Raw genomic sequence first — 104410 nt, forward strand, 5'->3', positions numbered from 1 at the left:
TTAGAAGATATGACCGATAACTGATCGGTCGGAGCCTCCCCGGATGCCCGCGGGATGGGCGACAATCGTTGTTGTCAGCGCAAACGGCGGTCGCGCACCGCAGTCGAAGGGGAGGCCCCATGTCGGATTCTATCAGCATCGGCGTCGACGTCCACGCCGGGAAGAACTGCGTCTTCGCCCTCGACCGGGACACCGGCGAGGCCCTCGAGGCCACGCTGTCCGGCGACCCGGCCGAGCTCGTCCGCTGGATCGGCGAGAACCGGCTCTCGGGCGGCACGTGCTGCTACGAGGCCGGCCCGACGGGCTTCGGGCTCGCGAGGGCGCTCGCCGCCGCCGGCATCCGGTGCGTCGTCGCCGCGACCTCGAAGCTGCCGCGCAGGAGCGACAGGAGGAAGAACGACCGCGTCGACGCGGAGTGGCTCGCGCGCATGCACGCGGCCGGCTCGGTGAGGGCCGTGCGCGTCCCCACCGAGCGGGAGGAGTCGCTGCGCCACCTCTCGCGCCTGCGCGGCGAGGTCGCCCGCGACCTGAGGGCGGCGCGCCAGCGCGTCGCGTCCTTCCTGCTGCTCACCGGCACCCGCTACGAGCTCACCAAGAGGCGCTGGACCAAGACGTTCAGGAGGTGGGCCGCCGCGCTCGAGTTCGCGCAGCCGGCGGACACCTTCGTGTTCCGCCAGAAGCTCGCCGCGGTCTACCGGCTCGAGGAGCGCCTCGCCGAGGTCGAGGCCGAGATCGCGCGCGCCGTCGCCTCCTCCCCGGAGCTCGCGGAGCGCATGGCGCGCCTCGAGTGCATCCGCGGGATCGGGCGCGTCACCGCCTTCTCGCTGGTCTGCGAGGTGTGCGACTTCCGGAGGTTCCGGAACGGCTCGGCGCTCGCCTCCTACATCGGCCTCGTCCCGTCGGAGAGCTCGACCGGGTCCAGGACGAGGCGCGGCGGCATCTCCAAGACGGGCAGCTCGCACCTGAGGCGCGCCCTCGTCGAGGCGGCGTCGGCCTACTCGCGGCCGTGCAGGGGCGCGTCGGCGCCCGAGGACCCGCGCGTCCCCGCGCTCGTGAGGGCGAGGGCCGCCGAGTGCTCGAGGAGGCTCCGCAGGCGCCGCGAGCACCTCGTCGGCCGCGGCCTCGCCGCCAACAAGGTGAAGGTGGCCGTCGCGCGCGAGCTCTGCGAGTGGATATGGTGGATCGCCGTGATGCCGGCGTAGGGAGCCCCCTCCCGACCGAGAGGTCCCCCCGGGCCCCCGGGCCCGTCGAGGATACCCGCGCCCGCGCCCGCCGCCGAGGATGGCGCCGGGGCGAACCGCGCCCACGCTATGCACGCCCCGCGAGGGGCGCGTGCGACCTTAGAATCGGCCGCGCCCGGCCGATGTGCGGCTCCGCCCAGCCGAAGGCATCCTTTTGCGGCAACCGATCCCCGCGAGGGGTGGCGACACGCGGACATGAGACTGTTCACAGTGCCTGACGTTGGGAAAACGTCGTCTCGACGGCGCTGCGGGAGCGGAAGGGCCCGACCCGCCTTTGGCCAGGCGGGTTGGGCCGTTTTTGCCACTTGACAGGGTTATCGGTCATATGAGCGTGCCAAACGGCCCGTTCTGTGTCATCTTGGAACCTTTGCGCTTCTCATACGACGCGGAGGCGCGCCCGCTCGAGCGCACCGCCGCGTAAATCAGCGTTCCTAGAACTCGACGTCCATGAGGCGCAGGATGGACAGGATGTACATCTTGAGCGCGCCCTTAAGCTGCGCCTCGCTCGCGCACTCGTTGGGGCCGTGCATGGACCCGCCCCACGCGGGAAGCTCGAGGCTGTTGTCCTCCGGGCCGAACGAGACGGCGCGCTTGAAGTTTCGAGCATACGTGCCGCCGCCCATGGAGAGCAGCTCGGCGGGCTTTCCGGTGACTTCCTGGTAGACGTCGAGCAGCGTCTGGACGGCAGGATGGTCGGCGGATACCGAGAACGGCACGTTGGCGTGGCCGACCGCAAGCGTGGCGCCGAAGCGACCCGCCACCTCGCTGCACGTGGCCTCGAGCTGCTCGGCTGTCGTGCTGTCGGGGAAGCGCACGTCGATCGTCTGGCTGATGCGGCCGTCCGCGACCTCGATCGTGCCGCCGTTGACGGTCAGCGGGCCGAAGGCCTCGCTGGAGGTCGCAATGCCCAGCGCCTCCCCCGCCGTGTCCGCGTGGATGATGGACAGCAGCTCGAGGTAGGGCTTCTCGGACTCGGCGACGAGATTCGCCTCGCGCAGATATCCGACGATCAGGCCGATGGCGTTGATGGTCCCCTCGGGCAGCGACGCGTGGCCCCCGATGCCGTGCGCGCTGATGCGCGTGCGTCCGGGGGCGATTGCCTCGATGTCGATGCGGTCGGCATTGGCGACCGGGGCCGGGCATGCGGAGGCATCGATGGCGAGCTCGCACACCGACTCGGACGGAATGGCGTTCGTGGCCTCGGCGCCGCTCCAGGACAGGATGCGGCCGCCCTCGATCGGACCGCTCGTGAACGTGGCGCCGAACTGGCCCTTCTCGGCGTTACAGACCGGGAACTCCGCATCGGGCGTGAACAGAAAGGCGGGATGGTCATGGCCGACGAGGTAGTGGTGCACGTCGGTCATGCCCACCTCCTCATCGCTGCCGAGCAGAGCGCGGAAGGTGTAACGCGGCGTGATCCCCGCATGCTTGAGGTAGGCGCCCGCATAGAGGGACAGCACGGCAGGGCCCTTGTCGTCGATCACGCCGCGGCCGAGCAGCCAGCCCTCGCGGCGCTCCATGACGAACGGTTCGGTGTTCCAACCGGGGCCCGCGGGAACCACGTCCACGTGCGCGATCGTCGCAATCTGCGTATCCGACGCTCCGGGGATGTCGGCGATGCCGATGTAGCCCTCGTCGTCGCTCGTCTCATACCCGAGCTTGCGCGCGATACCCAGCGCGCAGTCCAGGGCGGCGCGGGCGGGGGCGCCGAACGGGGCGCCCGGGGTCCCGGCGTTCTCGTCAGCAACGGACGGATGGCTCACCAGATCGGCGATGTCCGCGATGACGTCCTCCCACACCTCGTCAACGTATGCGTCGACGCTGTTCTCGAGCTCTTGATCCATATCGTGTCTCCAATCTAGATGTTGAAAGCGTGCTGTTAGAGAGAGACGCCCAGCACCTGGGCGACCTCCCCCATGCCGTGGCAGATGACATCCGCACCGGCCTCTTCGTGCTCACCGGGCTTGGCGGTGCCGGTGTAGACGGCGATGCAGGGGATGCCGCAGGCGTGCGCGCCCTGCGTATCATGCTTGCGGTCACCAACCATGACGACCTCGTCGCAGGTGACGCCAAGCTGGCGCATGGCCTCGCGGATGCAGTCCGCCTTGGTGTCGCGCCCCGGCTCGAGACGGCCCACGATGACCTCGAACGGCGGCAGCCCGAGTGCGTTGATCATCTCGATGGCCATCGATTCCAGGCGCGACGTGGCGATCGCGATGCGCGTCCCGCGGTCGACAAGAGCCTGCAGCAGCTCCGGCACGCCCGGAAGCGGCGGGTAGTCCTCCGGCTTGACCTCGGCGTTGAACAGCTTGCGGTACTCATTGGTGATCGCGATGGCCTCATCGAGGTCGACATGGCACAGGTCCATGAAGCCGTCGTACAGAGGAGGTCCGATGAGGCTCGTCATGTCACCGAGGGAATCCACGTCATATCCGCGGTTCCCCAGCGCCATGCGGGCCATGCGCAGGATCGCGGGACTCGTGTCGGCCAGCGTGCCGTCAAAATCGAACAGCACGACCGGCCGGGTGGAAAGATGGAGCGTATCGGTCATGGATGCGCCCTCCTTTTCGTCGCGTAGGCCAACGTCCACCATCATACGACAGCCCGGGGCGGAAAACGCGAGCAGCTTGGAGCTCGCACAAAGCAAGAAGGGCTCGTCGCAGGCGGAGACGTCGCTTTCGAACAGGTGGGTTTGCCCCGAGCCTCCGATAGACCGCCATGGATACGGTAGCCCAGCGAAGGTTATTCATGAAAAAGCACGGGGCCGCCATCTCCTATCCTGCGGGAATGTCGAATCGGCCCTTCTACGTTCATGAAAAAGTACGGATCGGGGACCGCGGCGGAGCGGCGGTAAGCTCTGTCCTGCCCCACCGCAGTCGCGGGGGCGCTTTATCCAGGGTGGCTTAACAGGGGTCGACCAAAAAGCCGCTATCGCGGTGCACAAAACGCATGAACATGAATTTGGTATCAATAAACCGCATGTAGTATGTGAAACAGCCTGAACGGGCAATCAACGACCTGCGGTTTTGTTGATGACTCTGCAGGGGGAATCATGCATCTGGGCTCTGAGGGTCGGAAATAGCTGGATGAATGATACCAAATTGATCTGGACCTAGCCGCCGCGATCCAATATCGGCTCGATCAGGGAAGAGACGGGATCCCTCGCAGGCAAAACCCTTCAAGCTGCCCAGAAAGCATAGTATGGATACTAGATCGTAGCTCCTGAATGCCCGCTGAGTACCGCTAATGACCCGCCGTGTTGAGATTCAGCAGGACTACGCCGACGACGCACAGGATGATGCCCACCGCGCTCGCGACATTGAGCTGCTCGTGAAACACGAGCGCCGAGATGGCGGTCGTCGCGACGATGCCCACGGCGCACCATGTCGCGTAGGCGACCGACAGATCGACCGTCAGCAGCGCGCGGGCAAGGCACAGATAGCATGCGACATAGCAGATGACGGTCAGAACGCTCCAGCCGAACTGGGTGAAGCCCGCCGAGAGCTTCAGGCAGGTCGTCGCCACGATCTCGCAACCGATGGCCCCGGCCAGCAGCAGATATCCCATATTCCCGTCCCCTTTCGCCACGAAAAAGCCCCGGCGCCGTCAAGCACCGGGGCTCAAAGCTATACAGCTAGACGCTCGCGTTACTCAGCGTCCTCGTCCTTCTTCTCGGACGGCAGCGGAGCAACCTCGATCTCCACGCCGAGGGTCTCGGCGGCGGACTTCATCGAGAGGCTGATGCGACGACGGTCGAGGTCGATCTCCATGACCTTGACCTGGACCTTGGCGCCGACATGGGTGACCTGCGAAGGCTGGTCCACGTGCTTGTTGGCCATCTCGGAGATGTGCACGAGGCCCTCGATACCCTCACCGAGGTCGACGAACGCGCCGAAGGGCACGAGCTTGGTGACGGTGCCCTCGACGATAGCGCCGACGGGGTACTTCTTGACGAGCGCGCGCCACGGATCCTCGGTGGTCTGCTTGAGACCGAGGGAGATGCGCTCGCGGTTGAGGTCGACATCCAGCACCTCGACCTCGACCTCCTGGCCGACCTTGACGACCTCGGAGGGGTGGTTGACATGGTTCCAGGAGAGCTCGGAGATGTGGATGAGGCCGTCGATGCCGCCCAGATCCACGAAGGCGCCGAAGTCCACGATGGAGGAGACGGTGCCCTTGAGGCGCATGCCGCTCTTGAGCTTGGAGAGGATCTCGGTGCGCTCGGCCTTGCGGGACTCCTCGAGCACCACGCGACGGGACAGCACGACGTTGTTGCGGTTGCGGTCCATCTCGATGACGCGAGCCTCGATGGAGGTGTGCAGGTAGGAGCTGAGGTCCTTGACGCGACGGAGATCGACGAGCGACGCGGGCAGGAAGCCGCGCAGGCCGATGTCGAGGATCAGGCCGCCCTTGACGACCTCGATGACCTCGCCCTCGACGTTCTCGCCGGAGTTGAACTTCTCCTCGATGCGGTTCCAGGCGCGCTCGTACTCAGCACGCTTCTTGGAGAGGACCAGACGACCGTCCTTGTCCTCCTTCTGGAGCACGAGAGCCTCGATGGGATCGCCCAGCGAGACGATGTCTGCAGGGTTGGCATCCTTGCGGATGGAAAGCTCGCGCACGGGAATGACGCCCTCGGACTTGAATCCGATGTCGACGAGAACCTCGTCGCGCTCGATCTTCACGACGGTGCCGTTGACCAGATCTCCCTCGTCGAAATCGGTGATCGTGCCGTCGATGAGGCTGTTCATCTCCTCCTCATTGACATCATCGAGGGAGAAAATGGACGAGTTCTGAATCTCACTCAAAGGTGGACCCCTTTCGAACTATGGGGCCCCGATTGCTAGGACCTGCAGATTGCACGTGCGTCCAGGCGGGTGCCCGGCTGCGGTGCGCACCGTTTGGAACTTCTCGGGAGCCGACAGATACTGATGTGAGCGTATGCTCACGTTCGTCTAGACTACGTGGAATCGCTCTGATTTTCAAGGTCAAAGACGGATTTTTACGTAAACGGTTTGAAAAGAGTTCCCGTCTCTCCACCGAATAGCCACGACTGCAATCGCTCCGATAACAAAAGTGTAAGCGAAGCGGATGGCATGCATTCATCAGAATGGGTACAACAGACGCATATGCATCACCGGCGTTCATGCAATCCCGCCGCGATTCGACCCGTAAAGGAGGTGCACATGCTGAAAGCCGTGGTATTCGACATGGACCAGACCCTGCTCGACATCAACCTAAGCGCCTTTATCGCGGTGCTCGCCAAGGAGGAGTCCGCGCTGCTTGCGGACATCGGGCGCAGGAACCCCCTGTCCATGTTCGCCGCGTACACGGCAGCGCTGCTCGACGTCAACCGCGCGGAGCGCGACAACACGTGCACCAACCGGGAGCTGTTCGACGCGGCCATCGAGCGGCGCGGCGGCGTGGTGCTGTCGGACCCCGTCATCGCCGACGCGCTCACCTATTACGAGCGCGAGATCCTGCCCGGGCGCAACGACGCCATCATCGACGCGCGCCCCATGAAGGGGGCCGCCAAGGCCATCGAGGCGGTGCTCTCGCGCGGGCTGCGCATCGCCCTGCTCACCAACCCGAGCTTCGGCGCCGCCTGCATCGAGTGCCGCATGGGCTGGGGACAGCTGCTCGACGTGCCGTTCGAGCTCGTAACGACCATGGAGAACACGCGCCGCGTCAAGCCGAACCCCGAATACTACACCGATGCGCTCGACGAGCTGGGACTGAAGCCGTCGGAGGTCCTCATGGTCGGCAACGACCGCCAGCGGGACTTCCCAACCCCCGACATCGGGCTGCAGACCGCCTTCGTCGGCCGCGGGACCCCGGTGCGCGCAACCTGGTGCGGCCGCATGGACCAGTTCGCCGAGAGCTTCGATGAGATCGAGCAGCGCTTCTACAAGCGCGCAGAGCGCAACCTCATCGACCTCGTGCAGGAGGTCTGACCGCGCGCGGCGCCCCGTTGCGCGGACGAGGGCTACACGCGCGTCTTGCCGATCATGAGGTTCAAGATCTCCACGTCGGTCGCCTTCATGCCGACGCGGCCGACGTAGCCCATGGACGCGATCGTCTGCTCCACCGTATCCTTCACGAGACCCTCGCCCGCTTGGAAGCCGCGGTCGGCCATGGCCATGTCGCAACCCAGGATGGCGGCGTCGACGGCAGCCGAGATCTTCGCGGCGCAGCTCGGCTTGGCACCGTCGCACACGATGCCGCCCACGTTACCGAGCGTGTTGACGATGGTTCCGCCGATCTGCTCGCGGGTGCCCCCGCGCATCCAGCAGATGGCGGCACCCGCGCCGCATGCGGCGCACACGACGCCGCAAAATGCCGACAGTGCGCCGATATAGCCCTTGACATGCGCGGCGACCAGGTCGGACAGAGCCAGCGCGCGCAGCAGGCGCTCATGGTCCACGCCCAGCTCGGCCGCATACTCCACCACCGGCAAGCAGCAGGTGATGCCCTGGTTGCCCGATCCGCAGTTGATCACCACGGGCATCGAGCAGCCGCTCATGCGCGCGTCCGATCCGGCCGCCGCGCGGGCACGGGCGCGGCAGGCCACGCCCTCGCCACGGGTCTCCATCAGCGTGCGCCCCACCTCGGCGCCCCAGCGCCTCTCCAGGCCCTCGCGCGATATGGCTTCGTTGAGCTCGATCTGGCGCTCCAGCACCTCGCGCGCGCCCTCGATGTCACCGTCCTCGGCGAACCCCACGATCGCATCGATGGTCAGGTACGCGTAGGCGGGGTTGTCCTCCTGCACAGCCAGCGCGGGATCGGCCTCGCGCGACCCCTCGAGCACCTCGTCGTCCAGGGCGCGCAGGACCACGTTCGTGTGGTGCTCGGCGATGACCACCTCGGCGGTGTGCCCGTCTGCGCTCGCCGTCACCTTGATATAGAGGTTCGGCACGCCCTCCACGAGCTCGACGGTACAGTACGAGCGATCCGCTAGAAGCTCGCGCGTGCGCGCGATGTCGTCCGCCGTCACGGTCTCCAGCACCTCGAGCGCGCTGTCCGCGTTGCCGCCGACCGCGCCGAGCGTGGCCGCGGCCTCGATACCGTGCATGCCGTCCGAATTGGGGACCGTCACGCTCTTCACGTTCTTGACGATGTTGCCCGAGCACCCAACCCGCATGGCCTGCGGCTCGGCGGCAAGCGTCGCACGGGCGAGCGCCGCCGCGTAGGCGACCGCGATGGGCTCCGTGCATCCCAGGGCGCAGACGAGCTCCTCGTTCAGAATCTCGCACAGCGAGCGGTCGCGGATTTCGGTACAGAACTGAGGGTCGCGGTCTTCGGACATGCACGGTCCTTTCAGCGTGGGCGGGCAAATCGTTGATCTATTGTAACAATTCCCTGTCGTCCGCACCGCCCACCTTGGCGCACCGCGGGCACCGAAGATGCAACAGTCACGGCGTCACCCGGCTGGAATGCACGGAATCGCACCGGATTCCGTGCATTCCAGCCGGGTGATACCGGCATGGTTGCAGCTAGATTCTTTTCAGAGGACGCCGAAAAGCCCTGGGGCTACAGCACCGAGCGGGTGCCCTCCCCCATCTCGACCACCGCCGACAGGCCGGCGAGCGCCGCCTCGTCGGCGGCCAGCGCATCCTCGACCACCCGGCGCTGCTCGGCCACCGCCGCACGTGCCGTGCCGCCGCGCGTCGTGCGCGCCGCCACGATGGCATCGAGGTCGAACGCACCCACCACGTCGTCGCCGAACAGGTCGCTTGCTGCGCGGAACGTCTCGATCGGCAGCTCGGAGATATCGCAGCCGGCCTTCTCCGCCTCGAGCACCAGGTGCCCCACGACGGCGTGCGCCTCGCGGAACGGCATGCCGCGCTTAGCGAGGTAGTCGGCAACATCGGTCGCCGCCAGGTGCCCCCGGTGCATGACGGCGCGCATGCGCCCCGCGTTCACCTTCCACGTGCTCACCATGCCGCGCATGACCGTCAGGCACTGGTCGAGCGTGTGCGCCGCGTCGAGCGCGCCCTCCTTGTCCTCCTGGAGGTCCTTGTTGTAGGCGAGCGGCAGGCCCTTGCACGTCATGAGCAGCTGGACCAGGTCGCCCACCACGCGCCCGGTCTTGCCGCGGATGAGCTCGGCGAAATCAGGGTTCTTCTTCTGCGGCATGATCGACGAGCCGGTCGAGAAGGCGTCGGACAGGGTGATGAACCCGAACTCCTGGCTGCTCCACAGCACGATCTCCTCGGACAGGCGCGACAGGTGCACCGCCATGACCGAGCAGGCGTACTCGAGGTCGAGCAGGAAGTCGCGGTCGGACACCGCATCCAGCGAGTTCTCGATCACGCGCGAGAAACCGAGGGCATCGGCCGTCATCTGGCGGTCGAGCGGATAGGTGGTTCCGGCAAGCGCGGCGGCGCCGAGCGGAGAGGCGTCGGCGGCGTCGAACGCGGCCCGCAGGCGGCCGAAGTCGCGCGTCAGCATCCACACGTAGGCGAGCAGCTGGTGCGCGAAGAGCACGGGCTGCGCGTGCTGCAGATGCGTCATGCCCGGCAAGATGGTGTCGCCGGCCGCATCCGCCGCCTCGACCAGCGCGCGGCGCAGGCCCAGGTTGTCCTCCATGAGCTGCTTAGCGAGCGCCTTGGCGGCCAGTCGGGTGTCGGTCGCGACCTGGTCGTTGCGCGAGCGGCCGGTGTGCAGCCGCCCGCCCGCCTCGCCGATGCGCCGCGTGAGCTCGGACTCGATGGACATGTGGATGTCCTCGTCGTTGATGTCGAACGAGAACGCCCCCGCATCGATGTCCGCCTGGATGCCGTCGAGGCCCGCGCAGATGGCGTCGCGGTCCTGCTCGCTGATGATGCCCTGCGCGGCGAGCATGGTCGCGTGCGCCTTGGATCCCGCGATGTCCTGACGGTACAGATGTCGATCGATCGGCAGCGACGCGCCGAACTCCTGCGTCACCTCGGATACCGCCTCTTCAAAACGGCCGCCCCACAGCGCCATCTTGCAACCTCCTTGTGTCCGGCGGACAACCCCGCCGCCCGCTTCGTGTAAAGGGTAAGTATACGCCGCCTGCCCGGACCCGTCTGCGCAAGACGGGTCCGGGCAGGCAAAACCAGGGCGCCGCAGCTATTATGCCACGGCGCCCGCCGAACTCGGTGCTTCCCTAGTCGACCTTCTGCAGGCCCGAACCCGGACCTTGCACGCGCGACCAGGTGCGATGCTGCATGCTGTGCAGCTCGATGAAGCCGGGCGCGGCCTCGTGCGGGAAGGTGTCGCCCTCGTCGTAGGTCGCGAGGTTCTTGTCGTAGAGGCTGTAGTCGGAGCGCACGCCGTCGACGAACAGGCCGCCGCGGCACAGCTTGATGCGGACCTCGCCGGTCACGAACTTCTGCGTGTAGGCGTTGTAGGCGTCCAGCGCGAAGCGGTTCTGGCTGAACCACAGGCCGCGGTACACCGCGCTCGCCCACTCGACATCGAGCTTGGCCTTCTCCTTCAGCGTCTCGTAGTCGAGGCAGAGCGTCTCGAGCGTATGGTGCGCCTCGATGAGCAGCAGCGCGGCGGGGCACTCGTAGCACTCACGGCTCTTGATGCCCACGACGCGGTCCTCGATCATGTCGAGGCGGCCGTACCCGTTGCGGCCGGCGATCTCGTTGGCCTTGATGATGAGGTCGAGCAGCTCCATCTTCTCGCCGTTGATGGAGGTCGGCACGCCGCCCTCGAACCCGATGATGACGGTCTCGGGCTCGGCGGGGCAGTCCACGGGGTCAGCGGTCATCGTCCAGATGTCAGCCGGCGGGGTGTTCCAGGTGTCCTCGAGCACGCCGCACTCGATGGCGCGGCCCCACAGGTTGTCGTCGATGGAATAGGGCTTCTTCTTGGTGGTGGGCACCGGCACGTCGTGAGCGGCCGCCCACTCCATCTCGGACTCGCGGGAGGTCAGGTCCCACTCGCGAACCGGCGCGATGATCTCCAGATCGGGGTCGAGCGCGCGGATCGAGGTCTCGAAGCGCACCTGGTCGTTGCCCTTGCCCGTGCAGCCGTGCGCCACGTACTTGGCGCCGTAGCGGTGCGCGATCTCGACGAGATGCTTGGAGATCAGCGGGCGGGACAGGGCGGAAAGCAGCGGGTAGACGCCCTCGTACTTGCCGTTCGCCCAGATCGCCTTGGACAGGAAGTCGCGCGCGTACTCGGCGCGCATGTCGACCGCCTCGGACGCGATCGCGCCCATGTCGAGGGCCTTCTGGCGAATCCACTCGAGATCCTTCTCGTCCTGGCCGACGTTGCCGCAGATGGCGATGACGTCGAGATTCTTCTCGACCTGCAGCCACTTGATGCAGACCGAGGTGTCCAGACCGCCCGAGTACGCGAGTACGACCTTTTCCTTGCTCATGGTGTTCCCTTCCTTGTCAAGGTTTGCAAACGAAACATCAACGAGCCCGTCACGGCGCTTATACGATATGTAATGAAAGGTTGGGCCGCGGCACCAGCTGCCGTGGCGAGATCAACCCGACGCACCTATAGACGAACCCTGCCGGAGAGCCCTCCTCTCCATGCGAACAGAGACGACCGTTTTATCGTCGTCGGGAAATTGCACGCTGGCGTCGCGTCGCGATATCGGCAGCAGTCTGGCCGGGCAGCATGGCGTTGCGCGCCATGGCCTGAATTGTCGCCAGCACGTAGCCCACCGTTCGCTTCCTTTCTGCATCAACCCTGCGTGCACATCATCTCGACGCATAGGAGCGTCGATTGGTCGCTACTATACGCTAAAGTGTCTGCTTGCGAAACCGTCAATAGGAAAGAAACATTCTAGAAATCTACGGTCCGGCACTCCCTAAGCCGACTCGCCCGTAACGAGGTGGGAGATCTCGGATCGCCTGGCCACCATCACGATCAGCGGCACGAGCAGCACCACGCAGCTCGCCCCGATCAGCACGCCCTGGACGCCGAACAGATGCGCCAGCACGGGCGCCGCGAACAGCGGGACCGCCCCCGCCCCGCTGAAGCCGGCGTTCATGACCGAGTTGACGCGGCCGAGCAGATGGAGCGGGGCGTGCATCTGGACCAGGGTGTGCTGCAGCGGCGTGACCATTCCGAATGCGCAGCCGAGCAGGAGCTGGCCCGCGATGGCGCATCCCACATGCGACGTGCCCACGTACAGCACGCACGCCGCGCCCTCGAAGGCGATGAGCAGCATCAGGGTCCGCACGTTCACCCAGCGCCGCGGCACGCGCATGGCCGCGAGCGCGCCCACGACGCTGCCCAGGCCCGCAGCGCTCGAAAGCCATCCCATCCACGAAATGTCGACCTGCAGCACGTCGCGGTAATAGAGCGACTCCAGCGGGTCGAACGCGCCGTAGCCGGCATATGCGAGCACGCCGACCCAGAACAGCAGGGCGAGCGAGGGGGCCGCGAACACCGTGCGCGCCGAATCGGCGAGCGTTGAGCCCTCGGGGCCCTGCGAATCCCCGCGCTCCCGCTCCCCCGCCCGCGCAGAGGCCCCGATGCGGCGCAGTAGCGCCCCCGCGGGGACAAGCGCCAGGGCGGACAGCACCGCCGTGAACGCGAAGACGCGCTGCGACGGGAGGAAGGTCGCGATGATTCCGCCGACCGCCGGGCCCACGACCACCGCGACGTTGGAGACGACCGACATGATCGCGTTCATCCGCTTGCGCTGCTCCGCGTCGTCGCTCAGATAGGCGGGGTAGGCGGACAGATAGGCGTACCCCACGCCCGTGGCGAACCCGAACGCCGCGCTCATGGCGAGCACGGCCGCCACGGATCCGCCCGCGGCCTGGAACAGCGCGCTCGACGCCACGGCCACGCCCAGGGCGACCGCCGTGTGGGCCTTGGGCCCGCGCGTATCGAGCAGCGACCCGCCCGCCGTGTTCCCCGCGATGATAAAGAGGTTGAACAGGCCGACGGCCATGGCGATGTCGCCGGTCCCGGCATGCAGCTGGTAGGTCAGCGTGCCGATGATGCCGATGAAATACGAAGCCTGGACGCCCAGGTAGAGCATGAATCGAACCGCGGCGAGCGCGAACGTGCCGCGCGGCAAGGATGCGCGGATACCTGCGAACATGTGGGTGATCTCCTTTCTGATGGTGCTTTTCTGGACGGAATCGCTTCCGCCCACAGCGGCGCGGCGCCCTTCCGTGGGGAAACGACCGCAAAAAGCACTATCAGCAGGCGACCTCGAGCAAGCGATCGATCACTTGCGCCACGCCGCGCTCGTTGTTGGAGGGGGCGACGAAGCGCGCATGGGCGCGCATGTGGTCCTCCGCGTTGGCGACGACGTAGCTATGGCCCACCGCCTCGAGCATCTGGACGTCGTTGTAGGTGTCGCCGAGCGCGAGCGCGTCGGCGACGGGCACGCCCAGGCACTCGCACAGCCGCGTGATGCCCGTGCCCTTGTCGACGTGCTTGTTCATGAAGTCGATCCACTCCTTGCCGGCGTTGGTCACCGAGAAGCGCTCGCCCCATGCGTCGCGATAGGTCTGGGCGTACACCTCCTCGGCCATGCGGTCGGGGAAATAGACCGTGTACTTGTCGGCCTCGGCATCGAGGCCCGCAAAGGTGTCGACGTACTCGATCTTGGTGAAGAAGCGGCGGAAGAAATCGTCGTAGACGCGGTCGCACTCGAGCAGGAAGGCGCTCTCCGTGCCGCACAGGACCGGACGCCCGCGCCCGTCGTCGAGCGTGAAGTCGATGAGCTCGTGATAGGTGGGCGGATCGATCAGATCCTTGTAGGCGAGCCGTCCGTTCGCCCAGATGGCGGCGCCATTATCGGCTATCAGCGCCATCTGGTCGAGATGGGATGCGAACATGTCCTTCAGGGTATACAGCGGCCGCCCGCTCGCGGCGCAGAAGACGATGCCCGCGCGCGAGAGCGCCTCGATGCGCTCGGACATGCCGGGCGGCATGCTCCCGTCGTCAGCGAGCAGGGTGCAGTCCATATCGCTCGCGACGATCCTGACGCGGGCGAGATCGACGTCGTCGAACATCGTAGGCATATCGAGAAGCGACATAGGCGCGAAACCTTTCATATCCCCCATGCTGCGGCACGACCCCCGCAGCAGACAACGGACGATTATAGGGCAGTCGCCCGACCAGCGGTGCCAAGGGCGCCGAATATCGTGGGAGGGCCGGCGGATCGCACGGGATCCGCCGGCCCTGCAGGCAGTCGATTCCTACTTGGCATCCGCCCAGGTGACACCCGTGGACGCCTCGGCGATCAGAGGGACGCGCAGCTTGACGACGCCCTCCATCTCCTCGACGACCATCGCGGTCAGGCGCTCGACCTCGTCGACGGGACACTCGAAATCGAGTTCGTCGTGCACCTGCAGGATCATGCGCGCGGCGAAGCCCTCGTCGTGAAGACGGCGGGCGACGCGCGCCATGGCGATCTTGATGATGTCGGCGGCGCTGCCCTGCATGGGATGGTTCATGGCCGTGCGCTCGCCGAACGAGCGCTGTGCCGGGTTGCGCATCTTGAGCTCGGGGATGGGCCGGCGGCGCCCGAACATGGTCTCGGCATACCCCGTGCGCTTGGCCTCTGCGACGGTGCGGTCGAGGTAGGTGCGCACGCCGGGATACGCGCGGAAATACGCCTCGATCATCTCGCGCGCCTCGGCCATGGGGATGTCGAGCGACTGCGAGAGGCCGTAGGCCTGCTGGCCGTACACGATGCCGAAGTTCACGGCCTTGGCGCGGCTGCGCAGCTGAGGCGTGACCTCCTCGACCGGCACGCCGAACACGCGCGCGGCGGTCTCGGCGTGAAAGTCCTCCCCCTCGTTGAAGGCGCGCACCAGGTGCTCGTCTTCGGAGAGGTGCGCGAGCAGACGCAGCTCGATCTGGCTGTAGTCGACCGCGAGGAACACCGCGCCCTCGCCTGCCGCGAACGCCGTCTTCACGGTGTGCCCGAGCTCGGAGCGGGTGGGGATGTTCTGCAGGTTAGGATTGGACGACGACAGGCGGCCCGTAGCGGTGATGGTCTGGTTGTACGTGGTGTGCACGCGGCCGTCCCCGCGACGCTGCTGGCCGAGCGTGTCCAGATAGGTGGACTTGATCTTGGTCTTCTCGCGCCATTCGAGGATCAGGCGAACGATCTCGTGGTCGCGCGCGAGGTCGTCGAGCACCTTCGCGTTGGTGGAATAGTAGCCGCGCTGCGTCTTCTTGAGACCCTTGGTGGGCAGGCCCATGACGTCGAACAGGATGTGCGACAGCTGCATGGGGCTGGCGATGTTGAAGGAGTCGTCGCCCGCGAGCGCGCGGATGCGCCCGGCGAGCTCATCGATCTGGCCGACGAGCTTGTCGGACATCTCGCTCAGGCGCTCGGGGTCAAGGCGCATGCCCGTGCGCTCCATATCGGCGAGCACCGGGATGAGAGGCATCTCGATCTGCGTGAACACGCGCGCGGCGCCCTGGCGGTCGAGCGACTCGGCAAGCGGCATGAGGGCCGTGCGCGCAAGGACCGCCGAGCGCGCGGCGGCGGGCACGGCGCCCTCGGCGGCGCCGTCTTCGCCCGCGGCAGCGGGAAGCTGCACGTTCAGGTACGCGTCCGCGATGTACCCGTCATCGAACGACGAGCGCGCCGAATCGAGCAGGTAGGCGGCGACGACCGTATCGAAGATCCGGTCGGGATCGATCGCGAGGGCGTCGATGTGGGCGGGCACGGAGGAATCGGCCGGGGCGAGCTCGTGGATAAGCGCCTTCACGTCCGGGGAGACGACCTTCCCCTCGCCGAACAAGCGGAGCAGCACGCCCGCGATCAGGCCGTGCGAGAAGTCGTAGCCGTCGACCTTCGGCAGGTCGCAGGCGCCGCCGTCGGGCTCCTCGAAGGCGAGCAGCGCATCGGGGGCAGCGACCCACAGCGTGTGCGTGAGGCCGAACAGGGCCCCCGCCTCGCGGTCGTCGTCGAGCACCGCGGCGATCCACTCCCCCGCCTCGATGGCCCGCGCGAGCTCGCGGGCGGCCTGCTCGACGTCCTCGCCCGTCGCGGCGTAGGCATGCAGGGCGTCGGGGATATCGAGGGTCGAAGCGGCCGCCTCGGGCGCGCCCTCGCCGCCGATTAGCGCGAGGAAGCGGTTCTGCATGGCGTTGATGCCCAGCTCGCCGAGGGCGTCCGCGACCGAGGACGCATCGTAAGCCGGAAACGCCGTGTGCTCGAAATCGAGCTCGACCGGCGCGTTCGTCTGGATGGTCGCCACCTTGCGCGAAAGCAGCGCGTCGTCGATGTGCGCGCGCAGGTTCTCGCCCATCTTCCCCTTGACCTCATCGGCGTGCGCGATGACCTCGTCGAGCGAGCCGTACTGCGCGATGAGGGCGCTCGCCTTCTTGGGGCCGATGCCCGGCACGCCGGGGATGTTGTCGGAGGTGTCGCCCTTGAGGCCGTAGAAATCGGGCACGAGCTCGGGCGTGATGCCGTGGTAGAGATCCTCGACCGACTCGGGCGTCATGATCTGGACGTCGGAGAGGCCCTTCTTGGTGCCGACGATCTTCACGTGCTCGGTGGAGAGCTGGTACATGTCGCGGTCGCCGGTGATGAGGTACATGTCGCAGCCGGCCGCCTCGCCCGTGCGCGCAAGCGTGCCCAGGATGTCGTCGCCCTCCCAGCCCTCGGCCTCGAGGATGGGCACCGACAGCTTGGACAGGAGCTCCTTGATCATGGGGAACTGCTGGCGCAGGTCCGGATCCATGGGCGGGCGCTGGGCCTTGTACTGCGGGAGCATCTCCATGCGCACGCGCGGCTTGCCGCGGTCGAAGGCCACCGCCACGCCGTCCGGATGGAATGCGTCGATCATCTTGAGGAACATGTTGAGGAAGCCGAAGATGGCGTTCGTGGGGCGGCCGTCCGGCGCATTCATGGTGGGCGGCACGGCGTGGAACGCGCGGTGCATCAGCGAGTTGCCGTCGATGACGGCAAACGTGCGGCGGGTATCGGGCATAAGTCATCCTCTCGTTTGCGAACTGGGTCAAGTCTACCCGTCCGCGAGAGTACACGCCACGGGAAGAGACGCAAGGGCGCTGCGATACACATCAACTGCGCGAGGGCATCGCGGCGAGGTGCAGCTTCGCGCGTGCAGTCGAGCTTGGCGGCGCACGTTGGCAACAGTGGAGACTGCGAGCGGCATAATTGCTGAAAAATCGACGTTGTAGACGGCTCAAATCCGGACCCGCCCGAAACGGCACCTGCAGAGCCGGCATTTCCGCAGGTAGCGCCTTTACGGGAAGTGCGTTTTTCGGGGCATCCGGAAACAAGCCGTCTACAACGTCGATTTTTCAGCAATTCTTAGGGCCGGAGCCTCCACTCAACGCCCAAAAGGCAATCTGGGGAATCGGAAGACGGCATCTACGGAACTACGCATACGGGGCCGGCCGGTGTGCCAAGGGCCCCTGCAAATCCCTCAGCGCACCGGCCGGCCCCGTATGCATGAGTCCCCACCTGCATCCCAAAAAACTCGAAACCGCCCGCCCTGCGCTTCGGGGCTGCAGGGGAAACCGGGCACAGTCGTCTGCGGATCACGCTCCCGTGCACGCGTCCTCCGCAGTGTTCGAGAAATCTTGCGTGGCGAGCCATGAACGCTCGGCATCCGACTCGGAAATGTCGATGCGCTCGATCTTGAATATCACCGGTCGCGTCCCGTCGTTGCAGCAGGCGATCATCATCCGGTCGTCGTTCGTCCAGCCGTGCATGATCGAGCCGCCCTGCAGGGCCGTGTAGATGTAGCGGCTGATGCAGTCCCATGCCTCGGCGCAGGGGAACTTGGGGTCGAGGTCGCGCCCGAAATGCCAGAAGTCGTCCTTGCCGTCCTCGCGCGAGAACAGATACTCTTGGCCGGGCGCAAAGCACGGGCACGGCCCGCTCGCCGGATCGGCCAGATAGCGCTCTTGGAGCTCGGGGGAGCATTTTGTCTCGAGCACCGTCACTTTGCACTGATGTTTCATGGTCGCTCCTTCGTCAATATCGTTGCGTCCTCTCGCACGATGGGACGGCCGAGTTGAACCGCCCCACCGCGCAATCGTCCTTATAGCTCTGCGCCGTTTGACGCGATCACATGCTGATACCAGCCGAAGCTCTTTTCCGTAGCGTCTCGATCGAGAGCGTCATGTTCGCCACCAGGTCAATCGCGCCCCACATGGAGCAGCCAAGCACCTCGACGCCATCGGCCACAGCCTCGCGCACCTGCTCGATGTGCGCTCGAGGGTATTCGATACGGTAATCCATCGGCGCCATGCAGATGCCGTTCTTAAGCCGCATCGAGCCGATGGCCGCCGGTTTGAGCAGATCCCCGTAGGTCGTGAACATCCCTGCTCCGCCTTTCTGTAGCATACGGCCTGTATGCAGGCCCTTTTCGCGTTGCGGACACTATCGCGCGCACAGGGGGTTCCCGTCTGTCGCCTAGGCTACATAGGATGGAAACAGTACAATTATCCCTGTCGAAAGGATTCGCCGTGATCACCCCGCGCTGCCTCTACCGCAATGACTTCTCGGAGTTTCGCGAACAGCTCGAGGCGCTCCCCCACAAGCTCTGCGCGTTCGGCGCGGGAGAAACGCTCTGGATGCCCGGCGAGTACATTGAGCGTGTCTACTACATCGAGCGCGGCATCATCAAAACCGCCCTGCACGACGAGGACGGCACCAAGAAGACCATCTACTTCCACGGGCCGAACAGCGTGTTTCCCGGGTGCCACCAATCGCAGTTCACCATCGAGCTCTCGCTCGTCACGACGGCAGTAACACCCGTCACCGCCCTGGAGTTCAACATCGAGCAGATGCAGAGACTGTTGCAGCGAAGCCCCGATTTTTCGCAAGCGATGCTCGAGAGCTATGCCCGCTACATCAACCTTCTCATCTTCGAGAGCGCCCACCAGAGCCACCATCGCGCGCTCGTGAAGCTCTGCAACCTGCTGTACCTGCTCGCCCGCGATGCGGCTCCGGACAAATCGGGCTTGCAGCGCATCGCCTTTTCGCAGGAAGAACTCGCTGAGATCCTTCTGCTCAACCGAGTGAGCGTCGCCCGCCTCCTCGCGCAGCTGCGCGAGGAGGGCGCCATCGACACGCGGCGCGGCGCCATCACCATCATCGATGAGGACCGGCTGCTTTCGCACTGCTCCCTTGAGGTGAGGTAGGGCGAGTGAATGGAGGCCTTGCTCAGGCGGTGGCGCGGAAAGCGGATACGAGGACCGGAGGGATGTGGATGGCGATGTATGCGCGCCGCTAATGATTTGGCCTCTCGGTCCCTTTCTCCTTTATCGAAGAAGGTCTCTTCGGATCCGTCGAAACATATCCTCAAATGGCTTGTCTATTGGATCATTTGGAAACGCGTCCTGCGCACGAGAGACATACGAAAGAAAGTTCCGATTCCCAAAGGATGTTTTTGGGCAATTCCCCTTCTCTGTAAAACGCCTGTATATAGACCAAATTTGTCTTTTAGTTGCCGCTTTTCTTCGTCTCCAAATCCGCCTCATGCTACGGTAGTATCGATTGAAAAACCTGCCAGTAGTTCTCGCACGAAGAGTTACGACACGCCCATCAAAGTCAAACCCGAGATACGAAATATGGGGTTTCCTTCCCCAATCCATAATCGGCGTCGTCCACTACCGAGTAAACAGTTTTTCCCACCATACGAAAAAGACGGCACTTTTCTGGATGAAGGGTAACGCCTGGAACTTGTTTCAAGATGTTGACCACTCTGGTTATGCAGCTGCGTTTGTCCCAAGGTAATACAACGATGAAATCATCACAATACCGAGAATAAAATCCTCCGCATTCACCAAGGCAATTGGCTATTGCCGAGTCAGTTTCGAGCATATAGATATTCGAGAGAACTCCGCTTACCGCAAGACCTTGAGGAATACCTCGCGGCTCCTCCTTCCAATGTTTCTCTATACAGCGATCCTTGTTCTCTCTAAACTCTGACTTTGAAAGAATGTGTTTTTGAGACTTATTGAGTATCCACATAGATTTTCTGATCTGCTTCTCTGAGGAATAATCCAAGCCGCGTATTTTCAATAGTTCCTCAAGCGGCCAGCACGAGTACCTAATCACACTCATAAGAACTTTATAGTGATCATCTGGAAGCCTACCGTCGTCAAAAAGGGACCTCACGGCTCTTTTGAGATATTCGTGGTCCAAACTCGAGAAGAAGTCACTAAAATCTCCGGTCAGGATTATGGCATCTCCCCCTAGACTACGAATATAGTCGATCGCCTTTGCAGCTCCCGTAACGTTGCTCAAATGCTTTCCTGGACGATATGCCACAATAGCCTCGGACAGCCGATCCCTCTCTAAAGCTACCTCATATCTATCTGACCAGAGAAGTCCATAATACTGATAGATACGATGGTCGATATGCGCGGCATAAGCTATTGGACGTTCCTTTTCTACCTTGCATTTTTCCTGATTAGAATCCGACACCGTGCGAAACATGGTCGATTTGATGGATGTGCTGATTAACGGATAAAAGGCATGCTTTTTGATAAAGTCGGGATCTTCAACCAATCTTGCAACTTGGTTGTAAGTCACTCGATTATCGAAGTGGATATATCCTTTTTTCCGATCAGCATCCGGGATGCGCTTCGAGTTGTGCACGAAAAGCCACTTTCTGGGTCAACCTGCCCGGATCACAGATAGGCGGCTTACCTCACCGGACAGGCTTCACCGGTTGACTATCAACCTTCAGGTGCCGCCCAAAGCTAGTGCTCGCCTATGCCAGAATAGAATTGGAGGACACCGTGATTACCATAGCAATTCAAGCATCCCTCAACCCGCAAGCAGGCGAGTGCGCCGACAATGTCTGGAACGTTGCAATTGCATCGTTTCTGATATTGACGGCAGTACCGTACCCCTGCACCTATGTACAGGGCATATTAAGTATACCCGCTATTGCGAATCGCAGCCAAACAAACATCGCTGATAAGCTCTAGCCTACCCAAGTTTGCAGTCGGTCGATTAGGTACAAGCCCCTCAAAAGACCCTATTCTGTAGACTTCAGGAAAGCTTCGACAACGGTCAGCAGCAACACGCTCATGGCGAATTGAGCAACCTCGAAATAGATGTGGCTGCCGAAAGACCGTGTGGGCTGCTACGACAACATCTGGTTGAGCTTTTCTTTGCCATACTCAAAAGGAGAATTGTTCCGGAGCCGGGCAACTGGACCCAGGCGATGTACAGCTGTTGGCGCTCGTCGTGGTGCACTCTAGAGCTATTGATGGGACTAGTTTCTGCATCAAACTAACGAGAAGAAGACCCCCCCCCCGCAATTATCGTGTTTATCCAAGCAAAGGGGACATATTGCTCAGAAACAAAAGCCAACCGAACTTCAATCAATCCGAAAAGGAACCAGAGCAATACAATTCCAGTAAAACAATTCGTTCGATTTGTTATCGTTGAGCGAAAATGTCATTCCTCGTTCGATTCCATAGCAAGGAGCGCCTATGCTCACGCGGTCAGAATATTTGGAACACCACTGGCTCCCATATACCATGTGCGAAGAAGACTTCCTCACAATCTTGGAATATGTCGCACTTCGCCCCAGCAATCTATCTACAAGCTCAGAGAAACTCATCAGATCCCTCCTCTCCAGTTGTGAGCTTTTCGAAGCTCTTATGAAGCAAATGTACGTTGAGGAATTCGGAGGAGGGAAACCGCTCATCAAGGACTATATTCATGCAATAGTCGCTGACAGCGAGTTCGACCAGAACCAGACGGTTGTCTTGAAGCGCGGGGTTGATTTGGGCGCTCGCCGACCACTCGCTGAAATAGAAGATGGCAACGCTCCTGCATGGTGGAAAGCCCATAACGAGGTGAAACACAATCACTCGAAAAACTTTGAGCAAGGTAGCCTTCGACACGCACTTGACGCCCTCTCAGCCCTCTATCTATCCAATCTCGTCTTCGCACGAAAAATCGGTACTTATTGGAAGGCTATGGGCGAAACAGAGGGCAATTCGGATGTTGATGTCCCCAACGACATCTCCCATTTATTCGATTGCCCCAAATTTGAAACAAGGTATCACATTGCCAGCAGAGACTCTTATTATCCACCGAATGACGATTTGCTGAGTTACCTCGGCCTATAAGTCACAACTCTAATCATCATTTCCAGAATCCCCAGTACTCCATGAACGAATTGGGGGCGTACCGCAGCGCTTGCGTCGTCTTGCAGTTTTGCCTTGAGATAATTGGTTTCTAACAGTCTAGAACTTGGGTGATAACAGCACGCAGCTGACCTGCGGATTATGTTAAGCAGAAACCCATATTGGAAACCCGCCGATGCAAAATGGTTGAGACGGAAGTTACGGCTACGCCATTCATCTGGGATTTTGCGATTGGCTACTGCAAACAATCACCTAAGTTCTTGACTGTCAGAAATTGGTTCTCACGAGCAGGCGATGCCGTCAGCAGAACGGCTCGTCGTCCCAATCAGACGGCACACGAGGTCGTCCGTCCAGATCATATTCCAAGTCAAGACGGTAAGTCTTCATGTAGGCTTCCTCGAAATGAAGAGAACAGCCAGAAGCTCCTCCTTCGGCCCTCCTGAGCATCATGGCGTTATCCACCTCGCCATACCAAAAGAGGTTGCGCAGCATTCTGGTAATCCGGATGGGAGTTCCCGGCAGCCGAAAATCAGGGTCCACAAGGACCATACGGCCGTTGCCGTTTCTGACATACCTGCCTTCACCCTTCCAGTCTGTTATCAAACTGTCTTCATGACCGTTCGAGCCGGCAACGGTGAAGACGAGATAATCGAAGCCCGGCTTGTAGAGGTTGTCGAGAGCCGACATGTCGTAAGTCAATTTCACATCGTTGTACTCGGATGCTTTCACCGGATGCACTCCCTTACTCGCCATCAGGAAGCAACTCTGAACGCATTCTGTCGCAGAGCACGCCACTCTCGAGGACAACGTCCGCGCTCAAAGCCATTGAGACCGTACCGCCGACAAGCCCGGACTCAGACTTCTACACTGACATGGGGCACCCTCGTCTTCCAGATGATGAATGAAGCCGCCGTTTCCGTTTACGCTATCGAACATGAGCCTCCTTCCCTTCTAGTTAGGAAGAGTGTACTCACCTGCGTGGACATTTGCCCAGATCCGCAAAAGACTTGACTCCGATAAGCCACTTTCGATAGGCCCAGGCTGAAAATGTGTTGGGATGCCTTCCCATTTCCTCGCAATTTGTGCTTAGAATCAGATTGGCGCCGTCGCGATGCTTACCGCATACCTCCAATTATGGCGGTCCCTCCCCGATCGCGAGTTCACATTGCCTGGGCACAAGGGGTCAGGCGCTAGCCCTCCTCCTGCATACAACCTCAAGGTAGGGGGCGCTACCAAGCGAATGATAAACGGGCCCATCGTCATCAAGCATACGCCAAAAACAAGCGAGCTTAGCCCGTGCATGCGCAAGTGCATCGTGCGGACGGAGACGGACTCCGTAATGCCGTGCGCAATCTGTAGCACCCTGCAGCTGAGCGATTTAAAGCATGAAGCATCCTTCGCCAACAACCCGCTTCGATCTCTTGCCGCCCGTTTGCAGGGCACCCGGGCACGTCGATTCGCCCTCGCTTAGCTGAACAGGCCTCGAACCCGCCCCCTCCACACAAAGCCTATGTCACCACTAGGAATACCGTGCTACCATTCCCTGCGGAATTATCGGTAACGGAACGAGGAGGCATCCCTTATGGAGCGTCCGAACGCATGGAAGAAGTACGGTGAGGCGGATCTTGCCGAGCTCGAAAAGCTCTGTGGCGAGTACCGCGCCTTCATCAGCGAGAACAAGACCGAGCGCGAGTGCGTGCGCGCGAGCGTCAAGCTTGCCGAGGCTGCGGGCTACGTCGATCTTGACCAGGTGACGGCCGAGGGCCGCAAGCTCTCCGCCGGCGACAAGGTCTATGCCGTCTGCCACAACAAGACCATCATGCTCGCCAACATCGGCACCGCGCCGCTCGAGCAGGGCGTGAACATCCTGGGCGCGCACATCGACTCGCCGCGTCTGGACATCAAGCAGAACCCGCTGTACGAGGCCGGCGACATGGCCTACCTCGACACGCACTACTACGGCGGCGTGAAGGCCTACCACTGGGTCGCCACCCCGCTGGCGCTGCACGGCGTCGTGTGCAAGAAGGACGGCACCACGGTCGAGGTCTGCGTCGGCGAGGACGCCTCCGATCCCGTGTTCTGCATCTCCGACCTGCTGATCCACCTGGCTTCCGACCAGATGAAGAAGTCCGCCGCCGAGGCTGTCGACCATGAGAACCTCGATGTCATCATCGGCGGACGCCCCGTGGTGATCGAGGGCGACGACGCTCCGAAGGAGCCCGTCAAGCAGATGCTGGTCGACATCCTGTCCGACAAGTACGGCATCGAGGAGGAGGACCTGCTGTCCGCCGAGCTCGAGGTCGTGCCCGCCGGCGCTGCCCGCGAGATGGGCCTCGACCGCTCCATGATCCTGGGCTACGGCCAGGACGACCGCGTGTGCGCCTACACCTCGCTTGCCGCCCTGCTCGACGTCGAGCAGGTCGAGCGCACGAGCGTGTGCCTGCTTGTCGACAAGGAGGAGATCGGCTCGGTTGGCGCCTCCGGCATGACCAGCCGCTTCTTCGAGAACACCATGGCCGAGATCATGGAGCTCGTCGGCGAGACCGGCCCGCTGGCGCTCCGTCGCTGCCTGGCCAACTCCCGCATGCTGTCCTCCGACGTGTCCGCCGGCTTCGATCAGCTCTACGCCGACCGCTTCGAGAAGAAGAACGCGGCCATCATGGGTCACGGCCTGTGCTTCAACAAGTACACCGGCAGCCGCGGAAAATCCGGCTCCAACGACGCCGACGCCGAGTACATGGCGCTCGTCCGCACCATCATGGACGAGGCCGGCGTCGACTTCCAGACCTGCGAGCTCGGCCGCATCGGCGCGGGCGGCGGCGGCACGATCGCTTTCATCCTCGCCGAGTACGGCATGGACGTCATCGACTCCGGCGTGGCGGTCCTGTCCATGCACTCCCTGTGGGAGGTCACGAACAAGGCCGACGTCTACGAAGCCTACAAGGGCTACAAGGCGTTCATCGAGCGCGCGTAACGCACCCCGCTCAACAGCACGAGGCGCGCGGTCTTGCCATCCGGCAGGCCCGCGCGCCTTTTCGTGCATTTCAATCCGCATGTCTGCGAGGGGCGCGCCGCGCTTATTCGGTATAGATTCCCGATCGTGGTCAATTTACCCATCGAACCGGGAAATGAATGCTGGATTGCGGGAGCCGGCTCGGCAGAAACGATCCGCGACACAAAAGAGACAATATAATACGTGTTTTCCTCGCGCGCTTAGGGTGCCTTTTCCCAAAGAGCGGGAAAGGGGCCTTGGCCGTTCTTCAATAGGCTTGTAGTAATTAATATTGTATATATACGCACAGATGGTGCAGTCCCGGTTCGATGGGTAAATTGACCATGATTCCGAAAAGATAAAACAGGGACGCTCGCTCAAAGGAGGCCCGCCCGATCCATTCCATCGGATATCATCGGGATGCGCGGGAATCGCATCCCCACCGTCCCCCATGTTGTTCGCTACCCCAGGAGAGCCCATGCTGCAGGTCATCATCTCCCCCGCCAAGCAGATGCGCGTCGCCGCCGACACGTTTACGCCGCGCGGCATCCCGCCGTTTCCCGAACGCACGGAACGGCTCGTGCGCGAGCTGCGCGACATCGAGCGCACGCAGGGCGCCGAGGGGCTCAAGCGCCTTTGGCGCGTGAACGACAAGCTCCTCGCCGAGAACATCGAGCGCCTGCACGAATTCGAGCCCGTATCCCACGAGGAGGCGCTTGATGATCCTGCCGTCGCCCGGACCATATCCCCTGCCATCTTTTCATATATAGGCATCCAGTACCGCAGCATGGCGCCGGAGGTCATGGGCTTTCCCGAGCTCGAATGGCTGCAGGCTCATCTCTGGGTTCTTTCGGGCCTATACGGCTGCGTTCGTCCATTCGACGCCGTGCAGCCCTACCGCCTGGAGATGGGTGCGAAACTCTCCGTCGACGATACGCGCGACCTTTATGCCTTCTGGGGCGACCGGCTGGCGCAGGTGATTTGCGCTGATGGCCCCACATGCGTGGTGAACCTGGCGAGCGTCGAGTACGCCAAGGCGGCACTGCCCCATCTTCCGGCAGGTTCACAAGCTGTGACCTGCATCTTCGGCGAGGACCTACGCGCCGGCAAGCCCGTGCAGCGCGCAACGGCGAGCAAGATTGCACGTGGCTCGATGGTCCGTTGGATGGCCGAACACGGCATAGAGCGAGCAGAGGACCTGGTCCGCTTCGACATAGGCTATGCCTACGCACCGGAGCTCTCATCCGAAGACGGCAGCACGCTGGTATTCATGAAACGCGCTTGATGCGACATCAAGAAAAGGTGGAATGTGCCCTCGAACTACGAGCTACCGGCTGCATGACTCCATCTCTTCCAGGAAATCCTGCTCCAGGTGCTTCTTGACGCCGTAGCTCAAGTTGAGAAGCCCATCACCGGAACCCGACGCGATCGCCGTGACACGCGAGGCCGCATCATCGCCCGTGGCCACGATCGTCAGGCTGGCGTAACTCGACGTCCGCAGGTAGAACTTCTCGATAACGAGCACGTAAAGCCCTTCATCGCGCTCCACCTTCCCCGCGATCTCGACCGAAGAGCCCAGACGGAAAACCGCAGCGCGAATGCACTCTTTGACCTCATCCAGCCCCAGAGCCATCTGAATGTCTACCATGCCCCCACCATCCCTCGGAGCGAAACCCGACCGATCCGTCATCTGGCTTGAGTATAGATTCCTGCCTGTCCCTGTGAAATGCGGCGATGGTGAACACGAGAGCCCTTGCGCCGAACGGCCCTGAAGGAGGTCGCGGCGGCCGCAGACATGGAGCTTCGACCAACAAACCCCCTTATCGGCCGCCCAAAACAATAACCTCTGCTAGACCATCGTGGATACTGGGGGCTCGTGCAAGCATGCGCGCCGAAGGGGTGTCCCCAGCGTCCAAGAGCGCATGCGGAGGGCACGTCCCCGGTGCACGCCCAGCCGGGGCCCCGCAGACGGTGCGACGCCTTCCCGCAGAAAGCGTCGCGACGGATTCTGCGGGAACGGCGGGGATGATTTACATAACGGCCAAAACGATATAGGCGTTCACCTCGGTGTTCTACGTTTCGTCTGAATCGGTATGCATTTTTCGCCCGAGCTTCCCGCAGAAACCGTCGCGACGTCAGGCACGGGTTGGAACGAACCCGTCCCCAACCAACCCAGTCCGTTTGATGTGACTGTATCTTTCTGCCACAGCGACTGCCCGCGTCGGCGCTTCGACCGGCAACAGACCTTACCTGCTGCCCAGGAGCACAAAGAGCACGAGCACAAGACAAACCACGAGAAACACCAGCAGGCAGCCGCATCCGCAACCTCCGGAATCGCGCGGCGCGCCGCCGTCGGATCCCGACAGCTCGTTGATGAGCATCTCGCTCACGGCACCCTCGCCTATGCTCACGTGCCCGTCTCGGTTCCAATCCATCGGCGTCTCGCCTCCCCCGCGCCCCTCGCGCCATCGAAGTCGCATGTCCATTATCGCCTACATTCCCGACACCCACCACCGCGCTCCGCACTATACTGGAATGCAGCAGAGCGCCGACCCGTGCGGAAGGCGCCGCACAATCGCATATCACGGGGAGCTTGCAGGACACCACGGCAGGCTGAGAGGGGACGTGCCCGTCCCGACCCGAGGAACCTGATATGGGTAATGCCAACGAAGGGAGCATGCGTATGAACGCACCCAACACTGCCAATCTTGTCACGCAGCTCGACTACGCGCGGGCGGGCATCATCACCGACGCCATGCGCGCCGTCGCCGAGCGGGAACACCGCGATCCGGAGTTCATCCGCGCGGGCGTGGCGGCGGGCCGCATCGCCATTCCGGCGAACATCCGCCACCTCGACATGGGCCTCGAGCCCCGCGGCGTCGGAGCCGGCCTCTCCACCAAGGTGAACGTCAACCTCGGTATCTCCGGCGATGTCGCCGACGCCGATGTCGAGTGGGAGAAGGTGCGCACCGCCGAGAAGTTCGGCGCCGACGCCATCATGGACCTCTCCAACTCCGGCAAGACGCGCTTTTTCCGCCAGCAGCTCGTGCGCGAGACGCCGCTCATGGTGGGCACCGTCCCCATGTACGACGCCATCGGCTACATGGAAAAGCCCTTGGTCGAGCTGACCGTCGACGACCTGCTCGAGGTCACGCGCGCACACGCCGAGGACGGCGTGGACTTCCTCACCATCCACTGCGGCATCAACAAGAGCGTCATCAAGACCTTCAAGGAGACCGGCCGCCTCATGAACATCGTGAGCCGCGGAGGCTCGCTGCTGTTCGGCTGGATGGAGGTCACTGGCAACGAGAACCCCTTCTTCGAGTACTACGATGAGATCCTGAAGATCTGCCATGAGTACGACGTCACCATCTCGCTCGGCGACTCGTGCCGCCCGGGCTGCCTCTACGATGCGAACGACGCCGTGGAGACCGCCGAGATGATCGAGCTGGGCAAGCTCACCAAGCGCGCATGGGACGCCGGCGTCCAGGTCATGATCGAGGGCCCCGGGCACATGCCCATCAACGAGATCGAGGCCAACGTGACGCTCGAGAAGAGCCTGTGCCACAACGCGCCCTACTACGTGCTCGGCCCGCTCGTGACCGACATCGGCGTCGGCTACGACCACATCACCGCCGCGATCGGCGGCGCCATCTCGGCGAGCGCCGGCGCAGACTTCCTGTGCTATGTCACGCCCGCCGAGCACCTGTGCCTGCCGAACGCGCAGGATGTGCTCGACGGCCTCATCGCCACGAAGATCGCCGCGCATGCCGCCGATATCGCCAAGGGCGTGCCCGGCGCGAAGGATGTCGACAACCGCATGGGAGATGCCCGCCGGCGCCTTGCCTGGGACGAGATGTGGACCTATGCGCTCGACCCGGTGACGTCGAAGGCGCGCTACGAGGCCTCCCCCGCCTCCACCGAGGGCACCTGCACCATGTGCGGCAAGATGTGCGCCGTGCGCACGGTCAACAAGGTGTTCGAGGGTACGACGATCGATCTCGACGCCCAGGGGAATACGGATTGATTCATGAATGTACGGGGGCCGAATCAACGTTTGCGCAGGATTAGTTTATTTGACACCCCTGTTCATTCATGAATGAGCTGACCGACGCTCCCGAACGGAAAACTCACATGGAGGACCGGGCAGGGCCCCGTCCTCATCTCAGAAAGGAATAGCACCATGGACATGGCAGAACTCGGCCGTGCACTCGACAACGTTCGCACCACCGTGCCGCTCGTGCACTGCATCACCAACTACGTGACGGTCAACGACTGCGCCAACGCGCTGCTCGCGTGCGGAGGCTCCCCCATCATGAGCGACGAGCCCGATGACGTGGAGGACATCACCTCGATCTGCGGCGGCCTCGTGCTGAACATCGGCACGCTCAATCAGCGCAGCATCGAGGGCATGCGCGTGGCCGGCAAGCGCGCGGGCGAGCTGGGCCACGCGATCGTGCTCGACCCCGTGGGCGCCGGCGCATCCAAGCTGCGCACCGAGACGGCGGCGGAGCTCATCGACACGCTGCCCGTCACGGTCGTGCGCGGCAACATGAGCGAAATCAAGACCATCGCCGGCTCCGCCGCAGCGACCCGCGGCGTGGACGTCAATCCCGATGACGCCGTGACCGAGGACAACCTCGCCGCGAGCGCCGATTTCGCCCGCAGCCTCGCCGCCAAGCTCGGCGCTGTCGTGGCCATCACGGGCGCCATCGACATCGTCGCCTCCGCGGACCGCGCGGTCGCCATCCGCAACGGCGTGGCGACCATGGGCAAGATCACCGGCACCGGCTGCATGCTCACCTGCGTCGCTGCCGCATACGCTGTCGCCAACCCCGACGATGTCTTCGGCGCGACCGTCGCCGCCATCGCGGGCCACGGCCTTGCCGGAGAGGTCGCCGCGGCGCGCATGACACCCGCCGACGGCAACGGCAGCTTCCGCACCTACCTGCTCGACGCCATCTGCAATATGTCCGCCGACCAGCTCATGGCCGGCGCCAAGATCGAGGAGCTGTAATGCCGGCCGCCCAGCGCGGTCCCTGGACGCCGGAAGATATCCGTCGCGGCATGCTGCTGTATGCCGTGACGGACTCCGCCTGGCTGCACGGCCGCACGCTCGCCTCGTGCGTGCGCGAGGCGCTCGCGGGAGGCGCGACCTTCGTCCAGCTGCGCGAGAAGCACATGTCGACCGACGAGCTCGTGGAGGAAGCGAAGACGATCCTCCCCATCTGCCGCGAGGCGCGAGTCCCGTTCTTGATCGACGACGACGTCGAAGCGGCGCGGCTCGTCGGCGCCGACGGCGTGCATGTCGGCCAATCCGACACGGCATGCGCCGAGGCTCGCCGCATCCTCGGCCCCGACGCCATCGTCGGCGTCTCCGCGCAGACCGTGGAGCAGGCGGTCGCCGCCGAGCGAGCGGGCGCCGACTACCTCGGCGTGGGCGCGCTCATCCCCACGCCCACCAAGCCCGACGCCGTCGACGTGACCCGCGAGGAGCTCGCGCGCATCTGCCGCGCCGTAAAGATTCCCGTCGTCGGCATCGGCGGGCTGCACCTGAGCACGATCGACATCCTCGACGGGACCGGCGCCGCCGGCGCCGCCGTGGTTTCTGCGATCTTCGCCGCCGAGGATATCGAGAGGGACACGCGCGAGCTTGCCGACAAGCTCTCCCGCATGGCCCTCGCACGCTAGCGGCAAAGGATCCATCTGCGCCAATCCCAAATGGCGCAACGAGAAGGAGGTTGACGATGGACACGTTCCGCGTTCCCGTCGTGCTGTCTATCGCCGGCTCGGATTCGAGCGGCGGCGCCGGCATCCAGGCGGACATCAAGACGATCGCCGCCCACGGGCTGTTCGCCGAGACCGCCATCACAGCGCTTACCGCGCAGAACACCACGGGCGTCCGCGGCGTGCTCGAGGCGACGCCCGAGTTCGTCGGCGAGCAGATCGACGCGGTGTTCGAGGACATCCCGCCCGCAGCGGTGAAGATCGGCATGGTGTCGTCGGCCGCCATCATCGAGACAATCGCGCAGCGTCTTGAGCGCTGGCGCGCCGAGAATATCGTCGTCGACCCCGTCATGGTCGCCACGTCGGGCGCGCGCCTCATCAACGAAGACGCCTCGACGGCGCTCACGGGCAGGCTGCTGCCGCTCGCGCGCGTGATCACGCCCAACATACCGGAGGCGACCGCCCTCGCCGGCAGGTCGATCTCCGATGCCGACGAGCAGCAGGCGGCGGCATGCGAGCTCGTCGAGCGCTTCGGCTGCGCCGTCCTCGTCAAGGGCGGCCACGGCGTCGCCGACGCCAACGACGTGCTCGCCGAACCCATGGGCACAGTGGAACCGCGTATCACCTGGTTCACGCACGAGCGCATCGAGACCGAGAACACGCACGGCACCGGGTGCACGCTGTCGTCCGCCATCGCCTGCGGGCTGGCGCAGGGCCTTACGCTCTCCGATGCCGTCGAGCAGGCGAAGGCCTATCTGACCGGCGCCCTCGCCGCGGGCCTCGATCTGGGCCGCGGCTCGGGTCCCGTCGACCATATGTGGCGCCATCGCGGCTAACGGCGCGCGAGAAAACGCGAATGTTGGATGGGGACGGGTTCGTTTCAACCCGTCCCCGATGGCACGGCGACAGCTGCCCCTAGTCGTCCGCGACCGTCACGCCCAGCAGGCCGACGAGCGCGAGGGCCTGTTCGACGCTCACCTTCGCGCCGCGCAGCTCGCGAAAGTCGCTCGAGAGCACCGGGGCGGCAAACTCGCAGGTCGAAAGGTCGATGCCCGCAAGCGGCGTGCCGAACACGTCGATTCGCGTCAGATCGCATCCGTCGAACTCCGCGCGCTTCAGGCGCGTCCGCTGCATCGCCGCCTCGATCAGGCGCACCGCGCGCATGCACAGCACATCGACGGTGCATTCGGACAGGTTCGCATAGCTCAGGTCGCTCGAGGAGACGGCGACGCCGGCGAGCCGGGCCTGCAGAAGGCTCAGGCCCGGTGCCGAGCAGTCAACCATATCGCAGCGGTTGAGCCACGCCCGGTCCATGGAGAACCGGATGAACCGGCAGCCCTGGAAGCGCACATCGCGAAACGTGCACCCGCTGAAATCGACGCCGTCGAACGTACAGCCGCGAAACGCCACGGTATCGAACGTCGCCGACCCCGCGTCCTCGTAGGAAAGCTCGAGTCCTACAAACGCCGTGTTGCCCACCTGCGCGTCGCCCTCGGCGAACAGGTCGAGCAGCTCCTCGGCATCGATGTGGGCCCCGAGCGCCTCGGGCACCTTGGCGAACGAGGGGACCCGCCGCGCCATTACAGGTACTTCCTCCAGTCGTCCTCCTCCTCGGCGGCCGCCTCCGCCGCAGCATCCGCCGCGGCCTTGGCGCGGGCGGCCTGCATGTCGGAGTAGGACTCGCCGTTTTGCTCGGGGAAGCAGGCGAAGGCGTGCTCGAAGCGCGGGAGGTTGTCGTCGTAGCGGGTCTTGGGGATGGCGAACCAGACCTCCTCGAGCGCATGGGCGCCCGAGGCGAGCTCCGCGCGGAACATCTCGGCGACCGCGCTCGCGTCCCAGCCGAAGGCGCCGCAGCCGTACGCACCGAGCACAGCCTTCTTGATTCCGCGCGCGTCGATGAGGTCGAGTACGAAGCGGATGCGGTCACGCATGGCGTCCGCAAGGACCTCATCGGAGACCTTGTACTCCGAGCGGGCGCGGCGCGCGTTCGGGGCGGCCGCCACGACCACGTCGGCGTAGGCGTGGATCTTGCCGCGGCCGAAGCGCACGGCGGGAACCACCAGCGCGCGGTTGCGGTACAGTTCGCAGTTGAGGTTGCGGCGACGGTTCTCGGCGTACCAGTCTCCGAACGTCTCGAGGACGTTGCCCAGATAGGACTCGCGGCACAGCGACTGCTCCTGACCGGCCGCACCGCGCGAGAAGCCGCCGGCGGGGTTCACGAACGAGGCGAAATCGAGGACCGCGAGATCGCAGAAGGCGGCACGTCCGCGGCCGTTTTCCAAGATGACGGCGACGGCATCGGCGTCGACGACGCTCACCTGGGGAACGCGCCCCTCTTCGACCTCGTGGGCCGGGACGCCGTCGTAGCGCACCGTTCCCTGCTGCGCCTGCTCGATTTCCTTCGCATAGCGCGCGGCCATCTGCTCGATGTGCTTTTTCGCCGCGTCCGCGCGCGCCGCCTTACGGGGATTCTCCCTGCGCTCCGCCATACTGCATGCTCCTTTGCCGTACGCATTCGGGATACCTACATGGTGCCTATGATAAACCGTGCGGCGGCGCTTTTGGGACGGGGTCGTTATCGGGCGCAGTGCAAATCGGGGACGTACCTGTTGCGCGCATGCATGCACGCAACAGGTACGTCCCCGATTTGCACTGACGGCACCGACCCAAATAGCACCATCATGGTATGACGGTGTTGACCGGCCATCCGGGTAGGTCATGGAATGAAACTCCGGTATCATGTCTTGAGTTCTGACCATTTTTCGTCCGCAAACGGTGGTTTCGCCTTGTCCATGGAGTTCTTCATTCCATATATCTGTGTGGCCGCGGCGGCCTTTATCACCACCTATGCCTGCGTACCGCTCGCACGGCGCCTGGCGATCCGCTTGAACGCCGTCGACTATCCCTCCAAGCGCCGCATCAACAAGACGCCCATCCCCCGCATGGGGGGCGTCGCGGTGCTCCTCGGGCTCGTCGCCGCCCTCATCGTCCAGCTCATCGGCACGTGGTACTTCCACTGGCCGCCCGTGCTGATCCCGCACCCGAGCATGAGCATCAACTATCCCCTGCTCGGCGTGTCGTTTCTGCTGATCTTTCTGACCGGCGCGGTCGACGACGTCGTCCAGCTGCGCCCGCGCGCAAAGCTCGCAGGCCAGCTCGTCGCCGCCATCTGCGCCGTCGCGAGCGGCGTGGCCATCAACTCGGTCGTCAACCCGTTCGGAACCGACTACATCCAGCTCGGGTGGCTCTCCTACCCCATCACGGTGATCTACCTCATCGCGTACAGCAACATCATCAACCTGGTCGACGGCCTCGACGGACTCGCCACGGGCATCTCCGCCATCGCCGCGATCTCCATGTTCTCGTTCGCCGTGCTGGCCGGCCGCGTCGACGCCGCGGCGCTCGCCATCGCCCTCATGGGCAGCTGCTTCGCGTTTTTGCGCTACAACTTCCACCCGGCAAGCATCTTTCTCGGCGATTCGGGCGCGCTGCTGCTCGGTTTCGCGCTGGGCACCATCTCGCTGCTCAACGTGTCGCGCACCGCGGCCCTGACCTCGCTCATCATCCCGCTCATCGTCGCGGGCGTGCCCATCATCGACACGTTCTCGGCGATCATCCGCCGCATGCGCGCGCACGTCAGCATCGGCCAGGCCGACAAGGGCCACATCCACCACAGGCTCATCGAGGAGGGTTACGACCAGCGCCAGGCGGTGCTGCTCATCTACCTGTGGTGCATCCTGCTGTCGCTGGGCGCCGCCGCCATCAACCAGGTCGGCATCGAGCTGCGCATCGTCATCTTCATCGTGCTACTCGTCTGCTCCATCGCCTTCGCCATGCGCCTGCACCTGTTCGAACCGGTGCTGCGCCACCACTACAACCCCAAAACCCACCAGGATGAGATCGTCACTCCCGACGACCCCGCGTTCGCCGAAGAGGAGCAGTCGCAGCGCGAACTCAAGCGCGAGCACCGCGAGCAGTACCGCGAGAACCTCGGGAAGGTCTTCCATCCGAACAAGCCGAATCGTGACAACAAACGCTAGGAGATCACACATGCCCAACGAACGCAGCTACGAGACCGCCCTCGAGCGCAGCAACCAGATCAGCGCGGACCTCGCGCAGCACCCCCAGAACTACACCATGCTGACCGGCGACCGGCCGACCGGCCGCCTGCACCTGGGCCACTACTTCGGCACGCTCAAGGGCCGCGTCGAGCTCCAGAACATGGGCGTCAACACGAACGTGCTGATCGCCGACTACCAGGTCATCACCGACCGCGACACCACCGAGCACATCCAGGACAACGTCTACAACATGGTCATGGACTACCTCGCCTGCGGCATCGATCCCGACAAGACGATGATCTACGCGCACTCCGCCGTGCCGGCGTGCAACCAGCTCCTGCTGCCCTTCCTCTCGCTTGTGTCCGAGGCCGAGCTGCAGCGCAACCCCACGGTCAAGGCGGAGATGGAGGCCTCGGGCCACGAACTGACCGGCCTTCTGCTCACCTACCCGGTGCACCAGGCCTGCGACATCCTGTTCTGCAAGGGCAACGTCGTGCCGGTCGGTCGCGACCAGCTGCCCCACATCGAGCTCACCCGCCTCATCGCCCGCCGCTTCAACAACCGCTACGGGCGCGTCTTCCCCGAGGTCGACGCCCTGCTGTCCGACACGCCGCTTCTGCCCGGTCTCGACGGGCGCAAGATGAGCAAGTCCTACGGCAACGCCATCTCCATCTCCATGACGGCCGAGGAGACGGCGAAGCGCATCAAGAAGAGCCAGACCGACTCCGAGCGCATGATCACGTTCGACCCCGAGAACCGCCCCGGCGTCTCGGGCCTGCTGTCCACGGCCGCCATCTGCACCGGCCGCTCCGAGGTCGAGATCGCCGCCGAGATCGGCATGGGCGGCTCCGGTCAGCTCAAGAAGTACGTGACCGAGGCCGTGAACAGCTACTTCGCCCCCATCCGCGAGCGTCGCCACGAGTTCGAGAACGATCTCGGCTACGTGAAGGACGTGCTCGCCGAGGGCAACCGCCGCGCCAACGAGATCGCCGAGGCGACACTCGCCGAGGTGCGCGAGGCCATGGGCATGGTGTACTAGCGCACCTGCAGGCACCGGCTTCGGACCCCGTCATGGACGCCTCTTCATGGCGGGGTCCGCGATGCATCCCGTCAGGATCGAGAGGTTGAAGGAGCAGCCGATGTACCGGCTTATCGCAAGCGACATGGACGAGACGTTTCTCGGCGAGGGGCACCGCGTGCCGCCGGCGAACCTCGAGGCGCTCGCCCGCATGCGCGAGATGGGCGTGCTCTTCGTCCCGAGCTCGGGCCGCCCCTACTCCTCCATCATGGACAGCCTGTCCGGTATCGACCCCGCGCTGCTGCAGGGCAGCTACGTCATCTCCTACAACGGCGGCTTCATCAACCGCTACGGCGACGATCGCCCGCTTCTGCGCACGGTGATGGACCGCGCGAGCCTCGAGCAGCTGTACCGCTACGCCATCGAGCACCGCATCTGCATGCACGTCTACACCGAAAGCGGCCGCATCTTCACGCAGTTTCTGAACGAGCTCGAGCGCGGCTACATCGCCAACCTCGCCGGCATCGAGGAGCTCGGCGACGACCAGGACGCCCTCGCGATGGCGGGAGACGAGGAGTTCCCCAAGATCATCTTCATGGACCCCGATTTCGACGCCGTCAAGCGCCTGGGCGAGCAGCTCCGCCCCTCGCTCGATCCCGAACTCGTCGATATCACGCACTCCTCGAACCGCTACGTGGAGTTCGTCCCCCACGGCGTCAACAAGGGGACGGGCCTCGCCCACCTCGCCGCCATGCTCGGCATCGATATGGCCGAAACCGTCGGCGTGGGCGATTCCGCGAACGACCTGGCCATGATCCGGGCGGCGGGCCTGGGCGTGGGGGTGGCGAACGCCTCGGACGACATCCGCCCCGCCTGCGACCTCATCCTCGACGCCACGGCCGACGATGGGGCCTTTCCGGAGCTGCTGCGCCGCATATCCTGACCGCGACCTCGAGGAGGAACCATGCCGTCCATCCCGCCGTTTTGCACCTGCACCGACCACGCATGCGCCTGCCATCCCGCAAACCACGACCGGGGCTGCGCACCGTGCGTCGCCAAGAACCTGCGCCAGCACGAGGTTCCCGCCTGCTTCTTCCGCGCCGTCTCCCCCGACAAGCTTCCCGAAGACTCAGACGACTGGTCGTGGGAGAGCTTCGCCCGCCACGTGCAGGCGCACGCCCGATAACCGCACGCACCCGATACATGAAAGCGCCCCACCATCGACTTGGATGGCGGGGCGCTTTCATGTACAACGTTGATCGCACAGAGGGGAGGGATGCAATCAAACCCGGCGGAGAGATTATTTTTCATCGCCTGTATCTGCTCCGTCGTTGAGTTAACTATAGTAAACTGCCCGGCTGAAGTCCATGACGAAGATGCTCTCCATATCCTCTTCATAAGTTAGCCTTGGATAACCATGTGTGGGGACCGACGATGTGGGACAATTCTCGTGCAGCCTGGATGGAAAGGAGCCGGATATGGAGCGAGACGGATTCTTCGCACGCGTCTACGAGGCAGTCGAGCAGATTCCCGTGGGCTTCGTGGCGACCTACGGGCAGATCGCCCGCCTCATCGGTGAGCCGCGTCGCGCGCGCTACGTCGGCTACGCCCTGCATTCGAATCCCCGTCCGGGCGAGATCCCCTGCCACCGCGTGGTCTTTGCCGACGGGCGCATCTGCGAGGGGTTCGCGTTCGGCGGCCCTGAGGTCCAGCGCGCCCTCCTTGAAGACGAAGGGGTCGTCTTCCGCGACGAGACGCATGTCGACCTGAAGGCGTGCAGGTGGCCTGCGGGGCTGTAGGAAAACACTGATCGCTATCTTTCGCGCCACGCGCCCCGAAAACGCGCGGGGAGGCCGTCGTATCCGCCCGTGTGTGAAACCGCACCTTGGTAAAAGGTTTTATTACAGTGCGGGGGCGCCTCGTTTTGAATTTGGTATCAATTCGTGGTCTAGAAGGGCCGCATGGGGGCGGATCGAGGGCCCCTCCCGGGGCCACGGAATCGACCGAACAAAGAAACCGCAGGTCACAGGCTTGTCAGATATGGCCGTTTTCCATCTGTACTTCCCGATTTGATACCAAATTCATTTTCAAGAGCCATTGACCCCCTCGTTCCTGGGGTTTTGCGGTGCGGTTTTCCACCGTGCGCATATGGGCCCCGAAATCTGACCTCAGCGCGGCACCAAACGCACGTCAACTCCCCCGCAACAATCGCCAGAGGCCGCGCTTCGTGCGTATGGCTAAGGACGCTCTCCTCGCGCCGACCGCTCCACCTTTCTCCTCGTCGGCGTCGGACCCAAGAACAGCGGCACGGCGATGCGCGTGTAGAACACAAGCCAGATCAGCGAGGCGCAAAACCCGCCGATCACGTCGGACGCGTAATGCACGCCCAGGTAGATTCGGCTGATTCCGATCATGAGAATGATGAGGGAGAAGACCGCCGAGAACAGCATGCGACGGCGCCTGTCGTCCTCGTAATGCCAGACCAGCCATACGAGCAGCCCGAAAAACGCGCACGCCGCCATGGAGTGCCCCGAGGGGAAGCTGAACCCATGCTCGACCACGAGGTTGATGCCCTCGGGCCGCGGTCTCTGCACGAGCGCCTTGATGCCGAGGTTCAGCAATGCGACCAGGCCGACATTGAGCGCGCAGCACCATCCGGGGCGCTTGCCCGGCGCGAACGCCGCGATCTCCAGCAGCATGGCGACAATGACCATCGGTGTCGCCAAGGCCGAGAAGGCCTCCATGATGGGCGTGAGCCAGTCTGCGCGCAGGTGCTCCACGATCAGCCAGCGCGCGAGCGCGTCGATGCGCATGAGCTCGCCTTCGAGCACCTCCGCAAGCAGCAGCATGAAGACCGCGAGGCATACGAGCACCAGCACGAGCACGCGGTTTTCAACCAACAGAGCCGCAAGCCTCTTTGCCGTGCCGTGCGTACGCTCGGCACCTTCCTGTTCGGACTCCATGCGATCCATTCGCATCTCCCCTCAACGCGTTTGCGGCATTGTACCCACCAGACCCCTCCCCTGTCCGCGCATCATCGTTCCCGCACAACGCCGCCCCGGTGCGCAGGACGCGAAGCGGCCGGTTTGACTTTTGTCCACGCGAGCCTCTATTATCGAACATGTGTTCAGTTTGAGCGATTCGAGCGGAGGAGAAACGGTGGCGAGGCGCGAAGGCGAAGACAAAACCTACCTGTGCATCGACCTCAAGACGTTCTACGCCTCCGTCGAATGCGCCGACCGCGGGCGCGACACGCTCACCTGCAACCTCGTGGTGGCCGACCCCGACCGCGGGCGCACGACCATCTGCCTTGCGGTCTCGGCCGCCATGAAGAAGCTCGGCGTGCGCAACCGCTGCCGCGTGTTCGAGATTCCCGAGGGCATCGACTACATCATGGCCAAGCCGCGCATGCGCCACTACATGGAGGTCTCTGCGCAGATCTACGGCATCTACCTCGAGTTCGTCAGCGCCGACGACATCCACGTGTACTCCATCGACGAGTGCTTCATCGATGCGACCCCCTACCTCGCCCTGTACCACAAAACCGCCCGCGAGTTCGCGCGCGAGCTCATGGACGCCGTGTTCACGCGGTGCGGCATCCGCGCCACCGCGGGCATCGGCACCAACCTGTTCTTGGCCAAGGTGGCGCTCGATATCACGGCGAAGCACGTCAGCGACGGCATCGGATACCTCGACGAGGAGCTGTTCCGCAAGCACATCTGGCGGCATCGGCCCATAACCGACATCTGGGGCATCGGACCAGGCATCGCGGCGCGCCTCGCCAAATACGGCGCGGCCAACCTGATGGGGGTGGCCGCGCTCGACGATGCGCTCCTGTACCGCGAGTTCGGCGTGACGGCCGAGTACCTGATCGACCACGCGCAGGGCATCGAGCCGTGCACCATCGCAGAGATCCACGCCTACGTGCCCGAGGCGACCTCCATCGCAAGCGGCCAGGTGCTGCCGCGCAACTACAGCTACCGGGAGGCGCGCACGGTGCTGCGCGAGATGGTCGACACCTCGGTGCTCGACCTCGTGGCGAAGCGCGCCGTATGCGACGGCATCTCGCTGTACGTGGGATATGCGAGCGATACGCGCGACCTGGCGCGGATCGGGGCGAGCGGGAGCGCGCGGGTGACCGACAGCTGCGGACAGGTGCGCGCGAGCACGCACGGGCTGCTGCCGGACGCCGTCTCCGCGCCGCATACGACGCGCTCGCGGCCCGTGGCGCACGCTGCAGACGGCATCCGCGCCCGCCAGGCGGCCCGCGATCCGGGCGGTGCCGCGCCAAGTGCCGTCTTTGTGGGCGAGCACGGCAAACGCACCGTGCGCGGCAAACGGGCCTACGGATATGCGGAGGCCTCGCGCAAGCTGGGAGAACGCACCAACTCGTTCAAGCGCCTGATGGCCCGCTTCGACGCGCTCTTTGACGAGATCGTCGACCCCTCGCGCCCCATCAAGCGCATCAATATCGGCTTCGGGGGGCTGCTGCCGGAGGAGTTCGCGACGGTCGACCTGTTCACCGACGTGCAGGCCGAGCAGACCGAGCGCAACCTCGCCGAGGCGGTGCTCGCCGTCCGCGACCGCTACGGGAAAAACTCCCTGCTGCGCGGCACGAGCTACAAAGACGAGGCCACCGGACGGGACCGCAACGAGCAGGTGGGAGGACACCATGCCTGATATATCGGATACGAAGCGCGTGCCCTCGCCCTGGGGGGACCTCGAGTTCACGCCCGTCGAGGACGCGGGCCGCGCCCCCTCGCTCGAACGGGGCGACGGACGTCCCCAGCGCCGCGCGGACGGCCGGCCGCGGGCGAGCCGTGCCGCGCAGTTCATGCCGTTTGCCGCCCTGACCGGCTATTACGATCTGGTGCGGGAGCAGGAGCGCATCGTCGAGCCGCGCCACGAGCTGACCGAGGAGGAGGCCGATGAGCTGTCGCGTACCATCATGCAGGTGCGCCGCGGCGACCTGGTGCGCATCACGTACTACGATCGCGGCGGCTACAAGACGCGCGCGGGTGTCGTGGGCGCCATCGAGCCCGAGCGCCGGCGCTTGCGCCTCGGCACCGATACGATCCCCTTCGACGATATCTGGAAGCTTCTGCGCGCATAGAGGCGCAGGCGGGCCGCTTTTTTCACGGCAGCGCCCGGGTCGCGTTGACGCGGCCCGGGCGCGCAGGCATCCGGAATGGTGGTGCCGGGAAATGAGCCCAGTCCTTCAGAGCCGGGCGCCTCGATCGGTGTTGGGATCGGCTACGAAGCTCGTCGAACCACAAGAATTGCATTTCTCGGGCCTACTCCATTTGTCATAAACTTTATTCCCACACGAAGCGCATCTCCAGATAGGGCGCCCACAGTCTATAGCATATCCCGGGGGCTTGGGAGTCGTTTTTGTCCACCGGACGCGTCTAAAAGGGCCTCATCGGGGATCTCTGCGAAGCCGCCGCCGACCCCCCCTGATTCTTATTGAGCTTCTCCTCCATGATCAACCTCGTCTCTCGCAGGTTCCTCGTACTGCCCGGATGACATATCCGCCCCGGACCACGCCCCCATCCTAGCACGGCCACCGGCCGCCATCCGTCGCGACGGGAGCGGGCGCGTCGGTTCCGGGAATGGATGCACAATGGGTTGGAACGAACCCGTCCCCAAATGACCCATTCCGATAGCTGGCAACGGGAGGCAAACGTCCCGCGTATGCTCCCGAGCATCATCCCTTAATATTTTGTTATAGGAGCCTTATCAGTGACGCCATAGTATTCGAAACACGTCGAACCGCAGCAGCACTTATCAGGGGATTCCAACCCCGGAACAATACGGCCGCACCGACAGCACTTCCAGAGAGGAGCTGCGGTGTAGACACTCTCTGGATAGGGCTTATAAGTCGTGCCTCCACCGGACGCGTCTACAAGGGCCTCATCGGGGATCTCTGCGAAGCCGTCGCCGACCCCCCTCAGCTTCTTTTCGAGCTTCTCCTCCATGATCAACCTCGTCTCTCGCAGGTTTCTCGTACCGCCCAAACACCATATTGGTTCCGGGCCACACCCCCATCCTAGCATGGCAGGCGATCACCGTCCGTCGCGACGGGAGCGAGCGCCCCGGTTCCGGGAACGGATGCGCGACACCTGTCAGATGACCCATTACAGTTTGATCACGTAGTAGCCTGCGTCGCGCACAGCCGCCTCGTACGCGGCCTCGTCGATCGGGTGTTTCGACCGCACGTGCGCGGTCTTGGAGCCGAGATCCACCGTGGCCCAGGTGCCGGCGACCCCGTTCAACGCATGGGCCACGTTGTCGGCGCAACCCTGGCAGCTCATGCCTCCGATGGGCAGATCGATCTCATACGGGTAATGCGCCTCGTCGGTATCCGTGATCTTGACGGCCCTCACCTTTCGGCTCTCGCCGCCATCTGTGCAGCAGCTTTGCCCCTTGGTGAGACCGCCGACCGCGCGTCGGATGCCTACGACAAGGCCGATCGCGACGACGATGAACACGATGATGTTGCCCGGCGTGAAGATGTCTCCCATAGTTCCCCTTTTCCGTGCAGCACGCGCATGCATACGCAATAGACAGGCTGTCACAGCCACTATAGCGCGTTTCCGTCATAAGTTCGACAAAGTTGACTTTTTTCTTGACCTGCAGGCGGCTTCGCTATAAGTTTGCTAATGGAAACTTTCATCAGCCGCAGGGTAAACGGGAGCAGCCATGACCAGGACCATCGATTCTCTGTCCCTCGAACGAGCCATCGTGCGCCATTGCTCGCCTACGCTCGCCGCGCTCAAGCCGGCAAGCCTTTTCACCTTCCCCGGCAACTTCGTCGACGCTCCCGACAGCCAAACGCATCGCCACGCCCTGGCGGAAGCGATAACGGCATGTGAGCAGCAGCTGGCGAGCGCCGGCATCACGGTGCGCGTGCTCGCATGGCGAACCTGCGGCGCGCTCGTCTACGTGTACCGTCCTGCCGAGCTGGCGGCCTACCTGTCCGATCGGCGCGCATCCTGCCTTCTCGGCGCCCTGGGATACGACACGGCTTCGCTCGATCGCTGCATCGGGGTGCTCGCCGGCAAGCTGCAGGCCATGGACCCCGGCCGCAGACAGGCAGCGCGCGAAACCCCCTGCCCATGCACATCGTCCGGATGCAGCAAGGATTTCCCCCACGAGATGGGCCTGTTTCTGGGATACCCCTACGAGGACGTTGTCGGCTTCATCCAGCATCGGGGACGCGATTACCTCGCCGTGGGCATGTGGAAGGTCTACGCCGATCTCGAGCGCGCGCTCGCGACATTCGAGCGATTCAAGCGGTGCGCCGCAGCCAGCATGCGCGCCCATCAGAACGGCAGCAGCCTCGCGCAGCTCGCCATCGCAACCAGGTAACCGTCCGGAGCTTACCGGACCCGATAGAAAGGATACATCCATGAGCAAGATCGCAGTCGTTTTCTGGAGCGGCACCGGCAACACCGAGGCCATGGCCAACGCGGTTGCCGAAGGCGCAGCATCCAAGGGAGCCGAGGTCGAGACGATCCAGGCTGCAGATTTCAGCGCAACCAACGTCTCCGGCTACGACGCCCTCGCTTTCGGCTGTCCGGCCATGGGCTCCGAAGAGCTCGAAGAGGACGAGTTCCAGCCCATGTGGGACGACGTCAAACCCGAGCTCGGCGACAAGAGGATCGCCCTGTTCGGCAGCTACGACTGGGGCACGGGCGAGTGGATGGACACTTGGCGCGAAGACGCCGAGGACGCCGGCGCCAACGTGGTCGACACGCTCATCGTGAACAACGAGCCCGATGACGAGGGCCTAGCCTCCTGCGCAGAGCTCGGAGCGGCACTCGCGTAGCATATCCGCAAAGACGCCGATCACCCGCCTCGGCGCACCATACGCCACCCCTCCTCAAGCCCTGCCGACGCGACTCACGGCAGGGCTTTTTGCGTTCCGTCAAGGGTACAATTGGACGTGACGGTCCAGACGGGTCGCCGCGCTCCGGCGAGGTCGACTCGGAATCTGAACCGAATGCAGAACAGAGAGGGGAACTATGGACGATACCAAGCGCGCAGCCCATCGCGCCACGGCGCAAACCGTCATCAAGAATCTCAAGCGCCGCAACATGGAAGGCTACTACTGCGACACCGCAGCCGAAGCCGTCGAGCTGGTGTGCGGCATGATTCCCGCAGGCGATTCCATCACCTGGGGCGGCAGCGTCACCTTCACCGAATCGGGCATGAAGGCCGCGCTCGAGGCGGGCGATTGGCACCTGCTCGACCGCACGACAGCCACCACGCCCGAGGAGAAGCGCGAGATGTGGCGCGACCGCTCGAGCGCTGATTGGTTCTTCATGAGCACGAACGCGCTGACCATCGGCGGCGAGCTCGTCAACATCGACGGCAACGGCGACCGCCTGGCGCTGCTCGTCCACGGACCGGCGCACGTCGTTGTGCTGGTCGGCATGAACAAGCTCGTGGCCGACGTCGACTCCGGCATCAAGCGCATCCGCACGACGACCTGCCCGCTCAACGCGTCGCGCCTGCACACCGCGACCCCGTGCGAGACCAACGGCATCTGCGGCAGGTGCCATGCCGAGCGCTGCATGTGCTGCGAGACGGTCATCACCCGCCATTCCCGCCACGACGGGCGCATCAAGGTCGTCCTCATCGGCGAGGACCTCGGCTACTGACATCGACACCACGGCATCAGACATTACACGTCCTCGAAAGGAACGACTGTGAACGATTTTAGGTTCTACTCCCCCACGCGCTTCGTCTTCGGCCGCGGCGTGACCGACCGCACGGGCGACGAGATCGCCGCGCTCGGCTTCAAGCGCGCCCTGCTCGTCTTCGGCCAGGGCTCCGTGGTCCGCACCGGAACGCTCGACCGCGTCAAGGCATCGCTGGATGCCGCCGGCGTCGCCCACGCCGAGCTCGGCGGGGTGAGGCCCAATCCCGAGATCGCCTCGGTACGCGAGGGCATCGCGCTGGCACGTGAGTTCGAGGCGGACATCGTCGTGCCCGTTGGCGGCGGATCGGCAATGGACGCCGCGAAGGCCATCGCGCTCGGAGCCGTCTACGACGGCGATGCGTGGGATTTCTGGCGCAAGCGCGCCACGCCGACCGACCATCTGCCGCTTGCGTGCGTGGTCACCATTCCCGCATCGGGATCCGAGGCGTCCAACTCCTGCGTCATCAGCAACGACGAGGAGCATCTCAAATGCGGCCTCAACACCGACCTCAACCGCCCCGTGCTCGCCATCATGGACCCCGAGCTCACCTTCACCCTGCCCCCGTACCAGACGGCAGCGGGCGTCACGGACATGATCGCCCACATCATGGAGCGCTTCTTCTCCGGCCAGCCCGCGGTGGACGTCACCGACAACATCGCCTGCGGCATGATCCGCGCCGTCATGGACGCCGCGCCGCGCGTCATGGAGGATCCGAAGGATTACGACGCGCGCGCGAACATCATGTGGGTGGGCACGCTCGCGCACAACGGCCTGGCGGGCCTCGGCCTGGGCGTTCCGGGCGGTCGCGACGGCGATTGGACCTGCCACGGCCTCGAGCACGAGCTGTCGGCATTCGATCCCAAGATCACGCACGGCGCCGGCCTCGCGGTCATCTTCCCCGCCTGGATGCGCTATGTCTGGCGCGAGCATCCCGAGCGCTTCCTCGCGTTCGGAGAGCAGGTGTTCGGCATCGAGCCGGTCGATCCCGCAGTCGACGACCTCTCCGATATCAACGAGGAGATCACGCCCGAGCGCGCTGTCGAGGACGCCGTCGAGGCGACCATCGACGAGCTGCAGGACTTCTTCGTCTCCCTCGGCATGCCGCGCACCCTGTCGGAATTCGGCATGACCGAAGACGACATCGAAAAGCTCATGCCCGGCCTCTCCATCAACCGCGGCGAGCTGTTCGGCTCGTTCAAGAAGCTGACGCTCGACGACGCGCGGGCCATCTATCGGAGCGCGCTGTAAGGGTACCGCCGTCGGTTATCGCAATCGCGACACCCGTCGGAACAGGGCGGCCGGGCCTGTGCCCGCCGCCCTTTTTGCTGAGCTGCGCTATCGATATCCGTTGAGGCACTTGTCCTGCCGCCCCGACCGTGCGACGCTTATGCGCCCCGGGAACCATCGACCAACCGCCCCGTGCGCCCGCGGAATGAATCGGCCGGTGGTTCCCGAACTGTGCACATGCGTTTTTGAGGAAAGGGCTGCCATGGCATCCTTGCATCGAACAGTCACCCGCCGCGCCGTCCTCGCCGCCGGCGCCTTGATGGCGCTCAGCGCAGGATTGGGCGGTTGCGGCGGGAGCTCGGCCGCACCGCAGGGCGATCCGAGCGATGGCAGCTCCCCGAACATCTCACCGGATATAGCGGAGGTGACGGACGGCCCCGTGCAGCCGGGGCCCTCATCCACACCGACGCGACCCGAGCGGACGCTTGCCGCCATGACGCTCGAGCAGAAGGTCGCCCAGCTGTTTTGCGTGACTCCCGAGCAGCTCACCGGCGCCTCGGTCGCCACGGTCTCGGGCCCCATGACCGCCGACGCGCTCGCGCGCATCCCCGTCGGCGGGCTCGTCTATTTCTCCCACAACATCGTGGGCGACCGGCAGCTGCGCGACATGCTCGACGGAGCCGACCGACTGAGCCGCGCATCGGGCGCCGGCGTGGGCGCCTTCCTGTCCGTCGATGAGGAGGGCGGCCCGCTCGTCGCGCGCGTCGCCAACTCCGGTCTGTTCGATGTCCCGACCTTCCCCAACATGAGCGAGATCGGGGCGACCGGCGACGCGTCGTGCGCGGCCGAGGTCGGATCCACGATCGGCGGATATCTCGCCGACATCGGGTTCAACCTCGACTTCGCCCCCGATGCGGACGTGCTCACCAACCCCGACAACCCCGTCATCGGCCCGCGCTCGTTCGGTAGCGATCCCCAGCTCGTCGCGCAGATGGTCGCGGCGAACGTCGAGGCGATGCTCGCCGTGGGCGTCGCGCCCTGCGTGAAGCACTTCCCAGGGCACGGCGACACCATGGGGGACTCCCATACCGGGGCGGTCTATACCGAGCGCAGCAGAGACGAGATCGAGGCCTGCGAGTTCGAACCGTACCGAGCGGCCATCGAGGCGGGTGTGCCCATGGTGATGGTCGGGCACATCGAGACGCCCAACTTTGCCGCCGACGGGCTGCCCGCCTCGCTCTCCCCCATCATGATGGGCGACGTGCTGCGCGGCGAGCTCGGCTTCGACGGCATCATCATCTCGGATTCGTTTTCCATGGGCGCCATCACGCAGCGCTTCACGCCCGACGAGGCCGCCGTGCAGTTCTTCGCTGCCGGGGGCGACATGCTGCTCATGCCGGCGGATCTCACGCTCGCCTACAACGGCGTGCTCGAGGCGATCGAAAGCGGCGTGCTGACCGAAGCGCGCATCGATGAGAGCGTGATGCGCATCTTGAACATCAAGGATGGCCTCGGCCTGCTTCCATAGGAAGACATCCGTCCGCCATCGGGGACCTTCCGGATCCACTTACTGCTGAAGAGCCCGAAGCCGCTTGATCTCCTCGGCGTATCCGGGAAGCTCGTTGGGCGTCTCCAGAATGAACGGCAGGTCGCGCAGGGCGGGATGCGAGACGATGCGCGCGAACACCTCGTCGCCTCCGCCCAATTCAGCAGAACCCAGATAGCCTTCACCGATCTTGGCATGGCGGTCCTTATGCGCCCCGCACGGGTTCTTGGAGTCGTTGATGTGCGCGGCGCGCAGGCGCGGAAGGCCGATGATGCGGTCGAAGTCCGCGATCACGCCGTCGAGGTCGTGGATGATGTCGTACCCGCCGTCGCTCACATGGCAGGTATCCAGACACACCCCCAGATGCTCCGCAAGGCGCGGCGAGCGCTCCTCGACACCATCGATGATGGCCGCAAGCTCCTCGAATGTGCGGCCTACCTCGGTGCCCTTGCCCGCCATGGTCTCCAGCAGCACCGTGGTGCGCATGTTCTCGAACATGACCTGGCAGAGGGTCTCGACGATCAGATCGATACCGGCCTCGGCGCCCTGTCCCACGTGCGAGCCGGGATGGAAGTTGTAGTAGTTGCCCGGAAGCGCCTCCATGCGCTGCAGGTCCTCGGCCATCGCCTCGAGCGCGAACTCGCGCGCCCGCTCCTTTGCAGAGCAGGGATTGTACGTGTAGGGGGCATGCGCCACGAGGGGCCCGAACGCGTGCTCGTCGAGGATGCGCTGCAGGGCGGCGACATCGTCCAGGTCGAGCTCCTTGACCGATCCCCCTCGCGGATTGCGCGTGAAGAACGCGAAGGTGTTCGCGCCGATGGACAGCGCGGTCGCACCCATGGCCTCGAAGCCCTTCGTCGTGGACAGATGGCACCCGATAGTAAGCATTCCAACTCCATTTCTCAGTCAGGACGGCGCGCCCATTGTACGCCACAACCGAAGGCGGCGGCAGGCTGGGCAGTGCCTCCCTCATCACGGTGGCCGTCGCATCTTGCCAAGCGGGATGGGTTGAAATGAACCCGTCCCCAGGCACCCTCAAAAAACGTGTATATCGAGTTTGGTGCGATTTTTCGGTGCCCTCTGCCCACATGCGCCGCACCCCTCGGCATTTGCCCAGTTGTTTCCTGCGGAAATGCTGAGGGGTGGGGCGCATGTGGGGAAAGCTGCCTCAAAAATCGCACCAAACTCAGCCTACCGTCTCTGTGGGTTTTGCCCGAAGCGGATTTTTATGCAGTTTCTTGACAGGAATATGCAGCAACGTCGCCTACGGCGCCGCGTGCACTCCTTCAAGCTCGAGCAGCGCCCGCTTGCGGTCGAGCCCTCCCGCGTATCCCGTGATCGAGCCGTCAGCGCCCACCACACGATGGCAGGGCACGATGATCGAGACCGGGTTGCGTCCGACCGCGCCGCCGACGGCACGCGCCGAGGTCCGCACGCCGTAGCGCCGCCCGAGCTCATGCGCGAGCTGCCCGTACGTCGTCGTCTGCCCGTACGGGATCTCAGCAAGCAGGCCCCAGACGCGGAGCTGGAAATCCGATCCCATCAGATGGAGCCGCGGCGCCTCGTCCGGCACCTCTTTGGCGAAATACCGATCGAGCCAACAGCACGCGCCGTCGAGCGCGCGGCACGCCTCACGGGAGGCAGCCAGATCGCCCCCGCCGTCCTCGCCCAAACGACGGCGCGTCGACCCGAATTCGCCAAGATGCTTCTGCCCCTCGAACCACACGCCGGCAAGCCCCAGCTCGTCCGCCGCGAGCAGCAAAGGGCCCAGCGGCGAGTCGTAGGTCCGCTTCTGCATGGGCATCGCTACCCCTTTCGTGATTTAGGCGCCCAGTCGCGCATGCCCGGTATGGCGCCGCCCGCGATGGCCCACAGATACAGGCTCGCCACGCTGCCATACGGGCTGTAGCGGCGCCGATACTTCGCGAACAGCTGCGGGGTGATGCGCCGATGATGGTAGAGCATCCTCATGCCGCGCTGGATGGCTAGATCGTCAAAGGAGAGCACGTCGGGCCGCTGCAGGCAAAACAGCAGGATCATCTCTGCCGTCCAGCGGCCGACCCCCTTGAGCGACACGAGCGCCGATATCGCCTGCTCATCGGGCAGCGCCGCGACCGCATCGAGGTCGAACGAGCCCTCCTGCACCCGTTCGGCGAAATCGAGCAGGTAATCGGCCTTGCGAAACGAGATCCCCAGAGCCTGGAGCCCGTCGCGGCCGGCGTCGAGCACATGCGCGGCGTCCACGGCACCCAGCCGCTCCCGCATACGGCCCCAGATGGTCGCCAGTGCCTTCGTCGAGATCTGCTGCCCGACGATCTGGTGCACGACCGACGAGAACAGGTCGTCATCGACCTCGCGCTCGACGGGACCGATGGCGTCGATCGCCTCGGCCAGCCGCACGTCGCGCGACCGCAGATACGCAAGCTCGGTCTCCCCGTAGGCAAAGCAGGCCATCGAAGCCTCCGTTCACGCAGCATGCCCCAAGGAGGCACCGGTCACGTGCGTTCGCGCCGGTCGGCCCCGCGGCACGGCGGATGCGGACGAAGGCGCGGCGCGAAATGAATCGCTCGGTGTTCCCCAAGGCGTCAACCTGCAACCATTGTCGCACGAAAACGCCCGCGCAGCCGCCTCGGCCGCGCGGGCGCGTCCCCGTTTTCATCAAAGGTCGCCGCGTCCTCACACCGCGCGCGACGCCTCGGCCGCCGGTCGCGCTCTACGAGCGCTCGGCAATCTCGAGCACGAGCCGCTCGGTCTTCTCCCAGCCCAGGCACGCATCGGTGATGGATTTGCCGAACACGCCGCCGTCGATGGGCTGGTTGCCGTCTTCCAGATAGCTCTCGACCATGAAGCCGCGCACGAGCCGGCCGATCGCCGGCGCGCGGCGAGCGGAGTCGAGCACCTCCTTCATGATGCGAATCTGCTCGAGCGGGCGCTTGCCGGAGTTGTCGTGGTTGCAGTCGATGATCGCCGCGGGATGGGCGAAGTTGTCCTCCGTGTACTTGGCAGCCAGGCGCTCCAGGTACTCGTAATGGTAGTTGGGATAGTTGAGACCGTCCTCGCCGATGTAGCCGCGCAGCACGGCGTGGGCGAGCGGGTTGCCCGTCGTCTCGACCTCCCAGTTGCGGAACAGGAAGGTCTGCGGCTGCTGGGCCGCGTAGATGGAGTTGAGCATGACGTCGGTCGATCCGCCCGTCGGGTTCTTCATACCCACGGGCATGGGGACGCCGGAAGCGACGAGACGATGCTCCTGGTTCTCGACCGAGCGCGCGCCGACCGCGATGTATCCGAGCAGGTCGATCAGGTACTGGTAGTTCGAGGGGTAGAGCATCTCGTCGGCCGTGAACATGCCCGTCTCCTCGACCACGCGCAGGTGCATGCGGCGAATGGCCTTGACGCCCTCAAGCAGATTGGGCGCCCCCTCGGGATCGGGGTTGTGGAGGAGCCCCTTGTAGCCCGTGCCCTTCGTGCGCGGTTTGTTGGTGTAGACGCGCGGGATGATCACGAAGCGGTCGCGCACGCGGTCGGCGAGCTTGGCGAGACGCGTCACGTATTCGAGCACCGAATCCTCGCGATCGGCCGAGCACGGGCCGATGATCAGCAGGCGGCGCGGGTCGCGGCCGGTGAGGACGTCTGCGACCTGCGCATCGAAGTCCGCCTTCTTGTCCGCCATGTCCGCAGAAAGCGGCATCTCCTCGCGAATCTCCTTGGGGATAGGCAGCAGACGCTTGAACTTCATCGACATGGTCGGCACTCCTTTTTCACATCATCGGCAACACATATAGGGGCGATTATCCCCTGCCCCAACCGTCGCGGAAAGTCCCCTTGACGCACGAAATCGAAATGTTAATAATTCTCTTCCCCGCAACCGCATACCTGCGGCGTTCGACCGCTGGGCAACCGCCCTGTTTCCGATTGGTTACCGCTTGTTCGACACCACGCGGACCGGCGCGCGCCTCGGGTACAACCATGTGCAGGCAGGCACTACGGACATGAAAGGGCATCTTCATGGATACCAATCAGTTTGAGATCCACACCAACGCCGTCCGCTACGTCGACGCGCAGGGAAACACGCTAGCCGAGGTCACGTTCCCCGCGCGCGACGCGAATACCGTCGACATCAACCACACGTACGTGGACGAATCGCTGCGAGGCCAGGGCATCGCGGGACAGCTTCTCGCCAACGTGGCCCAAGAGCTCGAGGAGACGGGCCGACGCGCCTACGCGAGCTGCTCGTACGCCGCGCAGTGGTTCGCCAAGCATCCCGAGAAGGCGGCGCTACTCGCCTCGTAGCGCACGGGGCCGCCGATGGGTTGGAACGAACCCGTCCCCACATGACCCATTCTCGAAGAAGACGGGCCGCACCTGAGGCGGCCCTTCTTCATGCTATTCGATCAGCATCGCGTCGCCGAAGCTGAAGAAGCGGTAGCGCTCGTCCACGGCCTCGGCGTAGGCATCCATGATCTGCTCGCGGGTCGCCAGCGCGCTCACGAGCATCATGAGCGTCGAGCGCGGCACGTGGAAGTTCGTGATGAGCGCATCCACCACGTGGTAGGTCGAGCCGGGCATGAGGTACAGGTTCGTCGTGGCATCGGCGCGGGCGGTGATGTCACCGCGGCCGAGCGTGTCGGCTCCGTCCGCGCGACCCTCGAAGTAGCGCGCGACCACGGGCGGCTCGGACGCGGGTGCCTCCGCATCGAACGCGCTCTCCAGCGAGCGCACGGCCGTGGTGCCGACCGCGATCACGCGGTGCCCCGACGCCTTGGCCTCGTGCACCGCCTCGACGACCTCGGCCGGCACGTGGTAGCGCTCGGTGTGCATGACGTGCTGCGTGGGGTCGTCCTCCTCCACCAGGCGGAACGTGTCGATACCGACCTCGAGCTCCACGGCCACGAACCTGGCGCCCTTCGCCTCGATGCGCTCCATGAGCTCAGGGGTGAAGTGCAGGCCGGCCGTAGGCGCCGCGGCGGAATGCTCCTCCTTCATGGCGTACACGGTCTGGTACTTCTCGGGATCGCCCTGGTAGTCGGTGATGTAGGGCGGCAGCGGCACATGGCCCGCGGCATGGATCGCCTCGTCGAGCGTGCGGGGAGCCCCCTGCACGTTCTCGCCCTGCGGGGCGAACCGGACCAGGCGGCCGCCGCGGCTCTCGGGCACGAAGTCGACGACCTCGCCCGTGAGCACGACCGGCGCCGTTTCGGGCGCGTGCAGGCCGCCCGCGCGGTACTCGATCACCGCCCCCGGCTTCAAGCGCTTGCCGGGGTTGACGAGGCACTCCCACACATGGCCGAGCGCATCGATGTCCTCGCGACGGCGCAGCAGCAGCGTCTCGGCCACGCCGCCCGTCTTGGCCTTGCGCCCGATCAGGCGCGCCGGCATGACGCGCGTCTTGTTGATGACGAGCACGTCGCCGGGCTCGATATAGTCGATGATGTCGCGGAAGACCCTGTGCTCCACGGTCCCGCCGTGGGACAGGGCGATGCGCCCGTCGCCTTCCCGCGCCTGTCCGCAGCGGTCGAGCACAAGCAGGCGGCAGCTGTCACGCGGCTCGGCCGGGGCCTGGGCGATCAGCTCTTCGGGCAGGTTGTAATCGAAATCATCGGTTCGCATGGGATGAAAGCTTTCTTCTTGCAGCCGTATCGGGTACGGCGGATGACCAACGTTGCTATCCTAGCGCAACGCACGGCGGGGCACAGGCCCTCCCCCATATCCACGCAGGCGCTGCACATGGGAGCGAACGCGCCGCGCCGCGAGGCCTGCATCGTGCAAATCGGGGACGTACCTGCTGCGTGCAAAAAATGCACGCAGCAGGTACGTCCCCGATTTGCATGCCGGGCCACCCGTTAAGATGGCCCGGTCGGCGCCCTCCTAGAACGTCACGTTGCCGAACTCCGAGAGCTCGAGGTCGGGGTTGTGCTCAAAGGCCCAATCGACGTTCCACGGGCTCGTGAACAGCAGCAGCTTGCCGCCGCGCATGTCCTCGACGCGCAGCGTGTCGCGCGTGAGGTTCAGGCTCTTGATATCGACCTGGCCGGGCTCGTTGGCGATCCAGCGGATGTCGGTGTAGCCGAGGGGCTGGCGGCGCACCTCGACATGGTACTCGCTCTTCAGGCGCTGCTCGAGGACCTCGAACTGCAGCTCGCCGACCACGCCCACGATCACGCTCTCCATGCCGGCGCCGAGCTCGCGGAAGATCTGGATGGCGCCCTCCTGGGCGAGCTCTTCCATACCCTTCACGAACTGCTTGCGCTTGAGCGTGTCGACCTGCGACACGCGCGCGAAGTGCTCGGGCGCGAACGTGGGGATGCCCGCGTACTGCACGCGGCACGAAGTGCTGCAGACGGTGTCGCCGATGGAGAACATGCCCGGGTCGAACAGGCCCACGATGTCGCCGGCATACGCCTCGTCCACCGTCGCGCGGTCATCGGCCATCATCGCCGTGCCCGTGGCCAGCTTGATCTTGCGGTTGCCCTGCATGTGCCACGCGTCCATGCCGCGCTCGAACTTGCCCGAGCAGATGCGCACGAAGGCGATGCGGTCGCGGTGGTTCTTGTCCATGTTGGCCTGGATCTTGAACACGAAGCCCGAGAACGCCGAGGTCTCCGGCTCCACCGGCTCGCCGGTGAGCGCGTCGGTGTGGGCGGACGGCGCGGGCGCCAGGCGCAGGAAGTCCTTCAAAAACGGCTCCACTCCGAAGTTCGTGAGGGCCGACCCGAAGAACACCGGCGAGAGCTTGCCGGCGCGCACGGCGTCGAAATCGAACTCGTCGGCGGCGCCGTCGAGCAGCTCGATGTCGTCCATGAGGTTGCGGTGGTTCTCGGCGCCGATGAGCTCGTCGAGCGCGGGGTCGCCGAGCTCCGCCTCGATCTCGTTGACCTTCTTGGACGCGTTAGCGCGCCCGTCGCCCTCGAAGGCCAGCACGTGGCGGCTCGCGCGGTCGAACACGCCGCGGAAGTTCTTGCCGTTTCCGATCGGCCAGTTCATCGGGCACGTGCCGATGCCCAGCACGTTCTCGATCTCCTCCATGAGCTCGAACGGGTCGCGCGTCTCGCGGTCGAGCTTGTTTACGAACGTGAAGATGGGGATGCCGCGCAGGGCGCAGACGCGGAAGAGCTTCACGGTCTGCGCCTCGACGCCCTTGGCGCCGTCGATGACCATGACCGCGGAGTCCGCCGCCATGAGCGTGCGGTAGGTGTCCTCGGAAAAGTCCTGGTGGCCCGGGGTGTCGAGAATGTTCACGCAGCAGCCGCCGTAGGTGAACTGCAGCACCGACGAGGTGACCGAGATGCCGCGCTGCTTCTCGATGTCCATCCAGTCGGACACCGCGTGCTTGGCGCTGCTCTTCCCCTTGACCGAGCCGGCCGACTGGATCGTGCCGGTATACAGCAGCAGCTTCTCGGTCAGCGTGGTCTTGCCCGCGTCCGGGTGCGAGATGATGGCGAAGGTGCGGCGCGACGAGATCTCATCGGCGATACTTGGCATGGGCTCCCCTGTTCTGCGGCCGCGGTGCTCGACGGCGGCCCCTCATATGCGTTTGACCTGAGCCATTGTAGCCGCAAGCGCCCCGACACACGAGACGTCCACGCGAAAACCGCCGGCCGAGCGGCGGCTCGCCCCGACGGCGCGAGCATGCGCGCGGCCGCGCCGCGCCCTACCCCTTCGTCCGCGCCGCGGCCGCGCACAGCACGGCGCCTGCGGCGACGAGCGCCGCGATGACCGCGAACGTGAAGGAGAACCCGGAGCAGAACAGGTCGGGGCGCCCCTCGATGAAGGCGTCCACCGCGTAACCCGCCCCTTCGGACATGCGGCCGTACAGAAGCGCGCTGCCGCCGGAAACGCCGACCGACATGCCCAGATATCGTACGAGCGAGACGACGCTGCCCGCGAACCCCAGGTGCTCGGGCGCAACCGACCCCATGACGAGCGAGTTGTTCGGCGACTGGAACAGTCCCGTGCCGACCGCCATCACGAGCATGCCGACGACGATGACGGCAAGCGGGGCGGTCGCGGGCAGGCTTCCCGTGAAGGCGATGCCCACCGCGTAAATCACCAGGCCCGTGAAACACGGCAGGGCGCTGCCGATGCGGTCGGACAGGGCGCCGGCGGCGGGACCCACCGCCGCCATGCCAAGCGGGATGGCGCCGAGCTCCTCCTGCATGACGGGAAGGGCGATGTTGACGATGCTGCTGTCGAGTGTGGACATGAACGTCATGGCCACGATGGTGAACAGGATGACCCACTTGTTGGAACGGGGCATGCCGGCGGATGCGGCGCTACTCACGCGATTACCTCCCAGGCGCGCGCGGACAGATCCACGCGCCTGGAAACGCGCCTCCCCCGGTAGCAGCGATCGCGCTGCGGCACCGGGCGCTATCGCGGGCGTGGCGGCAACCGACCCCCTCCCGCGATGGGCGGGCACATCATAGCATGCACGGCGCCGTATCGGGCCGCATCACAGCGTGCGGCTGAGCCCGGGCGAGACAAGTCCCACCCGGCAGCGCCCGCGCGCCGCGCTCGCTAGCGAGCCGTCTCGCGACGGACCAGCACCGGCTCCACGGCCTTATGGACCGGCTCGCCGAGCGGCCGCGGCCGGCGCTTCTTGCGCTCCTCCATCTGTGCCATGAGCAGCCCCATGGCCTCCTGGGCGATGCGGGAAACCTGCTGGCGCACCGTGCTGATGGGGATGACGGACTCGCGCGAGACCGGTGAATCGTCGAAGCCCACGATGCGGTACTCGTCGGGCAGGCCCCCATGCGTCCGCACGATCTGGTTCACGAGCATGTTCGCGTAGGTGTCGTTCGACACGAACACGCCCTTGCGCCTGCCCGGGAAGCGCTCCTCCAGCTCTTCGAACACCTGGCGCATCGTCCGGTCCGCCTCCTCGTAGCCGTGGCCGAAATCGCGCAGCATGAGCTCGCAGGCCACCCCGCGCTCGCGGCACGCGTCCACAAAGCCGCCGATGCGCCCGTGCGCGGGCACCGACTCGGGCACGTCGGAGTTGATATGGATGAGCACCTCGCAGCCGCATTCGTCCAGAAGGCCTGCCGCCAGGGCGCCACCCGCGCGGTTGTCGGTATTCACGCTGCTGCAGAAGCGGTCCTCTCGCTCGATGGTGACGACCGGCACCTGGAAGGAAGCGAGCTCCTCGGAGGGCACCGTGTTGCTGAGGACGATCATGCCCTCGATCTGGTAGGCGAGCAGCTCCTCGATGTAGCGGCGCTCCACGTCGCGGTTGTCGTCGCCGGCGAACACGAGGAACTTGTAGCCGTACGTCTCGTAGGTCGCTAGGATCTCGTCGAGCATCTGCGAGTAGAAGTGCAGGTAGAGGTTCGGCACGATGACGCCCACGAACTCGGTCTTGCCGCTCGCGAGGATGCGGGCGACCTTGTTCTCCTTGTAGCCGAGCTCCTCAAGCGCCGCGGCGATCTTCTCCTGGTTCTCTACCGTCAGAGAATCGGGGTCGTTGAAGTAGCGCGATATCGTCGTCTTCGAGAAATGGGTGTAGCGCGCGATATCGGCAAACGTGACGCTCTTCTTGCCCATCGGTCCTCCCTCTCTTGCACATAGCGCTCAGCCTAGCACAAGCGGTGCGGCGGATGCAGGCGCGTCCGCACGGCAACCGCCTCGGCCGATACGCTCACCCGCGATTTCCTACCATACACCGACAAGACAGGGCCCGCTGCGGGCGATTCATTGTCTGACCCCTCATCCGTGTGATAAACCGTACTCGGTTACGTAACCGGTAACTTAATCGGTTCTTTTCAACAAAGGGAGGCGGCGGCATCGGCGCGGCCTACGCCACCATGGTGCAGGTGCTCTCCGTCTCGCAGGGCCCATGCGGTATCATCGGCGTCATCTGCATCAGGCCCGACTGCATGCTGCAGTTCCTCGTCTCGGTGGTCATCGCGATCGTGTGCACGTTCGTCATCACCCTCGTGTTCGCCAAGACCATCGGGCGCAAGCAGCTGGCAACCCTGTAGCCTGCAACCCTGTCACCTGGCAGGTTGCACCCCTGCAGCCGAAAGGCGACGACCGACGCGCCGTCGCCCTTCGGCACATCAGCGATACGGAGCGACCTCCATATCGGACTGACCCCGCCAACCATCGGATTAAGGGAGCACGACGTGCGCGGCATCGAGCAGACGGGCCACCTCAAGGCACCGCTCAACTGGATCAACGACCCCAATGGGTTCATCTACTACCGCGGGCAGTACCACCTGTTCTATCAGTACTTCCCCTATGCCCCGAGCTGGGGGACCATGCACTGGGGGCACGCGGTGTCGCCCGATCTCATCCACTGGGAGCACGAGGGAATCGCCCTCTTCCCCACGAAGCTCGCCGACCGAAACGGCTGCTTCTCCGGCAGCGCCATAGAGCGCGCGGGGCGCCTGCACCTCTTCTACACCGGCGTCCGCTACCTCGAGACCGACCCGGAGAACATCCACAAACACTTGAACAACCGGTTCGAATCCTGCCAGATGGAGCTCGTCTCCGCCGACGGGCAGCACTTCGACAACCTGGACGCCAAGCGCGTCATCATCCCGGCGATCACCGATCCGGAGCTGGGCGACGCCACCCATACGCGTGACCCGAAGGTCTGGCGCGGGCGCGACGGCTACCACCTCGTGCTCGGCACGACGGTCCACCGCAAGGGGCGCCTTCTCATCTACCGCAGCGACGACCTTGGTACCTGGGAGCTCGCCGGCACGGTCGAGCGCGACGGTCTCGGCTGGATGTGGGAGTGCCCCGACTGGTTCGAGGTCGACGGTACCGGCGTCGTCATGGTCTCCCCCATGGGCCTGCTCGACGACGGCGCGGCGCCCACCGACATGGCCATCTGCATGCTCGCGGACTTCGACGAGGACACCTGCCGCATGACGCTTGCCGACAGCTACCAGTTCTTCGACTACGGCCTCGATCTCTACGCGCCGCAGAGCGCGCTCGACGCCGAGGGGCGCCGCACCGTCATCGCCTGGCTGCGCATGCCCGCCGCGGTGGAGGCTGCCGAGGGCGCCTGGCGCGGGATGATGAGCCTGCCGCGCGTGGTTGAGGTGGCAGGCGGCCACATCTACTTCCGCATCCACCCCAACGTGCGCGCTGCCTACCGCCTGCCGGTGTCCCCCGAGCAGGCCTCGGCGCGCACCGGCTACCACCTAGCCATCGAGCTGCACGAGGGCGAGTCGCTCGACCTCGGCGGATACCGCATCGCGCGCACGGGCGGTCACATCGTCGCCGACCGCAGCGCTGTGTGCCCGCACAACGGCAAGTGCCGCCTCACCTCCGAGACGCCCGAGGTCCGCGAGGGCGATCGTCTCGACATCTTCGTCGACGCGAACATGGTCGAGACCTACGTGAACGACGGCGAGTACGTGCTGAGCCACGCGGTCTTTGGGCTCGAGGACCGCATCGACGTGCATGCCGTTGCGACGCCGGAGCTCCACGCCCTCGGCTAGTTGCTCCGACCTGTCGCGCAAGAGACACCCTGTCCGGATTTCGCCCTCACGCGTTCTTCGCGCGCACGCGTACCAAGCGGCCGAACGCCGAACGGCAGAGGGGCACCGCGTAGAGGAAGACCGCAAGCGCCATGCTCTCGATCGGAGCGCCCATCGAGGCCAGCGGGACGCTGCCGGCGATCGACCAGGGCACCAGGCCCGCGACCAGCACGACCGAGTCCTCCAGGTCGAGGGCGTGGTCGGACCTCGAGGCGGACAGGCCCGAGCTCAGCTGATGCGTGAGCATGATGGCAAGCGTCTGGTTGCACGAGATCATCGAGGCCAAGGCGGCGATACCCAGCGTGGCGGTGAACGCGGACACGCGCGCCGCGAGCGACGCGACGATTCCCTCGACCGCGCTCAGAAGATCGGTCTCCTTGAAGATCCCCGCGTACGCCGAGGTCGTGCAGACGATGCCGACCGCCGACAGCATCGAGGCGACGCCGCCGCCCGACAGGACGGCCGTCTCGGGCGTACGCGCGACATAGCCCGCAAGCGCCACCCGCACGACATCCGCCAGGCCCATACCCTGGATGCCAAGGCAGATCGGCACCGCCGACAGCACGCCGGCGGCGATCACGGCGAAGATATTCACCCGGAGAGCGGCGAGCGCGAACACCAGCAGCGGCGGCGCGAACACGAGGGGGTTCAGGTTGAAGGCGGCCCTCATGCCGTCGAGCGCGCCCGCGCCCCCGGATGAGGCGCCCGCAAGCAGGCCGGCGACGACGTAGACGAAGCACGACAGGGCGAACGGCGCTATCGCCGTTCTCGCCATGCGTTTGAGGTTCGCGTAGAAATCGGTGTCCGTGATGTTTGCCACGAGCAGGGCGCTCGTCGAGATGGGAGACCAGCGGTCGCCGAAAAACGCGCCGGATAGCGCGGCCCCACCCGCAAGCGGCAGCGGGATGCCCATGCTCGCCGCGATGGAGACGCATATCGACCCCATGGTCGCCGCCGTGCCGAACGAGGTCCCCGTCAGGACCGATACCGCGCAGCTCAGCAGAAACGTCATGATGACGAACAGGTGGGCGGGGATGCAGGGCACCGCATAGACCACGATGGCGGGAATGACACCGGCGGCGCGCCACAGACCCGTCAGCATGCCGACGGTCAGAAGCATTCCGAGGATACGGCGAACCGGGCGGATGCCGCGCCAGCACATCGCGAGCACGCGGCGCACGCCGTTGCCGCACTGCCGCGCGTACCCGCAGAACAGGACCAGGCCGCCGAGCAGCGCATAGACCGTCGGCACGCCGGCGGCGATGCAGCCGATGAGCAAAACGGAAAACAGTCCAAGCGTAAGCGATGCAGCCAATGTCATCCCCTCGGTACATGCGGATCCCCTATGCAGCAAGAACCGTTATACCGCCGGGTGCGTCCGGGCGCACGGCAGCCCGCCTCCCATCACAGGAACGCTACGGTTGCGCCCCGTCCCAAAGCGAATAGGCCATGTGGGGACGTGCCCGTTTCAGCTCATTGACGGCCGTGCATGCCACCGATGGGTCAAAACGAGCCCGTCCCCAGATGACCCGAAGCGCGCCTTTGGTCAGCGGTAGAACGCGGACAGGTCGCGACCCAGCTCGACAAGCGTCGGCTCGTCGACATAGGCCATGTGGCCGGCACTGTAGAGCTTGAGCTCCACGCGGCGTTTAAGATCCTCCGGCAAAAACAGGTTCGAGATGTCGTGCGCGGCGTTCCACCAGGGCGTCGCCGCGTCGTAGCGCCCTCCGAGAACCGCCACCCGCATCGTGGGGTTGTGCTTGAGCGCGGCCGCGATGTCGTATGCCACGTTGGGCGCCGCGGCCCTCATGCCGCTGCCGGGCACCTCGTGCGAGCGGTCCCAGGTGATGCCGATCTTCATGAAGTTGCTCAGCGGGTACTCGGGCGCGCCGGCAAAGCCGATCTGCTGCAGGTGCCGGCGGAACGCCGCGTTCCAGGCGGGCTCGATGGCGTCCGAGGAGGCGTCGCCCGCGATCGGCGAGCTGACCTCGATCGACGTGCAGGGCGCATGGGTCGTGAAGCGCGTGTCGAACCGCCCGGTGACAAGCCCCTCGTCCGCCAAAAGCGAGCTTCGAAACGTCGTCAGATCGATGCGCAGGTTGTTGCGCTCGATAAGCTCGGCGGGAAGACCGATGATCTCGGACAGCTCGCGCGCCGAGCTCGCCTTCTCCGCGGGCGTCATGCGGTCGCCGCGCAAGAGCATCGGGGCGTAGGTGCGCTCGGCGAAGTCCATGGCCCCGTCGAACCACGCCGCCTCGTCGGTCCCCGCTCCGGCGCGACCGAAATGGCGCGCGGTCGCCGCATAGACCGGCAGCAGACCCACATATCCCAGAAGCGACCCGGGCATCTTCTGCGCCCAATCGAACACCGACGACAGCATGATGACGCCCGTAACCGGGACGAACCGCTCGGAGAGCAGGCGCATGAGCACCGCGTTGCGCATCGTTCCGTACGACTCGCCGAACAGATAGACCGGCGACCCCCAGCGGTTGTTCCGGGTCAGCCACGACACGATCGCGCGGGCGAACGTGTCGGCGTCCCCATCGACGCTCCACATGTCCTGCGGGTCCGTCCCCTCGGCGACGACCGAGTAGCCCGTGCCGAGCGCATCGAGGAACACCAGGTCGCTGACGCGCAGCAGCGTCGCAGGGTTGTCCTCCATGCGCGCGGGCGCCACCACGTGCCTCAAGCCGTCGGTCGCCACGCGCTTGGGCCCGATGCCGCCGACGTTGATGGGCACCGACGCACTGCCCGGGCCGCCGTTGTAGCAGAAGGTGACCGGGCGTGCAGACGCGCGGGCGTCCGGCGCGGCGACATAGGACAGGGCGAACATCTTGCCCAGGAGCTTGCCCGTATCGGTGCGCACGTCGATGTGACCCGCCGACGCGACGTACTCGATGCGCTCGCCCGCGCACTCCCACGCCATGGTCGCGCAGGCGGGCTCGGGCACCGGAAGCCTGCCCTCTTCCGCATCCATCTCGTATACCAGCTGATTGCTCATCTGTCTGCCTCCCTTGCCTGCAAACGGCGGGTCGACCCCGCCCTGCAGCCGTTCCTATTGCCGGGCGCGGACCCGCTCGCCCTCGATTCGGACGTCGCCGTACGGCGTGCGCACCGTGCCCGTCACCCGATTGCCATCAAAGCGGGCGTCGCAGGTGAAGGGCACCGTCTGGAGCAGCATCGAGAGCCTGCCCGAAAGGGGGACCACCGTCGATGGTCCCTCCCGGCGCGGCGCCCCGCACACAAGGGGGTACCGTTTGCCCAACGCCGCCAACGTGCCGCTCACCCGACCGTCCCCGGAGCACGCCACCGTAAGCGTTCCCGTCTTCCTGCCGAGCGGCGTGTCGAGCGTCGCCCGGTAGGTGCCGTCAACCATGGTATCCCCCACGGGCCACATCACCCGGCTTCTCCGCAAGCGTCGCCCAGAACGACGGGATGCCGAGCTCGTGCAGACGACCCGATCCGTTCGTGTCCTCGTACAGGTCGAGCAGGCGGAAGCCGGCCTGGATCTGACCGCGGATCTGCTCGTCCATCGTATGGGAGAACTGCACGCCCCACTCGGGAAGCTCGTCTTCCGAGATGAGCGACGGGTCGAGCAGCGGGTTGTACGGCAGACCGCGGACGATGCGCTCCTCGTCGTCATCGACCACGTAGTTGAAGCCGTTGTCGAGGCCCGCGAGGAGCCTTCCGCCCGGCGCCAGCACGCGGAAGCATTCGCGCCAGATAGGCAGCACGTCCTCGACGTAGCAGTTGGACACCGGATGGAAGATGAGGTCGAACTCCCCGTCGTCAAACGGCAGGGGGCGCGTCATGTCGGCGCGCACGACGCGGATCTCGTAGCCCTCGTGCTCGGCCACCAGGCGCTCGGAGGCCACCTGGCGCTCCGAGTAATCGAGCACCGTGCACACGGCGCCCATCGCGGCGAACAGCGGCATCTGCTGGCCTCCGCCCGCCGCCAGGCCGAGCACGCGCCTGCCCCGCATGTCGGCGAAGAACCAGTCGCGGGGCACCGTGCGCACGGGCGTGAGCACCATGGACCAATCCCCCTCGAGCGCGGCCAGATACCGCTCGTGCGAGATCGGCGTGCCCCACTCCCAGCCGTCGGCGATCCACTGGTCGATGATCCGAGCGTTCAGGTCGGTGTACGATTCCCCTGCGCAGGCGTCTTGCGCCCCGCACCCGCCATGGCGTTGCAGTCCCATTGCGCCTCCTTTTCTCGGTGCGTCATGCGCGTCATGACCACACACCATTATGCACCAAGGAGGCCTTACCTTTTGCGCGGAGGACGAGACGAGGGGCACGGACCGGGGACCGCCTCTTGCGGGATTCCGCCTCCCGCCTGTCCCGCAGAGCAGCCCCGTTGACTGTACGCTATGGGAACACCGCCCCGTCCACTGTACGCTATGGGAACGTTTTTCGCCCGAAAGCGTTCCTGTGGCGTACCGTCAACGGGGCGGTGTTCCCATAGCGTACAGTCAACCGCCCTGCCGACCCGGCCCGCAGCGCTCGAGGCCCTTTTCAGAGTTTCTCTGGGGCGCATATCATCGAACATGTCACCACGTTTACCTGCGCTTTCTCTGAAGATAGGATGAGCGAGCCCTGCTTCTCGAGCTCGCGGGAACGCATGGACGCGCATTATGGCTCGATTATTGATACCAAATTGAGCAACGATCCGGCTTGAACCTCATATGCGGAGGCTCAAATCCCGTATCTGTCAATCAGCGGCCCTCTCGCTGTCCGTCTCGATGGTGCGGATACACGGAATCGCCCATGTTGCCAGCGCAAGAAGGAGCATGGCGGCACCGGCACCCGCAAACCACAGCGTCGCGCCGACCCCATCGGCAAACAGACTCGACACGGCAAGGCCTATCGGCAGGGCCCATGACATGATCGCGCCGTACAGGCCAAACACGCGACCCAGATACTCGGGCGGGACCTTCTCCTGCATGAGCGCGGTCTGCGGACCGGAGTAAAACGGCGAGCTCACGCCCATAAGGAAGCTCATGGCCAAAAAGGCGACATATCCGTTTGGGCCGAGCAACCCTGCCACAAGCGTGGCGGCGCCATAGAGCGCCGTCGCCGCAACAACCGTAAGCGCGCGATTTTTAAAGCCGCCCGTCGAGGCGAGAAGGGCGGACCCGGCGATCATGCCCACCGAGAAGACGATCTCCGCCGTCGCGGCATCGGCCGTCGTCCCTCCGAAGTGGTCGATGGTCATCAGCGGGAACAGCGCGGAGATGGGCGAGAACACGAGCGTGAACACGAAGCCGCACCACAGAAGCGCAAAGAGGCCGCGATAGCTGCGCAGCACCCGGTAGCCGGCAGCGGTCTCCTGCAGCAGGGCGCGTACGCGCGAGGAGATGCCGACGGGCCCCGCCGCCTCCGCCTCGCCGGCCGCCTGAGCGCCGCCGACGTCGAGCCGCGCGACCATGACCGCGACCGTCGCCAAAAGCGCGCCGAGCACATCGAGCGCGATCATGGCCGTAAGGCCCCACAGGGGGTAGATGACCGCCGCGACGGCCGTGCCCAGGATGTAACCGCCCGACTGCACCGCCTGCGACACGCCCGCCAGACGCGTCAGGTGCTCGGGAGGCGCCACGAGCGGCGTCAGGGTCTGAAACGCCGGCGTGTGGAACGCGCTGCCGATCGCGCGGAAGAACAAGGCGACGATGACCACCCACACCGGCAGCGCGCCCGTCGCCGACACGGCGGCGACCAGGGCGCTCACCGCGGCGATAAACAGATCGGCCCCGATGAGCACGCGCTTGATGGGCATGCGGTCGACGATGACGCCGGCAAAGGTCCCGAACGCGGCGAGCGGCAAGAACCCGGCGAGCGAGGCGAGCGACAGCATGCTCGCCGAATTCGTCGAGAGCGTGATGTGCCAGATGAAGCCCATCTGCAGGATGGAACTCGTGAGCACCGAGATCAGCTCGCCGCCCCATACGCAGGCGAGCTTCACCTGCCACGAACGTTTCGCCATGGCCCCTCCCTCATCGGTCCGTTCAGGCAAACGCACCTATTGTTGCATGATTTCCCGCTGGACCCTTCGGGGCAGCTTGGCGAACACGAGGTCGAAGCTCGCGTCGCACAGCTCGAGCACCAGATCCTCCGGCACGCCCGTATCATCCAGATCGATCGAGATCCATGTCCTGCCGTCGGAGTAGTACCCAGGCAAGACCGCCGCGGGAAACTCCGCGCGGAGCTCGACGATGCGCTCCGGATCGCACTTGAGCGACAGAAGGTGCCGGCCGGCATACGGAGCCTTCGCGTTCTGGGCCGCCGTGAACTCGCAGGCGAACTGCTTGCCACCCACCCAGTACACCATCCAGCCCCACGAGGGGTGCAGCGCCCGCGTCGCACCCGGATGTGCCAGCAGCCGAGTCTCGATGGCCGTCACGTCCATAGCGCCCTCCTTGTGGGAAAATGGGGACAAGCACTATTTTCTCACAGTTCGAAGGGATGCGATCGACATGGAATTCACCGACGTCGTGAAGAATCGCTATTCGTGCAAGCAGTTTGACGGCAGGCAGGTCGAACCCGAGCATCTCCAGGCGATCCTCGAGGCGGGCCGCGTCGCCCCCACCGCCAAGAACCTGCAGGAGCAGCGCATCTACGTCCTGCAGAAAGAGGCGGACCTCGCCGCGATCGACGAGCTGACGCGGTGCCGGTACGGCGCGCCCACCGTGCTTCTCGTCGCCTTCGACGCCCAAAACGTGTTCACCTATCCGGGAGGGGCGCGGGATTCGGGCATCGAGGACGCGACCATCGTGGCGACCCACATGATGCTCGCCGCCTACAACGCAGGCGTGGACAGCTGCTGGATCAACCTGATCGATCCCGACGCCGTGCGCAAGCGCTTCGACCTGCCCGAAAACGAAGAGGTCCTCATGCTGCTCGACCTCGGGTATGCGGCTGAGGGCGCAGGCCCCCTTGCCAACCACGACAGCCGCAAGCCCCTCGCGGACACCGTGGTGTGCCGCTAGCACCCACCTAGCGTGATGCTTTTAGGGACAGTCCCCTTTTTACCAGCGATGGAGCGACGCTCCATCGCTGGTAAAAAGGGGACTGTCCCTAAAAGCATCACGTCCGGTAGCGCACCTCCGAGCGGCCCCGCTCCGCCAGGCGCGCCGTCGCCGTCAGGGCAAGCCACAGCCCCATCACGACCATGACCAGGCATACCAGGCCTCCGACCGTGCCCTCGACGAGGTTGCGCGACACGCGCACCGGCAACCCCTCCCAGTCGACACGCGAGAGCACCACGGTCTGCAGCGCGAATATCGAGATGATCGCGCTTGCGAGGTTGAACACGCGCACGCCCTTGACCGACAGGGTCTCCTCGCGACGCGCGCGCACGAGATTGACGAGCGCGACCGTGACCAGTACGAACGCGTAGGCCGCATAGATATACATGAGCGCGCCCGGGTAGGTGCCGCCGAACCCCTGGAGCACGATGCGCGCGACCGTCCCGGACATGACGAGCACGGCGAGCGCCAGCGCCGTTCCCGCCCGCCTGCATCGGCGCAGCGAGTCGACGCTCTCGACCCTGCGGTCGAGCGTCACGCTCATGAGCGCGCCCGACGCGAGGTAGGACTTGCCCGCGTTGAGCCCCGCGATCACGATGCCCACCGACAGGATCCACACCGACTGCGCCAGCAGCCCCATCACGACGTTTACGAGCGCGAACGCGACATGGACGACGCCGACGACGAGCCCCGTCGCCATGGCGCGCGCCTGCCGGTTCTCTATCAGCGGGTCCGGCACCACGGCGCGGACCACGGTGCCCACGCGGGAGACGCGGCGAACCACGATGGCCTCGCCCGGCGTCGTGTCCGGGGCGCCCGCCAGAAAGCGAAGCAGGCGGACGACGGCGCGCCTGGCGCGCGTGCGGGTGCGGACGCGCACGCGGCTGTTCGTCTCGACGATGACCCGCATGCCGCACCTCCTCGCCCGCGCGCCCCTGAATGGGTTGGTTGGGGACGGGTTCATTCCAACCCATTCGCCCTACATCCATCATAGCGGGAGATGCCGCAAGACCGCAGGCGCAGGCGCCGGAATCGCCCGCAGATGGCATGCCCCGGCAAGGCAGCCCCGGGACCGCGCGGCTCAAAGCGGTGCCGACCGACCGCGTTCGCGGCGGGTACCTACGCGCGCCTGCGGTCGATCACGAGCGTGCGTACGAGCGAGCACGCGAGCGCGATCAGGACGAGCGCGGAAAGCAGGTGGAACACCGTCGCCAAGCCGTGCATGAACAGCTCGGGCCGCCCCTCCACGAAGCTCGTGACACGATAGCCCGCCTCCGCGCTCATGCTGCCGTACAGCACGCCCGTGGAGATGGTGATGCCGAGCGACTGGCCGAGGTAGCGCATCAGGTTGCCGAGCGACCCCACGAACCCGAGCATCTCGGGCGCGGCATGGCCCATGATGAGCGAGTTATTGGGCGACTGGAACATGGCGCTGCCGAGCGAGGTGAACATGAGCATGGGGACGATGGCCGTAATCGGCGTGTCGAGCGCCAGGCACGACAGCCCGAACAGGCCCGCCGAGAAGACGGCCTGTCCGGCGATCGTCGGCTTGATGCAGCCGATCTTGTCGGACAGCGCGCCCGACAGCGTTCCGATCGTGGCGTTCACCAGCGGGTAGCACGCCATGACGAGGCCCGCCACGCCCGGATCGAGCCCGAGCGCACTCTGCAGGTAGAACGGCATGATGATCGTCACGCCGGAAAGGCCCAAAAACACAAGGACCATGGCGACGAGGTCGATATCGAAGCTGACGTTTCTGAACACCTCGAGGCGCACGAGCGGCTCGGGCACTCGGCGCTCCACCGCGACGAAGAGGGCCAAAAGCACAAGACCGACCGCAAGCAGGCCGAACTCGAACGGGCCCGCCGCGGTCTCCATGAGCGTGATGGCCACGAACACGAGCAGGATCGAGGGGATGATGAGCAGCATGCCGGACACGTCGAGCGCCCGCTTCTCGGTCGGGCGGCGATTCGGCAGGGCGATGAGGCCAATCACGAACGAGATGATGCCGATCGGGATGTTGATGACGAAGATCGACTCCCACGGGAACATCGACACGAGCATGCCGCCAACGGTCGGGCCCGCCATGGCACCCAACGCCGTGAACGTCGCCACGAGGCCCAGCGCGCGTCCACGGCTCTCGGCGAACAGCTCCGTGATGATGCCCTGGTTGTTCGCGAGGCTGCACGCCACGCCGAGCGCCTGCACGCCGCGCGCGATGACGAGCACCGGCAGCGTGGAGGACAGCGCGCACAGCCCCGACCCCACCGTGAACAGGATGACGCCGATCTGGAACACGCGCACCTTGCCCACGATGTCGCCCAGGCGGCCGAACACGAGCAGAAACGCGCACGTGATGACGAGAAACGCGCTCGCCACGAGCTGGACCTCGGTCGCCTCGACGCCGAGCTCCGCCTGCATCGTCGGCAGCGCCACGTTCACGATGGTGCCGTCGAGCACCTCCATGAACGTCATGCACAGAATCGCGAACAGCGCCCACCCGCGATGCGCGGCGCCGCCCCTCGCTCCAGTCCTATTCATCGCCATCAACCCTTTCGTCGCATCGTCCCGATCTGCCGTACAGCGCGTCGAGCGTCGCATCGATCAGCGCGTCGACCGTGCGCTCGAGCGCCGCGGGCGCGAACTCGTCGCGCGCCAGCAGCGTGAGGGCGCAGACGCGCTGCAGCGACGCCGCGAGCTCCGCATCCGGCTCGCCCCCCGCGGCGCGCACCGCATCGGCGACGCTCGCGAGCATGCCGCCCGCGAGCTCGGGCCCCATGCTCACATCGCCGGGCAGCGCGCGGCGGATCTTGCGGAAGTCGGCGTCATCGACGCAGCGGAAAATCGCCCGGTCGCTATGCCATGCGGCGCGCATCCACGCATCAAGCTCGCCTCGCTCGGGCGTCCGTCCCCTTCGCTTCGCTTGGGAGATCATGTCGTACAGCTCATCCATGAGCACACGACGGTTCTCGGCGACCATCTCTGCCACGAACTCGCTTTTGGACTTGAAGAACCCGTAGAACGTCCCGGGCGCGATGCCCGCCTCGCGCGCGACATCCTCGACGCGCGTTGCGCGGTAGCCCCGCTCGAGCAGGCAATGCCATCCCGCGTCGAGCATGGTGCGGCGCAGCGCCTCGCGCTCCTCCTGGGTAAAAATCGCCGGCATCCGACTCCCTTCGGCTCGATTCCCTCGTGCTCTATGGTATCCACACCCGATGCATTTTACTGAATATTCATTTTACTTCTTCATTTTAGGGATGATCGGGGACGGGTTCGTTTCAACCCATATGGACCGATGGAGGACTGGACGCCGATCACGCGGAAGGCGCGGGCCGCGACCGCCCGCGCCCGCTATCGCCGCTGCCCGTAGACGTCGTTTTTGATCAGACGGTAGGCGCAGGCCGCGAGCGGCACGCCCACGAACATGCCGGCGATGCCGAACGCGCCGCCGCCGACCGTGACCGCGGCGAGCACCCAGATGCCCGGCAGCTGGATGGAGGAGCCCACGACGTGCGGGTAGATGAGGTCCCCCTCGAGCTGCTGCAGCACCACGATGAACACGAGGAAGACGAGCGCCTGTACGGGAGACACCATGAGGATGAGAAACGCGCCCACCGCCCCGGAGAGGAACGCGCCGATGATGGGGATGAGTGCCGTGAACGCGGTGAGCGCCCCGATCATGAGCGCATAGGGCAGGCCAAGCAGGAACATGCCGAGGGCGCACAGCGCACCCAACACGACGGCCTCGGTGCACTGCCCGACAAGAAAACGGTGGAAGCAATCGTCTGCGATACCCAGGACATAGCGGACGCGCGCGAGTGTGGACGCAGGAAGATAGCGCTCCATCAACAGGTCGCGCTGACGGGCAAGCGCCTTCTTGTTGAGCAAGATGAACAGCGCGAAGATGAACGCGAGCACAAACGTCGCCGTGCCGGAGACCACGCCCGACACCGCTCCGACCACGCCGGACATGACCGTGGTCGCAAGGCTGCTCGCGTGCGATTGCCAATCGAGGGCGCCGAGCGACTCCGTGACGCTTTCCACAACAGCGGGCGTGATGAGGTTGCTCTCTTCGAGCCATGAAAACAGGGCCTGCAAGGCGACCGGCAACTCGTCGATAAGCAAGCGTACGCAGTCGATAAGCTGCGGCACCACAAGACGCAGCACGATGGCGACGACCGCGACAAGCGTGAGTAGCGCCGCCACGAGCGAAAGGCCCGGTCGGACGCGCGCAACGACGCGGCTGCTGCTTTTCGGCAGCATATGCCGCTCGTAAAAGCTCATGAGGATGTTCAGCGGGTAGGCGAGCACAGCGCCATACACAAGCGGCGCCACCGCCTGCAGAATAAGCCCGATAAAACCGGCAATGTTCGGCCAATAGTAGATAGCGAGATACACCGCGAAGGCTGCGATGGCGAGAGCGACGACGGTACGGATGCTCGGCTGGTTCACGGGCCCTCCCGAAAATCGGTTGCTTTCTCCCCCATGATACCCGCTGGCGACCTCGGCAGCCGCCCGGTCTTCCCGGAGACGAAACCGCCGCCCGCGTCCCTCGCGCCCGCGCCCCTCACTCCTCGATGGCGCGGATGCCCTCCAGGCGCACGGCCACGAGCTGGGAGCCGCCCTGCTTGCCGGCGCGCTCCACGAGCGCCCACTCGTCATCGACGTCTTCGAGCGTGCCGGAAAGCTCCGCCGTCCCGACCGCCGCGTTCAGCTCGTCAAGCATGAGGGTGACGGACCTCCCGCGGCGCCGCTCGAGCTGCCCGCGCAGCCCGCGGTCGCGGTCGCCGTCGTGCGCGACGAGCCTCCTCAGGTCCCTCTTCGTCGGCATCCAGACGAACAGCGCGATGACGAACCCGAACGTGAGTATGCTGATCACCTGGTAGAACGTATCCATCCCCTACGCCTCCGTCCCCGTCGCGATGCCCTCGATGTCCCGGATGTCAATCAGCCGCACCACGCGCTCCCGCTCGACCTTGGGCGAGCCCAGCCGCGAGCGCTTCACCGTGCAGGCGACACGCATCCACCCGTCCGAGATGTCGAGCACCTCCGCGTCCTCGAGCACGCCGCCGTCGCCGGCGCACGCGATCAGGGCCGTCTTCCCGATGAACGCGCGCAGCACGTGCAGGTCGCGCGCGCGGCGGTCGCGCCCCGTGCTCACCACGTCGACCTCATCGCTCACAAGGTCGTCGATCGTCACGCCGTAGAGCCGGGCTAGCTCTGCGGCCTTGTCGAGCGCAGGCGAACCCTGCCCGAGCTCCCAGTTCGAGACGGTTCGTTGGTTGAGCTTGTTAGATTGCCTCTGAAACTCGCAGGTCAGGGGCGGTGGTGATTACTTGGAACTTGGGGCGGTCGGGCTGCTGGTACGAATCTGGTACGAATCGTTCCTCGGTTTGTACCGGGGCTTGTTCTGGTGCTCTCGTACGGCGTGACGGACGAACATGGCGGACCTTGTAGGGGCGGCCCTTCGGGGCGTCCTCGGCGTGCTTCGCCATGAACTCCTCCTCCGCTCCGACGCCCTGGAAGGCGCCCTCCATGACGTCGGCCGCCTCGCGCTTCTGGTCCATGTTCACGTGGGTGTAGATGTCCATGGTGATGGTGGCACTGGCGTGGCCTGCCAGCTCCTGCATCACCTTGGGGTGCACGCCCTGCTGAGCGAGCATCGAGAGGTAGGAGTGGCGCAGCTCGTGGAGGCACCAGCCGTCCAGGCCGAGGAGCTTGCGGTCGCGCTCCCACCATTTGCCGAAGGTGTCGGGATGCACACGCTGGGCGTAGAAGTCGAGGACGACGGGCGTGTCCTCGGTCTGCTCGCTCCAGCCCTTCTTGAGCCCTCGGTGAAGGTAGTTGCGCGTGAGAAAGTACTCCTGCTGGGCCTTCTTGCGGCGCAGCAGCGCATCGCAGACGAACTCGGGCATGGGGAGGTTCCTCATGCCGGCGTGGGTCTTCGCCTCCTTGAGGTTGCGGAACGCGTCGAAGTTGTGGTTGACGGTGAGCACCTTGTTGTCGAAGTCGATGTCTCGCCACGACAGGGCGCAGATCTCGCCGCGGCGGAGCCCCATCGTGATGGCCAGGAAGTAGCCGATGTCGCACGAGGTCTCGACCTCGAGCTGGTCGACGAGCTGCCGCATACGCGCCGGCGTGAGGGCCCGCTTCTCCTTGGTGTCGACCTTTGGCGTCGCCACCTTGTCGATGGGGTTGCGCACGATGACGTCGCGCTCCACGAGCTCGCGGAACATGAGGTCGAGGGTCTTGTTGATCTGGTTCAGGTAGGCCCCGCTCGAGGGCTTTCCCGAGAGCGTGTCGCCCTGGCGCATCGCCGCGTACATGTCCTCGATCATCTCGGGCGTGATGAGGGCGACGTCGGCCTTGCCGATGTGGCGGGAGACGGCCTTGAAGCAGCGGCGGCAGCGCAGCTGGGTGTTCTGCGAGAACTCGCCGGAGAGGTCGCGCCGCTCCATGAAGTCGGCGGCGCACTCCTCGAAGGTGGTGCCGGTGCGCCTCCAGACGCGGTCGTCCTCGATCTCCTCGATGAAGTCGCGCAGAGCCTTCTTGGCCTGGGTGTAGGTCATGTCGTTGACGCGGCGCGTGCGGGTCTTGTACTTGCCCGTGCGCGGGTCGAGGCCCACGGGCACGCGCAGCTGCCACTTGCGGCACTTGGACTTGGGCTTGTCCTTCTCGAGCTGGACGATGGTGCCCTCGCCGATTACCTTGGCCATGTTTAGCACCTCCTCTCGAGGAGGCGGGCAGCGGTTTGATGGCTGATGGGCCGTGCGGCGCGGTATGCGCAGATGGCGGCGCCTGTGGCCGCATGGTCGGTCGATGGCATATAATGTCACCGGTCCTTTCCTTGTTAGCGCTTGGTTGGGACTGTCTTTGGGCTCGTGGGAGGTACCAGCTCCTGCGGGCCCGTATCTGTTTGTGCGATGCCTCCTTCCTATTAGCCGCGGTTGTTGCCGAACGAGCCTCCGAGGGCGTGCGGGAAGGCGTTGCGGCGCCGGCGCATGCCGTCGTAGGCGGACGTGATGCCCTCCAGAACCTCGCGGTCTCGCTCCTCGTACTGCGCGGAGAGCATGTTGGAGAGCTTGTAGCAGGCAAGCTCGATCGACAGGGGCTCCTTGGGCTTCGTGTCGCGTATGAGGAAGCGCTCGCCCGCCACCTCGAACTCCCAGCCGTTGTCGCGGGCGTTGCGGCGCCCTACGCTCTCCGCCATGTCGAGGGCGTCGGCGATCTCGCGGTCGCGCTCGTCGGCGAGGCGCGTCTCCACGAACTCGAGGAACCGCGCGCGCAGGGCGTCGGCATCGCCGAGCGATACCAGGTCGATGAAGTCGGCTTCGCCCGAGCCCATGGACTCGTAGAACTGGCGGCTGTACTGCTGGACCAGCTCCTCGTAGCGGCGCTGGTCCTGCGCGCGGTCGCGCGCCTGCTCCTTGCTGTCCTTGTACTGGATGTAGTCGAGGTAGTCGTCGAGCAGGCCCTTGTTCTTGTCGGACAGGGCGTCGTAGACGCGCTGCACGGGGCCGCGCATCTCGCTGGGCTTGATGGGCGTGCGGCCGACGACCGCGTCGATGGTGCAGCCGAGGAAGTCGGCGATGATCCAGGCGCGCTCGATGGGGATCTTGGCGGGCTCCTGCTCGTAGCGGGTGTAGGTGGGTGCGGGTATGTCCACCGCCTCGGCGAAGTCCTTTGCCGTGCGGTATCCCGCCTCCTTCCTGAGATTTTGCAGGCTGTTAGGCACGGCTCGGCCCTCCTCGGATGCGTGCGTCCTATGGAGGCCCGATACGTAGAGATGCCTCCTGTAGTATCCGTTGGAATCATATTACAACATTGAGAATCACCAAGCAACCAGTTTTACAATCATTAGGCGAGTTTGTATCGCAATGTGATTTCAAGCGTGGTAATGTAGCGCGTACGGACGGGGGCCGCAAGAGAGCCCTCGCGAGGGCGCGGCTTTGCCGCAGGAAGGGAGGAGTCATGGTCAGGAGCTTCCACGAGCTGCCGCTGCTGATGACGCCGAAGCAGCTTGCCGACGCGACCGGAGAGCACGTGAACTCTATACGGCGAAGCATCGCCGCCGGGCGGATTCCGGCGGACAAGGTTGACGGGCGGATCTACATCTGCAGGGATCTGGTGTTCCCGAACACGGCAAAGGGAATGGTGGGACATGGCGACGACGCGCGCGCCCGCTGAGCGGTGGCGGTCGGGTGCCGGTGCGGGGGCGCTTGCAGGCGCGCCCGGATGCGGCGGACCGGTCGGATATTACCCCGAAGGGGCGGCGAGCGCGGTTGCAGCCACGCCCGCCGCGATGAAGATTCCTGGCGGGATTCTTCGGGGAGACAGTGTAGCGCATACGGCGACGGGCGGTGCTTCTCCATGGCATCGCTAGAAAACGTGCCCGCTGAGCTGCGGGCGGAGGCGCGCTGGGTGTGCTGGCGGCGCGAGGAGCGCGGCGGCAAGGCGACGAAGCTGCCGGTGTGCGCGGCGAACGGGCGCATGGCCAAGAGCACCGACCCGGCGACGTGGGCGACCTTCGATGAGGCCGTGGCGTCCGTCGGGCGGTGGCGCTGCGACGGCGTTGGGTTCGTGTTCGGGCCCGACCGGGCGTACACGGGGCTCGACCTCGATCACGTGATTGTCGACGGGGCGCTGGACGCTGAGTACCGCTGGGTCGTCGAGCAGGCTGGGACGTACACCGAGGTGTCCCCTTCCGGGGACGGGCTCCACCTCATCTTCCGCGGGGGCAAACCCGACTGGGCGCAGAGGTCGCGCAAAGGCCAGCCGGGAGGTCGGGTGGTCGAGATGTACGACCGCGACCGGTACTTCACTGTTACCGGGACGGTCTTCGAGGGGCACGATGCCATCTCGGAGAATCCCGCCGTTGTCGAGCGGGCGTACCGAACGTGGATCGAGCCGGAGGCCGCGGTGCAGCCGGCGCTGTCGGCGGCGGGCACGAGCTCGTCCGGCGGCACGGACGACGACGCGCTGCTGGAGCGCATGTACGCCTCCCGCAGCGGCGAGGCGATCCGGGCGCTGATGGCGGGCGACTGCTCGGCGCAGGGAGGCGACCGGTCGGCGGCCGACATGGCGCTGTGCTCCCACCTGGCCTTTTGGTGCGGGCGCGACGCCGGTCGCATGGACCGGATCTTCCGGCGCTCCGGCCTCATGCGCGACAAGTGGGACTCCCGCCGCGGGGGCTCCACGTACGGCGCGCAGACGATCGAGCGCGCGATCGCGGGATGCACGGACGTCTACAGGCCGAGGGACCGGCGGACGGAACGGTCCCCTCGCCCTCAAAACAAGAACGCATGTTCGATATCAACGCGGCGCGAGCAGCAAGGGGTACCCGGCGATGACGCCGGGTCGAGGGAGGCCACAGAGGGGGCGCCCTCAGTCGAGGGCTGGCACGTCGACGAACGCGGGCGGCTCTGGGCGGCGGACGCGGCCGGCGAGCTGCGCTACACCGTGACGGCGACCGCGCCGTGGATCGCATGCGACCTGGTGGACGTGGACACGGGAGACGTGCGCGCGCTCGTGCGCGTGGCGGTGGCCGGAGGGGTGCGCGAGCGGGCGCTCGACCGAGACGTGCTGCTGAACCAGACGCGCATCATCGGGGCGCTGGCGCCGCTCGGGGCGAACATATCGAGCACAAATTCCAAGGACGTGGTGCGCTATCTTACCGACTGCGAGCGCAGGCTCGGCGGCGAGCGGCCGCGAGCCCGAAGCGTGACGCATCTCGGATGGGCGGAAGGGCCGCTCGGCGCGTTCATGCCCTACGATGAGGGCGACGTGCGCTTCGACCCCTCTCCCGACGAGGCGCTGAAGGCGCGCCCCTTCATGGCGGCGGCGGGCACGCTTGCCGAGTGGGTCGCGGGCGTCGCCCCGGCGCGTGCGGCGTCGCCCCTGTTCCGCTGCGTCCTGGCGGCGAGCTTCGCCTCGCCGCTCGTGGCGCTTCTCGGCGTGCAGACCTTCATCGTCTACGTCTGGGGGCGCTCGCGCTCCGGCAAGACGCCGACGCTCAAGGCGGCGGGATCGGTGTGGGGCGACCCTACCGAGGGGTCGGACTCCTACTTTCGCACCTTCGCGGACACGCCCAAGAGCATCGTGAGGGCGGCGGCCCTCCTGCACGACATACCCGTGATCATCGACGAGCTGCAGAGCAAGGGGGCACCGGGCGGGCAGGCGACGAAGCGCCAGATCGTCGAGGACCTGCTCTATTCGCTCTCGCTCGGTCACGAGCGCGGGGCGCTGAACTCCGACCGCTCGATGATGCGGGCGGGCAGCTGGCGCTCACTGACGATCGCCACGGGCGAGATCCCCATCGTCGGGGACTCGACGCAGCAGGGGGCCTCGAACCGCACGCTGGAGCTCTCGGGCGAGCCCTTCGCCGACGTGCGGGCGGCCCAGGCGATGCACCGGCTCGTCGCGGTGCAGCACGGGACGGCTGGCCGCGCCTACGTGGCGGCGCTGAAGAGGAACGAGCCGGCGTTCTACGCTGACCTGTTCTCCCTCGTGCGCGACGGCGTGGGCGACATCGCCTCCGGGCACCCCCAGGCGGACAACATCGCGCTGCTGGCGCTCGCCGACGCGCTCGCCGAGTACTACGTGCTCGCACCGGGCTCCGAATGGGCGTCGTGCCTGGACGGAGCGATGACGATGGCGGCGTGGGCGCTCGGCAACGCGACGGGGACGGAGAGCGACACCGACACGCGCGCCATCCAATTCGTCGCGGAATGGCTGGCGGGCAACCGCATCCACTTCGACGACTACTGCGAGAACGACCGGCTGGAGCGCTGGGGCGCCATCGAGGAGAAATCGTGCGCGGCGGGGTTTCGCTGGTACGTGTTCTCGAGCGTGCTGGAGCGGGCGCTCGCGGGCGCGAACTTCGACCGTGCCAAGACGCTGCGGCGCATGGACGAGGAGCGCATCCTCGTGCGCGACTCGGGACACCGCTACACCCGGCAGAAGCGGTTCCGCAACGCCGGGCGCGTCTACTGCGTCTGCATCGACAACGAGGCGCTGGAGGCGTTTCTCGACCGGTCTGCCGGGGCCACGGGCGCTGGCGCCGCCGGCATCGCGTCTCAAGGAGGCGCGCCATGTTGAGACGGGGTTTGAGACGGCCGTACCGGCTGGTGAGGGTGGTTGCCCACCCCTCTTGTCTTGCTGTCTTGACGGGAAGGAGAGTTGATGGGGCATCGCGCGCGGGCGTGCGCGCGCACATGCGCGCAAGGTGCCCGGGTGCTGTTCTGCTTGAGACGTTGAGACGGGCGGCATTTGCGCTGGCAGCGGGCTTGCATTGTGTCTCAAGCGGCAGTGTTCGGCGCGATGGCGCACGCGGGCGGCGTATGAGACGGGCCGGGAGGGGGCGAAGATGAGCTGGTGGACGGAGGAGCAGGACGACGTCCTGCGCGAGGTGAGCTTCAGGGGCGCGGCGTTCGCCGCCACCGAGATCGAGCGGCGCTGCGGCGTGCGCCACTCTGTGCGGGCGGTGGAGATGCGCGCGAGCCGTATCCACTGCTCACTGGCGGTGCAGACGGTGTGCCCCTCCTGCGGCGCGGTAGGCGTTAAGATCAATCGGCAGACCGGCATGTGCCGGCGGTGCACCGAGGAGTACCACCTGGCGCAGGAGCGCGCCTTCAACGAGCAGCTGGAGCGCGAGCGGGTTGCCGCCGAGGAGGCGTCCGAGATCGACGACGTGCGGCGCGAACGGGACATGATGCGGCAACGCAACTCGCGGCTGTGCCGGAAGTACGGGCTGAAGGGTAAGCGGGAGCGGAAGAAGTAATCTGGCGGCGGTGTCTGGATTCGAACCAGATGTGGCTAGAACCTTGATAGTCCATGACGAGCGCTCGGCCACCGCCGCCTAGCCACGTAGCCACCAGTGAGCAAAAGCTTGACAGGGCAGATACAAATCCGCTCATCCAACCACCTCCTTGAGCAAGCTCAAACAGGCAGAGGCCAAACTCCATCATGGCGCTAACAAGCTATTGGCGCGCATCCATTCTATTCCTTGTGACAGGCTCTGAGAATCCACCGTGAGGGAATCTATGACGCTCACGGGGGTGATTGCATGGCGAGGCGGGCGAAGCTGACGCAGGAGATGGTGGACGAGGCGATCCGCCTCAAGGCGGACGGGCTCTCCAACGGCGACATCGTCTGCGCGCTGGGAATCCACGAGTCCACTTTCTACCGGTGGATCGGCGACCCCAAGAACAGGCTGCAGCGCGAGTTAAGCGAGGGACTAAAAAAGGAAGAATCGGCGTTCAAGCGGACGCTGCTCACGACGATCCGCTCGGCGGCGCTCGCGCGCAACCAGTATTGGACGGCCGCCGCGTGGCTCCTGGAGCGCAAGTACCCCGACGAGTTCGGCAAGGCCGAGCGCCAGCGCGACGACGCGAAGGCGGACGCCGCGCCGAGGATCGTGCTCGGCGTGGTGGCACAGCCGGTGCAGGAGAAGTTGCCGGGATTCGACGAGGGCGGCTCGAATGGTTGACGCATCGGCGCTCGTAATCCCCAAGTTCCACGACGTGCTCGGCGACGTGATGGCCCACGGGCACACGCACTACTGGCTCCACGGCGGGCGCGGCTCCACGAAGTCGAGCTTCATCAGCGTGTGCATCATCCTTCTCCTCCTGGCGCACCCGGAGGCGAACGCGGTGGTGGTGCGGCGGTTCAGCAACACGCTGCGCGACTCGGTGTTCCAGCAGGTGACGTGGGCGGTCTCGGCGCTGGGGCTCGACCAGTGGTTCCGGGCGCGGATCTCTCCGATGGAGCTCACGTACCTGCCGACCGGGCAGCGCATCGTGTTCCGCGGGGCGGACGACCCCTTGAAGCTCAAGGGCGTGAAGTTCTCGCGCGGGTACGTCGCCGTGGTGTGGTTCGAGGAGCTCGACCAGTTCGACGGCATCGACGCGGTGCGCTCGATCCTGAACTCGCTCAGGCGCGGCGGGGACGACTTCTGGATCTTCTACTCCTACAACCCTCCCCGGACGCTCTGGAGCTGGGTGAACCGCGAGGAGCTGGAGCGCGAGCGGCGGGCGGACACGCTGGTTCGGCAGTCGAGCTACCTCGACGTCGTCGAGAGCCACCCCGAGTGGCTGGGCGCCCCCTTTGTCGAGGAGGCGGAGTACCTGCGCTCGGTGGACGAGCGTGCTTGGCGGAGCGAGTACCTGGGCGAGGTGACGGGCACCGGCGGCTCGGTGTTCAACAACGTCGTCTCGGTGCGGCTGTCCGATGCGCGGGTGCGGGGCTTCTCGCGCACGCGCTGCGGCGTGGACTGGGGGTGGTTCCCGGACCCGTGGCGGTTCGTGCGCTGCGGCTGGGAGCCCGGCGAGCGGCGGCTCACGATCTTCGGCGAGCTGTCGGCGAACCGCAAGACGCCTGCCGAGACGGCGGCGTTGGTGACCGATGCGCTCACCTACGCGGACGCTCCGGGCGAGGACGCCCACCTCCACGACGAGCTGATATGGTGCGACGACACTCCGGACGGCAAGCAGAGCATGGCCGTGTGGCGGCGCGAGGCGGGGCTTCGCGTTCGGCCGGCGAGGAAGTCCAACATGCGGCGGCTGTCGTACGAGTGGCTGGCGGGCTTGCGCGAGATCCGCATCGACCCGGAGCGGTGCCCGCTCGCCTACGAGGAGTTCCGGCTCAAGGAGTACGACCGCGACCGCGACGGGACGTGGGTGGACGACATCCCGGACGGCAACGACCACTCGATCGACGCGGTGCGCTACGCGATGATGGACGACGTGCTGCGAGGGTGATGTGCGCGGGCGTCCTTCTCGGCAAACGAGGGTTGCGAGGGAGTGCGGGGCGCGCGGTAGCCGGGAGAGGTTGCCGCGCGTCCTTCTCGGCAGCTAAAAAACGGGAGAGCAACGAACGGGGTGTGCGTGAGCGCGGGACGGTGCCGGCGAGATTCACGACACGAGGGCGGCCACCGCCCCGTGGGGCCATCGTGCGGACCGTGACCGGGGTTTTCCACAAGGGGGATTTCGGGTGTTCTTCTCGGCATGAAACGCTTCAGGACACGGGGCGACGGTTCGCGCGGAGCGCCGAGGGGTTATCAACAGCTTATCTCCGGAATGTGAAAAAGCGCTGGTGGACGTGCGTGGATGGGCGTCCTTCTCGTTCTTCTCCTCCCCTGCGGAGCAAGGCCCCGCAAGGGGGCTTGCGGAGCCCGCGCAGTGACCGCGAAGCGGGCACGGAGCGGTGCGGAGGGTGACTGCGCAGCAGGCACCCGTAGCTGCGGAGGCAGACCCGCTCGCGGGGCTGCCGGAGCGTGGAGCAAGACGGACCGGGCGCCGCCGGGAGATGCGATGTGGGCGCCGGCGCGCGGCGGCGGCCGGGCTGGCTTGCGGAACAAGAGCGCCGACCTTGGCGGCGCGACGGACGAGCGACCTTGGGCGCGAGGAGCCTGCTTATGCAGCCCGCATAAGCAGGAACATGAACATGGATAGCGGCAATAAGAGGGGCACCCGAATAACGGGGCTCTCGCGCGCGTGCACATGAACACGCCCGTGCCCTCTATGGGATAGCGGATATAGCGGCATAAGGGGAAGAAGGGAAAGCAACGGCAGCAGACCCAGAAGCATGAGGAGTTTGGGACGGGCGCGTACCTTTCGGCGTAGTGGATGAGACGACGCGGGAGGTGCGGTGTGGACGCTCACGATAACGAGTATTGGGTGCCGGAGCATGTGAGGGCGTGGCTGCGGGGGCTCGGGTTCTCGCTGCCGCTGGAGGACATGGAGCCGCACATCCGGGCGTGGGACCGGTGGATGCGGGCGCTCGGGGACTTCTACGACTACCGGGACACGGACGGCGTGGGGCGGGTGTACGAGGTGCACCGTCGGTCCATCCATCCCGCGATGCGGGTGTGCCGGGAGTGGGGGTCGCTGCTGCTGAACGACCGGACGCAGGTGGCGTGCGCGGAGCAGGCGTGCACGGACTGGCTCGCGGCGTGGATGGCGCGGACCGGGTTTCTCGCCTCGGCGCAGGAGTGCGTGGTGCGGGCGTTCGGCCTGGGGACGGGCGCCTGGGCGCTCTGGGTGGACGCGGGCGCGGGCGAGGTTCGCGTGAGGCGCTACGACGCGCGGATGGTGGTGCCGCTCACGTGGGACGAGGAGGGCGTGACGGAGTGCGCGTTCGTGACGCGGGCGTTCTGGAGGGGACGTGCCATCGACCAGGTGCAGCTGCACCTTAAGGGCGCTGCCGACGCGTTCTTCTCGCCAAGCGAATCATCCGGAGGGGCTTCGGCGGCGGGTCCTTCTCGCCTGACTGACGATGAAAGCGAGGGCACGTACAGGATCGTGACGGCGTGCTTCGACCGGGACGGCAACCGCGTCGAGCCGGAGAGCGTGTGCCCGGTGTACGAGACAGGATCTGCGTGGCCGACCTTCTCGCTTGTGAAGCCGGCCATCGACAACACACGCGTGGACATGTCGCCCTACGGACAGTCGGTGTTCGCGGACGCGGTGGACGCGATACAGGCGGTCGACCTCTGCTACGACGCGATGATGAGCGAGATCGACAATGGGAAGATGCGCGTGTTCCTCAGTGACGTGATGTTCGACGTCGAGCGCGACGGGAAGGGCGGCAAGGTATCCACCCCGTTCGGCAAGGGCGACTGCACGGTCTTCCGCAAGGTGATGTCTACCGAAGACACGATACAGGAGTTCGCGCCGGCCTTGCGCACCGAGGCGCAGGCGCGGGCGTTCCGTGTCGCCTTGCAGACGCTCGGCGACCTGTGCGGCTTCGGCATCAACTACTTCGACCTCGAGAACGTGGGGTATGTGAAGACGGCCACGGAGGTGTCGGCCGACAACTCGGCGCTGATGCGCAACATCAGGAGACACGAGCATGCGCTGGAGGGCGCGATCGCAGGGATCTGCCGGGCGCTGCTTGCGGTGGAGCGGCGAATCGGCGTGGGGCTGCCCGACGAGGGCGGGATCAGGGTGACGTTCGACGACAGCATCATCACGGACACGACGGCCGAGAAGCGGCAGGACATGGACGAGGTCGCGGCGGGGCTCATGGAGCCGTGGGAGTACCGAGCCAAGTGGCACGGCGGGGGTGAGGTCGCTGCGAGGCGCGGAGGGGCGTCTGGCGGGTCCGCTGCGAGCCGCGGCGGTTCGGATGGCGGCAACGCAGCCCAGGACGGGGTGCCGGGGCGCGTGCGACGCCGCGAGGAGCGGGCGACGGCCGCGCCGGCGCGGATGAGATGATGTCCGAGGCGAGGGACGCGGCCGCTCCGGCGGGCGCGGAGGCGCAGACGAAGCGCCCGTGGGGGCGGACGGGTGCCCGAGCCGCGGCCGGATGATCGCGGCGCCGGTGCGGACGGCGGCTGCGACCCGGCGCACGCGCCCCGGCTCCCCGGCTTGGGCAGCGGGTATCAGACCTCCGGTCGGGCAAGCCCCGAGGCCCCGTCAGGGGCTTCGGGGCGCTCTTGCGAGGCATGGTGTCGCTCGGGACGGAGTCCGGCTCGCTCGCGGGCGCGTGGGCATCGCTGCCTGTGGGCGACGCGCTCTCGGCCCCGCGGCGGCCGTGCGTCAGCGCGAGGCGCCTGCAGCCCCCTCAGTGAGAGACGCGAACGGATCCCACACCCCACAGCCACCCGCGAACGTGAAGAAAAACGTAGCAGCCCGGCCGCCGTAGCGGAGTGCGCGCCGCCGCGAGGAACCGACCCGACCTGCGCATGTCGAACCCCCGACAGGCCATGCCCAGAGCGGAGGCTGTGTATGCGCAGCGCCGCGAGGGGCAGACAGCGTAGCCGGAGTGTGCGACCGCCGCGAAAGGCAGACGGCGCAGCCGGCTGACCTGAGCCGGGAGCAACACGCAGGCGGAGCTGGCTGGCCCGAGCCGCGGGGCATACACAGCCGGAGCGGCGGGCATGGCCGTGAGTGGCGCTCTCCGCGCAGGGCGGGGCGGGTCCGAGCCGTGCGCGCAACGGAGCGCAGGCGGATGGGCTGCGGTGCGGCCCTCGACGGGCAGCGGGTGGCTGTGGGGTGTGGGATCTCTCGTCAATAAAAAACTAGGCGGAACCGCTTGCGCGACCCCGCCTTACAAAGCCCGAGGGCTTTTCTGTGGCAAATGAAAACCGGGGCAGAAACGCTTTCGCACTCCCGCCCCGTAAAAACCTCCGAGGAGGTTTTGCTGTATGCGAGTCAGTCTATCAGACCGAGGCCGCGTGTCAAGCGCTCGGCGAAGGTGAGCGAGGAAACTGCCGGGTTCTCGCTCGGGAGGCAGGCGCCCTCGCCGTGAAGGTAGCCGAACAGGTCGGCCAGCGCGCGCTCGCGGTCGGTGCGCACGGTGCCCTCGGGGACGGTCCGGTCGTAGAGGTACAGCAGCGTGCACATCTGGGCCATGCGCGGGCTCCTGAGCCGCTTTGCGCGCAAGCGCTTCGGGACGCCGCACGAGGCGAGCGCCCTCGTGACGGCGTCGGGCGCTCGCCAGCGGCGCGACGGGCGCTCGGAGAGGTCGTTGACTGCGCATGAGCCGTGCGCGGAAGCGTTGCGGATCGACTTTACCCACTTGAGGTGGTAATGGAGGTCCGAGAGCTCCGCGTTGCCCCAGCGGTCGGCGCAGAACCTCAGTACGCCGAGGAAGGCGCCGAACGAGACGACCTCGCAGAACGCCCAGAGCGGCATGTCGCCGCGGTACTTGCGCACGACGTCGCCGGCGTAGGGGTCGTCCTCGCGGCGGTCGAGCTCCCCCTCCAGGTGGGACCTCTGCCTGTCGGTGACGGACGCCATGTAGTCGCGCATTACCGCGTAGCCGTCCTCGCCGTTATCCTCCGCGGCGGCGAGCAGGCGGACCTTGGCGAAGTGCTCGAGGTCGAGCGCCATGGGCAGGAGGGCGTCGCGCAGCTTGCGGTCGAGGTTCGACAGGACCTTCAGGTGGCCGAAGTCGAGGCCGATGTACTGCCCGTCGCGCTCGCCGCCGATGCGCTTCTCGAAGAGCTTGCGGTAGGCGTAGATGCGGAAGAACTGGCACTTGGCGCGCAGGTGCCTCGCGGCCTCCTCCTCGGAGACGAGGCCGAAGGTGATGCCCTTCGCCTTCATGTGGGCGATCTGCTGCCCGACGGTGAGCATCGGCTTGGGGTGGCCCCCGGACGCGCCGGCGGTCTCCTCGCTCGGTCTGGTCTCTTCCTCCATCTTTGGTGCCTCCGTTCCTTCACCGGTCCATTCTACCAGCGCGCCCAAGGGGCGGGTTTGCGACCACCTTTTAACGTTCCCGGGTGAGCCCCGGCATGTCGACGCCCGCGCAGGTCGGGGCGGCAGCGTGGCGGGCGGGAAGGCGGTGTTTCGATGGCGGGCACGTTGTACGGCTACGCGCGGGTCTCCACGCGCGAGCAGAACCTGGACAGGCAGCTCGTGGCGCTCGAGGAGTTCGGGGTCGAGCGGGGGAACATCTTCGCGGACAAGGCGAGCGGGAGGGACTTCGAGCGGCCCGAGTGGGTCCGGATGAAGGCGGCGCTCAAGGCGGGCGACGTGCTGGTGGTGAAGAGCATCGACCGGTTCGGCCGCAGCTACGAGGAGATCATCGAGCAGTGGAGGGGCATCACGAAGGACATCCGCGCCGACGTGGTGGTGCTGGACATGCCGCTGCTGGACACGCGCGAGGATAGGGGCGGGGTGACGGGCGCGCTCATATCCGACATCGTGCTGCAGCTGCTCTCCTACGTGGCGCAGGTGGAGCGCGAGAGCATACGCCAGCGCCAGCGCGAGGGCATCGACGCCGCGAAGGCGCGCGGCGTGCGGTTCGGGCGGCCCCGCAAGCGCCGCCCAGGCATCTACAAGTCGACCCGCGAGAGCTACCTGGCGGGGCATATCACGAGGTCGGAGGCCGCGTCGAGGCTCAAGGTGTCCATCTCGACCTTCGACAAGTGGCTGCGGGAGGACAGGGTAAAGGACCCGTCTTCCGGGGACGCGGTAAAGCGGGGAAACCGCAGGTAAACACCGCTTTTCGTGTGCGCTAAAAAGTACACCTTTTGAGGCGCCCCGTTTTCGCAGGTAGAAGTAGGTGGCGCGACTTGTGGAGCAGGCGTTTTGTTTCCCGAGGGGAGGGGTTGGCGTGTATAATGTCGGTGTTTATGAGTGTTTGAAAAGGTGTACGTTTGCGCGCCCCGGCCCCCCGGGGCGCGGCGCGGGAAGGGAGGCGGGGATGCCGGTCGCCACCGAGAAGATGCAGCGGGGGGCGAGCGAGGCGCCCCGCGGCGGCAGCCTGGTCGCGGGGCTCCCCTGCGGGCGGCGAACGCCCAGGGGGCGCGAGCGCTGGTACCTGCTGCGCATGCCGCAGGGCCGCGAGGAGTCGCTCTGCGCCGAGCTCAGGCGGCTCGTCCCCTCCTCCCTTCTGAAGGACGCCTTCGTGCTGCGCAAGGAGCGCTGGATGAAGCGGCAGGGGACGTGGTTCCTGGAGGCCGTGAACATGTACCGGGGCTACGCGTTTGCGATATCCGCGGACGCGGCGGGCCTGGCCAAGGCGGTCTCCGGGCTGACGCTGCCCGTCGAGCTCGTGGGCACCGAGTCGCGGTCGTGGGCGCCGCTCTCCGACGAGGTCGCGGAGTGGTACGCCTCGGCCTCCGACGGCTCCCACGTCATCCGCAGCTCCACCGCCGTGATCGTGGACGGCGTGCTGCACGTGACGGACGGGCCGCTCGTGGGCCAGGAGGCGCGCATCTCCAAGGTGGACCGCCACCGCAGGCGCTGCGAGGTCGCCGTGGGCGGGCCGGGCGAGTCCTTCACGGAGCAGGCGCCGCTGGACGTCCCGTTCAAGAGCTGACGGGAGGCGCGAGAGCGCTGACGCATTTGAGGAACTGAAGGACACGGGATCAGGGTCGGGATCTTTGTCGATGGAAACGCTGGAAGAATTCATGCCCTCGGAAATCGAGGGGGGGGGGACGCTCCATGCCCCCGATGAACGATGAGGCGGCGCGGATGACGCCACAGGAAAGGGGCTCCCTCGGCGTCGCCGGGGCGGCCCCGTCAGTAATCGATAGTCTTGCAGGGGCTGCAGAGGCCGTGGTTGACGAGGGCGAGGCCAAGGCGGTGATGCTCGCGCTCGGTCACACCCCGGGGCTCACGGAGTGCTCTATCGCACCCGACGTTCTGGAGAGACTCTTGCCTGACGATGAGGTCGTGGTGCTGCCGAGGCTGAAACGCGTGAACGGCAGCATTTTCTACCGCTTTGCAAAGCGCGCCTTCGACGTGGCCGCCTGCTCGTGCGCACTCGTCGTTCTCGCCGTCCCCATGGGTGTCATCGCGCTCATGATAAAGCGGCAGGACCCTGGCCCGGCCATCTACGCCCAAACCCGCGTGGGCAAGGGCGGGAGGCTGTTCAAGGTCTACAAGTTCAGGTCGATGTACGTCGACGCGGAGGCGCGAGGCGCCCAGTGGGCTGCCGGCGACGACCCGCGCGTGACACCGCTCGGACACAAGCTGCGCAGAACTCGCCTGGACGAGATCCCGCAGTTCTGGAACGTGGTGAAGGGCGACATGTCGCTCATCGGCCCAAGGCCCGAGCGCCCCGTCTTTCACGAGGTGTTCAAGGAGAGAATCGACGGGTGGGAGCAGCGGCTCGCCGTGCGCCCCGGCATCACCGGTCTCGCACAGGTAGAGGGCGGTTACGAGCTGCTGCCCAAGGAGAAGGCTCGCCTGGATATCGAGTACATAGAGAACCGGAGCTTCTCGCTGGACCTCTCCATCGTCTGGAGGACGCTGCGGACCATGGTGACCGGGGAGGGGGCGCGATGAGCGCGGGGAAGCTTCCGCCCTACTCTGTCCTCATGTCGGTGTATGCCAAGGACAGGCCAGAGTACCTCGATGCCGCCATCGCCTCGATGGCAGAGCAGACCGTACCGTTCCGCGACATGGTGGTTGTCTGCGACGGCCCCCTCACGGATGGACTCGACGCTGTGCTCTCTGAATGGGGACGGGAGCTTGGCGAACGGATGATAGTCCACCACCTGTCGGAGAACGGCGGCCTCGGCGCCGCGCTCGCCGCTGGCATGCCGCTGTGCCATTGCGACGTCGTGGCACGCATGGACGCCGACGACATGTCGCGCCCCGGCAGATGCGAGCTCCTCCTTGAGAAGATGGCAGCGGAGGGCCTCGATCTCATCGGGGGCGCCATCGAGGAATTCGACCGGGAGCCCGGGGACATGGGATCGGTTCGCGAGGTCCCGCTCCTACAGGCGGATATTGAAAAGGGGCTTAAGCGAAGGAACCCCTTCAACCACATGTCCGTCATGTTTGACAGGCACATGGTTGAAGGGGCAGGTGGCTACCAGCCCTTCCCCTGGATGGAAGACTACTGGCTCTGGGCGCGGATGATCGCCATTGGCTGCCGTTGTGCGAACGTCCCAGACATCGTCGTCGACGTCCGGACGGGCGATGGGATGTACTCTCGACGGTCCAATATGGCGTATCTGAGGAGCCAGATTAACTTTTTTTCTGCCCTTCGACGAATCGGACTGATTGATCGCGCTGATTTGGCGCGAGCTATAGCGGAGAGGGCGGCGGCGACGATCTTGCCGCCCAGCCTTGTCCGGACGGTCTACAACAGGCTGCTGAGGGGGCAGGTACAATGAGGGTTGCCTATGTCATCTCCACTCTTGACCGCTGTGGGCCAGTGAACGTGCTCTATGACATCGTCAACAACCTAGGATCAAACTGCGAGGCAGCCGTCTTCACCCTTGCCTCTGAGCCGGAGGAATCGCGGGCGGCTGACTTCGAGCGAATCGGCGTACCCGTCGTGCGCGTCTTCGATAGCCGTGTCCGGTCGATGCTGTTAGGCAAACGAGCGCTAAGCCTCGCTCTCAAACGGTTTGAGCCGAACATCGTTCATGCCCATGGATTCAGGGCGACTCTCCTTTGCCGCGACCTCCCCTATGCGCGGGTTGTTACGGTGCATAACTGCATATTAGATGATTTCCTCACTACGTACGGAAATCTCCAGGCGATTCTTATGGCCCGTGCCGAGGTTTCTGCTCTCAGGAGCTTCGACGCCATTGTCGCCTGCTCGGAGGCGAACGCCGAGTATCTAAGACGGGAATACGCCCTTGATGTCGAGACGGTACGCAACGGAGTTGACCAGACTCAATTCCATTCGCTCGATGCGACTTCTCGTACGCTTCTTCGTGAGAAACTCGGTATCGCGTCGGACACCCTCGCCTTGGTGACGACTGGCGGATGCAGCGAGCGGAAAAGGACGCTGCCTCTTGTGAAGGCATTCTCTTCCATTCTAGAGGATACTGGAGTAGACGCCGAGCTGCACGTGTTCGGCGAAGGACCCGAATACGGCAAGTGTAAATCGCTTTCTCTTGCCAACGTGAGCTTCCACGGTTTCGTCCCTGATGTGTTGCCTTGGCTCCAGGTGAGTGACCTGTTCGTTTCGGCATCGACATCGGAAGGTATGCCCCTTGCTGTGCTTGAGGCGCTCAGCTGCGGGCTGCCCGCGCTGCTCTCGGATATCCCGCCGCATCGAGAAATCAACGATGAGGTGCTTGACCAAGGGTGCATTGTGTGTTTTAACGCGCTTTCGGAGGAATCGCTGAGAGCAGCAATCCGAGCCTCTCTGACGGGCAAACGCCCCAACCGCCCAAAAGATCTCTCATCTTTCTCATCGTCTCGAATGGCGCAAAAGTATACATCCTTGTATGTTCGTCTGTCCCGAGGAAGAGGAGATAGGGGGCGGGCTATATAGATGATTCCCCACCTCTTTTTTGCCGCAGTGTGCCCCTTGGGAGCAACACTGTTGGCTCTTCTTACATTCAATTATAAAAAGCACCCAGTCCAGATTGCAGCTGTCTTGGGCCTCTGTTTTGCCATTGCGTTCTATGGATTGAGGCTTGACTCATCAAATGATATCGCGCGCCACATAGCGCTGTTGCAGAACTACGAAAGAGTCGACGTTTTTCACTGCTTCGGTGCGGGCCACTATGACGCTCTGTTTGTCTGGGACATATGGTGCTGGATCGTCGCAAAGATAGGAGACCCGTACCTGTTGCAGTCGAGTGCGGCCTTTGTCGGATATGCGATTATTGGGTATATCGTCGCTGACTGCTCCGGTAGGTTGCAAGCGGACAGATATATCACTGCGGCCGCGTTTTTTCATATTGTCGCGGCAATCCCTTTTCTCTGGGTTGTTTGCGGGATTCGATCGACTATCGCGTTACTGGTTTGTGCACTTGCTGCTTACCTATATTTCACGGATAAAATAAAGCTGTCAGGCGCATTCATCTTATCTTTGGTCGGAGTATTCATTCATTTTGTTGCGATTCTATCGGTTCTCTTGCTTCTTATGTCAAGCCTCATTGCAAGTAGTCCAGTAAAAGGAATTGCGCTTATCTTTGCTGTAACGCTTGCATCCGCAGTGATTGGAAACCTGGTTTATCCCATCATCGAAGGTATTGGTAATCCAGTTGCTCAGGTGCTTGCGAGCGCCCTGGAGGCATTCCTCGGTTACAGCGAGGGCGACAACTGGACCGAGGCGCAATCAAGCTCACTCAACACGAGGGTCAACATCGCGTTCACGTTCCTTTGGATATTGTTTCTTGTCTACAACGTCGTTCGTTTAGAGAAGAGCCGCGGAGCGAATGGCAAGGGAATATCGTCTATGAACGCTTTGTCGCTTTCTGTTGCGGCAGTCACTGTTGCACTGTCATCAGTGCTTGAATCAAATGGAACGAGGCTCGTCCCAGTACTTTTTGCACTGGGGGAGACATCGGTCATCGCGAGAATGGCTGGCGAACCTCCCAGTGCAAACAAGTCCCTCTTTGTCGTTGATTGCATCGGGATGATATTGGCTTCCGCACTGTTTGTCCTTCACGGTTATTCAGTGGCATATGGAATCGTTGAAACTTCATCATTTATATCAACCGCTTTTTTCGGTGTGATCGGAGCTTTTCTTTGAGCAACGTAAACCTCGTTGAACACGCCGATGTGGATTTCGACAAACAAATATGAGTCAAAGTATGTTCTTGAATTTGATAGGATCAAAGAAATGAGATTCTCGATTATTGTGCCGGTCTACAACGTTGAAAAGTATTTACAGGATTGCATAGAATCGATTTTGGAGCAGTCTGTCGAAGACGTGGAAATAATCTTGGTCAATGATGGGTCAACGGACTCAAGCGGGCTGATTTGCCGAGACTATATGCTCAACTATCCTGAGCGCATCAAACTTGTCGAACAGCGTAATCTTGGCCCTTATTTAGCCAGGAGGGCCGGTTATGAACTGGCAAGTGGTGATTATCTCCTCACACTCGATGGCGATGATACACTGCGACCGGATGCGCTTGAGCTCATTACTCAAACCCTATCTCAGTATGACGTCGATATAATCTTGTTCGGAATATCTCGTAGATCGGATTACTCAAGCTTTTGGAGCGAGGAACCGTTTAGTCAAAGCACGTATATTCCTAAAGATGAGCTGAGTTTGATTTATAAGATTGCGTGCACGTCTGGCGCATTAAATTCAATGTGCACGAAGGCTTTCAAAAAAACTCTGCTTGACATCGATAAAGACCACTCGGATATGAGCGGATTCAGCTATGCAGAGGATCTATTCCAATCATTAGCGATAATCGATCGAGCGAGTTCGTTCTACTATCTCCACGAGCCATTGTATTTCTACCGAGTTAACTATGATAGCTCGACAAAAACGTTTGATAGAACTCAACTTGAACAGCGGAATTTCACATGGAGGCAGCATCTTCGCTTTGCCCGGAAATGGGACTCTGATTGCGGTACGAGCGATTTTGAGAACGGCGTATATGCTCTCGGCCAAAGGACGTACGCGGAGGTCTCGCAAGCTGCCTCCGAATCGCTTCCTTATCCTGAGGCAAAGGCTTATCTGAACGACATTACCGACACACCGGCTTATGCTACCGTTTTTTCAGATACAAGTAAGCGTTATGCCTTGCGATTCGACTTTCGACTTTTGATTTTTCTTCTGCGGCGACGCCACTTTCTTGCACTGTATCTGATTTGTCGAATAAAGCGGATGGTTCGCCGCCTGCTGGGCAGATGAAAGTCTGCAATTTATCACAAGAAAGGGAGGGATTATGGACAATCGACCAATCCCATCTTCGCGTGCTTTGATTGAGTTCTATCCAGAGGCGAATCTAGGAGACGACCTTTTTCTTCGCACTGTGCTGACGCGATATCCGGATGTTTTGTTCAGAATAGTTGCTGATAGCAATGCACATGTGGGACATCTGGACTACAGCAACCTCGAGGTCGTTCACGTCCGATGTGGCAGTCGCCTTCCTCCATGCAAGGGAACGAATTTCATCAAAAGTCGAATGCGACAAAGATTGTTACTGCACGAGTTGCAACATGAGGACTGCCTAGTTGTGGTCGGAGGATCGTTGTTTATTCAATCCTTCCCGAGTGGTGCCGTATCAAAAATAATGAATAGCATTATGGTTCGCGACCGACACGGTGTTTATAAGGCGTGCTCCGACACCTTCGTGTTAGGAGCCAACTTCGGTCCCTACTATACGAGCAGTTTCCTCGAGGGGTTCCGAGAGATATTTTCCGCGGACTGCGCCGATGTCTGCTTCCGCGACAGGTACTCGTTCGAGCTCTTCTCCGATCTGGGCAACGTGAGAATTGCTCCCGACATTCTTTTCTCTACCACCTTTCCTGGAGTTGACAAGCAGAGGCATGTGTTCATGTCGGTGATTAACCTGAGGAGCCGGCAGCGAAGCGCATCGCTAGCCGCGCATGCCGCGGCATACGAATCTTGGATGGCTCGAGCGGCACGATGGTTCGCAGAAGAGGGGTATGCAGTGACGGTGTGTTCCTTCTGCAAAGCGGAGGGTGACGAGGAGGCCGTCGAACGAGTCGCGGATGCCGCCGATGGCACTGGCGTCTGCGTGAGCAGGCTGTTCTACCGGGGCGATGTGGATGAGGTCCTGCGGGAGATCGCTGCCAGCGAGGTCGTCGTCGCCACGAGGTTCCATGCCATGGTCCTCGGCCTCGCCGCAGGCGCCAAGGTCCTGTCGATCCCCTACAGCGGGAAGATGACCAACGTGCTGTGCGACCTCGGCCTCAGCGGGCACAACGTGCTGGAGATCCCCGACATCGACCCCGAGGACATGGGGCCCTGCGAGGAGGTTGTCGCCTCTGAACCCTTCGATGCTTCGCGCGTCGCAAGGGAGGCCGTGGGGCACTTCGAGGCGCTCGACGCCTACTTCGGAAGGAAGTCCCCATCAAAGGGAGGAGCGGTCGAATGATGGCCGCCAGACAATCGGATCCAATCGGCCGTCCATCGAGTGCAACAGGTTCTCCCCATGAACAAGTATAGAAACCTCATCATCAACTTCGGGCTGTTCGCGGTGAACGCCGTCGCGACGAAGCTCGTGACGTTCCTGCTCGTGCCGCTCTACACCTACTTCATGAGCGCCGGCGAGTACGGCCTCACGGACATGTCGCTCACCGTCATCTCCCTCGTGACCCCTTTGGCGACCCTCTCGGTGGCGGACGCGGCGGTGCGCTTCATGGTGGGGGACCGCGGCCGGGCCGGCGAGTACGCGTTCGTCGGCTTCGCTGTGACGCTCGCCTCGGTCGCGGCGGTCGCCGCCCTCTCGCCCCTGCTCGGCCTCGGCGCATTCGGCGGGCTCGGGTCCTACAAGGGCTGGTTCGTCCTCGCCTACGCGTCGAGCGCGCTCCTGCAGCTGTGCGGTGAGGTCGCCCGCGGCATGGGGCGGGTCAGGCTCATACCCATATGCGCCGGCCTCTCCTCGCTCGTCACCTGCGTCTCGGCGGTCGCCCTCATAGGCGGGGCGGGCCTTTCCGTGATCGGGTACTTCGCGTCCGTGTCGGTCGGCCCCCTTGCCGCGGTCGTCCTCTACCTCACCGCAGGGGGGCTGGGGCAGCTCGCCCTCCGCGGCGCGCGGGCGGTGCTCGGGGGTTCCGGAGTCTTGAGACGGGTCGCCGCACTCGCGCGCCCGATGCTCGCCTACTCGCTGCCTCTCGTCCCCAACTCCCTGTTCTGGTGGGCGGGCACGAGCATCAACCGCTTCTTCATAACGGGCATGCTCGGCATCTCCGCCTCGGGAATGTTCGCCGCGGGGAGCAAAGTCCCGAACCTCCTCAACACCGCGTACTCCATCTTCCAGCAGGCGTGGCAGCTCTCCGCGTTCCAGGAGTCCGAGGAGGACGGCCTCGCAGGGTTCTTCTCGTCCGTGTTCTCCTTCCTGCAGGCGGCGATGTGCGTCCTGTGCGGGGCGATATCCCTCCTCGCTCCCTGGCTCGCCTCGTTCTTCCTCCAGGGCGAGTTCTACCCCGCCTGGACGATGATCCCCGTGATGCTGCTCGCGAACCTCATGAACGTCTTCAACGCGTTCTACGGGACCGTCTACACCTCCACCATGCACACGGCCTACATCATGAGGACGACTCTTGCCGGTGCGGTGTGCTGCGTCGTCCTCACCCCGGCGCTCATCCCCCTCATCGGTGTGTACGGGGCGTGCGTGGCCTCAGTCGCCAGTCAGGCTCTCGTCTTCGCGATGCGCGCGGCCGACTCGAGAAAGTACGTCGCCTTCGACGCGGGATGGCGCTATCTGCTGCCCACCCTTGCTGTCCTCGTCGTGCAGGCGGTCGTTGCAGCCCTCCAGGTCGACGGGTGGTATGCTGTTTCCGCCGTATGCCTTGTGGCGGTCATGCTCCTGCAGGGGCTGCACATTGCCCCTCAGTTAATCCGCCTTGCGGAGTCTCTGGGAAAGAAGGGAGCTGCCTCCGGTCAATGATGCTCCGCGACTTGATTCGCTGAATTCCGAATGCGCAGGGCTCGCCTCCAGCTGTCGTGTCACCACGGTAGATAGAGCTCTCTTGTGACACCCAAATAGCCTGTACCCATCTGATGGGTGCGGGCTTTTTTCTTTGCCCGCCCGAGGAAAGAGAGGTGGGCCTTTTCATGGAAGGCGGGAACGATGGCGCGGCCGCGCAGGCGCAGGTCGCGGGTCAGCAGGCGGAGGCGGGCGACCAGGCGGCGCAGGCGCAGGCGACGGTGGCCCGGGCGGACCGGGGCGGCTCCGGCGGCGAGGGCGGCGACGCGCTCGAGCGGGCGCGCACGGACTACGAGGCGGCGCTGAAGGAGCGCGACGAGCGGATCGCCGCGCTGGAGGGCGAGATCGCGGAGGCGGCGAAGACCGCCGAGTCCGCGGAGGCGCTCCGCAAGGAGATGGACGAGCTTCGCCGACGCGGCGACGAGGAGCGCGTGGGCTTCGAGCTTCAGATCGCCGGGGCGCGCAACGTCAAGGCCGCCCGGGCGCTTCTTTCTGATTACGACAACGACGTGGACAAGCTCAAGGCGGCGGAGCCGTGGCTCTTCTCGGCATCCCCCGCGCCGGCACCCGCGGGCGCGACGGGGCTGCCGAACGCGGGCGCGGCCACCGACGAGGGCGCGCAGATGAGGCGCTGGCGCAGGATCGCCGGCCTTTCCGAGGACAAGGAGTAACCGATGGCCAATTCCATTGCATACACGAAGAACTACACGTCCGTCCTGGACGAGGTGTACCAGAGAGAAGCATGCTCGACGTGCCTGAACTCGCCGCGCCGCATGGCGCGCGCCGGGAAGAACGCCAAGGAGATCATGGTCCCGAAGATACAGGTCTCAGGGCTCGGAGACTACACCCGAAACGTCGGCTACAAGACGGGCTCGATCACCTACGAGTACGAGACCAAGACGTTCAACTACGACCGAGGCATCAAGCTGCTCGCGGACGTGATGGACGTCGAGGAGTCGGGCGTGCTCGACTGCTTCGTGGAAGCGGGAAGCGAGCTCCAGCGCCTGCAGGTGGCGCCGGAAGCCGACGCCTTCACCTTCTCCGAGATCGCGGGGCACGAGGGCGTCTCTCCCGCCGAGGAGGACTTCTCGGACGCCGACGCCGAGGACGTGCTGGCGAGCCTGCGCGGCGCGACGAACGCGATGGACGAGGCGCAGGTGACGACCGGCAGCCGCATCCTCTTCATCACGCCGACGCTCAAGGGCGTGCTGGACGACTTCTCGCTCGCCAACCCCGCGCGCTCCAACCGCGTGCTCGAGCGCTTCAGCCGCATCGTGGAGGTGCCGCAGGTGCGCTTCTACAGCGCGATCGACCTGCTTCCCGGCGACGATGACCAGTTCGGCTACGCGCGCGCCGAGGGCGAGTACGTGAAGACGACGGACAGCTCAGTGGTGTCCGGCAAGACCTACTACACCGAGAGCGGCGGGAGCTACACCAAGGTGGCGAGCCCGAGCGCGGGCAGCCTCTCCACCTACTACGAGCTCGTTGGCGCGGGCGCGCCGATCAACTACATGGTGGTGGAGCGCTCGGCGGTCATCAAGTTCGACAAGCACGTGGCGTCGAGGGTCTTCTCGCCCGACGAGCTGGAGAACCTGGACAGCTACATGATGAAGTACCGCAAGTACGGCATCGTGGAGCTCCTGGACAACAAGCTGGACGGCGTGCACGTCTCCTGCGCGCCGCTGGCCTAGTGGACGGGGCGACGGGCGCGGCCGGCTGCGGCCCCGCGCCCGTCTCCTATGACTTCTACCTCGACGGGTACGGCGGGGCGCTGGCGGCGGACGCCTTTGCGGAGGCGCTGCCGGCGGCGGTGCGCAGCGTGGGCGCGCTCACGGGGGCACGCGATGTGCGCGAGGAGTGGGACGAGGACGTCGCCGACGCCTGGCGGCGCTCCGTCTGCGCGGCGGCCGACGCCTTCGCCGAGTACGGCGAGGGGCGCGTGGGCGGCTTCTCCATCGGGTCCTTCTCGGTGACGAACTACCGCGACGAGGGCACGACCGGCTCGGATGTGGCTCGGGAGGCCGCGCTCGCGGAGCTGGCGGGGACGGGCCTCTGCTGGAGCGGGGTGAGGTAGATGCGCTTTCTGAGGCCGATACCGAGGAGGCTCCTTCCCGACGACATGATCGTGTGGCCGGCTGCGGGCGACGGGACGTACGGGCCGTCCGTGCTGGTGAGGCACGTGCGCTTCGAGCGTGCGGAATCTGCCGTGGACGACGCCCACCGCAGCGCGGACGGCGGCGCGGGGCGGATCTTCGTTGACGCGGTGAGCTCGGAGGGCGCCTTCGAGGTGCCCGCGGGGTCGCGCGTGCTGGTGGGCGCGGGGCCGAGCGTGCACGTGCGCAGGTGCCGGCGCTGCTGCGTGGTGCGCGGGCACGTGCACCACTGGGAACTGGAGGTGGGCTGATGGCTCCTTGCGGTGAGGTTGCGGGCGCGGTGGCGTCGATGCTCTACGCCCTGGGATTTGCGGGCGTGTTCTGCGCGCCGCCCTCGACAGGGCTTTGTGCCGAGCCGATCGTGGTGACCCAGGGACCCTTCGCGCGGGAGGCGCGGCTGGCCGACGGCGGCGAGCGCGGGCGCGTGGACGTGGGAGTGCTGGTGTGCCGCGAGGAGGCCGGTGCCGCTGAGGCTGTTTGCCTGGCTGCCGAGCGGGCTCTGCGCGGCGCTGCGTGGCCGATCGACGTCGACGGGGTGAGGATCTCCTCGGTGGACTCCGATGGAGCCGGGCCGCGCGGGCGCGACGGGTCCGGGCGGTGGCTGTGGGGGTTCACCTTGATCTGCACGGTGGTGAGGCATGTTGGCTGACACGCATGAGCGCGTACGCGGGTACGGCGTCCGCGAGGATCATAAGAAGGGGCCGGCTCACCGCGATGCGCGGGACGAGAGCCGGCGCAGCGCGTCCGAGACCGAACGGATAGGTCGCGAGCAGCAGCGGCGCGCCACCGCGTACGGGCGCGCACGGGGGCAGCTGTGAGCGGGTTCTTCTACGCGGGGCGCGACTTCTCGCCCCACGTCCAGGCGGAGCTTGTTGAGCCGGCGGCGCACGCCCTGGAGCCGCGAGCGTTCTCGGTGTCCGGCAGGCCCGGCGCGATGCTTTTGGGCAGCGAGCTGCCGCCGCGCGAGGTGCGCCTTCTGCTGCATCTGGACGCGGGGTCGCAGATGACGGGGCTCGAGCTTTCTCGCCTGCGGGCGCTGCTGCGCGCGTGGCTCTGCGCGCCCGGCGGCGGGGATCTCTCCGTTCCCGGCGAGGGCTCGCTCACCTGGCGCGACGTGGTGGTCACGGGAGTCTCGGACTGGGATTCCCTTTTCGAGGGCGGCTCGTGCGCCGTGGATTTCACGTGCTACGACCCGGTGGCGTACGGCGCGGGGCGCTCCTGCACGGGGACAGAGGTCGAGGTGCTGGGCACCTGGCCCACACTTCCCGTGGTGAGGCTGACCGCTGCGGCAGGCTCCTCCGTGAAGGTTGCCGACGAGGACGGCCGCTACGTTCTGGTGGAGCGGGACCTCTTCGCCGGCGACGAGGTGGTGATGGACTTCTCGGCCGAGTCCGTGACGGTGGACGGCGAGGGCGCCTCGGCCGACGTCGCGGTGGAGAGCGCGTTCTTCTCGCTCTCGCCCGGTGCGCACGTTCTGACCTTCTCGGGGTGCTCGGCGCACGAGGTGGCGTGGACGGAGAGGTGGCTATAGATGGTTCCGGCGATCTATCTCTTCGACCGCTTCGACGGGCGGCTGGGGATCCTGCCGGCCGTGGCCTCGCTTGTGCACACCGAGGAGCTGGGCGGTGAGGACACGATCGAGTTCGACTGCACGGTGGCGCCCGAGAAGGGGTCGCGCCTGCTGTGGCGCGACCCGGAGGACGGCGCCTGGCGCGAGCACGTGGTGGCGCGCACCGACGAGCCGCTCGCGGGGCCCGCGCACGTGTACGCCGAGTCCTCTATAAGCGAGCTTCTGGGCGACTTCATCGAGGAGGAGCGCCTGTCCGCGAAGACCGCCGCCGAGGCGCTCGCCGCCGTGCTGGCCCACACGCGCTGGACCGCGGGCGACGTGGGCGCGGGCGACGCGCGGCACGGCTGCCTGCTCTACCATATGAACGCGCTCGCCGCGCTGAGGCGCGTCGAGGAGGTCTGGGGCGGCGAGCTCGATTGCTCGATAGCCGTGGAGGACGGGCGCGTCGCCGGGCGCACGGTGTCGCTGCCCGCGCGGCGCGGGGGCTGGCGCGGGGCGCGGCTCACGCGCGGCAAGGGACTCATAGCCTGCACGCGCACGGTGCTGGAGGACGAGGTGTTCACGGCGCTCTACGGCTTTGGGCGCGGGCTGCCGGTCCTGGACGAGAGCGGCGAGCATACCGGCGGCTACACCAGGCGGCTTACCTTCGGCGCCGTGAACAACGGCGTGAACTGGGTGGGCAGCGACGAGGCGCGCCTGGTGTGGGGGCGGCCCGACGGCGCCGGGGGCCGGGCGCACCGGTTCGGATGCGTGGTGTTCGCCGACTGCGAGGACGCCTCCGAGCTGAAGGCGCTCACGGAGGCGGAGCTCGCGCGGGCGAGCCGCCCCCGCGTGGCCTACGAGGCCGAGGCCGCCGAGGTCTGCGGCTGCGGCTTCGTGGGGCTGGGTGACGACGTCGCCGTGTGCGACGACGCGCGGGTGCCGCCGTGGCGGTTCACGGCGCGCTGCGTGCGGCGCGTGCGGGAGCTCGGCGCGTGCGGGATCGTGCGCCGGCTTGGGCTGGGGGCCGTTGAGCGCACGTCGTGGTCGGCGTCCGCCGACGTGGCGGCGCGCGTGGCCACGGTCGAGGAGACGGCAGCCGCCGCCGGCGAGGCGGCCGCCGCAGCCGCCGGCGCGGTCTCATCCCTGGAGGATCTGAGCGAGATGGAGTTCTGACATGGCTGACGAGGAGACGTTCGCGCTTTCGGGCGACGGGCTGTACGAGGTGACGTGGGACGATGCCGACGCTCCGCTCGGTTTGCCGCTTCTGGCCTCGCCCGCAGACGCACGGGGGCGCGGCATGGACCTTTCCGTGGTGCGCGGCGGCGAGGCGGTCGACCTCACGGGCGCGACCGCCTACCTGCTGTGGCGCCACCGCGAGGCGCGGGCGCGCGGGTGCGAGCCGTTCGAGGCCGTCGACGCCGAGCGCGGCAGGTTCCGTGTGTTCTGGCCCGCCTCGATGGCGTGCGCGGAGGGCACGGTCGACGCGCAGGTGGTGGTCCGCGGCGGTGACGAGGCGATCTCGTCCGCGCCGTTCGCCGTGCGCGTTTCCGCTGCGCTTGCCGGCGTCGAGGGCTCGAGCGGCGACGGGTACTCGATGTTTTTGGAGGCGATCCGGAAGTTCGAGGAGGCCGACGAGCTGATCGACGCCGCCGTCGAGAAGGCACAGCAGGCGGCATCGGCCGCCGAGGGGGCGTCCGCCGCGATCGCTGCGGCGACGGCCGCGGCCGCGGCGGCGACCGAGGCGAAGGACGACCTGCTCGCGGCGGCGGAACGCGGCGACTTCGATGGCGACCCGGGCGCCGCGGGCGCCGACGGGCAGGACGGTGCCGACGGCCAGGACGGCGTGAGCCCGACGGCGAAGGTGGAGCAGACCGAGGCCGGAGCGCTCATCACCGTGACGGACGCTTCCGGCACCACGACCGCGACGCTCGCGCACGGGCAGAAGGGCGACGCGCTCACGTTCGACGACCTCACCGAGGAGCAGGTCGCGGCGCTGCGCGGCGAGAAGGGCGATACGGGCGACGCGTTCGAGTACTCCGACTTCACGCCCGAGCAGCTGGAGGCGCTGCGCGGGCCGGCCGGGGCGGACGGTGCCGACGGTGCGGACGGCATCAGCCCGCAGGTGTTCTTCGTCAGCTATCCCGAGGATGAGGGCATCAAGATCCAGATCTGGGACTACCGGCACGCGGAGGCGCGCGTGATCAGGCACGGCACGAGCTGCACCCACTCGTGGGACGGCACGGTGCTCACCGTGACGAGCGCGAGCGGGACGAGCTCGGCCGACCTCGCGGGACCGAAGGGCGACAAGGGCGACCCCGGCGAAGCGTTTTCGTACTCGGACTTCACGGCGGAGCAGCTGGAGGCGCTGCGCGGGCCAGCGGGCGCCGACGGGGCCGACGGCGCGAACGGGGCCGACGGGGCCGATGCCGGCATCGTGGGGGCGACCGCCACGGTGGACGGGTCCACGGGGACGCCCGCGGTCACCGTGACGATGGGCGGTACGCCGGGGGCGCGGACGTTCGCGTTCGCCTTCTCGGGCCTCAAGGGCGAGGCCGGGGAGCCCGGGCCGCAGGGAGAGCCGGGCGCGGACGGGGCGCCGGGCAGCGCGCCCGACCTTTCCGCGTACGCGACGAAGGCCTATGTGGACCAGGCGATAGAAGGCCTGGACGATCTTTCCGAGATGGAGTTCTAGATGGCTGTGGGGACGGTTACCAAGGCGCTTCTGACCGAGATCGCCAACGCGATCCGCGAGCAGAACGGGCAGCAGGTGCGCTACATGCCGCTGGAGATGAGCTCGCGGGTGCTGGAGATGGACGGGACGCGCGAGGGCGCGGGGCTCGTCGCCGCGCCCGAGGCGGGCACCGGGATCCTCTCCGAGGTCGTGTTCGAGCTTCTGGCCGACGCGATCCGCACGCAGAACGGTTCGACCGCCACCTACACCCCCGCCGAGATGCCGGCGGCGATCCGCGCGCTCACATGGGACACGGGGGTCAAGATGCGCGCGCTGTTGCTCTCTGACGGGACGCTCGAGCTGAACTACCGCGACGGTCGGTCCTCCGACGTGGAGGGGGCGGTGATCCTGGAGGGATGGGAGATCCCGGCCGAGGGCTTCTCGTCCTCGAGCGACATCCCCTGGCGCACGCGGCGCAGCGAGGTGCTGCGGGCGCTGATAGACTCGGACTTCGCGGGCGGCGGCCTGACCAACGCGTCGCACCTGTTCCAAAGCCTGCAGCAGATGACCGAGGTGCGGGGGTTCGAGGCGCTCGAGGGCGCGATGAGCTTCGATCAGGTGTTCTCGAGCTGCCCTTCGCTGGAGAGCGTGTACGCGGCCAGATGGGAGCCTGCCGGCGAGCAGACGGGCAGCCTTGGCCTCTACGGGTGCAACCGCCTGGTGGGCGGGATGGGCTATTCGCCCGACTACGGCGAGGACATCGACGGGCACCTGGGGTTCGGCGAGGACGGCATCCTGACGGATCCCGCGGCCGACGCGCGCGAATGGGTGGCGTGCCACCTGTACGCCGACGGCGAGCTCGTGCTGACGCTGGATCCCGAGCCCGAGGAGGGACGCGAGGTCGCGCTGAGCTCGCGGATGTGCGCGACGGCGCGCTACCGGGCGATCGGGTCGCGCGCCTGGGACGATGCCGGGGTGGACGTGCTGAAGGCGACGTTCTCCGAGGACCTGTCGGGGCTTACGTACGCGAACCTGTCGTACTGGTTCTACACCGACGGGGAGATGACCGAGGTCGTCGGGCTCTCCAACCTGCCGGAGGTCCGGGAGATGCGCTACGCGTTCTCGAACTGCGACGGGCTCACCGAGCTCGACCTGTCTGGATTTCCGACCGAGGGGCTCACGGACCTGTTCTACTGCTTCTCGGGCTGCTCGAACCTGGCGACAATCTGGGCGGATGCGGACTGGTCGCTGCCCGCGGGGTGCGAGGGGTCAGGCATGTTCTACGGCTGCGAGGCACTGGTGGGCGGCGCGGGGACGACGTACGACAGCGGAGGCCGAGACGAGGCCTACTGCCGGATCGACAACCCGCCGGTGGCTCCGGGGTATCTGACGGTGAAGAGCTAGGCTCTGGTGTTCTCAATCTCCCGGTAGAGCCGCTCCGGTTTCATGGTTGATAGCTTGGGGTCGTGGCGAAGCTTGATCTTTACAGCGTTCTCGCGGAGGTATCTTCCTGCTTCGGCTTTGGTGAAATGTTGCTTCTCCACGAGGAACCGCTCGAGACGTCGAGCGGGCGCATACACCCTCATCTCCCACTACACTCGCTCTTCCGCTTCTTGCAAATCGACGCCCCAATGTTCATGCAGAGCCTCCGCTATCGCCGCCTTGTCGTTGCACACATCGACAAGTGCGGCGGTCGCCCTGTTTACCCCCTGGGAGTACTCATCGAACGCAGCCCGCTCCTCCGCTTCGCTGATGTATCGACGTCCGGCTTCGCGAACGGCGTCGAATCCCTTTCTCAACCAATCGACCGCCACTTCTGCAGCCGTTCTTTCAGTGCCCTCCATGTGAACTCCTTTGTGAAGAAACAGAACGCATCATTACACCCATTTTACCAGCTAGATGGGCATTTTGTGACTGCGCATGACACTTCTCCCTGAGGGCGGGGGCGTTCCCGTCCGGGGAGGAGGCGCGCATGGAGTCGGTGATCGCGGCGCTCGTGACGGGAGTGCTCACCCTCGCGGGGGTGCTCGTGTCCAACTCGCGCAGCCGCGCGGTCATGGAGGTCAAGATCGACAACCTGACGCGGCAGGTCGAGAGGCACAACTGCCTCATTGAGCGCACCTATGCCCTGGAGCAGGACGTCGCCGTCGTGAAGGCGGAGATCGACAACCTGAGGAAGGGGCAATGATGGAGGCTTTCCTGACATCCAACGAGTGGCCGTGGCGCCTGGCGCGCACGATCGCGCAGGGTGTGCTCGGCGTGGTCGTGGCCAACGTGGACATGCTCGTGGGCTGCGCGGTGCTGGAGCCCGAGTGGCGCGCGATCGTGGTTGCGCTCGTGATGGCCGTGCTGTCGCCGGTGATGGCGGAGCTCGGAGCGGCGCTGCCGTCGGGCGGTGGTTCCGATGAGTGACGGGCGAGAGTTTGCGAGCGAGGAGGAGCGCTGGGAGGCGCTGCGCGGCGAGGGCGTCGAGGCGGCAGCGCCCGACTGCTGGGAGCCCGACGAGGGCGAGGACGGCGGTTTCGAGGAGGTGCCCGATGGCGTATAGCATCCTCTTCAAGCAGTGCGGCTCTGACCACATGACGCGCGGGCGCTCGCGCGCGATCGACCGCATCGTGGTCCACTTCACGGCGACGCTCGCCTCCGCGCGCAACAACGCGACGTACTTCGCGCGCAACGAGGGGCAGGGCGCGAGCGCGCACTACTTCGTCGACGACATCACGCCGGAGATCTACCAGAGCGTGGCAGAGGGCGACACCGCCTGGCACGCGGGAAACTGGGCGATGAACTGTCGCGCGATCGGCATAGAGGTCGTGTCGGCCGGCGAGGACTTCAGCGCGACCGAGGTCGAGAAGCTGGGCTGGCTGGTCAAGAGGCTCATGGCCAAGTACGGCATCGGCGCCTCCGGGGTCATCCGCCACTACGACGTGACGGGCAAGCTCTGCCCCGCGCCCTACGTGGCGGCGTCCAAGTGGGCGGCGCTGAAGGCGGCGATCACGGGCGGCGTTGTTTCTGGCGGCACGACCCCGGCCGCGCCCAGCGGCACGGTCGCGGAGCTCGCGCGGCGCGTCATCGCCGGGGAGTTCGGCAACGGGGACGCGCGGCGCGCGGCCCTAGGGGGCCGCTACCCCGAGGTGCAGGCGGAGGTGAACCGCATCCTGGCGGGCGGCTCCTCGCCTGCTTCCGCGCAGCCCGCCGCCCCTGACATCGAGGCGCTGGCACAGGCGGTGATCAGGGGCGACTACGGCAACGGGGACGACCGACGCGCGGCGCTCGGTGCGAGCTACGACGCGGTGCAGGCCAGGGTCAACGAGATCCTGGGCACCGGCGGCTCCGACGGCGGGTCGGGCGGGGCCGACATCGACGCTCTGGCGCAGGCGGTCATACGCGGCGAGTGCGGCAACGGCGAGGAGCGTAGGTCGCGCCTGGGGTCGCTGTACGACGCGGTGCAGGCGCGCGTGAACGAGATCCTGCTTTGACGGTAGGTCCGGGCCCAGCGCACGGCTTTTCAACGTTTTCCATGCGCCGGAGGGCCCTGCTATAGCCCGCAGGCGTGTGGGAAATGTTGGAAAGCCCCGGGTCCCTGGCTTTGGGATCGACAAGGTGCGGCCCCGCATCTCTTGGGATGCGGGGCCGCCCTGTCTTAGATTGTTATGCCTTCGCGGTGCCTGGGGCCTGCTACAAGCGTTCGGTACCACCAGTCGCGGTCTCTCGGGCCCGCCTCGGCGAGCGCATCTATCAGGCGGGTCTGGGTCACCTCGTCGAGGCGTGCGAAGTCGTCTCGCATCGCGTTCTCTATGGCCGTGGACGTCTTGATCATGTTGCGCAGTATCCTCTGCTTCTCCTCTAGGGTGAAACTTTCCGGGGAGATTTCGACCAGTTCTGCCATGAAGTAGGCGCGGTCCTCTTCGGCGGTGAGGGCGTTTCAGTCGGTCGCCATTTGGGATCTCCGTTCCCTTCTGGAACCGTCTTTCCGGGACTTCCGGGTGGTACGAATTCCGGTACGAAGGAGCCTGGAAGGAGCGTTTCGCAGCGTTTTCTTGCGTTGTGCGCATCAGTCCGAAAAACGGTGTTCTACCTGCGATAACGATGCTTTTTGTTGCGAAACGCTCCTTGGTGCTTATACCCCCTCAGTCCCCCAGTTCGA

The 104410-nt window shown here is 65.3% G+C and carries 100 protein-coding genes and 1 riboswitch; of the genes, 54 read left to right on the top strand and 46 right to left on the bottom strand.

All coding sequences use genetic code 11. The annotated features are described in order from the left end of the window. Nucleotides 1-119: 119 nt before the first annotated feature. Complete coding sequence (locus B5F74_RS09130; protein ID WP_087201833.1) at nucleotides 120-1202, top strand: IS110 family transposase; 1083 nt, start codon at nucleotides 120-122, stop codon at nucleotides 1200-1202. A 470-nt stretch (nucleotides 1203-1672) separates the two neighbouring features. Here B5F74_RS09130 and B5F74_RS09135 read toward each other — a convergent pair whose 3' ends face one another. The 4 genes from B5F74_RS09135 to rpsA all read right to left on the bottom strand — a co-directional run bounded on the left by B5F74_RS09135 (nucleotide 1673) and on the right by rpsA (nucleotide 6049). Continuing rightward, on the bottom strand, nucleotides 1673-3085 hold the full coding sequence (locus B5F74_RS09135) for a Sapep family Mn(2+)-dependent dipeptidase (RefSeq protein WP_087201835.1): 1413 nt from the start codon (nucleotides 3083-3085) through the stop codon (nucleotides 1673-1675). Between the two features lie 35 nt (nucleotides 3086-3120). After that, nucleotides 3121-3792, bottom strand: coding sequence for an HAD hydrolase-like protein (locus tag B5F74_RS09140; RefSeq protein WP_087201837.1), 672 nt, complete (start codon nucleotides 3790-3792; stop codon nucleotides 3121-3123). Between the two features lie 692 nt (nucleotides 3793-4484). Continuing rightward, nucleotides 4485-4808: a multidrug efflux SMR transporter gene (locus tag B5F74_RS09145; protein ID WP_079989246.1), complete on the bottom strand. Its 324-nt coding sequence runs from the start codon at nucleotides 4806-4808 to the stop codon at nucleotides 4485-4487. An 80-nt stretch (nucleotides 4809-4888) separates the two neighbouring features. After that, nucleotides 4889-6049: a 30S ribosomal protein S1 gene (gene rpsA, locus B5F74_RS09150; RefSeq protein ID WP_066833562.1), complete on the bottom strand. Its 1161-nt coding sequence runs from the start codon at nucleotides 6047-6049 to the stop codon at nucleotides 4889-4891. Nucleotides 6050-6427: 378 nt separating this feature from the next. Here rpsA and B5F74_RS09155 point away from each other — a divergent pair, with 378 nt between their 5' ends. Next, complete coding sequence (locus B5F74_RS09155; RefSeq protein ID WP_087201839.1) at nucleotides 6428-7195, top strand: HAD family hydrolase; 768 nt, start codon at nucleotides 6428-6430, stop codon at nucleotides 7193-7195. Nucleotides 7196-7227: 32 nt separating this feature from the next. Here the strand turns inward: B5F74_RS09155 and B5F74_RS09160 are convergent, their stop codons facing one another. From B5F74_RS09160 to B5F74_RS09195, 8 genes are all read right to left on the bottom strand, one after another. Continuing rightward, entirely contained in the window at nucleotides 7228-8547 is a 1320-nt protein-coding gene (locus tag B5F74_RS09160) for an L-serine ammonia-lyase, iron-sulfur-dependent, subunit alpha (protein WP_087201841.1), read from the bottom strand. A gap of 224 nt (nucleotides 8548-8771) precedes the next feature. Beyond that, entirely contained in the window at nucleotides 8772-10211 is a 1440-nt protein-coding gene (gene argH / locus B5F74_RS09165) for an argininosuccinate lyase (protein WP_087201843.1), read from the bottom strand. Between the two features lie 163 nt (nucleotides 10212-10374). Next, complete coding sequence (locus B5F74_RS09170) at nucleotides 10375-11601, bottom strand: argininosuccinate synthase (RefSeq protein WP_087201844.1); 1227 nt, start codon at nucleotides 11599-11601, stop codon at nucleotides 10375-10377. A gap of 441 nt (nucleotides 11602-12042) precedes the next feature. Then, entirely contained in the window at nucleotides 12043-13290 is a 1248-nt protein-coding gene (locus B5F74_RS09175; RefSeq protein WP_087201846.1) for an MFS transporter, read from the bottom strand. A gap of 100 nt (nucleotides 13291-13390) precedes the next feature. Then, nucleotides 13391-14236: an HAD family hydrolase gene (locus B5F74_RS09180; RefSeq protein ID WP_239283445.1), complete on the bottom strand. Its 846-nt coding sequence runs from the start codon at nucleotides 14234-14236 to the stop codon at nucleotides 13391-13393. Nucleotides 14237-14398: 162 nt separating this feature from the next. Continuing rightward, nucleotides 14399-17155: a DNA polymerase I gene (gene polA, locus B5F74_RS09185; RefSeq protein WP_087201848.1), complete on the bottom strand. Its 2757-nt coding sequence runs from the start codon at nucleotides 17153-17155 to the stop codon at nucleotides 14399-14401. A gap of 574 nt (nucleotides 17156-17729) precedes the next feature. After that, nucleotides 17730-18155 (bottom strand): TIGR04076 family protein, encoded by a 426-nt coding sequence (locus B5F74_RS09190; RefSeq protein ID WP_087201850.1) that lies wholly within the window; start codon nucleotides 18153-18155, stop codon nucleotides 17730-17732. Nucleotides 18156-18261: 106 nt separating this feature from the next. Continuing rightward, nucleotides 18262-18516 (bottom strand): family 1 glycosylhydrolase, encoded by a 255-nt coding sequence (locus B5F74_RS09195; protein ID WP_087201852.1) that lies wholly within the window; start codon nucleotides 18514-18516, stop codon nucleotides 18262-18264. A 146-nt stretch (nucleotides 18517-18662) separates the two neighbouring features. Between B5F74_RS09195 and B5F74_RS09200 the strand changes: the two genes are divergently transcribed. Continuing rightward, the gene (locus tag B5F74_RS09200; protein ID WP_158095736.1) at nucleotides 18663-19340 is read left to right on the top strand and encodes a Crp/Fnr family transcriptional regulator; all 678 of its coding nucleotides are present in this window, start codon (nucleotides 18663-18665) and stop codon (nucleotides 19338-19340) included. Between the two features lie 409 nt (nucleotides 19341-19749). Here the strand turns inward: B5F74_RS09200 and B5F74_RS09205 are convergent, their stop codons facing one another. Beyond that, the gene (locus tag B5F74_RS09205) at nucleotides 19750-20802 is read right to left on the bottom strand and encodes a reverse transcriptase domain-containing protein (protein WP_143753839.1); all 1053 of its coding nucleotides are present in this window, start codon (nucleotides 20800-20802) and stop codon (nucleotides 19750-19752) included. An 845-nt stretch (nucleotides 20803-21647) separates the two neighbouring features. On the opposite strand from B5F74_RS09205, the gene B5F74_RS09210 reads away from it, so the two are divergent. Next, entirely contained in the window at nucleotides 21648-22292 is a 645-nt protein-coding gene (locus B5F74_RS09210; RefSeq protein ID WP_087201858.1) for a hypothetical protein, read from the top strand. 318 nt (nucleotides 22293-22610) lie between these two features. Here the strand turns inward: B5F74_RS09210 and B5F74_RS09215 are convergent, their stop codons facing one another. Next, nucleotides 22611-23039, bottom strand: a complete 429-nt coding sequence (locus B5F74_RS09215) for a hypothetical protein (RefSeq protein ID WP_087201860.1) — start codon at nucleotides 23037-23039, stop codon at nucleotides 22611-22613. Nucleotides 23040-23892: 853 nt separating this feature from the next. Here B5F74_RS09215 and B5F74_RS09220 point away from each other — a divergent pair. Both B5F74_RS09220 and B5F74_RS09225 read left to right on the top strand, forming a co-directional pair. Next, nucleotides 23893-25284, top strand: a complete 1392-nt coding sequence (locus B5F74_RS09220; RefSeq protein WP_087201862.1) for an aminopeptidase — start codon at nucleotides 23893-23895, stop codon at nucleotides 25282-25284. Between the two features lie 496 nt (nucleotides 25285-25780). Continuing rightward, nucleotides 25781-26587 (top strand): YaaA family protein, encoded by an 807-nt coding sequence (locus B5F74_RS09225; protein ID WP_087201864.1) that lies wholly within the window; start codon nucleotides 25781-25783, stop codon nucleotides 26585-26587. A 42-nt stretch (nucleotides 26588-26629) separates the two neighbouring features. Here the strand turns inward: B5F74_RS09225 and B5F74_RS09230 are convergent, their stop codons facing one another. After that, on the bottom strand, nucleotides 26630-26950 hold the full coding sequence (locus tag B5F74_RS09230) for a DUF6054 family protein (RefSeq protein ID WP_087201866.1): 321 nt from the start codon (nucleotides 26948-26950) through the stop codon (nucleotides 26630-26632). 598 nt (nucleotides 26951-27548) lie between these two features. After that, nucleotides 27549-27782 carry a hypothetical protein gene (locus B5F74_RS09235; RefSeq protein WP_143753840.1) on the bottom strand — a complete coding sequence of 78 codons (234 nt, stop codon included), beginning with the start codon at nucleotides 27780-27782 and terminating at the stop codon, nucleotides 27549-27551. Nucleotides 27783-27877: 95 nt separating this feature from the next. Further along, nucleotides 27878-27994: riboswitch (TPP riboswitch) on the top strand. On the opposite strand from B5F74_RS09235, the gene thiC reads away from it, so the two are divergent. From thiC to thiD, 4 genes are all read left to right on the top strand, one after another. Then, nucleotides 27986-29329 (top strand): phosphomethylpyrimidine synthase ThiC, encoded by a 1344-nt coding sequence (gene thiC / locus B5F74_RS09240; RefSeq protein ID WP_143753841.1) that lies wholly within the window; start codon nucleotides 27986-27988, stop codon nucleotides 29327-29329. (Overlaps the previous riboswitch by 9 nt.) 156 nt (nucleotides 29330-29485) lie before the next feature. Further along, nucleotides 29486-30319, top strand: a complete 834-nt coding sequence (gene thiM / locus B5F74_RS09245; protein WP_087201872.1) for a hydroxyethylthiazole kinase — start codon at nucleotides 29486-29488, stop codon at nucleotides 30317-30319. Next, nucleotides 30319-30993, top strand: a complete 675-nt coding sequence (gene thiE / locus B5F74_RS09250) for a thiamine phosphate synthase (RefSeq protein WP_087201874.1) — start codon at nucleotides 30319-30321, stop codon at nucleotides 30991-30993. The genes thiM and thiE overlap by 1 nt, the downstream gene beginning before the upstream one ends. A 56-nt stretch (nucleotides 30994-31049) precedes the next feature. Further along, on the top strand, nucleotides 31050-31865 hold the full coding sequence (gene thiD / locus B5F74_RS09255; protein WP_087201876.1) for a bifunctional hydroxymethylpyrimidine kinase/phosphomethylpyrimidine kinase: 816 nt from the start codon (nucleotides 31050-31052) through the stop codon (nucleotides 31863-31865). A gap of 79 nt (nucleotides 31866-31944) precedes the next feature. On the opposite strand, the gene B5F74_RS09260 is transcribed toward thiD, so the two are convergent. Then, the gene (locus B5F74_RS09260) at nucleotides 31945-32610 is read right to left on the bottom strand and encodes a pentapeptide repeat-containing protein (RefSeq protein ID WP_087201877.1); all 666 of its coding nucleotides are present in this window, start codon (nucleotides 32608-32610) and stop codon (nucleotides 31945-31947) included. Next, nucleotides 32610-33518, bottom strand: a complete 909-nt coding sequence (locus B5F74_RS09265; RefSeq protein ID WP_087201879.1) for a TIGR02452 family protein — start codon at nucleotides 33516-33518, stop codon at nucleotides 32610-32612. The genes B5F74_RS09260 and B5F74_RS09265 overlap by 1 nt, the downstream gene beginning before the upstream one ends. 303 nt (nucleotides 33519-33821) lie before the next feature. Here B5F74_RS09265 and B5F74_RS09270 point away from each other — a divergent pair, with 303 nt between their 5' ends. The 5 genes from B5F74_RS09270 (at nucleotide 33822) to B5F74_RS09290 (ending at nucleotide 37907) form a co-directional block, all read left to right on the top strand. Beyond that, nucleotides 33822-35069: an MraY family glycosyltransferase gene (locus B5F74_RS09270; RefSeq protein ID WP_087201881.1), complete on the top strand. Its 1248-nt coding sequence runs from the start codon at nucleotides 33822-33824 to the stop codon at nucleotides 35067-35069. A gap of 10 nt (nucleotides 35070-35079) precedes the next feature. Beyond that, complete coding sequence (trpS, locus tag B5F74_RS09275; protein WP_066833641.1) at nucleotides 35080-36129, top strand: tryptophan--tRNA ligase; 1050 nt, start codon at nucleotides 35080-35082, stop codon at nucleotides 36127-36129. A 100-nt stretch (nucleotides 36130-36229) separates the two neighbouring features. Further along, nucleotides 36230-37051, top strand: coding sequence for a Cof-type HAD-IIB family hydrolase (locus tag B5F74_RS09280; RefSeq protein ID WP_087201883.1), 822 nt, complete (start codon nucleotides 36230-36232; stop codon nucleotides 37049-37051). Between the two features lie 21 nt (nucleotides 37052-37072). After that, the gene (locus B5F74_RS09285; RefSeq protein WP_087201885.1) at nucleotides 37073-37294 is read left to right on the top strand and encodes a DUF6485 family protein; all 222 of its coding nucleotides are present in this window, start codon (nucleotides 37073-37075) and stop codon (nucleotides 37292-37294) included. A 292-nt stretch (nucleotides 37295-37586) separates the two neighbouring features. Continuing rightward, nucleotides 37587-37907 (top strand): MGMT family protein, encoded by a 321-nt coding sequence (locus B5F74_RS09290; protein ID WP_087201887.1) that lies wholly within the window; start codon nucleotides 37587-37589, stop codon nucleotides 37905-37907. Nucleotides 37908-38345: 438 nt separating this feature from the next. Here the strand turns inward: B5F74_RS09290 and B5F74_RS09295 are convergent, their stop codons facing one another. Then, the gene (locus tag B5F74_RS09295; RefSeq protein WP_087201889.1) at nucleotides 38346-39080 is read right to left on the bottom strand and encodes a phosphatase PAP2 family protein; all 735 of its coding nucleotides are present in this window, start codon (nucleotides 39078-39080) and stop codon (nucleotides 38346-38348) included. A 187-nt stretch (nucleotides 39081-39267) separates the two neighbouring features. Between B5F74_RS09295 and B5F74_RS09300 the strand changes: the two genes are divergently transcribed. After that, the gene (locus B5F74_RS09300) at nucleotides 39268-40788 is read left to right on the top strand and encodes a DNA repair protein (protein WP_239283447.1); all 1521 of its coding nucleotides are present in this window, start codon (nucleotides 39268-39270) and stop codon (nucleotides 40786-40788) included. Further along, nucleotides 40781-41221 (top strand): YolD-like family protein, encoded by a 441-nt coding sequence (locus B5F74_RS09305; protein WP_087201893.1) that lies wholly within the window; start codon nucleotides 40781-40783, stop codon nucleotides 41219-41221. Before B5F74_RS09300 ends, B5F74_RS09305 begins: the two co-directional genes overlap by 8 nt. Before the next feature lie 601 nt (nucleotides 41222-41822). On the opposite strand, the gene B5F74_RS12240 is transcribed toward B5F74_RS09305, so the two are convergent. Then, nucleotides 41823-42086 (bottom strand): hypothetical protein, encoded by a 264-nt coding sequence (locus tag B5F74_RS12240; protein ID WP_143753842.1) that lies wholly within the window; start codon nucleotides 42084-42086, stop codon nucleotides 41823-41825. Between the two features lie 159 nt (nucleotides 42087-42245). Further along, complete coding sequence (locus tag B5F74_RS09310) at nucleotides 42246-42632, bottom strand: heavy metal-associated domain-containing protein (RefSeq protein ID WP_087201895.1); 387 nt, start codon at nucleotides 42630-42632, stop codon at nucleotides 42246-42248. A 178-nt stretch (nucleotides 42633-42810) separates the two neighbouring features. On the opposite strand from B5F74_RS09310, the gene B5F74_RS09315 reads away from it, so the two are divergent. The 5 genes from B5F74_RS09315 (at nucleotide 42811) to B5F74_RS09335 (ending at nucleotide 47571) form a co-directional block, all read left to right on the top strand. After that, on the top strand, nucleotides 42811-43479 hold the full coding sequence (locus B5F74_RS09315) for a DUF3793 family protein (RefSeq protein WP_087201897.1): 669 nt from the start codon (nucleotides 42811-42813) through the stop codon (nucleotides 43477-43479). A 40-nt stretch (nucleotides 43480-43519) separates the two neighbouring features. Continuing rightward, the gene (locus tag B5F74_RS09320) at nucleotides 43520-43939 is read left to right on the top strand and encodes a flavodoxin (protein WP_087201899.1); all 420 of its coding nucleotides are present in this window, start codon (nucleotides 43520-43522) and stop codon (nucleotides 43937-43939) included. A 196-nt stretch (nucleotides 43940-44135) separates the two neighbouring features. Next, on the top strand, nucleotides 44136-44774 hold the full coding sequence (locus B5F74_RS09325; RefSeq protein ID WP_087201901.1) for a lactate utilization protein: 639 nt from the start codon (nucleotides 44136-44138) through the stop codon (nucleotides 44772-44774). Nucleotides 44775-44822: 48 nt separating this feature from the next. Further along, nucleotides 44823-46064 (top strand): iron-containing alcohol dehydrogenase, encoded by a 1242-nt coding sequence (locus B5F74_RS09330; protein WP_087201903.1) that lies wholly within the window; start codon nucleotides 44823-44825, stop codon nucleotides 46062-46064. Nucleotides 46065-46305: 241 nt separating this feature from the next. Further along, nucleotides 46306-47571, top strand: a complete 1266-nt coding sequence (locus B5F74_RS09335; protein ID WP_239283448.1) for a glycoside hydrolase family 3 protein — start codon at nucleotides 46306-46308, stop codon at nucleotides 47569-47571. Between the two features lie 39 nt (nucleotides 47572-47610). Here the strand turns inward: B5F74_RS09335 and B5F74_RS09340 are convergent, their stop codons facing one another. The 4 genes from B5F74_RS09340 to B5F74_RS09355 form a co-directional block, all read right to left on the bottom strand. Next, entirely contained in the window at nucleotides 47611-48477 is an 867-nt protein-coding gene (locus B5F74_RS09340) for a deoxyribonuclease IV (protein WP_087201905.1), read from the bottom strand. Between the two features lie 376 nt (nucleotides 48478-48853). After that, nucleotides 48854-49393, bottom strand: coding sequence for a methylated-DNA--[protein]-cysteine S-methyltransferase (locus B5F74_RS09345; protein WP_239283449.1), 540 nt, complete (start codon nucleotides 49391-49393; stop codon nucleotides 48854-48856). 2 nt (nucleotides 49394-49395) lie between these two features. Then, complete coding sequence (locus B5F74_RS09350; protein WP_066833667.1) at nucleotides 49396-50043, bottom strand: DNA-3-methyladenine glycosylase; 648 nt, start codon at nucleotides 50041-50043, stop codon at nucleotides 49396-49398. Between the two features lie 259 nt (nucleotides 50044-50302). Beyond that, entirely contained in the window at nucleotides 50303-51331 is a 1029-nt protein-coding gene (locus B5F74_RS09355; protein ID WP_087201907.1) for a 3-deoxy-7-phosphoheptulonate synthase, read from the bottom strand. A gap of 263 nt (nucleotides 51332-51594) precedes the next feature. On the opposite strand from B5F74_RS09355, the gene B5F74_RS09360 reads away from it, so the two are divergent. Continuing rightward, on the top strand, nucleotides 51595-51879 hold the full coding sequence (locus tag B5F74_RS09360; protein ID WP_066833673.1) for a GNAT family N-acetyltransferase: 285 nt from the start codon (nucleotides 51595-51597) through the stop codon (nucleotides 51877-51879). Nucleotides 51880-51972: 93 nt separating this feature from the next. Here B5F74_RS09360 and queA read toward each other — a convergent pair whose 3' ends face one another. The 4 genes from queA to B5F74_RS09380 form a co-directional block, all read right to left on the bottom strand. Continuing rightward, nucleotides 51973-53196 (bottom strand): tRNA preQ1(34) S-adenosylmethionine ribosyltransferase-isomerase QueA, encoded by a 1224-nt coding sequence (queA, locus tag B5F74_RS09365; RefSeq protein WP_087201909.1) that lies wholly within the window; start codon nucleotides 53194-53196, stop codon nucleotides 51973-51975. Nucleotides 53197-53454: 258 nt separating this feature from the next. Next, nucleotides 53455-55068: a peptide chain release factor 3 gene (locus B5F74_RS09370; RefSeq protein ID WP_066833678.1), complete on the bottom strand. Its 1614-nt coding sequence runs from the start codon at nucleotides 55066-55068 to the stop codon at nucleotides 53455-53457. A gap of 169 nt (nucleotides 55069-55237) precedes the next feature. After that, nucleotides 55238-55867, bottom strand: coding sequence for an MFS transporter (locus B5F74_RS09375; protein ID WP_239283450.1), 630 nt, complete (start codon nucleotides 55865-55867; stop codon nucleotides 55238-55240). Between the two features lie 236 nt (nucleotides 55868-56103). Beyond that, entirely contained in the window at nucleotides 56104-57129 is a 1026-nt protein-coding gene (locus tag B5F74_RS09380) for a LacI family DNA-binding transcriptional regulator (RefSeq protein ID WP_087201913.1), read from the bottom strand. Nucleotides 57130-57389: 260 nt separating this feature from the next. On the opposite strand from B5F74_RS09380, the gene B5F74_RS12420 reads away from it, so the two are divergent. Both B5F74_RS12420 and B5F74_RS09385 read left to right on the top strand, forming a co-directional pair. Beyond that, nucleotides 57390-57566, top strand: coding sequence for a hypothetical protein (locus B5F74_RS12420; RefSeq protein ID WP_158095738.1), 177 nt, complete (start codon nucleotides 57390-57392; stop codon nucleotides 57564-57566). A 144-nt stretch (nucleotides 57567-57710) separates the two neighbouring features. After that, a complete protein-coding gene (locus tag B5F74_RS09385) occupies nucleotides 57711-59039 on the top strand; it encodes a glycoside hydrolase family 32 protein (RefSeq protein WP_204212533.1) in 1329 nt (442 codons plus the stop codon). A 46-nt stretch (nucleotides 59040-59085) separates the two neighbouring features. On the opposite strand, the gene B5F74_RS09390 is transcribed toward B5F74_RS09385, so the two are convergent. The 6 genes from B5F74_RS09390 to B5F74_RS09415 form a co-directional block, all read right to left on the bottom strand. Then, complete coding sequence (locus tag B5F74_RS09390) at nucleotides 59086-60393, bottom strand: Na+/H+ antiporter NhaC family protein (protein ID WP_066833688.1); 1308 nt, start codon at nucleotides 60391-60393, stop codon at nucleotides 59086-59088. A 231-nt stretch (nucleotides 60394-60624) separates the two neighbouring features. After that, nucleotides 60625-62079, bottom strand: a complete 1455-nt coding sequence (locus tag B5F74_RS09395; RefSeq protein WP_087201915.1) for a peptidase S10 — start codon at nucleotides 62077-62079, stop codon at nucleotides 60625-60627. 54 nt (nucleotides 62080-62133) lie between these two features. Next, nucleotides 62134-62454, bottom strand: coding sequence for a hypothetical protein (locus B5F74_RS09400; protein WP_143753843.1), 321 nt, complete (start codon nucleotides 62452-62454; stop codon nucleotides 62134-62136). Next, nucleotides 62447-63280, bottom strand: a complete 834-nt coding sequence (locus tag B5F74_RS09405) for a class I SAM-dependent methyltransferase (protein ID WP_087201919.1) — start codon at nucleotides 63278-63280, stop codon at nucleotides 62447-62449. The genes B5F74_RS09400 and B5F74_RS09405 overlap by 8 nt, the downstream gene beginning before the upstream one ends. 512 nt (nucleotides 63281-63792) lie before the next feature. After that, nucleotides 63793-65061, bottom strand: coding sequence for an MFS transporter (locus B5F74_RS09410; RefSeq protein ID WP_087201921.1), 1269 nt, complete (start codon nucleotides 65059-65061; stop codon nucleotides 63793-63795). Between the two features lie 36 nt (nucleotides 65062-65097). Then, the gene (locus tag B5F74_RS09415) at nucleotides 65098-65484 is read right to left on the bottom strand and encodes an MmcQ/YjbR family DNA-binding protein (protein WP_087201923.1); all 387 of its coding nucleotides are present in this window, start codon (nucleotides 65482-65484) and stop codon (nucleotides 65098-65100) included. Between the two features lie 67 nt (nucleotides 65485-65551). On the opposite strand from B5F74_RS09415, the gene B5F74_RS09420 reads away from it, so the two are divergent. Continuing rightward, entirely contained in the window at nucleotides 65552-66064 is a 513-nt protein-coding gene (locus B5F74_RS09420; protein WP_087201926.1) for a nitroreductase family protein, read from the top strand. Between the two features lie 97 nt (nucleotides 66065-66161). Here the strand turns inward: B5F74_RS09420 and B5F74_RS09425 are convergent, their stop codons facing one another. The 8 genes from B5F74_RS09425 to B5F74_RS09460 all read right to left on the bottom strand — a co-directional run bounded on the left by B5F74_RS09425 (nucleotide 66162) and on the right by B5F74_RS09460 (nucleotide 73838). Further along, the gene (locus tag B5F74_RS09425; protein WP_087201928.1) at nucleotides 66162-67013 is read right to left on the bottom strand and encodes a hypothetical protein; all 852 of its coding nucleotides are present in this window, start codon (nucleotides 67011-67013) and stop codon (nucleotides 66162-66164) included. Between the two features lie 209 nt (nucleotides 67014-67222). After that, nucleotides 67223-68644 carry an MFS transporter gene (locus B5F74_RS09430; RefSeq protein WP_204212534.1) on the bottom strand — a complete coding sequence of 474 codons (1422 nt, stop codon included), beginning with the start codon at nucleotides 68642-68644 and terminating at the stop codon, nucleotides 67223-67225. Continuing rightward, on the bottom strand, nucleotides 68637-69269 hold the full coding sequence (locus tag B5F74_RS09435; RefSeq protein WP_087201932.1) for a TetR/AcrR family transcriptional regulator: 633 nt from the start codon (nucleotides 69267-69269) through the stop codon (nucleotides 68637-68639). Before B5F74_RS09435 ends, B5F74_RS09430 begins: the two co-directional genes overlap by 8 nt. 185 nt (nucleotides 69270-69454) lie before the next feature. Continuing rightward, a complete protein-coding gene (locus B5F74_RS09440; protein ID WP_158095739.1) occupies nucleotides 69455-70555 on the bottom strand; it encodes an AI-2E family transporter in 1101 nt (366 codons plus the stop codon). A 115-nt stretch (nucleotides 70556-70670) separates the two neighbouring features. Next, nucleotides 70671-71000: a hypothetical protein gene (locus B5F74_RS09445; protein ID WP_087201936.1), complete on the bottom strand. Its 330-nt coding sequence runs from the start codon at nucleotides 70998-71000 to the stop codon at nucleotides 70671-70673. A gap of 3 nt (nucleotides 71001-71003) precedes the next feature. After that, nucleotides 71004-71423: a helix-turn-helix transcriptional regulator gene (locus B5F74_RS09450; protein WP_087201938.1), complete on the bottom strand. Its 420-nt coding sequence runs from the start codon at nucleotides 71421-71423 to the stop codon at nucleotides 71004-71006. Continuing rightward, entirely contained in the window at nucleotides 71395-72819 is a 1425-nt protein-coding gene (locus B5F74_RS09455; protein ID WP_204212536.1) for a site-specific integrase, read from the bottom strand. Before B5F74_RS09455 ends, B5F74_RS09450 begins: the two co-directional genes overlap by 29 nt. A 221-nt stretch (nucleotides 72820-73040) precedes the next feature. Then, complete coding sequence (locus B5F74_RS09460) at nucleotides 73041-73838, bottom strand: helix-turn-helix transcriptional regulator (protein WP_087201940.1); 798 nt, start codon at nucleotides 73836-73838, stop codon at nucleotides 73041-73043. A 236-nt stretch (nucleotides 73839-74074) separates the two neighbouring features. On the opposite strand from B5F74_RS09460, the gene B5F74_RS09465 reads away from it, so the two are divergent. From B5F74_RS09465 to B5F74_RS09490, 6 genes are all read left to right on the top strand, one after another. Beyond that, nucleotides 74075-74290, top strand: a complete 216-nt coding sequence (locus B5F74_RS09465) for a helix-turn-helix domain-containing protein (protein ID WP_066834602.1) — start codon at nucleotides 74075-74077, stop codon at nucleotides 74288-74290. 183 nt (nucleotides 74291-74473) lie between these two features. Continuing rightward, nucleotides 74474-77200, top strand: coding sequence for a DUF927 domain-containing protein (locus B5F74_RS09470; protein ID WP_143753844.1), 2727 nt, complete (start codon nucleotides 74474-74476; stop codon nucleotides 77198-77200). A gap of 268 nt (nucleotides 77201-77468) precedes the next feature. Further along, a complete protein-coding gene (locus B5F74_RS09475) occupies nucleotides 77469-77882 on the top strand; it encodes a hypothetical protein (RefSeq protein WP_087201945.1) in 414 nt (137 codons plus the stop codon). Nucleotides 77883-78167: 285 nt separating this feature from the next. After that, nucleotides 78168-78590, top strand: coding sequence for a hypothetical protein (locus tag B5F74_RS09480; protein ID WP_087201947.1), 423 nt, complete (start codon nucleotides 78168-78170; stop codon nucleotides 78588-78590). Continuing rightward, on the top strand, nucleotides 78583-79860 hold the full coding sequence (locus B5F74_RS09485; RefSeq protein WP_087201949.1) for a phage terminase large subunit: 1278 nt from the start codon (nucleotides 78583-78585) through the stop codon (nucleotides 79858-79860). Before B5F74_RS09480 ends, B5F74_RS09485 begins: the two co-directional genes overlap by 8 nt. A gap of 891 nt (nucleotides 79861-80751) precedes the next feature. Further along, nucleotides 80752-82317 carry a hypothetical protein gene (locus B5F74_RS09490; protein WP_239283452.1) on the top strand — a complete coding sequence of 522 codons (1566 nt, stop codon included), beginning with the start codon at nucleotides 80752-80754 and terminating at the stop codon, nucleotides 82315-82317. A 939-nt stretch (nucleotides 82318-83256) separates the two neighbouring features. Here B5F74_RS09490 and B5F74_RS09495 read toward each other — a convergent pair. Next, complete coding sequence (locus tag B5F74_RS09495; protein ID WP_087201953.1) at nucleotides 83257-84246, bottom strand: Abi family protein; 990 nt, start codon at nucleotides 84244-84246, stop codon at nucleotides 83257-83259. Nucleotides 84247-84399: 153 nt separating this feature from the next. On the opposite strand from B5F74_RS09495, the gene B5F74_RS09500 reads away from it, so the two are divergent. From B5F74_RS09500 to B5F74_RS09590, 18 genes are all read left to right on the top strand, one after another. Beyond that, entirely contained in the window at nucleotides 84400-85047 is a 648-nt protein-coding gene (locus B5F74_RS09500; RefSeq protein ID WP_087201954.1) for a recombinase family protein, read from the top strand. Nucleotides 85048-85255: 208 nt separating this feature from the next. Beyond that, a complete protein-coding gene (locus B5F74_RS09505) occupies nucleotides 85256-85873 on the top strand; it encodes a hypothetical protein (protein ID WP_087201956.1) in 618 nt (205 codons plus the stop codon). 125 nt (nucleotides 85874-85998) lie between these two features. Beyond that, nucleotides 85999-86844 (top strand): sugar transferase, encoded by an 846-nt coding sequence (locus tag B5F74_RS09510; protein WP_143753845.1) that lies wholly within the window; start codon nucleotides 85999-86001, stop codon nucleotides 86842-86844. Continuing rightward, the gene (locus B5F74_RS09515; RefSeq protein ID WP_087201958.1) at nucleotides 86841-87680 is read left to right on the top strand and encodes a glycosyltransferase; all 840 of its coding nucleotides are present in this window, start codon (nucleotides 86841-86843) and stop codon (nucleotides 87678-87680) included. Before B5F74_RS09510 ends, B5F74_RS09515 begins: the two co-directional genes overlap by 4 nt. Next, on the top strand, nucleotides 87677-88795 hold the full coding sequence (locus B5F74_RS09520) for a glycosyltransferase family 4 protein (protein WP_087201960.1): 1119 nt from the start codon (nucleotides 87677-87679) through the stop codon (nucleotides 88793-88795). Before B5F74_RS09515 ends, B5F74_RS09520 begins: the two co-directional genes overlap by 4 nt. Continuing rightward, nucleotides 88796-90004, top strand: coding sequence for a hypothetical protein (locus B5F74_RS09525; RefSeq protein ID WP_087201962.1), 1209 nt, complete (start codon nucleotides 88796-88798; stop codon nucleotides 90002-90004). Nucleotides 90005-90094: 90 nt separating this feature from the next. Next, a complete protein-coding gene (locus tag B5F74_RS09530; RefSeq protein ID WP_158095740.1) occupies nucleotides 90095-91123 on the top strand; it encodes a glycosyltransferase family 2 protein in 1029 nt (342 codons plus the stop codon). Nucleotides 91124-91157: 34 nt separating this feature from the next. Next, on the top strand, nucleotides 91158-92333 hold the full coding sequence (locus tag B5F74_RS09535) for a polysaccharide pyruvyl transferase family protein (RefSeq protein ID WP_087201966.1): 1176 nt from the start codon (nucleotides 91158-91160) through the stop codon (nucleotides 92331-92333). Nucleotides 92334-92390: 57 nt separating this feature from the next. Then, entirely contained in the window at nucleotides 92391-93848 is a 1458-nt protein-coding gene (locus B5F74_RS09540; protein WP_087201968.1) for a polysaccharide biosynthesis C-terminal domain-containing protein, read from the top strand. A gap of 167 nt (nucleotides 93849-94015) precedes the next feature. Next, nucleotides 94016-94558 (top strand): hypothetical protein, encoded by a 543-nt coding sequence (locus tag B5F74_RS09545; RefSeq protein ID WP_143753847.1) that lies wholly within the window; start codon nucleotides 94016-94018, stop codon nucleotides 94556-94558. A gap of 3 nt (nucleotides 94559-94561) precedes the next feature. After that, a complete protein-coding gene (locus B5F74_RS09550) occupies nucleotides 94562-95578 on the top strand; it encodes a hypothetical protein (RefSeq protein WP_087201972.1) in 1017 nt (338 codons plus the stop codon). Then, complete coding sequence (locus tag B5F74_RS09555) at nucleotides 95578-95961, top strand: hypothetical protein (protein ID WP_087201974.1); 384 nt, start codon at nucleotides 95578-95580, stop codon at nucleotides 95959-95961. The genes B5F74_RS09550 and B5F74_RS09555 overlap by 1 nt, the downstream gene beginning before the upstream one ends. Further along, on the top strand, nucleotides 95962-96291 hold the full coding sequence (locus B5F74_RS09560) for a minor capsid protein (RefSeq protein ID WP_087186601.1): 330 nt from the start codon (nucleotides 95962-95964) through the stop codon (nucleotides 96289-96291). Next, entirely contained in the window at nucleotides 96291-96689 is a 399-nt protein-coding gene (locus B5F74_RS09565) for a hypothetical protein (RefSeq protein ID WP_087201976.1), read from the top strand. The genes B5F74_RS09560 and B5F74_RS09565 overlap by 1 nt, the downstream gene beginning before the upstream one ends. A gap of 165 nt (nucleotides 96690-96854) precedes the next feature. After that, nucleotides 96855-97571 carry a phage tail domain-containing protein gene (locus B5F74_RS09575; protein WP_087201980.1) on the top strand — a complete coding sequence of 239 codons (717 nt, stop codon included), beginning with the start codon at nucleotides 96855-96857 and terminating at the stop codon, nucleotides 97569-97571. Next, on the top strand, nucleotides 97572-98765 hold the full coding sequence (locus B5F74_RS09580; protein WP_087201982.1) for a phage tail spike protein: 1194 nt from the start codon (nucleotides 97572-97574) through the stop codon (nucleotides 98763-98765). It begins immediately after the preceding gene. A gap of 1 nt (nucleotide 98766) precedes the next feature. Next, nucleotides 98767-100284, top strand: coding sequence for a BppU family phage baseplate upper protein (locus tag B5F74_RS09585; protein ID WP_204212537.1), 1518 nt, complete (start codon nucleotides 98767-98769; stop codon nucleotides 100282-100284). Next, entirely contained in the window at nucleotides 100285-101667 is a 1383-nt protein-coding gene (locus tag B5F74_RS09590; RefSeq protein ID WP_087201984.1) for a hypothetical protein, read from the top strand. A gap of 188 nt (nucleotides 101668-101855) precedes the next feature. Here the strand turns inward: B5F74_RS09590 and B5F74_RS09600 are convergent, their stop codons facing one another. Next, nucleotides 101856-102107, bottom strand: coding sequence for a hypothetical protein (locus tag B5F74_RS09600; RefSeq protein ID WP_087201988.1), 252 nt, complete (start codon nucleotides 102105-102107; stop codon nucleotides 101856-101858). Nucleotides 102108-102235: 128 nt separating this feature from the next. Between B5F74_RS09600 and B5F74_RS09605 the strand changes: the two genes are divergently transcribed. Genes B5F74_RS09605 through B5F74_RS09615 form a run of 4 tightly spaced genes read left to right on the top strand, consistent with a single transcriptional unit; the run spans nucleotide 102236 to nucleotide 103742 of the window. Beyond that, nucleotides 102236-102451 (top strand): hypothetical protein, encoded by a 216-nt coding sequence (locus B5F74_RS09605; RefSeq protein WP_087201990.1) that lies wholly within the window; start codon nucleotides 102236-102238, stop codon nucleotides 102449-102451. After that, on the top strand, nucleotides 102448-102675 hold the full coding sequence (locus tag B5F74_RS09610; RefSeq protein WP_204212538.1) for a hypothetical protein: 228 nt from the start codon (nucleotides 102448-102450) through the stop codon (nucleotides 102673-102675). Before B5F74_RS09605 ends, B5F74_RS09610 begins: the two co-directional genes overlap by 4 nt. Beyond that, nucleotides 102668-102811 (top strand): hypothetical protein, encoded by a 144-nt coding sequence (locus B5F74_RS12425; protein ID WP_158095741.1) that lies wholly within the window; start codon nucleotides 102668-102670, stop codon nucleotides 102809-102811. The genes B5F74_RS09610 and B5F74_RS12425 overlap by 8 nt, the downstream gene beginning before the upstream one ends. After that, nucleotides 102801-103742, top strand: coding sequence for an N-acetylmuramoyl-L-alanine amidase (locus tag B5F74_RS09615; RefSeq protein ID WP_204212539.1), 942 nt, complete (start codon nucleotides 102801-102803; stop codon nucleotides 103740-103742). The genes B5F74_RS12425 and B5F74_RS09615 overlap by 11 nt, the downstream gene beginning before the upstream one ends. 164 nt (nucleotides 103743-103906) lie before the next feature. Here B5F74_RS09615 and B5F74_RS09620 read toward each other — a convergent pair whose 3' ends face one another. Next, complete coding sequence (locus B5F74_RS09620; protein ID WP_239283453.1) at nucleotides 103907-104152, bottom strand: hypothetical protein; 246 nt, start codon at nucleotides 104150-104152, stop codon at nucleotides 103907-103909. Between the last annotated feature and the right edge of the window lie 258 nt (nucleotides 104153-104410).

The sequence above is a fragment of the Collinsella sp. An271 genome (assembly GCF_002159695.1).
GTDB classification, from domain to species: domain Bacteria; phylum Actinomycetota; class Coriobacteriia; order Coriobacteriales; family Coriobacteriaceae; genus Collinsella; species Collinsella ihumii.

Excerpts from the sequence above, each read along its gene's own strand:
- B5F74_RS09130 (WP_087201833.1), top strand. The coding sequence starts at position 120 with ATGTCGGATTCTATCAGCATCGGCGTCGACGTCCACGCCGGGAAGAAC.
- B5F74_RS09135 (WP_087201835.1), bottom strand. The coding sequence starts at position 3,085 with ATGGATCAAGAGCTCGAGAACAGCGTCGACGCATACGTTGACGAGGTG.
- B5F74_RS09140 (WP_087201837.1), bottom strand. The coding sequence starts at position 3,792 with ATGACCGATACGCTCCATCTTTCCACCCGGCCGGTCGTGCTGTTCGAT.
- B5F74_RS09145 (WP_079989246.1), bottom strand. The coding sequence starts at position 4,808 with ATGGGATATCTGCTGCTGGCCGGGGCCATCGGTTGCGAGATCGTGGCG.
- B5F74_RS09155 (WP_087201839.1), top strand. The coding sequence starts at position 6,428 with ATGCTGAAAGCCGTGGTATTCGACATGGACCAGACCCTGCTCGACATC.
- B5F74_RS09160 (WP_087201841.1), bottom strand. The coding sequence starts at position 8,547 with ATGTCCGAAGACCGCGACCCTCAGTTCTGTACCGAAATCCGCGACCGC.
- argH (WP_087201843.1), bottom strand. The coding sequence starts at position 10,211 with ATGGCGCTGTGGGGCGGCCGTTTTGAAGAGGCGGTATCCGAGGTGACG.
- B5F74_RS09170 (WP_087201844.1), bottom strand. The coding sequence starts at position 11,601 with ATGAGCAAGGAAAAGGTCGTACTCGCGTACTCGGGCGGTCTGGACACC.
- B5F74_RS09175 (WP_087201846.1), bottom strand. The coding sequence starts at position 13,290 with ATGTTCGCAGGTATCCGCGCATCCTTGCCGCGCGGCACGTTCGCGCTC.
- B5F74_RS09180 (WP_239283445.1), bottom strand. The coding sequence starts at position 14,236 with ATGTCGCTTCTCGATATGCCTACGATGTTCGACGACGTCGATCTCGCC.
- polA (WP_087201848.1), bottom strand. The coding sequence starts at position 17,155 with ATGCCCGATACCCGCCGCACGTTTGCCGTCATCGACGGCAACTCGCTG.
- B5F74_RS09190 (WP_087201850.1), bottom strand. The coding sequence starts at position 18,155 with ATGAAACATCAGTGCAAAGTGACGGTGCTCGAGACAAAATGCTCCCCC.
- B5F74_RS09195 (WP_087201852.1), bottom strand. The coding sequence starts at position 18,516 with ATGTTCACGACCTACGGGGATCTGCTCAAACCGGCGGCCATCGGCTCG.
- B5F74_RS09210 (WP_087201858.1), top strand. The coding sequence starts at position 21,648 with ATGCTCACGCGGTCAGAATATTTGGAACACCACTGGCTCCCATATACC.
- B5F74_RS09220 (WP_087201862.1), top strand. The coding sequence starts at position 23,893 with ATGGAGCGTCCGAACGCATGGAAGAAGTACGGTGAGGCGGATCTTGCC.
- B5F74_RS09225 (WP_087201864.1), top strand. The coding sequence starts at position 25,781 with ATGCTGCAGGTCATCATCTCCCCCGCCAAGCAGATGCGCGTCGCCGCC.
- B5F74_RS09230 (WP_087201866.1), bottom strand. The coding sequence starts at position 26,950 with ATGGTAGACATTCAGATGGCTCTGGGGCTGGATGAGGTCAAAGAGTGC.
- B5F74_RS09235 (WP_143753840.1), bottom strand. The coding sequence starts at position 27,782 with ATGCGACTTCGATGGCGCGAGGGGCGCGGGGGAGGCGAGACGCCGATG.
- thiC (WP_143753841.1), top strand. The coding sequence starts at position 27,986 with ATGAACGCACCCAACACTGCCAATCTTGTCACGCAGCTCGACTACGCG.
- thiM (WP_087201872.1), top strand. The coding sequence starts at position 29,486 with ATGGACATGGCAGAACTCGGCCGTGCACTCGACAACGTTCGCACCACC.
- thiE (WP_087201874.1), top strand. The coding sequence starts at position 30,319 with ATGCCGGCCGCCCAGCGCGGTCCCTGGACGCCGGAAGATATCCGTCGC.
- thiD (WP_087201876.1), top strand. The coding sequence starts at position 31,050 with ATGGACACGTTCCGCGTTCCCGTCGTGCTGTCTATCGCCGGCTCGGAT.
- B5F74_RS09260 (WP_087201877.1), bottom strand. The coding sequence starts at position 32,610 with ATGGCGCGGCGGGTCCCCTCGTTCGCCAAGGTGCCCGAGGCGCTCGGG.
- B5F74_RS09265 (WP_087201879.1), bottom strand. The coding sequence starts at position 33,518 with ATGGCGGAGCGCAGGGAGAATCCCCGTAAGGCGGCGCGCGCGGACGCG.
- B5F74_RS09270 (WP_087201881.1), top strand. The coding sequence starts at position 33,822 with ATGGAGTTCTTCATTCCATATATCTGTGTGGCCGCGGCGGCCTTTATC.
- trpS (WP_066833641.1), top strand. The coding sequence starts at position 35,080 with ATGCCCAACGAACGCAGCTACGAGACCGCCCTCGAGCGCAGCAACCAG.
- B5F74_RS09280 (WP_087201883.1), top strand. The coding sequence starts at position 36,230 with ATGTACCGGCTTATCGCAAGCGACATGGACGAGACGTTTCTCGGCGAG.
- B5F74_RS09285 (WP_087201885.1), top strand. The coding sequence starts at position 37,073 with ATGCCGTCCATCCCGCCGTTTTGCACCTGCACCGACCACGCATGCGCC.
- B5F74_RS09290 (WP_087201887.1), top strand. The coding sequence starts at position 37,587 with ATGGAGCGAGACGGATTCTTCGCACGCGTCTACGAGGCAGTCGAGCAG.
- B5F74_RS09295 (WP_087201889.1), bottom strand. The coding sequence starts at position 39,080 with ATGGATCGCATGGAGTCCGAACAGGAAGGTGCCGAGCGTACGCACGGC.
- B5F74_RS09305 (WP_087201893.1), top strand. The coding sequence starts at position 40,781 with ATGCCTGATATATCGGATACGAAGCGCGTGCCCTCGCCCTGGGGGGAC.
- B5F74_RS12240 (WP_143753842.1), bottom strand. The coding sequence starts at position 42,086 with ATGGAGGAGAAGCTCGAAAAGAAGCTGAGGGGGGTCGGCGACGGCTTC.
- B5F74_RS09310 (WP_087201895.1), bottom strand. The coding sequence starts at position 42,632 with ATGGGAGACATCTTCACGCCGGGCAACATCATCGTGTTCATCGTCGTC.
- B5F74_RS09315 (WP_087201897.1), top strand. The coding sequence starts at position 42,811 with ATGACCAGGACCATCGATTCTCTGTCCCTCGAACGAGCCATCGTGCGC.
- B5F74_RS09320 (WP_087201899.1), top strand. The coding sequence starts at position 43,520 with ATGAGCAAGATCGCAGTCGTTTTCTGGAGCGGCACCGGCAACACCGAG.
- B5F74_RS09325 (WP_087201901.1), top strand. The coding sequence starts at position 44,136 with ATGGACGATACCAAGCGCGCAGCCCATCGCGCCACGGCGCAAACCGTC.
- B5F74_RS09335 (WP_239283448.1), top strand. The coding sequence starts at position 46,306 with ATGGCATCCTTGCATCGAACAGTCACCCGCCGCGCCGTCCTCGCCGCC.
- B5F74_RS09340 (WP_087201905.1), bottom strand. The coding sequence starts at position 48,477 with ATGCTTACTATCGGGTGCCATCTGTCCACGACGAAGGGCTTCGAGGCC.
- B5F74_RS09345 (WP_239283449.1), bottom strand. The coding sequence starts at position 49,393 with ATGCCCATGCAGAAGCGGACCTACGACTCGCCGCTGGGCCCTTTGCTG.
- B5F74_RS09350 (WP_066833667.1), bottom strand. The coding sequence starts at position 50,043 with ATGGCCTGCTTTGCCTACGGGGAGACCGAGCTTGCGTATCTGCGGTCG.
- B5F74_RS09355 (WP_087201907.1), bottom strand. The coding sequence starts at position 51,331 with ATGTCGATGAAGTTCAAGCGTCTGCTGCCTATCCCCAAGGAGATTCGC.
- B5F74_RS09360 (WP_066833673.1), top strand. The coding sequence starts at position 51,595 with ATGGATACCAATCAGTTTGAGATCCACACCAACGCCGTCCGCTACGTC.
- queA (WP_087201909.1), bottom strand. The coding sequence starts at position 53,196 with ATGCGAACCGATGATTTCGATTACAACCTGCCCGAAGAGCTGATCGCC.
- B5F74_RS09370 (WP_066833678.1), bottom strand. The coding sequence starts at position 55,068 with ATGCCAAGTATCGCCGATGAGATCTCGTCGCGCCGCACCTTCGCCATC.
- B5F74_RS09380 (WP_087201913.1), bottom strand. The coding sequence starts at position 57,129 with ATGGGCAAGAAGAGCGTCACGTTTGCCGATATCGCGCGCTACACCCAT.
- B5F74_RS12420 (WP_158095738.1), top strand. The coding sequence starts at position 57,390 with ATGGTGCAGGTGCTCTCCGTCTCGCAGGGCCCATGCGGTATCATCGGC.
- B5F74_RS09395 (WP_087201915.1), bottom strand. The coding sequence starts at position 62,079 with ATGAGCAATCAGCTGGTATACGAGATGGATGCGGAAGAGGGCAGGCTT.
- B5F74_RS09400 (WP_143753843.1), bottom strand. The coding sequence starts at position 62,454 with ATGGTTGACGGCACCTACCGGGCGACGCTCGACACGCCGCTCGGCAGG.
- B5F74_RS09405 (WP_087201919.1), bottom strand. The coding sequence starts at position 63,280 with ATGGGACTGCAACGCCATGGCGGGTGCGGGGCGCAAGACGCCTGCGCA.
- B5F74_RS09410 (WP_087201921.1), bottom strand. The coding sequence starts at position 65,061 with ATGGCGAAACGTTCGTGGCAGGTGAAGCTCGCCTGCGTATGGGGCGGC.
- B5F74_RS09415 (WP_087201923.1), bottom strand. The coding sequence starts at position 65,484 with ATGGACGTGACGGCCATCGAGACTCGGCTGCTGGCACATCCGGGTGCG.
- B5F74_RS09420 (WP_087201926.1), top strand. The coding sequence starts at position 65,552 with ATGGAATTCACCGACGTCGTGAAGAATCGCTATTCGTGCAAGCAGTTT.
- B5F74_RS09425 (WP_087201928.1), bottom strand. The coding sequence starts at position 67,013 with ATGCGGGTCATCGTCGAGACGAACAGCCGCGTGCGCGTCCGCACCCGC.
- B5F74_RS09430 (WP_204212534.1), bottom strand. The coding sequence starts at position 68,644 with ATGAATAGGACTGGAGCGAGGGGCGGCGCCGCGCATCGCGGGTGGGCG.
- B5F74_RS09435 (WP_087201932.1), bottom strand. The coding sequence starts at position 69,269 with ATGCCGGCGATTTTTACCCAGGAGGAGCGCGAGGCGCTGCGCCGCACC.
- B5F74_RS09445 (WP_087201936.1), bottom strand. The coding sequence starts at position 71,000 with ATGGATACGTTCTACCAGGTGATCAGCATACTCACGTTCGGGTTCGTC.
- B5F74_RS09455 (WP_204212536.1), bottom strand. The coding sequence starts at position 72,819 with ATGGCCAAGGTAATCGGCGAGGGCACCATCGTCCAGCTCGAGAAGGAC.
- B5F74_RS09465 (WP_066834602.1), top strand. The coding sequence starts at position 74,075 with ATGGTCAGGAGCTTCCACGAGCTGCCGCTGCTGATGACGCCGAAGCAG.
- B5F74_RS09470 (WP_143753844.1), top strand. The coding sequence starts at position 74,474 with ATGGCATCGCTAGAAAACGTGCCCGCTGAGCTGCGGGCGGAGGCGCGC.
- B5F74_RS09475 (WP_087201945.1), top strand. The coding sequence starts at position 77,469 with ATGAGCTGGTGGACGGAGGAGCAGGACGACGTCCTGCGCGAGGTGAGC.
- B5F74_RS09480 (WP_087201947.1), top strand. The coding sequence starts at position 78,168 with ATGGCGAGGCGGGCGAAGCTGACGCAGGAGATGGTGGACGAGGCGATC.
- B5F74_RS09485 (WP_087201949.1), top strand. The coding sequence starts at position 78,583 with ATGGTTGACGCATCGGCGCTCGTAATCCCCAAGTTCCACGACGTGCTC.
- B5F74_RS09495 (WP_087201953.1), bottom strand. The coding sequence starts at position 84,246 with ATGGAGGAAGAGACCAGACCGAGCGAGGAGACCGCCGGCGCGTCCGGG.
- B5F74_RS09500 (WP_087201954.1), top strand. The coding sequence starts at position 84,400 with ATGGCGGGCACGTTGTACGGCTACGCGCGGGTCTCCACGCGCGAGCAG.
- B5F74_RS09505 (WP_087201956.1), top strand. The coding sequence starts at position 85,256 with ATGCCGGTCGCCACCGAGAAGATGCAGCGGGGGGCGAGCGAGGCGCCC.
- B5F74_RS09510 (WP_143753845.1), top strand. The coding sequence starts at position 85,999 with ATGCCCCCGATGAACGATGAGGCGGCGCGGATGACGCCACAGGAAAGG.
- B5F74_RS09515 (WP_087201958.1), top strand. The coding sequence starts at position 86,841 with ATGAGCGCGGGGAAGCTTCCGCCCTACTCTGTCCTCATGTCGGTGTAT.
- B5F74_RS09520 (WP_087201960.1), top strand. The coding sequence starts at position 87,677 with ATGAGGGTTGCCTATGTCATCTCCACTCTTGACCGCTGTGGGCCAGTG.
- B5F74_RS09525 (WP_087201962.1), top strand. The coding sequence starts at position 88,796 with ATGATTCCCCACCTCTTTTTTGCCGCAGTGTGCCCCTTGGGAGCAACA.
- B5F74_RS09530 (WP_158095740.1), top strand. The coding sequence starts at position 90,095 with ATGAGATTCTCGATTATTGTGCCGGTCTACAACGTTGAAAAGTATTTA.
- B5F74_RS09535 (WP_087201966.1), top strand. The coding sequence starts at position 91,158 with ATGGACAATCGACCAATCCCATCTTCGCGTGCTTTGATTGAGTTCTAT.
- B5F74_RS09540 (WP_087201968.1), top strand. The coding sequence starts at position 92,391 with ATGAACAAGTATAGAAACCTCATCATCAACTTCGGGCTGTTCGCGGTG.
- B5F74_RS09545 (WP_143753847.1), top strand. The coding sequence starts at position 94,016 with ATGGAAGGCGGGAACGATGGCGCGGCCGCGCAGGCGCAGGTCGCGGGT.
- B5F74_RS09550 (WP_087201972.1), top strand. The coding sequence starts at position 94,562 with ATGGCCAATTCCATTGCATACACGAAGAACTACACGTCCGTCCTGGAC.
- B5F74_RS09560 (WP_087186601.1), top strand. The coding sequence starts at position 95,962 with ATGCGCTTTCTGAGGCCGATACCGAGGAGGCTCCTTCCCGACGACATG.
- B5F74_RS09565 (WP_087201976.1), top strand. The coding sequence starts at position 96,291 with ATGGCTCCTTGCGGTGAGGTTGCGGGCGCGGTGGCGTCGATGCTCTAC.
- B5F74_RS09580 (WP_087201982.1), top strand. The coding sequence starts at position 97,572 with ATGGTTCCGGCGATCTATCTCTTCGACCGCTTCGACGGGCGGCTGGGG.
- B5F74_RS09585 (WP_204212537.1), top strand. The coding sequence starts at position 98,767 with ATGGCTGACGAGGAGACGTTCGCGCTTTCGGGCGACGGGCTGTACGAG.
- B5F74_RS09590 (WP_087201984.1), top strand. The coding sequence starts at position 100,285 with ATGGCTGTGGGGACGGTTACCAAGGCGCTTCTGACCGAGATCGCCAAC.
- B5F74_RS09600 (WP_087201988.1), bottom strand. The coding sequence starts at position 102,107 with ATGGAGGGCACTGAAAGAACGGCTGCAGAAGTGGCGGTCGATTGGTTG.
- B5F74_RS09605 (WP_087201990.1), top strand. The coding sequence starts at position 102,236 with ATGGAGTCGGTGATCGCGGCGCTCGTGACGGGAGTGCTCACCCTCGCG.
- B5F74_RS09610 (WP_204212538.1), top strand. The coding sequence starts at position 102,448 with ATGATGGAGGCTTTCCTGACATCCAACGAGTGGCCGTGGCGCCTGGCG.
- B5F74_RS12425 (WP_158095741.1), top strand. The coding sequence starts at position 102,668 with ATGAGTGACGGGCGAGAGTTTGCGAGCGAGGAGGAGCGCTGGGAGGCG.
- B5F74_RS09615 (WP_204212539.1), top strand. The coding sequence starts at position 102,801 with ATGGCGTATAGCATCCTCTTCAAGCAGTGCGGCTCTGACCACATGACG.
- B5F74_RS09620 (WP_239283453.1), bottom strand. The coding sequence starts at position 104,152 with ATGGCAGAACTGGTCGAAATCTCCCCGGAAAGTTTCACCCTAGAGGAG.